Here is an 83,685-nt window from a genome sequence, read left to right as displayed (position 1 = left end):
TCTAGGGTTTACATCTAACCCCTATGACCAGGGACAACTACCACAAAGTCCGATCGGTAGCCAGCTGCTGGCCGGTCGTGAAGCCGACGTCGCTCGCATCCAACGGCTGATTGGATCGCGCGGTTCACATGCACTCGTAGACGGGCCTGTGGGTGCGGGCAAGACCAGCCTCATCAACGTCGCGACTTATAGGATGTACGAGACGTCGCTTGCGGAACAGCAGTCAATGCTGTGGGTTCCGGCGGTTCGGTCGTTTCAACTCGACAGAGGTGTCGAGCAGTTCGAAGTGGATTTCTATCAGGTTGTGTTGCAGACCCTGATTCGCTATAGCTCCCAAATTGATCTGGCAAGAGTTGCCACCGTGAATCTCACCGCATTTGATCGTTGGATCAACGCGCCAGAATATAAAAATGCGAGCTTCGGTGGTGGGCTCGGTTTCGTTAGTTTGCAGGGCGGAGCCGCAGCTCAGCCAAACACGTCCGCTGGATTTGCCGACAGCGGACTACCAGAGTTCGTACGTCAGCAGCTAGAAAACATATTTGCTGGAGGTGAACGAGGTGGAATAATCTGCGTACTTGATAACATAGAAATACTGAGGGATTCCGCCATCGCACGTGACGAACTCGATGCCCTTCGCGATCGACTATTCAATATCGCGGAAATTCGTTGGGTATTGTCTGGAGCGCGTGGCATATTATCGAGAGCCAGAACTGCCAGGCTAAGCGGAATCTTTATGGCTCCTATCGGAGTTTCGCCGCTTGAAGACGCCGACGTGTCGGCAGCTATCGACCGGAGGCTGAAAGCTTTCGATGGCGGTGCGGCTAAGGTTCCGATCACGCCCGAAGCCTTTGAGTTTATCTATACCGTTCTTAATCGAAATCTGCGGGACGCAATGAGTTGGTCGCAGACCTTCTCGCACTGGGTCGTTGGCGAATGGCCAGCACTCGACTTCCCAACCGGAACTTCAATGCGCCGGATCCTTGAGCAGTGGTTAAATGACCGTGCGCAAGAGGCCTATGCCCAGCTAGTCGACGTCCAACCTCGCACTTGGAGTTATTTTTCCGACCTCTGTGACAGTGGCGGCAGGTGCGACGCAACTGAGTATCGAGTGTATCGATTCGGTTCCAAGAAGAACATGGTTCGTGCTATGGATCAATTGGTAGACGCGAATTTGGCAGTGCGAGAAGTGGATCCTGACAATCCGGATCGAGTGTTTCATTCAATCACCGCAATGGGGTACCTGCTCGATTTTTTCCGCACTGCCTTGTTGATTCCAGCGGGTCGAAGGAACGATGCATTGAATTAGTTGCGCAAACCTTAGCGCATTTTATTCGCACTCAATTTCGATATTACATATCGTCGGAATTTTCGACTAACGGGGCCTGCTGCTGCAATCTTGAGATCGATTCGAATTGCGTTGGTCTCGAATTTTTTCTGTGACGAGGAATGTTGGGCAGAGTTTCTGTCGATCGTGCATAAATCCTGTTCGTCACTGTATTTCCGGTTTATTAAGTGAAGGTCTGAGTCGAAATATTCTGCGGCAGAACGAGTTATCGGAGAAGGTCGAGTCGCGTACGGAAGATTTCGCGAGGATGGCCTGACGGTTTGTTTTCTGAAGCATCGATATACTGGCATCGTAAAGAGTCATGCGACGTAACCGACTGCACAACGGTTGAGTCTCCGGTCCTATTTGAACACGACCTTGTGTTTAAATCGCAGAGCCATCTCGGTGCCTATTGGCTGCGTCCGGAAAGTGTGGCCGAAAACTAGAACCGGACTTGTCAGCGTCCAATTTTTAGAATGCGGACCCTGTACTCGGGAGATCGGCCGATCCGAGACTCGGAGGTGGCAAAACGGGCGAAGCAGTCTGTGGGTTCTTAGTAACTATCGTGACGTTGTTGTCTTGACTAGTAACGTAGACATCGCTGCCGTTCGGGGAGACTGCAACTAATTGGGCGCTGCCCGTAATCTCGAATCGTGCCTCGACAGACCCAGAACTAGCGTCCACGGCGATCAGCTCACTTGGGAATGCTGAGGCCTCCACGAAGGCGGTCGAGCCGTCCGGAGTCACCCCCACACTCCCCAGACCTCCCCAAACACCGTCAGCAACTGGTAGCACAGTGGCTGTGCGCCTGGTGGGGTCATTCAGGTCAATCGCATACAAGGTGTCTTTAACCGCTGCGAACAGCGTGTTGCCGTCGGCAGTGATTGTGGAATCGAGTGGGCTACCACCGAGTCCTTCGATGCGGTCGACGATTTCATCCGAGCTTGTATCGAGCTTCGCGATGCCTCCATCGACTGTGACGTAGGCATTCCGACCGTCCGGACTGAGATCGATGAAGGGTGCTGCGGCCTCGCCGAGCGATATTGTTTTCACCACATCAAGAGACAACCCATCAATGACAGTTATAGAGCCGCCGTACTGGTTTGAGGTGTAGACCTTGCGACCGTCCGGTGTTGCGGCAATTCCAAGGGGACCATCTCCCACTGGAATTGTGCGGATGACGGCGTTTGTTCTGAGATCAACGACCGAAACCGTGTCGTCGACGTTGTTGGCGACGTATGCCCGCGTGCCGTCGGATGTGGGGGCGATCCCGACAGGGAATATCCCGACCTGAATATCAGCGAGAAGGGCTCTTGTGTGGCTGTCGAAAACCCCAAGGAAGCCCGGTGCACCGTCAGGACCATGAGTTACGTACGCACGCGACGCATCTGGTGAAAATGCAACTCCTTCAGCTAGGCCTGGGGCATCGAGCATGCCGGTGACCGCATAGCTGTCGGTGGGTGCAGCAGTCGCTGGCGATCCGACCAGGGTTGCGCCAACACTGAGAGCTACGACCACCGACCAAGCCGATAAGGATTGGCAGCTGATGGTTCGACCCGGGAGCTCTGGGTTCTGTAGGCGCATCTGGTTACTGTATCGAGCGGCAGGCAGCGACCGTCGGAGGATCAGGGCGACTGTCCACGCGATCGGCTCAGTCGTACCTCGATGTGATTAGGCTTAAGTCTTGGGCGCAAACTTGTTCAGCGCGTCGCTCATGTCTGGGGCCAAGGTCACTCGCTGGATGTAGTGCGCTTCGGTGACCCTTGTGTTGGCGTGTCCCAGCTGAATCTGAGCGGCTTCGACCCCGTAAGTCTCTTTTACCAAGGTGGCTACGGTCTTTCTGAGGGTGTGAGGAGTTACCCAGTCGAAGTCGTCGCCGCGTGCAGCTCGCCACGATCTCCGAACGTTTGCCGGCGACACCCAATTGCCGGTGCCCGTCACGAACAGCGCGTTCTCCGGGTTCTGAAACGTTGGCATAGCGCGCCTACGTCGGAGTGCTCTGACTGCGAACGGCGGGAGCACCACGGTAAGCGGAGGTGCATCACCCTTTCGGAAGTTCTGACGGAAGAGGCGTTCGCCGGCCGCTCGCGGAACAACAAGAGTTGCGCTGAATGTGACGGTCGGGATCGGCGAGTCCAGATCGACTTGGTCCCACTTCAAAGCCAAGAGCTCACCGATGCGAGCACCTGTGGCGATCAGGAGCATAAGAATGTCCTCGAGATCGGCACCGGGTCGCTGTCCGAGCTTCGGCCGTACGACCCCATGTTCGTCGACGGTTTGGTGGCGAGAGTAGTTCTGCACGCGTTCGCGCAATTCGTCGAGCTCGTCGGGAGTCAGCGCGCGGACTGCGGACTTCTTTGGGGTCGGTCTCGGCGTATCGCGAACTGGATTGTGCCTGAGGAAGTCGAACCGTACGGCGATACCGAGCATGCCGGACATCACGATCCGCGACATCCGAGCGCCACTCATGGTCCTCTCTGCGATCGAATTGATCAGAGAGTCAACCTTCCCTGCCGTCATTTCACGGATGAGGATCTCGCCTACAGCTGCCGCGCAGTAGGCGTTCCATGCTTGCCTGTAGCCCGTTATTGTCTGCGGCGAAACAGTTTTCGCCTTCTGAGCTATCCAATAGGTGAACAGCTCCGACATCGTGGACGTCTTGCTCAGTTCAGCACGCTGAGAAGGATGTGGTGGTTCACGGTTGACAATTTTTTCCTGCAGTTTGCGCCGCGCTTCGGCTGCGGTTTTTCCACGAGCTTCGACCAGCCGTCGCTTGCCGTCCTGATCTCTGATGCGAACGCGCGCCACGCTGACGCCACCCGACGTCGTGGTCGAGATTCGACCCCACTCGCCAAGTCTGAAGGGGTCCCTAGCCATCTAGTTCGTCTCCGACCGCCATTCCCAGTTCGGTCATCTTGTGAAAGAGGTCCTCCGACCGCCTGCGCGCATCCTCGTAGGCCATTTGCATGGTTTCGATGTGCTCTGCCGATTCGCTCTTCGACAAACCGTTGCGCAGTTGAACTCGCGCGCGCCGCATCGTCTGTAGCGACTGGAGCCATTCGCGTGTGATGCCGACACGGTCGTTTCGAGGGTCGAACTGCTCACGTACCCACATCCCGACCGACTCTTCGGTGTCGGTTTCGGTCCAGTCTGGCGACGGCTTCATGAGACCTGCTTCGCCGCTGAACCATCGAAGAGCGTCGTGCGATTCTTGCTCCAGCCCAGGCAGGATCTCGACTGGGCCTTTGGGTAGGTCTGGGTACAGAAGTTGGGCCGGCGATACGCCGAGTGCTGCTGCCAAGACAAGTAATTCAGCAACATCGATGCTCTTCTTGCGCCCTGTCTCCAGATCTGCGACTACCGACCGTGAGATCCCGAATCCGATATCGACGGTGCGATCCGAGAGCTTCGCCGCTGACAGAGCCGAGTGCTCCTTACCTCGGAGTCGTCGAACTTCGCCGGCGACGCGGGCCACTAGCTGTTCAGCCCAAGACTGTGTCATAAGCACGCATTCTAGCTGATTTTTCGCAAGTGTTGTGGCGGCGCTACTGAATTGCTACGTTGTGGTGGAACCACATGGATGGGACTCGGTTGAGTGCGCGATTGTGGCTTCGTCACACAGAATGCGGAAAGGAAACACCATGTCTCGACGGTTGTATTCGGTCCAGGAAGCGATGGCTCGGACGGGTCTCGGACGTTCCAACCTGTTCAACAAGCTTGCGGCCGGTGAGATTCGCAGCGTCAAGGTCGGTAAGCGCCGACTGATTCCCGATACGGCCATTGACGAGTACATCGTCGGACTGGAGGAGGCGGCACGCGTCAGCTCGGGCGTTGCCTGACATGTCTCTCACTGCAGACCCGTACGAACTAGAGACGCCCCCGGCGAGTTCCGGTGTTACGAGCACCGGTGCCGAGGGCGTCCTCGAAATCCCCACCTTGCAGGAAGGAGCTTCGTCCTCGGATACTAATCGGTCCTGACGCGCCTCACAAGGCGTTTTGCCGCGCTCATGCCCTCACTCTGCTTCGGGATGTTGTCGACGTAGAGCGGGGATGATCGGAGGCCGGATTTACCCATGTCTAGGTGAATCCATCTGCGTACACACTGTTTTCGCGGTTGTCTAGGTAACGCCGTACCCCTGCGTGGGTCTGGCGTGCCGTTGAAGTCCGCCCGCAGTCGCTGTCGCAGCGTCGTTTTCTGGCAGAGCCCGACGAACAACCAGCCTGCCGCCGGCCTGTGCACCCTTTGTAAATCCTCGGAGACCGGCCCCGAGGCACCACCAGCTCGACTGATCATCGAACCGGTGGCGATACCGATTAGCCGCGCGCCCACCGAGGCGCGGGGCTATCGGACGTGGAGCGGACAACGTGGGTGCGGAAATTGGCTCAGGGGCCATGGGGGGTCCGGAGGGAATGAACGAAGTCCCTTGTCTTTCATCCGTCATCACTATGGAGGTACCAGTTGAGCTCTCGACCCATCGGCCATGCTGACACCAACGAGTTGCCTTTCATGGCGAACTGTCATTCGGACCTCGATCGTTCAGTCCTTGCCGTTCTCTTGCTCTTATCCGTTGTGCACGTCGATTCCCCGAAGATCCAAACAGAGCAACATATTTGGCTACTTCAGCTCAAGCGCGGCAGTTCGCCGGTGCAGGCCGCTCCCGCTAGCGGTGCGGCGGCGTCCCGCAAAACTGACGTACCTGAATTACCCGCAAAGAGTGCTTCAGATGACTCGCTGGCGACGGGAGTCATACGTCCCGCGGTGGTTACACCTCCATTACCCACAAAGGATGCGAGTCGCGCTTGGGATGTGTTGGTACTAAACGCTTCTCATACCCCTGTGGCATGCATTTCGCCTATGGCACGCGACTCGCGTTTCGTGCCCCTTGCCTGCAATACATCCAACACTTCTACAGGGTGCGACTCATCCGTCGGTTCCAAGGCGTGCATGACATCCCATACCCGCAATACCGCCAGTTCGTCCCATTCATCCATGGAAAGTGAGACCCACCATGCCCGCTGACATCTTTGCGTTCTGCAACCAGAAGGGCGGCGTGGGTAAGACCACCACCGTCTTTCACCTCGCCTACGCCGTCGCCCAAGCAGGGAAGCGAGCACTCGTAATCGACGTGGATCCGCAAGGCAACGCCAGCACAGTCCTGACCAAGACCGAACTCGAGAGCGACGATTTAGGTGTTGCCGACGTACTCGCCGAGTCGTCGAACGCGACCATCGCCGACGCTGTCGTCCCCACCATCTGGCCTGGCGTAGACCTGGTACCCACGTCGCCGGGGAACGAGTCCCTGGCTTATGTCCGCGATCAATTGGTCGTCGCCGGTGCCGGCCGAGAACGGCGGCTTCGCGACGCAATCGACGTCGTACGAGGCGTGTACGACGTGATCCTCATCGATTGCCCACCCAGCCTCGATCTGCTGACTATCAACGCCCTTGTTGCAGCGCGCGCCGCCGTCGTCGTGACTCAGTCCGCGCTGTTCTCAGCCAATGGACTCGCGCGATTGCTGCGCACCATCGATGCAGTCAAGCGCAGCTACAACCCGGACCTCGCCATGCTCGGTGCGATCGTCAACCTCCACGAGATCGCGACAATCAGCGGCCGAGAACAATTGATCGAGATCGCCGCGAGCATCAACATCCTCGGTGACGCCGTTCCCAAGCGGGTTGTCATCAAAGACTCGATGGAGGCCCAAACCAGCCTCGTCGACTGGGGGACAACACAATCTCGCAGCCTGTCGACGATCTACCGCGACACTCTCGCGCTACTCACGAAGGGACACCTGTGATGGCCCGGCCCGAACGTATGAAGAGCGCACTCGCCGGATCGAGCCCGGTCGATCCGCCAGAGAACTCGCGGCAGCCCCACGACACTGTTTCGTCGGCCGAGACCGGTGCGCAACCGTCACCGGACAACGCAAAACAGAAGCGTTCGTACTACCTCTACCAGTCCACCGTCGACGATCTTCTCAACGCAGCCGAAGCGCTGTCCGCAACGCCCGGCGCGCCGCGGGGCCCGTCGGATCTCGTCAATGCGGCGATCGAAGACTACTTGGAGTTGTTGCGCAACAGATTCAACGACGGTGCGCCGTTCCCGCAACGAACGGGCCCCCTCGCACGAGGACCGAGAATCCGATGAGCCGATCACATTCCGCGGCAACCCCGTTGATAACGAAGCCGACAGACGTCGTTGCGCTCCATCCAGCGATCTTGCAGTGGGCCCTCGCAACGGCCATTGCGCTGACAGTAGGCATTGCCGGGGCGTCCTTCTGGCTCAGTTTCGCTGTGTTACGTGATCTCGCGGTGATGGCTGGGATCGGCCCCGGCGAAGCGTGGGTGATTCCAATCGTGTTGGACGGCGCAATTGTCTCGACGACAGTGACAGCCATTGCGCTGTCGAATCACACGGACAACCGCACGATCAAGGGCCGTCGCTTCGTCGTCACGATCTTGCGTGTTGCCGCATCGGCGTCGATTGCGGGTAACTCGTACCACGCAGTGTTGAGTGCGACCTTGCTTCCGGCCGTAGTCTCGGCGGGTATTGCCACCATTGCACCGATTGCGCTCCTTGCGATGACCGAAGTGCTGGCCGTCATACTTCGTGCGCCCCGCGGGGCCGTCAGAGTGGAATTCACTCCAAGTGCTGCCACAGAGGAGCCGGACTGGACAGACACCGAGTTCAGCCAAGAAGGCCGCAGCCCGAGCCAGGATGATTCAGAGGGCGAAGACGGCACGCGGGGAGAACATTTCGAGACGGCGGACTCGCCTCGACTCCAAGTAGAGGGCCTCACACCGGAAGTTGCGGAAACAGCGCGGCTCCGACACGCCCACCGCGAATGGTCGTGGGCACGAATCGGTAGAGAAACGGACGGCTCCGTTGCATCGACCGCGATGCGCCGATATCGGAAGTGGGAAGAAGTCACCGCAGGGATCGTCGAGGGCCGCCAGGACGGGGAATCCAAGTTCGATGACAAGCCAGCCAGCGAGCGTGATCGGATGTTCGCAGGATAGAAGTGCTGCCGCGACATCGACCTTGGTTGCTTTCCGTCGCTCCCGCGCAATCGCCCCAGGCTGTTGATGGCTGGGAGGTGGTCGCGCCCGGATGGCTCAGTCTGCGCCGAGGCGCGCGCTGCTCTGGGACCACCTCCGGCGGTCTCCGGATTGAGCTTCGCTGCGCTTCGCCCTGCAGGAAGAACTATTTCTTTCGCACATCTGGCTCCGGTCGAGCTTGCAACACCCTGACCCGTCTTACCCAACCCTGACTCCGCGTTGCTCCGGCCCGATGGGCTCCGAAAACTTTTTCAAAGCGCCTGCGGCTGAAAACTTTTCGGATCAGGGCCAGGACGCCGGTCCAGTGCGCCGCCTTCTCTCCTTCGAGCCAGATGACGGCGAAAGAAATTGGCAGAGCGAAAGGGCCGGGGGAGCCGGTCCCGCAACAGAAAGTGAGCCCGACATGCCGCAGAATGTTTCCAGCACAGGACGACGGACCACCGCCGCACACAATGCCCGGACCACCGGAATTGTCACCCACACCACGGTCCTGGTCGCCGGACCCCAGCAGGCCACCATTACCGCTACCTCCGCAGCAACCGACGAAGCGCAGATGATCGTCGCACTAGGTCACGTCATGATGACCTTCCGCAGCGCCGAAACAGTATCCGCAGTCATCACCGGATTCGCCACCGTCCGGGCCGCACTCGCCGGAGCCGATGGACAAGCCCCCCACTCCGCCCAACCAGGCGCAGAATTCGGTGCCGCTGCGATCTCCGTCCTATGGCTCGACAGCCCCGAACACACCGCAGTCCCACACCACCGCTACAGCTCCGAACAACGTCGCACCATCCACTGGGTAGACCTGCACATGGGGCCAGTGACCTGGCGCATCACCGACCGCATCGGGTACGACACACTGATGGCCGAACTCCGACGCGTTCACCGCGCTGCTGTCGGAGTATTTCTCGACGGCAGCCGCTACCGTCGCGACCCCGCCAAACTCCTCGATGTCTTCGACGACGTCTAATACCACACGTTCGGCCCTAGCCCCGGGGCCGAACGTCGTTTGTCCACAGGCTGACTCGACACGACAGTTATCCACACCGTCGCCTGATTGGTCTCCGCGTCAAATCCTTTTTTCCGGACCTCGTGTGACCCTCGACAACAAGCAGCTAGCCGGCACGAGCGACAGGGAACCAACGATGATCACCTGGACAGTCACCACACACCCCGAAGACAACCCCGAAATACTTACCGCAACCGGAGCAGAACCCAATCTCCAAGGTGCGAAACGCGCCGCCGCAGATGCCGTCCGTACCGCCCTCCTCGATGCGCGCGAGCACGCATCGTCCGACAACGGCAGCCCGCCGTCCTACCTCGTCACACTCGACGGAACCTGTGCCCTCATCATCGGACTCGGAAGCTGCAGGCCCGAGAACTACAACGCCGTCCTCGACAGCCTCGAGCAGTTCGACGGCACCGCACCACCGAACCTTCTCTACATCTGACCCACACGTCCGCAATGAAGACGAACGCGGCATAACCAAGCAAAGCGCAGCCGGAATATCGAATCCAGTTCTCCCGCAACAGACCCGCGAATGGAAACGAGGCGAACAGATGACCCCATTGAGAGCAGTCGAACCCACCGACGACGACAATCACGCTGATCTGACGGACCATCCGGAGACGGCACCGGAAGCACTGGTCATCTGTGCACTGATGTGGTTGCAGGACACCGACGAGGCCGTCCGCATTGCAGCGTCATTGCAGGCCAATGATTTCCATGATCCCGTGTATCGAGAGCTGTACGGCATCGTGCAGGGGCTGATCATCGACAACCTCCCACACGACCCCGCGAGTGTTCTGGGCGTCCTCGTCCGGTCAGGTGCCAGTGGACACCGCGGTGCACGGCTGCGTCGAACACTGACCGACGTCACCGCAGCGAACGCATGCGGAGCATCGGCAACCGACTACGCCGGCATGGTCCTGTCGGAAAGCTACCGACGTAGCTTCTTCGACGCAGGGATCAGAATTCAGCAGCTCGCCGAGGAAGCGCCGGAAGAATTTCTGTTCGACCAGCTCGTCGAAATCGGAAGGGCGCAACGTGACGCGACGAACCGCCTGAACGCCTTCCGCAGCGGCAGCGCACTGTGACGGCGCGGAGAGAGACAGAGTCGGGCGATGAGCGGCGTCGAGCTGCCCTCGCATCTGTCCGGTTGGCCGCCGCAGATGTCGCGCATCTCGATACAGACGAAGTCGAGGACCTCACAGACGAAGTCGAGGACCTCGCTGTCGGGCGTGAGATAGATGAAGCGCTCGCCGCCGGCACGACGCTCAGTGACGTCGCGCGGTCCATCGGTCACACCGAGGCAGTCGCCTCAGACCTTCTGGGCAAGTTCCGAGAGCTCCGCGAGAGTCTCGCGTCGCGCAACCAAATTCCTCTGTTCTGAGCAACATTCAACGCACACTTCGCATTGCCGCCATGACCCGAGGGGGCAAACACCATGAATTTCATCCGCATCGACACCGACCGAGGGACCCTCTACGGGCCATCCTTCGCCGAGACGCTGACACACTTCTTCGGACAGAACCAGCACGTCGAATGGGAATGCCACAAGCTCACCGCCGGATACTCCGGTGGTCGGTGCACCGTGTCGACCGCGATCCGAGTGCATCACCACGGACAGTGGATTGTCGCAGCCAGGTCCTTCGGCTCCCGCCCGGTCGATGCGATCCCCGAGTGCGCAATGCGCTTCGGATCCAGTTTCGCTACCGCACCGTTCGATGCACCCGAGTTGCCTCGCTGGGTGTACGAGTGGGCGTATGACCTGCTGGTCTGAATTGACGGCAGAGATCGACCGGTGCAGATCGAAAGCGAACTTGCTCCAGTGCTACGGCGTTGACGCGGAGCGCTTCCGTGCACTGAGCATCTTTCGGCCCACGCCACAAGCCCCCACGTGACGAAACTTGGACGAGTAGTCAGAAGGTGCTGCGCAGCGCGCCGCACTCCGAACCAGCCACACGAAAGGAACCCGGCCCGTGCCAGCACAAGCCTGGATCACCCTCATAGTCGGCGTCTTCGCCGTCGTTGGCGTCGCCGGAACCGTCAACCAACGCACACGAGCGGACAACCGCTCCCAATCCTGGCAACGAATCACCTGGTGCCTCGAACGCACCGTCAGCGACAACCCCGACGAGGTTGCCCTCGGCTGGACGGTGTTCGGCACCGTAGTTGCGACACCGTTCATCGCCAAGACCGACCGTCGCACACTCCGAGCAATCGCGGACCGTGACATCGACCCCGGCAGCGCCGATCTGGCGGAAACCGACGACAACAGTGACAATGGACCTACAGCAGACCGCGAGGAGCGCGCATGACCACCACCGAACCACGCCGGGCATGGACCCCCGAGCAACGCCGGAAGGTCCGCGCCGCAGCCGCAGGAGCCTCGATCAAGCTCCGCGAGTACGACAACGATCCGGTCCCGCAGTGGCTACGCGATGTCGCCGCAGGCAAAGACACCAAGCCGTCGACTGACTGACCGCCCCATCAACCCGACAAGGCCCGCCCAACCAAGGGACGGGCCTCCGTCATGTCGTGCACGACTGGAATCGATGTCGCCGACTACGCCGAACGAGTGGCCGCCATGCGGGCGGCAGGTGAATCGAACTCCACTGCGCTCCGTCCTGCCACGGCCCGGGCAGCACAGAGAACGTAAAGCGGCCGCTCGCGTAGCCGCAGGCGGCGCCCCGCCTGTCAGTGTGCGGCGTTGTACGCCTCTTCGATGTCGGCCGGGATGCGGCCGCGTTCGCTGATGTCGTAGCCCTGGTCGAAAGCCCACTGCCGAATCGCTCGCGTCTGCTCTGGATCACGCTTGGCTGATCCGTCGGCCGCTGCAGCGGCAGACGCAGCAGCGGGGGAGGGCTTGCGCTTGCGGCCACCGACTCGCGTCGCGTGTTCGACATAGTAGTCGAGCTTTTTGTGAAACTCGTTCGCGTTCTTCGCTTTCAGGTCGATCGAGTACTCGACGCCGTTGATCGCGAATTCGATCGTCTCGCCGGACTCGTCGTCGATGACCGACCCGTCGATATCGTCCACCAATTGGGTTGTCACTCGTTTGGCCACAGCCGTAGAACCTTTCCGATACACGTTACGAAGCGTCACTGCATCCGTCTTCATGCAGGGTAACCGGTGCCGATACTTGCGTTGGTCATCGACCCAATCACTTGAGCCGCGATCGACTTGTATTCGGTTTCCCGTACTCGGGCGTTCAGACACCGAGAAAGCACTATTGCTGGCGCACAGGTGATGCCGTTCAACAATTACGAACGCTACAGCGCAACAGTATTGGTCGCGGTGACGCCCGCGAACGTTTCGTTCGGATCTATCTCCTCCTTAGGCCACCGTCTTTCGGATGCACAGTCGCCCGGGTTTAAGGGATTGCGCTTGCAGCCAGGAGTGAGATGTTGCTGTCAGAGGGCCCGGGTTAGTTCTGAATCAGCCCGGAGGCGTTCGACCTCGGCGCGGGAGTGTCGGACGGCCTCTGTGTCCGAGCTCTTGTCGCGCGCGACGTCGTGTGCAAGGTCGAGGATTGCTCGTCGGAGATGCTTACGCGCCTTGCGGGACCGCCGATTCGGAGCGGCTTTCTCGAATGCCTTGCGTGCCCTCTTCTCCAGCACGCCCTCGACCTCGGTATCGGTGAGATGTCCGGCCTCGACCTCGGGGGCGAGGATGTCGCGGACGAATTGGTACTCGCGCGGCGCAGCACGGCGGAACGCGATGGTCAGTACCGTGAATCCGATAACGATCGAGACGAACCAGACGCCGAAGACGGCCAAGCCGTTGCCGCCGCTGAGGCCACCCGCGTCGTCCCACATGAAGTGCAAAACCATTCCGGTTGCCACGAACGCGAGACCCCGTCCGATTCTGCGGGGTTGCGCGTTGGTCCCGATCAGGTAGAGAACTCCACCGCAGACCAACGCACTGAACAGGGGGTGGGATATGAAGCTGACCGCGATCCGGGTAAAGGACATCTGCACGGCATTGCCGAACGGGTCGGTCCCGAACGACCCAGCAGACGCGGTCGCGGAGTAGAGAAAGTCCTCGAAGACGGCGAACCCGAGTCCGATGAAGGCTCCGATGATCAAGCCGTCATTTGCGGTTCGGACCAAGCGCGGAGCGAGGCCCATCAGAAGCACGAATCCGCAGAGCTTGGCTGCTTCCTCGGTGATCGGTGCCGTCGCACCTGCGGCCCAGTTGGCACTCCAGACTTGGCCGAAGAGCTTGGGGTAGATGCCGAGCATCGCGGTGTTCACGGTCATGGCGAAGGCGAACGTCGCGGGAATTGCGCCCCACAGCAGCGCAGCTGCAATGAGCGTGCCGGGCTGACGTTCCCACCGGTCGATATGGCGGAACCACGCGAGCCAGGCGAGACCGCACAGGCCGCAGAGGACGGCCGCTATCGCGAACCCGTCGGCGTAGAACCCGGCCTTCGGAGCGAAGAAGGACCAGGCTTGTACAGCACCGAGGGCGGTGAGAGCGATGTACACCCAGAACGAGAAATTGTGAGGTTGAAAGAACTCGAATCGTTCGCCCCAGCCGGAGATCTTCACAGCGTCGTCCTGGCGTCGCTGCGCATCGGTAGCCGATGGATCCGTCGACGTCTCGATTACGTTGTCGCTCATCGGTTGTTCCCGTCCGTGCTGCGGATGCTGGTGATCATGTCTCGGATGTTCTCGGCGGCTGCGGTCATCTGGGCGGGTGGGCCGTATGCCGTGATCTGCAGGCCGGTCCCGTCGATAACGAAGGTCGCCGCCAGACCGTCTCCTCGGATGCTGCTGTAGGGCGCAAGGACGCCGGGTTCTCCGGTCACCGTCGTGAGGTTGGTTCGATCGCCCTCGACCTGAAAGGAAGGATCGCTGGTACGTGAGGTGACCTTCGCTGTCTGGTCCAGTAGTTGGGACGGAGTGCCGTCGAAGGAGTCCGACGAGATCTGAAACGTCACACCGTCGCCGGCGAGAATGACGTCGCCGGACTTCTGCACCGATGCGCCTGGGTCGACTCGAAAACCGCTTTCGACGTTCCAGCCTGCGGTGGGGGTGAATTCGATTGTGTCGGTAAGGGCGAGTTGCTCGCCTGCCTCGGTCGGATCGTCCCAGGCGAGAGAGGAGTCGATTCTCGGTACGACGATGGTCAGGACCACGAACACCGCGATGACGAACAGTGCGGGTGGAAGTGATCTTATGTCGAGGCCGAGCACCCGGTGTTCGGCCGGCACCCGCGCCCTGTGCTTGCTGGGTTGGGTCAGTGTCACAGGCGCGCCTCTCCCTGTTCGGTGCCTTCACACATTCATTGGACATCGCAGATGTTACTTCGGCGTCGACCTTGAAGTCGGCTGCCGCCGCCGAGGTTCACAGTCACGATCAACATTGCCGCATCGCTCCCCAACAGTGAGTCCCCACGCTCGACCCGTTCGGCTCCTGCGGTGTCGACACAATTCCCGAGTGCGCCGCTTGCAGCACACCGAATTCTGTTCCCGTACCGTTGGATGCAACTGTGTTTCCTTGCGGGTTGCACCGGTAGGCACGTGACCTGTTGACCTGACACGCATGCGATAGCACGATCGTGGAACACCAAACGCACACGAGCGCGAGCGCTGCGAAGGCGAAGTGGTGCGTACCCGTGAACCCGCATGGGGCAATATCCGGACTACGCCGGAAAATCGCCACGTGACGAAGCCTCGCTTCGCTATGGAAGGGTGCTGCGCAACGCGCCAATAGTGGCGGCGACGAAAAATGCCAACAAGATCGAAGCAACAATCACGCTGATGCGGAACACGCCCGCGGCGATGACTCCTGTTGCCCGCAGAGGAGCGAACCGCCAACCAGTCTCTGACTTACCAGCGCGCCACAGCGCTCCTGCGACGATCAATCCGATGGCAACAAGTGCGATCACGGTCGTTCACCTCCTACCGCGATGCTGCGTCCGCCCTCGCCATCTGCCCAGGAGTCTTCATCTCTCGATGGCTCGGCAGCGGCGATCGATGCGGAATCTCCAGGGCTCTCGACACTCTCTTCCGTACTACTCGTGCCCCCCACGTCATTCTCTGCAGCCGGATCGACGTTGGACCGGACGGTCGCACGTGCCGCCATCGTCGATTTGACCAAGCGCGTCGCTTCGGGCACTGAAAGATCCACCAAGGCCGCAATACTCGCGTATGTCTCGCCGCGTTTCTTCAGCTCAGCAAGTGCTCTTGCGCGCCGCTCGCGCGCCGCGTCAAGTTTGGTTTCCGCGTCCCGCCGCAACCGCTCGATCCTCAAGGCCACATCGTCATTGATTTTTTGTTCGTCGCGGGTGGCATCGAAATATGAAATCAGATCCTGCTCCTGATTCTTCAAACGCAACTGTGCGTCCGACAATCTCTGCGCATTCGCCCGCCGAGCCCGTTCCCGAGCGCTGACCGGTCCGCCGTTCGAGGGAGTCATACGAGACAGGCTACCGCCGAAATGTCGGCCGGCGAAAGAGTGCTACGTACCCGCATGCGCCTCGATTCGTCTGTCTTGCTGCAGCTTTCGTCCCCCAAGGTCCATGCACGTTCTGATTCGTCCGAAATGCAGATACTATCGACTTCGAATTTCTTGTAACCGTTTGCGAAATGACCAACTAAACGCCACACACCTCTTGCACTATTAGTGTCCATGGGCGGAATCTGCGTACTATCGCGACTGTGCCGCGCGATTCAGAAGCAGAATTCGAGCGAGATCGTCCCGTGAGATCTCGTCGCACACCGGCTCGTCGGCGGCGGTGCCCGCGATGATGACCGTCCACGCGTTGCACGCGGGTGACGGCTACACCTACCTCACCCGCGAGGTCGCCAGCGCCGACATTCGTCTCGAACGCGGCCAGGACCTGACCGACTACTATTCCGCCGAAGGCGCCGAACCGGGCATCTGGGGAGGGCGGGCCTCGGCCGAACTCGGCGTGTCCGGTGACGTCCGCGAGGACCAGATGAAGGCCCTGTTCGGCGAGGGCCTGCACCCCGAAGCCCAGGCGCTGATCGAGGCTGCTGTCCTCGACGGCACGAAGGCGAACGCGGCGATCGAGAGCGTGCGACTCGGCCGTAAGTTCGCGAGCTTCCGCAACGAGGTGCCGCTGATGAAACGCATCCGCGCCGAGATCGACAGCGACCGCGCCGCCGGCGGAAAGCCCCTCACTGCCGAGCAGTGCCAGCAGATCCGCTACCGCGTCGGAGCCGACGAATTCCACCGCGAAGTTGGCCGATCACCGGCCAGCGAAGCAGAACTCGTCCGCTACATCGCCTCGCAGCAACGCCGCGAACGCCAACCCGTCGCCGGCTACGACTGCGTGTTCACGCCACAGAAATCTGTCTCGGTTCTCTGGGGCCTGGGCGACGACGACACCCGTGTCAGGATCGAGCGCGCACACAGCGCCGCGGTGAGCGATGCCATTGGTTGGGTCGAGGACAACGCCTCCTACACCCGCGTCGGCAAAGCCGGTGTCGGACAGATCGAATCGACCGGCCTGATGTACACCCGGTTCGATCACCGCGACAACCGCAACGGTGACCCGAACCTGCACACCCACGTCGCGATCTCCACCAAAGTGCAAGGCGTCGACGGCAAATGGCGCAGCCTGGATGGCCGCGTGCTGCACAAGCTCGCCGTCGCCGCATCCGAGCGCTACAACTCCCTCATCGAGGAGTACGTCACCCGCGAGCTCGGCACCGTGTTCGCCGACCGACCCGGCACCGGAATCAACAAACGCGCCGTCCGCGAAATCGAGGGCATCCCCACCGCACTGCTCAGCGAGTTCTCCCGCCGCGACGCCATCGAATCACGCCTGGAAAAGCTCGTCGCCGACTACCGCAAGACCCACGGCAAAGACCCCTCGACCGCGATCCAGATGCGCCTCGCCGACCAAGCGACCCTGGAAACCCGCAACGAGAAAGCACCCCCGAAATCACTCGGTGCACAACGCGCGGAATGGCGCGAACGCGCGCTCGACGTCGTCGGCCGACGGGCCCTGAACTCCGCCTTGAAGACGAGCACCGGGAACACGATCACCGTCACTGATGCCGCCTCGATCGACCACCGCGAGATCGCCCGCACCGCCGTCGCACGTATCGCACAGCAACGCTCGAGCTGGAACCGCTGGCACATCCAAGCCGAAGTCCAACGACAACTACGGCCGCTGGTGTTCGCGACCGCGGCCGAGCGTGACGCGGTCGCCGAGAAGGTCACCGAAGCCGCTCTCGGCGGGGAGTCGATCCGGTTGACTCGCCAGGTCGACGCGACACCCAAGGCGTTGCAGCGCAGCGATGGTGCGTCGATCCTGACCGTGCACGGCAACGAGACCTACACCAGCGCAGCGATCCTCGCTGCCGAACACCGCCTCGTCGGTGCCGCCCACACCCCGACCGCGGTCATGGCACCCGGCAACGCCTACGTCGCCGCCCTCGCCGCGCACACCCAACGCAGAGGCTGGGATCTGGGCGCGGACAAGAAGGTACTCGTCGAGCATTTCTTGTTCTCGGGTGCCCTCCTGGCTGCCGGTGTCGGTCCGGCCGGGACCGGCAAGACCACCGCCATGCGCGTGGTCGTCGACGCGTGGCGCAGCACCGGATACGACGTGATCGCCCTCGGACCGTCCGCGAAAGCCGCCGGCGTCCTCGGTGACGAACTCGGTGTCACCGGCCGCACCATCGCCGACGTCCTCACCCGTTACCAGAACGAACTCGACACCGGCATCACCCCGGGGGCGATGATCCTCGTCGACGAAGCGGGCATGGCCTCGACACACGATCTAGACCGGCTGACCTATATCGCAGCCGAGCACGGAGCAGTGGTCCGACTACTCGGCGACCCGCAGCAGCTCGCCGCCGTCGACACGGGCGGTGCACTGCGGCTGGTCGCTCGATCGAGCGCGGCACCGGAACTGGTCGACGTCCACCGCTTCCGCGACAAAGAAGAAGCCGAGATCTCGCTGCGACTGCGCGACGGCGACACCTCCGTCGCCGCCTGGTACGCCGCGAAAGACCGCGTCCAGCACGGCATGGCCGACGACCTCGCCGAAAAGGTCTTCACCGCCTGGGCGAAGACCTCGGACACCGAGACGACGTCGCTGATGATCGCCAGCAGCAACCACGCCGTCCGCGATCTCAACGACCGGGCCCGCGCCGAACGCCTCGCGAAGGGACTGGTCAAGAAGGGCGGCAACGACCTGTCCGACAGACTGCGCGCCAGCGCCGGGGACCGCATCGTCACCCGCCGCAACGACACCAGCTTGCGGGTGACTGGAACACGCGGGGAACGGGTCCGCAACGGCGATTTGTGGACGGTCAAGACTGCGCACCGCGACGGATCGCTGACCGTGCGCCACCTCGAACACGGCGGGAGCATCCGCCTGCCGGCCGAGTACGTCACAGAGCACTGCGAGCTCGGTTACGCCGCCACTATCCACCGGTCGCAAGGTATGACCGTCGACCAGGTCCACGTCCTCGTCGACGACACCATGAACCGACAAGCCCTCTACGTCGCCCTCACCCGCGGCCGTAATGGAAACCAGCTGTACGTGCCCATCGACCGCATCGTCGACCCGCACCTGATCCACGTGCACCCGGACAAGAAGATCGCCGACGAAGTCGTGCGGACCATCATCGGCCGCGACGGCTCGGACGTCTCGGCGACCGAACAGCAACGCGACGCCGCCGTCGCACACCGCAAGCTCGACTACAACGTCGGCGGATACGAGTACGCGGGCGAACTCATCGACGCGCACCGCATCCAAGCGATCGTCCGCGAGAACATGGGGCCGGAACTGGCGAACACGATGATCGCCGAAGCCGAATGGGACACCTTCGTCCACCAGTACCGCCGCGCCGAGCAGCTCGGCCTCGACGCGGCCCCCACCCTCGCCGCCGCACGCTCGGAGCGCGAACTCGCCAGCGCCGACTCCGTGTCCGCCGTCATGCACTGGCGACTCGAAAAGCACATCGAGAACGGCGCAGAAGACATGCACGCCTGGGCGCAGAACATCGAACCGACTCTGCGCACCCAGTTCGGCGAGCACGCCGAGACCATCCTCGGCGACGATGGGGGGTGGCCAGACCTCGCCGCGCACCTACGCAATGCCGAACGCGCCGGCAAAGACCCGCACGCGGCGATCGTGGAACTGTGCCGTGGTGTCACCGACCCCGACCCGAGCGCAGCGGATCTACTCGACGCCGCCGAACGACGCTGGCCCCTCGGCCGACAAGCACGCGACCACAGTGCCCCGAGCTGGGTCCTGCCACCGATGCAGGACCGCGAGGGAATCGACCCCGAGCTCGTCGCCTGGAGCCGCCGCCGCTACACCGAGATCGCCGAACGCACCCGCGAGCTCGGACAGCGCGCCGTCGACGAACAACCCGCCTGGACCCGCCACCTCGGCGAAGTTCCCGACTCCGGCGCTGCCCGACTGCGCTGGCAGATCACCGCCGGTCAAGTTGGGGCCTACCGAGAACAATTCGGCATCGACACCGACCGCACGCTTATAGGTGATCGACCCGAACACGGCGAAGCGGCCCGCGCGTGGGATCAGGTCAACGCCCGCATCAAGACAGTCACCGCACCCGCGTCGGTGGCCGCCCACGCAGGCCCCGGACAGCAGTCGGCACCGGCTCCACAACCTGCGACGCCCGATCCGGCCGTCGACACGGACCGGGCGCGACGAGAGGCCGCAGAGCAACGCGCGGCAGAACAACGCCGCCTCGCTGTTGAGCGCAAAGCAGAGCGTCGCGAACAACTGCGCCAACAGCACGCCCGACGACTGGGACCGACTCGCGGACCGCTCATCTAAGACCGTCCGCACAGATGCGAAGTGGCGGCCGTAGCGGGGTTCCGGGCGTCCTGGTCGGTCGAATCCAAAGAATGCCGTTACCCACTCAACCCTGACGGTCCGCGCCGTTCTGAGACGACGGCGATGAGGTTGTTAGACGCAAACACTGCGACAGAACAGCGACTGAGGTTAGTGGTGACCCTGCTTGCCAATGCTGGTCACCGAACCCAGCAGCGCCGTGCCGGCCAATGCCATCCCTGACGGATCCCTTTCGGGCGAGCGGTTCTGGCCGAGAACGGAGTGATTGGTACCGGAGTTCGTAATAAGACGTGGAGCAAAGGTAGTCGCCGCGACAAACTGCTGTGCAGGCGCACGAAGCAGCGGAGGCTCGGTGTTCCGACGCTTTCCGCCTCAGTTCTGACGAGTGGGTGCCGATGGCTCGTTCAAAATGACGACCAGAGATTTTCACCGTGGTAGTGAAATTCAAGCTCGGAGAAGCCTGGGCGATCAACGACTCAGCGCAGGTTGCGCACAGCTTTCAGTGCGCCGGCAGCCCGCTTGTTGTTGTGGCAAACAGGCTGCCGCACATCACCGTCCAAACCACGATGTTGCAGTGGACCGCGTGACAGGGAGGGATGCGGAACGCGAAGGCGAGGAACTTGTTGGCGACAAGGGCAGGCCGCAAGAGGCGACGGACGCAGGTTTCGTATCCGGTACCTAAATGCCAATCGTGTAACACCAGATGTTGTTATGCCTTGCGCTGTCGGCGCTAGGTGTAGTGTTCGATCAAAGACCAATGACCCCGATTCGACATCTGCCGGGGCAGCGGGACTCGGGGTCAAAGGCTGAACTTGGCGGTTCTCGGCAAACTTATCCCCGAGTACGGTGCGCGTCAAAATATGCGTACCCCTGCTGCCGCCTGCGGTAGGAGGAAGTATGTATCAGTCCACACCGAAAACCGACGGGATCGCGCTGGCGCGGTCGGACTCCGAGAAGACGCTCTTGCAGGTCCTCAAGGAGGCGCGACAGCGGATTCAGGTCAATGATGACGAACTGGACGAGGCGCGCCGTCGCAGGGATTTGCTTGCCGCCACTTTGAAGGCCGAGTTCGGCACGGACAGCCGAACGTATGTCAACGGGTCGATTGCCCACGGCGACGCGCTTACTCCACTCACAGACATCGACCTCGGCATCGTTGTCCCCAACTCCGACGGCTCCTACGGGCCGTACGGCAAGGGACCGGCCGAGCTACAGGAACGAGTAGCCGTAGCAATCCGAACGGCCCACAAGGAGGAGTTTCCCAACCTACGCATCTACGTGGGCGGCCGAAAGCGCTCGGTGTACGTGTCGTTCGGAGACCCTGTCGATCCTGACGTCTCGGACTTCAGCGCTGACGTGATCGTTGCGCTCGACTGCTGGACGGGGTCGGGGCTGTGGATCCCGCACTACGATACCTGGGACCGATCCGACCCGGAGGCCCACACGGACCTGGTCAGGGATGCGGCCAAGAGCAGCGCGTACAACTACTCACGCACTGTCCGCTTGCTCAAGCACTGGGCGCGCAGACACTCGAAGCCGCTCTGCAGTTGGAACATCAAAGCCCTAGGCCTTGAAAGCCTCACGGAGTCGATGAACCAGCTTGACGGGATGCTCGCGTGGTTCGAGTCAGCCATCGGCGACCTCTCATGGAGAGAAACACCGGACCCAGCAGATGTAGCCGGCGCGATCAGCATCCCGGGTGACCGCAGCGAGCTAGTCGCGAAGCTGAGCAAGGCACGGGACAAGCTCACCGACGCCATTTCCTTTGAAAGGGACGGTTACCACGTGCTCGCAGTGGAAGCCCTCGCGAGTTTCTTCAACGACAAAGACATGCTCCCGCCGCCGGAAATTAAGGCGGTCACGGCACAGCAGCTTCAGAGAACCGCAGACATGAGAGCGGCGCGGACGTCTCGCGTTACCGTGGGAGACCGCCCGCAGACTCGGAACCGGACGCCGACCAGATCTTGGGCACCATGAGTTCGTCCCAGGCTCGGCGGTCGCGCCGCGGAGTCGGGACCCGCTCGTTGCCGGTCAACAACGAAACGCGGATGATGTCACCGAATGCGCCGTTACCCGCGCTACGGCCGGGACACCCGGACTACAGGCCTGCAGACTGGAGAACGCTGTTTCAGCTGAACGGGCCGTTCGGAGTGCCCGACCCTTGGTATGGATTGTGCCCGGCATGGCGAATCCAACTTGAGTCAGCTGCTCGCAGGGAGTTTGGGCACCGCCTGCAAGTTATCGATGGCCCGTATGCCCTGGAATACCACGTGCCCCTGGATGTGGTTGGGCCGACCGATCTGATCGACGCCTCGGTCGTGTTCTACGCAAAGCCGTCCTACGACACCTACGATCTGCCCGCGCAGGACTACCCCCGTGTTTGGGCGCAACGCGGTTTGCCGTCCAAGCACCGGATGCCGGTCGACGATGCGTTGTGTCTGTACTACCCCGACGATCCACCACAGCGTCGTTGGACGGCTGACAAGGGTTTGCTGGATTTGCTCGATCTCATCGTTGATCACCTTGGGTACGAAGCGCATTGGCGAGCCACAGTAGGCGACGGCGGTGGCGTCTGGCTGGGAGACGAGGCGGAACACGGTTTTGCCGGGGAGGCAGCGTGACATTGGTCGCCGCTCACGCGGTGGAATGCGTTCAAAGTGCAGGAGCGGGGACTGACTGGTCGGGTTTCGCCGCCACCCTCCTCGCGGCGACCCTTGCCGCAGTCGTTGCGGTAGTGGGCTACGTCATCCAACGTAAGATCGCGCGCAGGAGCGAAAGAGCTGACCTGTACGCGGATGCTCTCGGAGCAGTCGAGATGTATCTCGAGGGCCCGTACCGGATCCGGCGCAAAACGAAGGACCCGAGCAACTGGTCTGCGTTGTCCGGCGCACTCTCGGACTGCAAAACCGCAGTTTCGCATCACCAAGCACTGCTCCAACTACATGCTCCAGCAGCAGTCGCAGCGGCATACGACCTCTTTGTAAGTACTGCTGTGCGCGAAGCAGGTCCGAAGATGACCGAAGCATGGTCCATGCCACCATTGAAGAGACCAAGAGATGTTCCCCTCGGTGTCGCTTACGTCCGAACTGATTCGGACGCCAGGCGGGCGGAACTCGTCAAAGCCATGTCAACGGATCTCGCTGCGATCGGGTCGTGGTGGAGGCTGCTCAGGTAGCGCTGCCCTGAAGGTCTGTGTCGGGATGGACAACTGCGGCGAGCGTGTCGTCACCAACGCGCTTATGCCGTTTGCTCGGGCTTGCAGAAGCGGCCGATAACCTGAGGGCATGGTGCCAGCATGGAAAGACTATCAAGAAGCGACCGCGTCGTACTACCGAGAATTAGGATTGATCGCAGAAACTGACGCCAGCTTGGACGGTGCGCGTGGCAAACATTCAGTTGACGTTGCCGTGCGCGGGTATCGAGCCGGCGTCGAATTCCTCTGGATAGTTGAGTGCAAATATTGGAACCGCCGTGTTCCCAAAGCAACGGTTGCCACGCTGTCGGCCATTGTGTCTGACATCGGTGCTGATCGAGGAATAATTCTCAGCAAGAGGGGCTTTCAATCGGGAGCTCCTGCGATGGCGCATAGCAGCAACATAACTCTGACCAGCCTGGAAGAAGTTAAGAATGGCACCAGTAGCGAGTACATCGATCGCCAGTGTGAACGAATAAATCGGAGATGCGATCGCATCTCTACCGTCATTCACTCGAGTGAAATTGAAAACCTTCGGAACCCAGCGGATAATCCACTCGATCGGCCGGATATTGTTATAGGCGCGCGAGCTAACGCTCTTAAGACAGCTACGACAGAGGCTCTCGCCGGACGCTGGCCAGTCGCATAATACATACCATAGACGGTCTCGACCGTTACGCGTTTCCGGACAGCATGACCGACTTCCTAGCCCTTTGTAACTTTGTGCTAAACGACCTGGATGAGCAGCTTGCAAACCTGATTGCCAACTTGTCGGAGCAGTAGAGGGGCTTTCGGTCAGGTGTAGCGAACCCAGGTGCCCATGCGAGCGTTGAAGGTCCATTCGATGCCCTCGAAGCTCACGGGGCTGTCTGGGTCGGCGGGGTCGAGTGGTTCGGCGAGGCCGGAGTCGATGGCCATGTCCATGTCCTCGGCGGGGATGGTGCGCACTTCCTCGGCCGTGGTGACGTCGGCGACCGGTGCAGGCGGGGCCGGTTCGGGGCGGGCGTTGACGTCGGCGTCGACGAACTCCTCGATGCCGGCGAGCGTGGCCGACGGCAACGGCCGGTGTGCGCACCGATCGTGGGTGCAACTGTCGAAGTCCGAGATGTCACGGATACGCGCCATGAGCGGCCGAAACCACTGCGTGTGCCAGGCGGTGAGGTCGTCCCGGTACTCGTCACCGCGATAGTAGGCATCGGTCCACGCCGCCATCAGAGCGCTCAATTCCTCGACGACGGGGTCGTGGCGGTACCAGCACGGCGGAATCTTCGTGCCGAGCTCGTAGCGCTCACGCAGCCACGTGGTCCAGTCGATCAGCTCCGACCACAGGGCCCGCGCCTGCTCGGCATCAAGATAGCGCCAGGTGAACCGCGACGGCACGGACTCTTCCTGCTCGGGCCTCGGTGCGGTCACGACAGCGTCGTCCCGTCACTGACCTTGTCGAGCACCACCGCACCGGACTGCACCTCGGTACGAGGCGCGGTGCCCGATGCCACGATTTCGTCGAACACCTTCTGCGACTGCAGCACCGCGGCACGTGTCTCCTTCTCGTCCCACACCGTCGGCAGGTGCACGAGGATCGGCGGGGCGGTCCGGTAGATCAGCAGCCCTTGATCGGGGTCCATCTGGCGGATCTGCGCCGGCGACATCACCGGTACCTCTCGCAGCGTCGGGCCGGACTGGGCGCTGCCGGAGGGCTGCCACTCGTATCGGTCGCCGAGCATCTTCGAGATCGCCTGCAGCTCCTCGCCTTTGAGGCCGGGCAGGATCAAGCGCGCGGGGGAGTTGTCGGCGAACATCTTGCCCGCGACCGCGCCCCAGCGGAGCTTGTTCTGCTCTTCGTTGTGGGCGTAGGCGTGGATGGTGATGCCCCGGCCACCCGAGTCCGACATCAGATCCGGCAGGCCCGGGATCGGGGCGACGTTGTTGACTTCGTCGAGCTCGAACCGGATCGGGGGATCGAATCGGCCACCGGGCAGGGTCTGCGAATGCCGATCGGCGAGGTAGTGCACTTCGCTGGCCAGGGCCGCGATGAACGGTGCCGCAGAATTGTCCTTGCCCTTCGACAACAGATACAGCGTGTCCGCGCCGGATCGAATGAACTCGTCGATGTCGAACGACTCGCGCATCGGCACATCGACCGCCTTGAGCAAGGCGGGGGAGGCGAGCGGGGCGAGGAGTCTGCTGGCCGCTCCGATCATGTCGTCGGAGGAGTCCGATCCGGAGTCGAGGATCTGGCCGAGTTCGGCTTCCCAGCCGGGCATCGTCCGCATGAGGATTTCGCGTGGTTCGCGGCCTTTGCGGGAGTTCACCCACACGCGCAGCGTGGCCAGATCCGCACCGCTGATCGCGGCCGCGTGCAGGTAGCAGCGCAGCAGCACTACTGCCTTGTCCTCCCAGTAGCCGCCGTTCTTGGTGTCTCCCATCGGCATTGCCGACACCAAGCTCTGTGCGCGGCGGATTGCCACGTCCGGATCCTGGCATCCGGAGAGGATCGACCAGCGGATCGGGTCGGGCCACCCTGTTTTGTTGTCCGGATCGAAGATCGACACTCGCCCGAGTGCGGCGCGGTGCTCGTACGTCGACGAGATCAGGTCCACTTTCGTCGAGGTTACGAGCAGGGTGCCGGGTGCGTCCATGCAGCGCTGATACGCCACGCGCCAGGTCTTACCCGAGCCGGTGACGCCTTCGACGAGCATGCAGTCGTTCTGCTTGATGTAGACGACCTTGTCGGGGTCGACCATGTTGCGGCCCAACGCGATCGCGACCTCGCTCGCATCCAGTCTCGAGGCCCGCGTGCCCTTCAACGACGAACGGGTATCGACGGCAGCTTTGCGGACACTCTTGTCGTCGATACCCGCCCGGGCGAGCTCACGTCGACCGGCGAATCCACGTTGCGCCTGACCGCGGTGGTGCTGCCAGTCGTCGATCTCGGAGCTGATCCACAGCGCCACAGCGGTATACAGCGCACCGAGCACCAGAATGCACACCCAGGTCACCCACGCCGGGCCCGGCTGCGCGGTCGCCGGCCACGCAGCCGCGGGGTCCGACGGATTGGTGACCAACCCGCGGAAGATCGAGAACAGCTCACCGAGGCTGGTGGGCATCGCGATCACCTTGCCCGAGACCAGCGAGGAGACCATGCCGCCGCCGGCGACAGCGAACACCAGCCCCACGATCAGAGCGGCACCGACCCAGACTTCGGATGGAACGAACGGCTCACTGGGTCTACGGGGAGGGGATTGCATCGCACTCATCGAACTGTCCTGTCGTCGGTGGAAGGGACACGGCGGGAATAGCTTTCGAGCACGTGCAGCTCGGCGGCGAGACCGACAGCGCAGTCCGCGTCGGCGACCGGGTCGAGAGCGGCCAGGTTGGCTCGAAGTCGGGTGATCCGGATGTACCGGGCCACCGCGGCGGCATCGGTATCGGAGATCGGGGCGGGATGGGTGATCTCGAACCGCCCCTGGTCGGGCAGATACGTCACGGTGGCCGGGGTGCATCGACCGCTGCGCTCGGTGATCGAGCGGGCGAGGTCGTGCGCGAGGCGGTGCGCGATGACCGGTGCCCACTGTCCGAGCATCAGTGTCGAGTTCGGCAGTGGATCGGGCCGAATCGAGAGCACACGCACGTCGACGCCGGTTGTCACAATCACACGGTTATCGGGGCCGAGGTCGCTCCGCCATTGGATCGGCAGGGCGGTCTCGTCGCCGGCGGCCAAAAGGTAGGCCGGTGCCGGTATCCGCGCTGTGCGGACGCCGGCGCTGTAGGCCGGGACGGCGGCGAGGGCGCAGGCGATCTCGCCGGCGGTACCGGACACGCAGACGTCGTCGTGCCCGTCGACAGTGATGGTGACAGTGACGGTGTCGGTGTCGTCGGGGCGACCGGCGTCGAGGGCGGCGGCCTCAAGGGCGGCGGCGTGACTGACGGCGAATCGTGCTGCGGCGGAGGGGGATGCGAACCGGCCTTCGCTGCTCGAGCAGGTGTCGTCAGCGTACCCGATCGAGGCCGCGGAGCTCACGCGCACGTCGATGGTGCGGGAACGTCGGGCCACTGACGATGAGGTCCTCATGCTGGCTTGACTCCTTTCACGGCTGCATCGGTGTCGGTGAGGGCAATCTCCTGCGGGGAGCGGACGTGTTCCATCAGGATCGGATCGGACGAGCCGATCTTGACCAGGCATTCGCCCTGGCCCAGGCCCATGATGATGTCGATGGACCCGGGCGGGAGGTGATACATCTCCGCGGTCTCGCGGGCGTCGTCGAAGCGTTCCTGCGCGAACAGGAACACGATTCCCGCTTCCTGCATGAGCGCCCGGGCGGGGGAGTCGTGGGACATGTCGGAGGGGTGATGGAAGGCCGAGACGGTCGACAGACCCAGTCCGCGAGAAAGTTTCATGTTCGATCGGAACACCGCGCCGGTCGAACCTTCGGCGACGTGCCAGCCCTCCTCGACGATGAGGATGGTCTGCTTGGACACCGACGAGCGGGCCGCGAGCAGATTCGCCAACCAGGTGTTGATCACGGTCATCACCACCCGCAACGCAGGCCCTTCGGTCGGCAGCGCGGAGACGTCGAAGTGCGCGAACGGGTGCTCGAGCGCGGCCCGGACCTCCGGGGAGGTTTCTGCGTCGACGAGACCTTTGAGGTCCCGGTCGACCAGCCGCAGCAGGGCCAGGCCCGGCTCGTAGCCCCATTCGAGGGAACGCTCGGACCAGCGGTCACCGAAGTACGTGCCGTCGTCGGTGGACGGCTCGACGAGGCGGCGGGCGAGATCCTTGAGCACCGGTGCGCGACCGGTGGCGGCGGCGTCGGCGTTGACCAGCTCCAACGCTCGGCCGACGGCGCTCTTCTCCGGGGTGGTCAGCGGGCGTTCCATCGTGTCGGCGAGGACGGCGAGCACGAGGGCTTCCTGACCGGCTGGGGTGACACCGTCGAGGCCGCCGGCGTGTTCACCGCCGGTGGTGATCGCCGGGTCGAGCAGGTTCAGTCTGGCGCCGCCGCCACCGGTTTTGAACCGGACCGATTCCACCTCGAGGGTGCGGGCGAAGATGGAGTACTCGCCTTCGCTGCCCTGGCGTTTCTTGTCGATGACCACCACCAGTCGGCCGAAGATGATCTGCCGCCACAGAAATGCGGTCTTGATCATCGAGGACTTGCCCTTGCCGATGTCCCCGACGACGCAGACGTTGATGTTGGAGATGTCGGTGCCGTAGAGCTCGAACGGATCGGTGATCACCAGATCCTGGGAGATCCGGTTCAGGCCGGTCACCGCTCCCTGGTGGCGGGCACTGCGGCGGCTGATGGCCAGGTTCAGCGCTTCGGACTGCCTGGTGGTGCTCCACGCGCCTTCGGAGCGGGGTTCGTACCAGCCGTAGCGGTCGAGGAGCGCGAACCGCCGAGGTGGCTTACGGCGGGCAATCCGCTTCGGGACCGCCTGCGCGGCCTCGAGGACGGCTCCGACGTCGCCGAGTCGTTCGCGATCGCCGCCGAGCAACCGCGGGCGTACCGGTTGCTCGGTCGCGGCCGGTCGGGTGGACGGACGACGGGTGGTGTGTTGCGGCATCGAAATCTCCTGGGCTACTTGGTGTAGCGCGTCACGGCGAGACCGCGAGCGAAGGGCAGGGTGGTGAACAGGGCGACGTCGTGCGTGTCGTCCTGCCAGGTGATGGTTTTGATTGCCGATTCGTCGGCGGCTTCCTCCACGCGCATGCAGGCCCGCTCGAGGTCGTCTTCGTCGCGGCCGGTGACGGCGACCGCGAGGGAGTAGATGGTGCCGTGATGGCCCGAGCCGGGCATCAAATCGGCGCGTCGACGCCCGGACGCGGTGGCCATCACTTCGGCCGAGCCGTCGCCGGTGATGCCTTTGCGTGCGGCGCTTTCTTGCGCCGCCTTGTCCTGGGTGAAGTCTTGGCTGGCGGCTTCCCGGGCGACGGCGTCGGGTACGAAATCCACTCGGACACTGACGGTTCGGATCGTCGGCGAGGGCGGGTTCTCGTCGTCGCCGATGTCGGGGGCGACACCGGTCAACAGCGGCGCGAGCCACAACGGGCCCAGCGGAATGGGTTCGATGCTCGCCGGCGGGAGGAACCCGACACGGGTGTGCCAGCGGCCGGAGACCACCACCGAGTCGTGGCCACCGACGTAAGAAGGCCAGCAGTTCGACCACCGCGCCCCTTGGTGTCGATCGAGTGGGTTCGACGGGTCGACGAACGCGCGGATCAGCGCGCAGGTGCGCTGCTCACCGAGGACCTGGACGCGGCCCATGCCGGCGGCGACGAGTTTGCTCACCGCGCGCATCGTCTCGTCGCGGATCACTTGGGCGACACCGCCTTCGAATCGGGCACCTTTCCCGCCTGCCGCCCGCGCGGCTTCGGCCTCGAAGTGGTCGGTCTGGGGGAATTTCAGCACCACGTACGCCCGGTGCTCTTCCGAGTGCGGCCGAATGGTGTCGATGAGGTCGCCGTAGGACTCCACCGGTGCCCGCAGACGCATGTCGCCGAGCTTTTCGACCTCCCGCTCGACCCAGTCCTCGTGCATGGTCAGATCCGCCGGAATGGAGCGGTGGATCAACTGCACTCCGCGGATGAGCGAGGTCTTGCGGGCCATCGAGGCGCTGAACAGACCGAACTTCTCCGAAGTCGTCGCCCAGGCCGCGTCGGTGCGCAGCCCGCCGGCCAGGCCCTGCACGGACAGTACGACCGTGTAGTAGGCCCGCTCACCGGGGTTGGCGGTGCGGACGATGAACATCTCGTCCAGGCCGGTGCCGGCGACGTCGAGCGGGGCGGTCCGCCCGAGCGGCACCGGGTACTCCCAACCGGGGTCGAGATCGGCGATCCCGTAGGCGGGGTCGTCTGCGTTGCGGTAGACGTGCTCCCCGCGCCGCATCCGCGCCCAGTTCCGCAACCGGTGCAACTGCCGCGCCGCCAGGGAGGTCTCGGTGAATTCGTACGTCGAGGCGAACACCCCGACGTAGAACACGGCCACGAGCCCGACGGTCATCGCGCCACCGCCTGCGGCGAAGTAGTAGACGACGCCGATGACCAGGGCGGCGGTCCAGGTGATGAGCACCGGTGCCGAGATCCCGGTCATGCCGCGGCGCGCGATCTCACCGCCCAGGATGGAGGTTCTCTGCTCGCTGTCGTGCTCGACGGTCTCGGTCGACATCGCTTACCTGCCTTCGGCTTCGGACGGTGCGGACTCGGCACTGGACTTGGCTTTGTTCATCGCCGCCGCTGCGGACTGCGCGGCGATCGGCACCGCCGCGGCCCCGGCCGAGGCGACCGTCGCGGCCGACCCCATCGCGAGCTTTCCGCCGAGTCGGCCGGCCATGCCCACCGCGCCGCGGGTCGAGGTGCCGCTCTTGTTCCCTACGCCGCCGCTGTGGGCGGCCCCGGTGGTGTGGCCGGGGGTGGAATTGGTCGACGGTGTCGAATGCGTGGATCGGGTGGCCTTGTCGACGCCGTCGCCGGAGCGGGTCGAGCGCGGTGTGACGGTCGACCCGCCTCCGCCTCTGCCGCCTCCGCCGCTGCGGCTACGGAACAGGGCCGAGCTGCCCACGCCTCCGATGACACCACCGGCGACGGAGCCACCACCGCCGCCGAATCCTTCGGAGTCGGCCTTGGTCGGCAGGATCGGTGCCCACTTGAGCATCGCCCACGGTGCCAGACCGACCACGACCATCGAAGCCCCGACGAGCACCAGAGCGCCGAGCGAGGTCAGATCTCCCGAGCCGCCGCCGCCCGAGAGCAGTGCATTGTTGGCCCCGGCGAGCACGATCGCGATCAGCAGGAACAGCATCGGCTTGCTGAGCACGATCCCGACGAACGTGAACAGTGGCCGCAGCGCTTTGGTCCGCCACGTCGGGTGCACCCACATGCCGTAGCCGATTCCGGCGACGCACGCGGTCAGTGGAAGCCCGATCTGGTGCATGAGCAGTCCCAGGTAGACCGACATCGCGCCGAGCAGCAGGATGCCGAAGAAGACCAGGCCGACGATCGAGCCGCCGACGACGGTGTCCTTGTTCAGCGTGCCCATCGTGGCGTAGATGTTCTCCACCATCTCGGTGATCGTGGATCCGCTGAAACTGGCGATGCCCTCGGTGAGCACTGACGCGAACTCGATTACCAGTTGCGCCAGGGCCAGTGAGAACAGCATCATCACCACCCCGGCGGGCATGTAGCCGAAGACGTTGGCCACCAGCTCCGACGGTGAGCCCTTCTGCCGTGATCGCATGATCGCCAGCAGGACCGCCAGCGACATGACCATGATTCCCAGACCCGTCGATCCGGCGTAATAGGTCACGAACCATTGCTGGGTGGGATCGAAGTCGCCGGTCGAAGTCAGCCCACGCAGCACGGCGTCGGTGAGCGAGAGTGCCCCGCTCTTGGTGGCGTTGACCCAGTCGTCGATGACGGTGGTCGGATCGGTGACGAAGTCGACGATGTCGTTCGCAGCCCCCGAGATCCAGGAGAATGCCTGCAGGTAGGCCTTGCCGAGCTTGTACTGCGGGGTGGCGGCGATGACCTTGCCGAGGGTGTCGTCGAGGCGTTCGGTGAACGAGGTGTTCTTGTCGATCCAGTTCGCGGTGCCGGCGAACAATCGTCCGATCGACAGATTCCAGTCCTGGCAGCGGCTGGCATCTGCCCGTTCGGCTTTCGAGCAGTCGACGAAGAACGCGTGCATGCAGTACTGGTCGCCCGAGCCTTGCGAGCACGGGTCCGACCAGGCGGCGTCGGGCACCTTGTCGGCACCGGGCAGCGCCTTGATCGCGGTCAGCGAGTCCGCGTCCGGGCTCTGCGCCCAGGCGAAGCCCCACGTTCCCCATTCCTTGGTTCCCCACCGGGCGAGGTCCTCGGCGCACGTTCCCGTCGGTGGGTGAAAGCTGGTGTCCCCGGCCGGGAACACCGTCGGCAGAGCGTCGTCGGGTGGTTCGGTCCCGTCGGCGACGGCCTTGAGGGTGATCTCGGCCGTGGCCTGGGCCTGCGGGTCGGAGCCGACAGCGCCCGCACCGCCGAGCATGACGGCTTTGTTCTCGTCCGATGCCGTCCAGTACAGGAGCCGGTTTTCGTTCGTGAGTGCTTGGGAGATATAGGTTCCCAGGTCGCCGCCGTGGTCTGCGCAGTTCCCCGTGAACCAGGGCCCGCTCCGAAATTCCTCGGTGCCGCCGATGAATTTCTTGAGATCGTCCGGGAAGTGCGCGGGCAGCCTCGATGCCGGTTGTTGGGCGGTGACCGCCCCCGGTGCAGGGGCGGGAACGGCGGAAGGCTGGGCGAGCGCAACAGCGGATGATCCGAACAAGGCCACCAGTGCGGCGGTGACCGCGATGAGAACGAGACGGCGAATCATGTTCTCTCCTAGTCGATGTAGAAGGTGTAGTACCCGGCGGTCAGTTGACCGCCGAGCGCGGAATCAGCGGCCGGGTAGGACGCGTCTTCCGGGCGCGGGCCCTGGCGGTAGGACCAGTCCTTGGCCTTCCAGTCCCCGTCCTGCCAGACCAACGAGATGTCGGTGGTCGCCCACAGCGTGCTCACGGCGACGGTGCCGGTGTTGTTGATGTCGGACTGGGTGGTGGTCATCGACCACACCGAGATCTGCGCGGCGTCGGCGGAGAACGAGGACACGTGCACCGCGGCCGGCAGGGTGTTCATCACGTCGCTGCTCTCGTCGCGGTTGCTGCCGAGTTCGATCTCGCGGGCCAGTTCGGCACCGGGGTCGGCGGCGATCATCGTCGAGCGGACATCGTTCATGTCGATGCGGCCCTGGCTGGCCTGATCGAACGCCTGGAGCACGTTCACCGCGGCCGTCGATGCGCCCTGGGTGTCGCGGGTGTAGCCGCTGGGGACACCGTTGTTCACCGTCGTGGGTCCGTGTACTGCGCGGATGGCATCGGAGCCACCGCCGCCGGAGTTGTCGGAGCGGCCCGACAGACCGACCACGATCACCGAGATGACGGCGATGATCGCCAGAGCGACGGCCCCGAGAATGATCCAGCGCCGGGACCCGGACTTGCTGTCGGACTGTCGGTCACCGCCGACGTTCTCGGTGTTGGGCGAGCTGGGGGGTTCGGAGCCGACGTTGCGGTAGTCGATGGCCATGATGGGTAACTCGTTTCTGCGGACGGTGCCGCGTCAGGGAGGAAGAAGAGCGGGGGTCAGACCCGCGATCGGCTATGCGCCGGACCGGAGCCGGGACCGGCTATGCGCCGGGCTGGACGAGGAGCAGGACCGCGCCGACGATCGGCGAGACAGCGGCCACTCCGCCCAAGATGATGAGCGAGAGCTTGAGATCCTCGCCCGACTCGCTCAGATCGCTAGACATACCGCGCTTGCGGGCCTTCCGGGAGCTGAGGAACGAGGTCAGCACCCACAGTCCCGCGATGGCGATGCTTGCTCCCCAGATCGCCGCGAGGATGCGCTTCCATGTCTGATTCAGGGCAGGCCCGAACAAGCTGATGTCCGGGTTGACCCCGTCGTACGGGTTGACCGTCTGGGCTGCGGCGACCCCGCCGGCCAGGACGGTCAGCGCGGCGGTGAGAGCGAGGACGCCGAGTACGCGGCGTGCCCGGTGCGAGGTGCGGGTGGTGGGGGTGGTGACGGATTCTGTGTCCATCGGGGGTTCCTTTCCGAAACATGGTGATGTGCAGTGCCAGTGGATGTACGAGGCGGGGCTATTTGTCTTGAATGCGGCTCACCTCCCAGCCGTCGGGGCCGCGCCGCAGGATCATCGCGACGACCCTCTCGCTCACCGGGGCACCGTCGATGCGTTGGGTGAGGTGATACGACCGGTAGGCCGTCGAATCGGTCTGCGGGGGAACGGGTTCGTCGTCGGCGACGAGGTCGGGGGTCAGGACCGCGCCGCGCGCCGCCCAGTCCAGCCACTGCACGCCGGGGCTCGATTGCGCTGTGGTGGAGGTGATCTCGCGCGCGTAGTCGGAGGTGAGCAGCGGCGCGGTGCGGGCGGCGGCATCGTTGGGTCCGGCGTCGACGGCGGTGTTCCAGGTGAACCAGACCGTCAACGCCGCGGTGGCCACCGAGTCCGGGTTCTGCCGCTCCACCCCAGCCGCGATGTCGGGCAGCGCGGTCGCGGCCGGCGGCGGGGTACGGGTGGGATCGCTGCCGCTCGGCGGGGACGTACCCGGTGTCCACTGCTGCGCCGGGATCGACGGGGCATCGCTGCCGTTGTCGGTGCTTTCACCACCGCAGGCAGTGAGAACCGCTGCGGCGACGAGCAATCCGGTCAGGGCGGTGCGGGTGGCTCTCATCCGAATCTCCGTGCTGTCAGGCCGCTCGCGGGCGGGGTCCAGTCCGATACCTTCACGACGTCGCCGGACTGCGGTGCCTCGACGACCTTGTTTCCGCCGAGCCAGATGAAGATGTGGCCCGAGTGGGGTTGGATGATGTCGCCGGGAGCGAGCTCGCCGGGGGTGGCGATCACGCGGCCGCGGCTGTCGGCGATCTGCGCCGAGTCCTGGTGGGGAAGCACGATCGCGCCGCCGGAGGCTTGTGCGACGGCGTAGAGGACCAGTCCGGAGCAGTCGAAGCCGACCTTGTCGAAGTCGCCGATCATGTCCGCGCGGCCGCCGCCGTCACTGACACCGCGAGTGGGTCCGTTCCGGTCGCCTCCGCCCCAGGCGTAGGTGGTGCCGAGCCAGCGCATCGCCGCTGCGACGACGTTCTGACCGAACGGGCCACCGGGGACAATCCCCGGTGTGGCCTGCGGGACGGCGACGGAGAACGCTTCTGCAGCGCGGCGAGGAATCTTCGCGACGTAGTCGAGGGTTTCGGCGTTCTGGCACACCCGGCCCTGCGAGAGGGTCGCGCCTGGGCCGCAGTTGTACATCGACAGGTACAGCTCGGTCAGGTCGCCGCTGAGCTTGCCGGCGGCGAGGGAGTCCTTGGCGATGCCGGCCAGCTCGCAGTCGTAGGCGGCTTGGCTCATCACCGCGTCGGCGATGCTGCGGGTGTCCTTGCGGCCGTCTTCGTCGGCGTCGACGCCTTTCGCGGCCCAGGTGGCGGGCATGAACTGCGCCGGTCCGTCCGCGCCCGATCCTGCGTTGTGGGCGTTGACGTCGAAGCCGCCCTCTTGTTCGAGCTGCGCGGCGACGACCGGTGCGGTGACCTCGGGGCACACGGTGCCGGCCTTGACGATCCACGGCTCGAAGTCCGCCGGTACCGATCCCGGCCGCAGTCCGGTCGATCCGGCCGGGACTCCGCAGCCGGGTTTGATCGCGGCGGCGAGCTTGACCGATCGACTCGATACGCCCTGCGCCGCGGCACCGGTGGTCGGGGTCGCGGCGGAGGTGCCGGCCGGGGCTGCGGCGAGGACGTCCGCGGTGGCGGTCGGGGCGGTGGCACCGGCGGCGGCGAGCCAGGCCACGGGATCGACCGGGCTCGATCCGGATGCGAGGCGGGTGCCGGGCCAGATCTCGAAGTGCAAGTGCGGGCCGGTGGACTGTCCGGCATTACCGACGGCGCCGATCGGGTCACCGGCTTTGACGGTCTGGCCCGCGGTGACCCCGACGCCGTCGTCGTTCATATGGCCGTAGACCGTCGAGAGCGACTGGCCGTCGACGGTGGTGTCGATGATGATCCAGTTGCCGAACCCGCTGGCGTGTTCGGCCTTGACGACCGTGCCGTCGGTGGCCGCGTAGATCGGGGTCCCGATCGGGGCGGAGTAGTCCTGGCCCTGGTGTCCTTCGGCTTCGCCGGTGACCGGGTTCGTGCGGGCACCGAAACCGCTCGTGGCCTGATACGTGCCTTCACGTAGCGGCATCACCACTGTTCCCGAGTGCGGGGCCACCGCGGCCGCGCCGGCAGGCAGGCAGGTGCCTTCGTCGACCGGCGGTGTGCGATCGCCCGAGAGGACACCGAACATGCCGATCGCAGCAATGGCGGCGATCAGCAACAGGCTCAGTGCGCCCGCACTGTCCTTGCTGCCCTGCTGTGATGCTGCCATCGGTGCATGTCCTCACGAATCGACAAGATGATCAGGCCCGCCCGGACACCTGTGGTGGTACGCGTAGTTCGGTTGTGGTGCTGCAGCTTTCGGTTGCTCTGTGTCTTGCCCGCCCGGCTGCAGAGCCTGCTCGGTGGCCGCCGGTCAGCCCCCGATCTTCTGGGTGAAGAAGTCGATGAGCCATTGCAGGGCGCTGCGGCCGGTGGAGTCGACCGTGAAGTCGCCGTAGGACTGGTGAGCACCGGAGGCGAAGAACGTCGCGGCGTCGATACCGGCACGAACCAGCTCGGCAGCGTCGCCTGCGCCTGGTGAGGAGGCCAGTGAGACGAGACTGCCTGCCAGACCGGCGAAATCGCCGGTGGAGGCTTGCTGGCCGATCGCTGCGGACTGTCCGGTGACCTGGGTCTGTGTGCCGAGTTGGTCGGGGCTGGTCTTGGCGGCCGAGCCGGTCAGCACTCCGACCGCGACCGAGGCGAGGTCGAGCCCGATGGGCAGCAGCTCGGCGGTGGCCGCGAGGTTGCCGGTTTCGAGGATCTTCCACGCGACTTCCTGAATCGCGCCGACATCGTTGGCCAGGCGGATCACGTCGACGTTGCCGAGCAAGCTCAACACCAGGGAGGCGATCTGCGCCGAGCCGCTGGGGTCGGGGATCATCGCCACCAACGCCGCCAGGGTATGCAGGTCCACCCCTGCGGCCATCTTCACGATCGGCGCGAACTGGTTGTTCAGGTCTCCGGCGATCTTGTGTGATCCCGCGACATCGAGAGCAGCGACCTTCTGCGGCAACGCGATCAGGTTGTCGACGATGCCTTGGTAGTCCAGGCTCGTGAAGCCGGTCGCGACGTTGACGACCTGGTTGACCACCGTCTTCGGCTTGAGCAGCGAAAGCACCTGCGTTGCCGAGGTCAGCGCATCCGGGGACACGGACTGCAACGGTGCGACCTGCCCGCTCAGGGTCGACGAGGTGCCGGCGAGGCCCGCGGTGGTGCCGGTGCCGCCCAGTACCGACGAGGCGGTGTCGGCGATCGAGGTCGCTGTGCTCAGGACTGCGGGAATGTCGATCTGGTCGAGGGCGTCGAGCACCGTCGAGGTCTTGGCCTCCGGGGATCCTTCCGGTGCGGTGTCGAGAGTCGAACGGATGCCGGGGTTCGCGGCGATCACCGACTGCACGTCGGCGACCGGTTCGAGGGTGTTGAGCAACGATGTCGCCGAGGCCCCGACGCTGGCGACCTGCGACTGAGTGCGGTTGGTTCCCACCGAGTCGGGCAGGGTGGCCACCCGCTCCCCGAGAGTCGATGCGGTGTTCGCGGCACCGGCCAGATCGACGCGGGAGAAGTCCGAGACCAGCGACGACGAGAAATCGCTGACCTCTCCCGACTGTGTCGGTGTCGTGCCCGGTTGCGTTCCGGCACCGGTGACGCCGCCCTGCGCGGTCGTCGACGGAGCGACGGTCGATCCGGATCCGGTCTGCCCGCCGGTGGGGACCGGGTCGACGGGCTTGTTCGCCAGCACCTTGCCCAGGCCCGCGAGCAGACCGTCCTTGCCGGCGCTCGTCGAGCAGTACAGGTCCGTGGGATTGCAGAGCTGCTTGACCACCGGGGCCAGCGAGCCGAAGCCTTCGGGCCGGACCCCGCCGATGCCCTGGCCCTCGACCTTCGGCCCGACGACGGTGCCGCCGGCGGTGCCCTGGTGCGGATCGGCGACCAGACCGACGCCGAGAATCCGGGCCGCGGGAACGACGCCGCGTCCGTTACCGATCTCGGCGGCGACGTCGCCGGCGGCGTCCGCGCCTTGGGAGTAGCCCGAGAGCAGGAACTTCGACGTCGCGCACGCCGAGGTGAGGATGTTGTTGATGGCGCTCTTGCCGGTTTCCTTGCTGTCGGCGTAGGTACGGCCCTTGTCGAACGCCGACGCCGCGTACGCGGGGTAGTAGACCTCGATGTCGTTGCCGTACTTCTGTTTCAGGGCGTTGCCGACGGTGGCGAGCATCCCGACCGGGGTGGTGGGATTCGCCGCGGCGTTGGTTTCCCACGTACCCGGGGCCATGATCGCGACGTACTTCGCGCACGAGGTTGCCGCCGTCGCTGCCGGTGCGGCGTGTGCTGGGACGGCGCCCAAGGCCAGGACCACCGCGGCGGCGGCTGCCATCGCGGAGTGCGCCCAGCGCGGTCGTCGTAGCGCGGTGGTGAGCGTTCTCTGGCCGGTCATGGTGTTCTCCTCGTGTGCTCGAGCGGGGTGGGGACGGGTCAGGCTCCGCGACGGTCGCGGCTGCGCCGCTCCCACTGCGAGAGCTGTGGGGGTGGTGCGCTGTCGGGCTGGCGGTTCACCGGCTGCGGGGAATACGGATCGGTGAATTGGTAGGCCGCGCCGGCTCGTGCCGCGGCGATGTTGTCGGCGACCAGCGCGGTGACATTGGTGTAGGCCTCGATCGTGGCGGGCGGGAGGTCCTTGTAGACGATCCGATCGCCGCGGGCGAGCGCTGATTCGTACGGGGCCTGAATGAAATTGCCTTCCTGGACACCGAGATTGCGCAGGTCCTCGAAGACCGCAGACGCCAACTGCGGGTTGGAATCCGGTGTTGCACAGGTCACGACGATCGTCGACGACAACAGGTGCCCGTAGCCGCGGGCGATGATGCCCTCGAGCATCTGATAGACCTGCCGGGCGATGTCGAGGCGTAGCGGGAGCGGAACGACCAGGGCATCGGAATGCTGCACGGCCCACTGCCAGGACTCGGCCAAGGGATTTGCGGCGGTGTCGATGACGATCAGGTCCCGGTGTCGGCGCAGCACTGCCATCACCGCGGCGCATTCGTCCCACCCCAGATTGCGCTCACGGCCCGCCGAATTGTCCGCTGCAAGAATGTCTTCCATTGTCGGTTGACGCCGCAGAAACGCAGTGAGCGATCCCGACACCGCCGACGAGGACGCCAGCTCGTGTGCATGGTCGAGCAGATCCCACACCGTGAGCTCCGGATCGGTGGTGCGGGCGGCGCGATCGCCGAGACTGCCGAGCGATTCGCTGGCGTCGAACACTGTTACCCCGTGGCCACGGTGCTTGCCGAACGTCGAACCGAGCAGCACCGATGTCGGAGTTTTGCCGGCTCCGCCCTTGGGATTGATGACCGAGACCACCGAGCATCCGGGAAGTGGCTGCTGCACAACGCGAATCGACTGACGCAGTCTGACTTCGGCAGAGGTGGGCTTGGGCTTAAGATGAGTTCCCAGGGCGGCGTTGATTCGGCCTCTCAGGCCTGCTTCGGCGGGCTCGGCGGTCGGGTCTTCTTCCTGGCGGTCGAACAGTCGTGCTCGGTAGAACGCTGCGGGGTCGACATCGGGTGTCTCGACCGCGGCCAGTGCGTCCTGCCCGACCCCGTACGGGTCCGGTGCCGTGTCGTCGGCCGACTCGCCTGCAGGCTGTTCGTCCGGTTCGGATTCGGGTCGGCGCAGGCGCTGAGCGCGGAGGTTGACGGTGTCCTCGGCTTCGTAACCCGCGACGGGGTTGTCGACGTCTGGGCGCGGGTGCTGTTCGGCCATCAGCCGACCTCCGCTTGATCGTCGACGAGCAGATCGGAGAGCCGGATGGCCTGCCACGGACGGTGTCCGGGAACCTCGCACCACACGGTGGCCGGATTCTCGCCGTCGATCTCGAGGCGTTCGAGGTGCACTCCGTAGCGTGCCGCGAGAGCTGCGAGCCGCGTGCCGTCGAGGTGCGGGTTGGAGATATGCAGAATCAGCCGGATCGCGGGAGCGTCGAGCTCTTCGCGTAGCTTGCCGGCGAGAAAGGCTGCCTTGCCGGCCGCCGAGTCGTCGGCCGAGGTCTGATCGCCCTGCCGAAACACCGCGTCCTTGGCGTGAAATGTTCCGTACCAGGCTGTTTCGTCGCCATCGCCGACCACTGCGAAGCTGCCGCGCTCATCGCCTGCGGCGTAGAGCTCGACCAGCGGTGCGGCCGACGCCGCGGAGGCGACCGCGTCGGTGACCTGCTCGGCTTCGCTGGCGCGCAATCCGTCGTAGTCCAGGTCGAGCTGCTTGTAGAGCTCTCGTTTGATCTTCTGCCACATCGACCAGTCGGCCAGCCCGGACTCTTCGGCCCATGCGCGGATCTCGCTCGCGGTCGACGCCTCGAGGGTCTCGCGTGCCTGACGTACTGCGGTGGCGGCCTCGGCCCATTCGCTCGCTGCATCGCTCATGTCCTGGCGTTCCTTTCGTGGTGGCTGTTCGCCGCGGTGCTGCGGCGATCTCGCGCTGTGGCGGCGGTGGGTGATCACGCTTGCTCGATGGCGGCGATGACGTAGCGACCGTCGACCTGGTCGGTGGTGATCCGCTGGCGGTACTGCGTCCCAGGCCCGTTCGGGCCGCTCTCGGTGAGAGTGAGGGTGTAGGAGCCGGTGCGCAGCGGGTCGATGTCGAGGCAGTAGGTGGTGCCGACCGGGACGGTGGCGATACCTGCGTCGAGGTTGGCTTCGACGGTGAACGGGGCACTCGCCGGGGCATTCGGTGACACCAGAGCGTGCGCGGCCGCGCCCGATCGCTGGACGTAGTAGGCGTGCTCGAACGCGGCGATGACCCCTGGGCCGCTGTTCTGATCCCCGGCCGGCATCGAGCAATCCGGCCCGGCCGCAACGGTTGTCGGCGCGACGGAGGAAGCGGCGATCGTGTCGGTGGCTGTCGTGTCCGGCTCGGAGTCGCCACCGCTGAACAACACAGCGGCGGCGACGGCCACGAACACGACAGCAGCCCCGGCTGCCGCGACCGCGCGTCGGCGCGATCGCGGCACACGGGGCGAGCTCGACGGCACCCCTGATCGGGCTGGGCCGGTGGCACTGGCAATCGGAGATGTCGTCGAACGGCGGATCATCTGGATGTGTCCTTCCTGGCTGGTTCAACTAGCTGGCTGTAGGGCGAATCAGGCGGGTGCGAACGCCGCCTGCAAGCCGCCGAGAGCGGCAGTGACCTGCTCGACCAGAGGCGCTGCAGCCGACTGCACCGTCTCGACGGACTGTGCCACCTGCGGCTGTTCGAGGGCCTTCGAGGTGAAGCCCTGCACTGCCGAGGCCGCCGGTGCGGTCCACACCGACGCATCGTCGACGGCCTTGTCGACGATCGGAGCCGCGTTCTGAACGGCTGTGTCGGCCGCCGCGAGTACTTGGCGGCCGTTCGGGTCGGCGGCAAGGGTGTCGCGAACCTGCCCGACAGGGCCGGGGAGATCTACTGTCGCGGCCGGCGGGATCGTCGGGACGCTGTCGGCAGCCGGGGGAACCACCGCCGGGGCGGGGGCCGGCTCTTCGATGATCTGCTGTTCGCCGCCGAGAACGGTGGCACCGAGGACGCCGCCGATGACAGCGCCGGCACCGGTCAAGCCCAGCACGATTGGTGCCGACAGTGCTGCGCCGACGCCTGCACCGGCAAGTGCGGCAGCGCCGGGGATGAAGACCCAACCCACCGGTCCTCCCCAGACGATCGCACCGGTGCCGGTGGTAGCAGCGACTCCGAGGCCGCCGCCGATGGCAGCAGCGGTGCCGGTGATCACCGCGGCCGGGACCACCGATGCCGCGAGACCGACAGCGCCACCGGTGATGACACCGGTCGCGGTACCCGCTGCGATCCTGTCGGCGCGGGGCGCGTCGGCGAAACCGTTGTCCACGAGCCAGTTTCCGCCATCGGCTTGTATTGACTGCAACGTGTTGTTGGTACGTGTGAGCAGGTTCTGGTCGACGATGTTGGTATCGACCGGTACCAGCGTGCCGCCGGCGATGAAGGTTCCGGGCGGGGCCTCGATCGGGGCGATGACCTTGCGCTGCACCGTCGGGACCGGCGGCGGGGGCGGCGGAGTTGCCTGCAATGCCGGGGGTGCTTCGCTCGGGGCGGCTTGCGGAGCGGGGGCTTCGTAGTAGGTGTTTTGGTAGTTCGAGGACTGCTGGTTACCGGCCAGGTAGTCGTCGTAGCTACGGGACGGGGTTTGCTGCACCTGTGGTGAGGGCTGGTAGCCGTCCAAGTACTCACGCGGTTTCGGAGCGGGCGGCGGCGGGGTGGCCGGTGCCGTCTGCGGTGTGCTCGTGACTCCCGGTTGTGATCCTTGAGGACTGGTCACTCCCGGCTGCGATGGTGCAGCTTGAGCGGGAGCGGCCTGCATGGTCAGGCCGGCGATCGTCACCGCGGCCACGGCGGGCAGCGATTTGATCACCCGCCCTCGCTTCTTGGATGAGCGGTGGTGTCCGGTGCCCTGTGATGCTGGCATTGGTGTCGATCCCTTCCTGGTGCGACCCGGCGATCGGGTCGCGCTGGTGAATGCGATTGCGGAGCAACCGTTCTGGCGACAATTGGTTTTAGGTGAGTCGGTGGAGAGAAGTGGATGGGTGCGTGCGATCAATAGGTTGTGGGCCAGCCGCACGCACCCATCACGTGCTAGAGGCTCAGAGCCAGCCGAAGACCACCGACCAGAACCACGGCTGCTGGAAAATCCACATTGGGTATCGGAATCCTTTCTGTGCGAACGGGTGTGAGTTCGAGGGGTGATGTCCCGGCGGGGTCGCGAAGCGCTGAACATGATGAAATGCGCTCACTGCGCGACCCTCGCGCCGGTCCACCGGTCGAGCTACAGGGCGCGGGGGAGCTCCTGTAGCTCACGAGTGGGACTATCAGCGAAAGCCCACTCGAGTCGGGTTGCGGTACGAACTGCCAGGTCTACGGCTTACTGGTAGGAATGGACCACTCATTGCACGACGTGGATAAACCCCACTCGGCTAGCAGGGCTCCGTCGTCACCGATGTATTGATGGCGACCGGAATGCCCGTGGTCGAGCGAGCATGCAATCAAGTCGCCATGTGTCCGATTTACAACGATTGACGCGCAGAACTGATTCAGTGAGAGGAGATTTGGCACCATCGCATCCCGTGCGGCACTCACTTCGATTCGCCCCCGTAACTTCGGCGAAAGCGGCGATGTCGGGTGAATGCACCTGGCGTCGCGCCTCTTCCGTGATGACCCAACGCTGAATTTCGACGATGGTAATCGCTGGTCTCAGTCGTCGGCGGCAGCGGCGATGCGGCAAGGGCGAGCGACGCGAACATGTAGAACTCCCGACAGGAATGATCGGACGGATTCTGTGAACAGACCGACCTGATGTCCTGCGCTACAAGCAGTGCCGAGATAAACAAGCACCGAGGATTCCCTATTGGGCGCGCATCAGGACTGTAGAACAGGTTCGGTACACCGCGCAATCGGTTCAGCTTCGCAGAACTCAACTTGGGTTGGTGCATGATTGCAACAATAGCGCGCAACTATAAAACTCACAAGAGCTCGTGGGCATCGTGGATCGAGGAAGATGGGACTGTCTTGATGGGTCGACAGGGAGTTGGGATAGTGCCGCGAAGCGGAGTTCGTGGGTTTCGCGCCGACCGTTTGCGTGAGCTACGAGTACGTGCGGGGTTCAGTGCTGACGACCTCGCGGCCAAAGTGGGCACGACCAGGCAGGCTGTATCGAGCTGGGAGACCGGGCGCTCAACACCGCCGCCCGCGACGCTCAGCCGAATTGCGAATGCCCTGCATACGTCCGTCGCAGCGCTGGTTCCGATCCCGGAGTCTCAGCTGAAATTGTCCGACCTGAGGGTGCACGCGGGTTTGCCTCAAGGCGACGCTGCGCAGCTGCTCGGGATGTCGACCACCGTTCTCGCCGACATCGAGCGTGGGCGCAAGCCCGAGAATGAGGAGCGCATCGAGTCGTTTGCCAAAGCGTATGGGGTGTCGACTCGGACCGTGGCGGCTGCGTGGAGTCGAACGCGCGATGCCCGCACGACACGCGCACAGTCTTTGTAAAAAACGCAACTATTAAACGCACCTTCAACGTTCGCGTTTCGACTGCTTTCAGTCCACAACGAGCTATATAGATCCGTACGGGTCCGCGAACTTATTTAATACTCGGACAATTCAGTCAGGGTGACGAGTGCGGCCGTGGTGTGCTGATCGAGAGAGACTAATACCGCGTCGATTGTCATAGGCTTCCAATTTCCGTCGAGAGTTCTGAAGCGAAGCACGCCGTTGGCGCGATCGCGTGCGAGTGCGTTCGACATTTGCTTCGCAACTGGTACGTCGTCCGGATGAATCGCCGGTACCGGTTCGTCAGGAAGGTTTTCCCAGCAGATACTCGGTGCGGGGTCAGAGTTGTACCAGCGCAACAAGTTGAGAGTTCTGAGGTTGACCAGTGCGCGGTACTCGCCCTCCTTGGTGGAAGCCTCCAGAACACGATGCTCGAGAATGGTAGGTGGGGGCGCGATATTGATTTCCCCTGCAGGACCGATGTCGTGGGTGATGCCCCTCAGGATGACGTCGGTGCCCGAAACCCCGTCTTCGGCGATCATCCGGCACGAGAAGTGCGCGGCTCGAAGTTCACCGTCGTCCCGCCTCACTGTCCAGACCGCTTGGTGAGTGGTGCCCGGCGCTGATTGCACGATCTTGGCCATAGCTTCGCTCTCGTCCCGGTTGGTGACAAGTCGGGTGAACGCTCCGGCGAGTGCACGCTGGGTCTCGCGCTCGTCTTGCGGAACGCAGTAAAGGTCGAGTAGATCGTTGCTACCGCTCGCGGTGCTCTTCGTGAGGTTGAACTGCCACGCCCCGGCGGCGTCTCGCGGTGGTGGGGTCTCATCGCGCTGGCCGAGCCACACCCATGCGCCGTGCGTACGGCCGGCAAATGTTTGGAGTGGTTCGGCCAGTACTTGCCTGGAGCGGTCTTTGGATAGCCGATCCACCACGGCTCCTGTGGAAAGCGTCTCCGTCAGCGCGCCCAGTGCCTCGTTGCGGCTGGCAGAACTACGAAGAACATTGCGAGGTGGAACAAAGGACTTGGGCGAAGACCCAACTCCAATCACCGACGGCTCTGTGTCTCCGAACGTCTCTATCAGAATCCAACTATTCGACATGGTTGACCGACCCCCGCAGGTCTTGTGAGTGAATTGCCGACTGGTGACGGCTTGTCAGCGCCGCCGTAGTGCTTGGAGCGCAGGCAGTAGCTGTTGGTAATGAGGGCCGAGCACGCGCGTGGTCACGTCAATGAGACGGGCGTCGTGGCCAATTCTCACCTGCGATTTTCCCTTCCACGTACCCGCGATAATCGTTCGGGCGGCCTCTGCGGGCGTGGTTCGGGCTATGCGGCGATCGAATAGTTCGGCAGTTCGTTCCTGGTCAATACCGGGTGCCGCCCGTGCTGTTCGAGCGATTGAGGTTTTGATTCCACCAGGAATCACGCATGTCGCACGTGCGGTTCGTGACGTCAGCCGAAGTTCTTGGTTGAGGGCTTCAGTGAAGCCGCGCACTGCGAATTTGGACGAGTTGTATGCGGAGTAACCGGGTGCGGACATGACCCCAAACGCAGAAGACACGTTGACGATCCGACCGCGACGTGACTTCAAGATGTCCGGTAAAAAGGCGCGAGAGCTGTTCACTACGCTCTCGAAGTTGGTTGCCATCACGAGATCGAAGTCAGCTGGGGGAGTGTCGATGACGTCGCCGCTGTAGAGGATGCCAGCGACGTTGAAGACCGCGTCGATACCGCCCAGTTCGGAACGTGAGGACGCTGCCCACGAGTTGATCTCGGACCGGTCGGCGACGTCTAGACGGGTCGCGTGTGCGACGTTGGTGGTAGCCGCACACTGTGATTGGACGTCGAGGAGGGCGTCGAAGTTCTTGTCTGCGAGGGAGAGAGACCAGTTCGAGCGCGCTAGCTGCAAGGCGACCTCACGGCCCACTCCCGAGCCCGCCCCGGTGATCGCGGCTTTCCATTCCCCCGGCATCTGCTCTGCCTCCTAGATCTCGGTGCCATCGGTAACTAGGCACCGTAACGACTCCTCGCTCATCGCGCTAGCAACCAGCTGGTCTGTATCCGGTCGCTCGGATGCGCTGTGTTCGACAGCCACCTCCGGCACCTCGATCGCGGCGATCAACTATCGTCATCACACCGTCGGCCGTCTGTCCCCGTCCGCGAATGACCCCGTCGCCGAGAAACCCTCCGGGCTACGGCGCGAGTAGGCCGTAGCCGGGGATCGACCATCTCCATGCGACCCACTGCTCGCCGACGAGACGAGCTGGGACTGGCCTCATATTGGTCAGATCACAGTGGAACGCACCACGGGGGACTCTCTGAATAACGGTGGATCCGGTCCTTGGTTCGACACGCCGAGCTGAGCTCGGCGGGAAGGATCGATGATGACCGAAACATTGGATCCCAGGGCGGATGAGGTGGATCAGAAGCAGTTGGCCGAGCAGCTCCTGGCTCAGGCCAAGGAACAAGGAATCAAGTTGATGGGCCCGAACGGGCTGCTTAATCAGCTCACGAAGAACGTCCTCGAACCGCGTTGGATGCGGAGATGACCGAGCACCTCGACTACGACAAGCACGATGTCGCCGGCCCGGGGCAGCGGCAACTCCCGAAACGGCACCCGCTCGAAGACGGTGCTCACCGAGATCGGACCGGTAGAGATCGAGGTCCCGCGCGATACCGATTCCTCGCTCGCACCGCAGATAGTCAAGAAGCGGCAACGACGCCTGACAGGTATCGACGAAATCGTATTGTCGCTCACAGCAAAGGGTTTGACGACCGGCGAGGTGTCCGCGCACTTCCAGGACATCTACGGTGCGACGGTGTCGAAGGACACCATCTCCCGCATCACCGACAAAGTTGTCGGAGAGATGACCAAGTGGCAGAACCGGCCACTCGAGCGGGTGTACCCGGTGATGTTCATCGCTGCCGTGCACGTGAAAGTGCGGGACGGGCAGGTCACGAACCGGCCGATGTATGTCGCGATCGGTGTCACCGTCAACGGTGAACGCGACATTCTCGAGATTTGGGCCGGCGACGGCGGAGAGGGTGCGAAGTTCTGGCTCTCGGTTCTCACAGAGATCAAGAACCGCGGAGTCGGGATGTCTGCACCGTTGTCTGCGACGGCCTGAAGGGCCTGTCGGATGCGATCAACACCGTGTGGGAGTTGGCGGCGGTGTAGACATGCATTATTCATCTGATACGCAACACCTTTTCGGTTCGCGTCCCGGAAGTTTTGGGATGAGATGTCGCGTAATCTGCGTTCGGTCTACACCACTCCGTCGGAGTCTGCTGCGAGGGAACGGTTCACCGAGTTCATGACGAAGTGGGGTCAGCAGTATCCGGCTATCACCAAGACGTGGGACACCGCGTGGAGCGAGTTTGTGCCGTTCCTGGATTACGACGTCGAGATCAGGCGGGTGATCTGCTCGACGAATGCGATCGAGTCCGTCAAGGCACGCTACAGGCGTGCTGTGCGGGCCCGTAGGCACTTTCCGGCAGAGCAGTCAGCCCTCGAATGTCTGTATCTCGCCACGCGGGCACTGGACCCCACAGGCAAAGGTAAGGCACGATGGTCGATCAGGTGGAAGCCAGCGCTGAACGCGTTCGCAATCACCTTCGATGGACGCATCACCCCGAACGGTAACTAACCGACACCGAGGTCGGATCCACCGTAATCGGAAACTCCCGCGAAACCGCTCAGCTTCCCGCCAAGGATCCGCGTGCGGCCCGGTTGGCCACCGAAGGGCTCGCGCTGGCGCGCGTGCTGGAGCTCCTTATCGAGGTGGCCGAAGGAGTGCTTGGACGGATCGAGCACGACACCAGTGAGTTAGTTCGGCTTCTGGGCGATCCAGTCGGCGAGATGGGGCGATTCGATGCCGATGGCGGCTCCTGTGCCGTGACCAGTGAGGACTTTGGTCTCGTCGGGGAGCGCGAACAACCGGTCATGTGTCGATCCGAGGATCGCCGGAAAGTCAGAAAACGTCCGCTCGGTAGCGCCTGGCCCGCCCGAGTAGAGAGCATCTCCCGAAAACAAGACACCAGCTTCGGGCAAATACAGACAGACCGATCCAGGTGAGTGCCCTGGGGTGTGGATGACTTCAATATCGGTACCGGCGACTGCGATTCGTTGTCTGTCGTCGAGGGTCCAGTGGGTAACGTTGGGATGGGTCTGTTTCCAAAGCAGGTCGTCGGCAGGGTGCAGCAGGATCGGTGCATGCATCTCGTGACCGAGTTTGGGGGCGAGGGTGATGTGATCGTTGTGGCCGTGGGTGCAAATGACGGCATTGAGGTGGCGTCCAGCAACGCCGTCGACGATCGGCTGAGCCGTATGGGCGGCGTCCACGAGGACCACGTCGGTGTCGTCACCGATAAGATAGATGTTGTTTTCGAGCTCCCATGTGTCGCCTTCGAGCTCGACCATCCCAGAAGTCACGATCCGCTCGATCCGCAATCCATTCGTGCTGAGGAGCGTCTCAACGGTCACAAGACGACAACAGATCGGAGGACTTTACCGGCGTGCATGTAGCGGAACGCCTTTTCGACGTCGCCGATTCCGATGCGTTCGGTGACGAACTTCTCCAGCGGGAGGCGACCCTGGGTATAGAGGTCGACGAGTGTAGGAAAGTCGCGTTCGGGAAGGCAGTCGCCGTACCAGGAAGACTTGAGTTGCCCGCCGTGGGAGAAGAAGTCGATAAGCGGCATCTCGACCCGCATGTCCGGGGTGGGGACACCGACGAGCACGACGGTGCCGGCGAGATCGCGACTGTAGAACGCCTGCTTCCAGGTTTCCGGACGCCCGACAGCGTCGATGACGACGTCGGCACCGTGGCCGTCGGTGAGATTTTTGACAGCGTCGATCGGGGCGGTGTGGGAGGCGTTGACGGTGTGGGTGGCACCGAGTTCCTTCGCCCAGGCGAGTTTGGTGTCGTCGCGGTCGATCGCGATGATGATCGACGCTCCAGCGAGGGCCGCTCCTGCGATGGCGGCGTCCCCGACTCCGCCGCAGCCGATCACTGCGACCGAGTCACCGCGGGAAACGTGGCCGGTGTTCATCGCGGCTCCGAGTCCGGCCATCACACCGCAGCCGAGCAGGCCGACGACGGCGGGGTCAGCGGTCGGGTCAACCTTGGTGCATTGACCTTCGTGGACGAGGGTCTTGTCGGCGAACGAGCCGATCCCCAGGGCGGGGGTGAGTTCGGTGCCGTCGGTGAGGGTCATCTTCTTCGAGGCGTTGTGGGTGTCGAAGCAGTACCAGGGGCGGCCGCGCTTGCAGGCGCGGCATTCCCCGCAGACCGCGCGCCAGTTCAGGACGACGAAGTCGCCGACGGACACGTGGGTGACGGCGTCGCCAATGGTCTCGACGATGCCGGCGGCTTCGTGGCCGAGGAGGAACGGAAATTCGTCGTTGATGCCGCCGTCGCGGTACGTGAGGTCAGTGTGGCAGACCCCGCAGGTTTGAACTTTTATGACAACGTCGTTAGGGCCGGGGTCGGGGATGGCGATGTGGACGAGCTCCACTTCGGCATCTTTGTATCGGGCAATGACGCCACGAACAATGGAGTGAGCCATGTTTGTTCTCCAAACATCAATTATCCAGCTGGGTATATGTTGTTTGTCCGGGGGATAGGGCAGCGCGCCGCTACAATGTATTTGGGCGCGAGTGTTCGGCGCGCCATGGTTGCATTTACGGCCGACGTTTCCTGCATTCACACTGGCTCGTCTTTCATTCCCACAGACGGGTAGCGATGGCTCTTACATCAGGAAAAATTTTGGTCTATGTAGAGTAACAGTGCGGTTCCGTTCATTCTTCATCGAAGTTGTGTTCCTAGTTCATACGGCATTGTGCTGCGGCAGCACGACGTCTAATCGGACCGCTGACACATGAAGATGCCCATGCAATGGGCGTTGATTTAATGCCTGCTGAGTGTCAGCCCACGCATTTTCTTAAGTTTAATCACCGGTATTCGATAGTTAATAGCTACAGCCGCGTGGGAGCCTGTGGGCGAGGACCACTGCAGCAGTGCAGTCCGGTCTGCGGGATCACCCGCCACCACGAGCGGGCTTCCCGTCAGGGGTAGATGCCCACTGATCTTCACGTCGAGTCCGAATTGCTCGGTCCAGAAGTATGGATCGCTGACATAGGGCCTGGTGTCCGTCGGATTCAGTAAAAATCTGGCAGCAGTTCGAGCCTGTTCCACCGCGCTCGTCCAGTGCGGAGTTCTCTTGAGTAGACCCGGGGCAACCTCTTGTACGGTGACGTCGCCGGCGGCGACGACACCGGACGCCGCTCGGCAACAACCGTCGATGACTAGGCCGCCCGCAATACGAAGACCTGAGGTGGAGAGCCAGTCGACAGCCGGCACGTCGCCCGCCGCCGTGACGATCAGGTCTGCGTAGACGGATGTGCCGTTTCCGAGCATCACACCCTCGACAGGGTTGCCGACAAGCTTCACGCCCGAGGGTGAGGTTAGGAACCGGACGCCCGTAGATGAGGCGGTGTCGACGATGAAAGACGCCAACCATCGGCCCAGCAAGCGTTCGAGGGGCGGCTCTCTATCGATCACCGTCACGTCCAAGCCCAGTGAAACAAGTGTTGACGCAACCTCCATGCCAAGGAAGCCAGCTCCAACCACTACTGCGTTCGATGCCGACTTGGCGCGGGCGGCAATAGCACGTGCGTCCGCAAGGTCGCGAACGACCAACTCTCCCGCCTGTCCCGGCGCGGCGAGTTGTCGCGCGGCAGCCCCCGTTGCAATCACGAGACCGTCATAGCGCAGCGAACCACCATGTGCAAGTGTGACCCGCCGGCTCTGTATGTTGAGTCCGGTAGCCCGTGCATTCAACAACACCTCGACGTCCTCGGGCAGGGATTGGAGCCACACCGATTGCGGGTCCTGCGAGCCCGCGAGCACGCCCTTGGACAACGGAACCCGGGAATAAGGGGGCTCGCTCTCTGCCGACACGACGGAAAGGAGACCGTCGTAACCATTCGTGCGTAGCGAGTCCGCCGCGGTGACTGCTGCTATCGAGCCACCCACCACGACGATCTTGCGCATCATGGATGCACCCGATGTCATGAATGCACTATCAGAGCCGCTACCGGACAAGATCGCGCTCCCGACAATGCCTGTGCCTGCAAATCCGGATCGACCGAATCGTGCTGCAGAATCGTCAATTCACCCTCGCCGTCGAGTTGGTAGACCTGTGGACCCACTTGTTCGCACAATCCGTGTCCCTCGCATTTGTTGCGGTCGACTTCGATCTTCACTGTGCTTCCTTTCTAGCGCGTACAGCGACGGGTAGCTCGCCCCAACCTCGTATGATCGGGTTGTAGTGTCGTGCGACAGTTCCTGCTATTTCGATTGTCTCGACCTGCGACAGGAGGGCTTCGGTGATCGCGCGGGCTTCAAGACGGGCAAGTCCCTGACCGGCACATCCGTGTGTTCCGTATCCGAAAGCCATGTGATCGAGTGGGTTTCGATGAATATCGAAGTGGTCTGGGTTCGGGTAGTGTCGCTCGTCGCGGTTGGCGGAGCCGAAATGCAGTCCGACTCGGCTCCCTGCCGGTATTACAGTGCCGTCGACGTCGACGTCGACGGTGGTCTTCCGGAAGAAGATCTGTACGGGTGCCTCAAGACGCAGGGCCTCCTCGAATGCCGCGCCGACGAGTGTGGGGTCCTTCTGTAGTTCAGCCCACACGTCGGGCCGATCGGCGAAAACGTGCAGCATCGATCCGATTCCGTTCACGGTGGTGTCCATTCCGGCCACCAGGAACGCACTTATCAGGGGAATTGCACTTTCTTGCCGGAGTCGGCCCTCGTCGACCGCGTCGAGTATCGCCGTTCCCCAGCTTCCGGGGGTCAAATACTCCCGGTTGGCAACTGTGGTCATCCATTTGACGAATGTCTCGATGTAGGGTGCTCGCTCTGCGAGCTCCGGTGTCATCGGCCCGAACGCATGAAAATATGCGTCGGCACCGGGGATGAGGTTCTCACGGCCTTCCTCCGGCAAACCGATGAGGTCGGCCACCACCTGCACCGGCATACATCTCGCGAGTTGAGTCACCGCGTCGAACGTTCCTTCCGCGACCACGGATTGGACTAGTTCGTTTGCTTGAGCTCGGATGTTTTCGCCCAACTTGCGGATCGCGCGAGGAGCAAGCTGATCGGTGAGAACTGCTCTCAGGGCGGTGTGCACCGGTGGGTCGCTGGCAAGGACGCTTCCTTCAAGCAAGGCGTTGAATTGCGGCAGCAGAGCGACTCCGCTCGCCGAGGAAAACTTTTGCCAGTCGCCATCAGCGGCGCGAACGTCCTCGTAGCGGGAAAGCAGCCAGAAGTCGTGTACGCCCATGTACACCGCGGCCCCCTGATCCCGGAGTTCTTTGTAGACGGGAAAAGGATTGTCGACAACCTCGGCGCTGAAAAGGTCGACATCCGATTCGACATTGGTTTGTAACTGGGTCACAACGAACTCCTGTCTTGAATGTAGGTCACTCGATCGAGTGGGTTCGAGCTGGCCACGCCTACCGGTGCGGCTTGCGAGCGATGTGGCTGGAGTGGGGCGGAAAGTCTGCAACAACATCTGGATTGTGGATCTGGGTCGACCCCTCCTACGTCTCTCGGGGAGCAGAGTTCTGTAGTGCCGCCGCCGGGTCTCTGCTGCGACGACCGCGGACGAGCGAGGACCGAAGTTCGCTGACAGTGACGACGTCCTTGCATCAGGCGAATCCGACTTCCCTTCGGCGTCCTGCAGGCTCGGCTTATCTGGCATAAAAGACCCGTACCGTTGTGGTGTTATGAGTGTTGCGCATCACAGCAGAAACGTCAAGGGTGTACGGAATGGGCTGCTTGTTCTGACAAACCTGGCTGTTGTTGTGCGGCGGAGTGGCGGATCGCCGGTTGCGTTGAGTCAAGCCGGCAGGTTTCGCGTGTCGTAGCCGTGGTCATCTGCCTGCCTGTGCGTTTGATCTGGTGATCTATTCAAGTGATTTGTCTACGCCATCTCGGTATTGGCCTGAGTTGTTCGCGTGCCGTCACACGACGAAGTTGCTGTGTTACGTAACGCGCCGAACGTTCGGAAGATCAGCGACTACAGGTTGCGTCGGCTTGCGTCCACGGCAACGATTCCGCGAATCACTGCGGGATGCGCTTCAGATGGATCGAATAGTTGGTGTACTTTTTTTGGGTCGGAATACTGACGGGTGCATGGGGCATCGAAACGCCGCCCACTCGCGCAAAGACATCACCAAGAGCTAACCCGCCGCGCCGTTGCCGGACTCTCATACCTCAGGTTTTAACTCCGCTCGCACGCGGTGTCCACAAAGCCACAGCGCATCTCGAAGACGACCGATCATGGTCACAGTTCATCGAGAAAGCCTTACTCCGCGAGGCCGAAGCGCGTGAACGTTCACACAAAAAGGGGAGTGGTACAGCGGAAAGTCATTCACTCCCTGCTCATCAACGGCAACTAACTGCGTGTGCGTGTCGTCGGCGAAGGCGGCAACCTCGGTCTGGCCCAACGCGGACGCATCGAATTCGCCCGCACCGGCGGACGCATCAACACCGACGCCCTCGATAACTGCCGTTTTCGCACTGTGCGCAGTCGGAGTCGTCCGACGGACACCGTCTACCGCTACTGCCGTTTGCTCGTCGGTACGGTGCTGATCGGCCTTGCGCCCGAAACGGAGGGAGATGTGGTTGCCTATATGACGAGTCCGGCATCTTTCCTTCGGTTCAGGTGTACAGAGTCACCATCTGGTGCGCGGCCGAAATCGCACCGATCGGGGTGATGGTGGTCGTCAGCATTGCGTGTCTTCTAGGAATGGGTCATTGCCGATTTACGCTGCATCACAATAGGATCGAACCAGGCACCGACGTCAAGCACGCATCACGGGTGTCCTGAAACTCATGCACGCCCCGCCGGTTTCGACTACAGGGGTTTACGCGGGGCGAGGTGAGGCCATCCCTTGGCATCGGCACCGCTTCGGACGGCCGCCTGGTACTGGTCATCTACGCAGCACGACTGCGTTCCCTTGCCCGCCTCCACCACACAAGGCGGCCGCGCCGACTGAGTCTCCCCGTCGAGCCATCGACAAGGCGAGGCTGAGGACAAGTCGTGCACCTGACATTCCGACAGGGTGACCGAGAGCTATTGCTCCGCCGTGCACGTTGACCTGCTCGGCTGATAATCCGAGATCGAGCATCGAAGCCACCGCCACTGCCGCGAAAGCTTCGTTGATCTCGATAATGCTCAGATCGCTGACCTTCATGCCAGGCACCTTGTTCACCGCCGCAATAATCGCTCGAGATGGCTGATGCAGCAGTGAGGTGTCGGGTCCGGCCACGAAGGAAGATGGACCGATTTCAGCCAGCCACTGCAGGCCAAGTGCAGTTGCTTTGGATTCACTCATCAGCACCAGCGCTGCAGCTCCGTCCGACAGCTGCGAAGCCGAGCCCGCAGTGATGGTCCCGTCTACAGCGAAAGCGGGTCGCAAGGCGCTCAGTGCAGCGGGCGTCGCGTTGGCGCGGATACCCTCGTCGTCCGTTATGGTGACCGTTTCCCGCCTGGTGAGGACGTCGATGGGTGCGATCTCGTTTGCGAAAGTGCCGTCGCTTGTCGCTTCGGCCGCTCGCCGGTGCGATCGCGCTGCAAAATCGTCCTGTTCTGCGCGGCCGATGACCTCGGCTCGCGCGTAGCGATCGGTCGACTCACCCATCGATACGTGATCGAACGCGCACCTCAAAGCGTCCGCGTCCAATGCGTCCTCGAGACGGGAACTTCCATAGCGCAATCCAGCTCGCGCACCCCGTACGAGATGAGGAGCATTGGTCATCGACTCCATGCCTCCGGCGACGACGATGTCCGCCTCTCCACTTTTGATGAGTCGATCACCGTCGATCACAGCCTGAAGGCCTGACAGGCATAGATTGTTGACAGTGACGGCGGGCGTCGTCAGTGGAATCTGCGCCCCGACCGCTGCCTGGCGTGCAGGGTTCGGGCCTACGCCCGCCTGGACAACATTGCCCATTATGACCATGTCGACTGTCGACGCAGCTATCCCTGCACGGGAGAGTGCATGCTGAATCGCGTGCGCCCCTAGCTGTTCCGCGCTGAGGGAGGCTAATGCGCCTCCGAGTTTACCAATCGGAGTGCGAGAACCTGCCACCAGAACTGTTCGAGTCATCATGCCAATCCTTCCTGTTGGTGGGGACGTGATCCGGGCCGTTAAACAGGGGTGATGACCCAGCGGTACCAACTGCGGGTAGCAATGGTTTGACTAACTATAGTCGGACGACCTAATGAATCAGAATCTCCACAGCTCCGTGCTCACACAGTCGGCCCCACCGAAGCTGTGTCGCACACTCACGATGGTGTCGACCGAACACTGCGGACCCGTCATAAATGCCCGTGATGACCCGATCGGTCCGTGTGCACTTCTTGTCCAGTGCCGTGTCCTCGGCGAAGGGGTGGCCCTGCCACGCATCTCATTGCGCTCGGACTGCAACCGAGGTCTGGTCTAGTTGAAGTCGACTCGGTAAATGTTGTCCCCGGTGATCGATCCGACCCAGATCTCGGATCCGACCTGCACCGCCGTCGTCGCTAGGCTGACATCGGACTCTGATCCGTCTATGACGTGGGCAGCCGTCATGGTTGTCGGATTTATCTCGAACACGTGGTAGCCGGTGGGGCAATCGGTGCCTTCGCCGCCGTTGCACGTCGTCACGTCGTCGATGGTGACGTCGTGTCCGGTCACCAAAACCGTTCCTCGATCGGTCCATCGGAGGTTGTCCGGCAGGAACGGCAGCTCCAGGGTCACCCGGTCTGCGTTGCCGTTCAACGGAATCTTCACGACCTTCCGCTGAGTCCATCCGGCGGCCATCACGTATCGGCCATCTTCGCTCACCACGACCCCGTTTGCACCACCGAGCTCAGAGTTCGGAATGGCTTCCCAGGTTCCGCCACGAGTCCATTTCATGATCCGCCCGGTATCGACACCAGTGAACATGCGCTGGAACGGATTTCCTGCCTCGGAAGGATTGAACATGCTGGAAACCACAATCCCACCGCCATCAGGTAACGGTGCCACCCCGTTCGCAGAGACGTCGTCCGGGATTGGGATGCACCCGACCCAGGTGGCATCGATCGATTCGCCGCTGGCATCCAGATCGAACACTTCTACCGAGTGCCGACCGTGATTGATCGCGTACAGGGTGTCCGGGTCCGTCCCTGCACCCGGTTCGACGTTGATGCCGTGGGGTTCTGCGGTCGCCATGTCGGGTTCGCCGGGACAGCTCGGATATGCAGCACGGTCCCATCGACTCTCGACCGAGGTCGAGGGCCACAGAGGCACCTGTTTGCCGACGGTCGAGTCCACGGCGAAAAGGCCCCCCGTCATCCCCAGTTTCTCCGAGGACATGCTGCTGACCAACACCCAGGATGTTTCTGGGATTGTCACCAGGTCTTCAGGTTTCGAGATTCCGCCTACCAACGTTTCCGTGATTGCATCCGATTTTACGATGGCGGCTGTGGTTTCCACGGTTTCTTCGTTGTTCGTCGCGATGTTCTCGGGTGAGGAACTGCATCCGATGAACAACGAAGTACACGCTGCGAAGATCATTATTGTGCTTGAACGCATTGGTTACTCTCGATTTCGGTCGCTGGCGGGATTCGAGGTGCACCACGTCGGTCGCATCGATGGTGCAGAGCCTCCGTCAACCTGCGATCAGATTGTTGGGGTCGATCACGAACTTCTGGGCGACTCCACTGTCGAATTCGGCATAGCCTTGGGGTGCCTCGTCCAGAGAAATCACCGATGCATTGACTGCGCGTGCGATGTGTACTCGGTCTCGAAGGATCGCGTTCATGAGTTCGCGGTGGTAACTCATCACCGGACACTGCCCAGTTGCGAACGACAAGGATTTCGCCCACCCTGTTCCGAGACTCAGGGACAGTGATCCATGCTTGGCTGCATCGTCTGTAGCTCCGGGGTCGCCTGTGACGTACAGCCCGGGGATACCGATACCGCCGCCAGCAGTAGTGATGTCCATTAGCGAGTTCAAGACTGCAGCAGGTTTTTCGGTACCTACTTCTCCGCCGTGTCCGCGTGCTTCGAAGCCTACGGCGTCGATGGCTGCGTCGACCTCAGGTACGCCCAGGATTTGTTCGATCTGATGCTGCGGTGATCCTTCGCTCACATCTACGGTTTCGCAGCCGAAGCTTCGGGCCTGGGACAGGCGGTCCTGGTTGAGGTCTCCCACGATGACAGCCGATGCGCCGAGCAGTTGCGCGCTCACGGCCGCGGCCAGCCCTACGGGGCCGGCTCCTGCTACGTACACCGTTGATCCGGCCCGCACCCCAGCGGTGACGGCACCGTGATATCCGGTGGGGAAGATGTCCGACAGCATGGTCAGATCCAAGATCTTCTCGAGTGCCTGGTCTTTATCCGGAAACTTCAGCAGATTGAAGTCGGCGTAGGGCGCCATCACATACTCCGCTTGTCCTCCTACCCATCCACCCATGTCGACGTAGCCGAATGCAGATCCCGGGCGATCGGGATTGACGTTGAGGCAGATGCCGGTTTTTCGTTCTTTGCAGTTGCGGCACCGACCGCACGCGATGTTGAACGGTACCGAGCACAGGTCGCCGACCTTGATGAACTCGACATCGCGGCCCACTTCGATGACTTCACCGGTGATTTCGTGGCCGAGGACAAGCCCTTCGGGTGCGGTGGTGCGGCCTCGTACCATGTGTTGGTCGCTTCCGCAGATGTTGGTGGCCACCACCTTGAGGATGACTCCGTGCTCACACTTACGGCCGATATTGCCGGGGTTGACCCCGGGGCCGTCGTGGAGTTCGAGTTTCGGGAAATCGATCTGTCGTACCTCTACCTTTCCGTTGCCGACATAGGTGACTGCGCGGTTCGTGCTCATCTAGCGAAACTCCTTGTGTTGTGTGTGCGTTGTACGAACTAGAGGTCGAGCACGAGTCGCCGTGAGCACGGCCGCGAGACGCAGATGAACATGGACTCCTGTGCGTCTCTCTCGTCCTGTGTCAACAGTGAATCCCTGTGCTCTGCTTGGCCTTCGAGTATCGGGGTTTCGCAGCTTCCGCAGGTTCCTTCCCGGCACGATGACAACACGCTGATGCCGGCTTCCTCGACGACGTCGAGTACGGAGCGGTCTGGAGGAACGGTCAGTGTCATGCCCGACTGGGCCAGCTCGATCTCGAAGCTGGTGCCCGCCGGGTCCGGTGTGAACGCTGTTCCACGGAACCGTTCCATGTTGACCGATCCCGAAGGCCAAGACTGGCAGTAGGTTTCGATGGCGTCCAGTAACGGAGCGGGGCCGCAGGTGTAGATCGCACGGCTCGGGGTGTGCGACCCCAGGACGGAGGGCAGGTCCAGGTGTCCGAACTCGTCTTGAGGGCGCACATGCACCGATTGTCGGTATGTGCTCTCGAGCTCGTCCACGTAGGCCATCGAGTGCCGCGTGCGGCCGCCGTAGAGCAGCTCGAACGGTTTGCCGCGCTGGTGGGCCGCGGCGATCATCGGTATCAGCGGGGTAATTCCGATTCCTCCGGCGATGAAGAGGTACTCGTCGGCATCTTGAAGCTCGAAGTTGTTTCGCGGACCTACGACTTCGAGTCGGTCGCCGACCTGCAAACTTTCGTGTACTGCTAGTGAACCACCGCGGCTTTCAGGTTCTCGAAGGACGGCAACGGTGTAGGCAGATCGATCACTGGGGTCACCGCACAGCGAGTATTGACGCACGATTCCCGGCGCGACCGCAAGATCGAGGTGTGCGCCCGGTGTCCAGGCGGGTAGCTCGTCGTTCTGTGGGTGTCGAAGTGTCAGCTGCACAACAGAATCGGCTACCGTGGTGCGCTCGGCCAAGGAGAGATCCATGGTGTGCTCTGAGTGACTCGACTGCGTCGAGTCTGCGTACGTCGTGTGCATGTGAAGTCCTTCGGGGTGTTGCTAGCGGTCGGTGCCGTCGGATGGATCCCACGTCGCCGTGAGACTGCGGCGGATCGGGAGCATGATCATCGGCAGGAAGTCTTGGGTAGCGTCCGGGGCGATTCGCAGGCTGGGCAGACGCTCGAGTAGCACTCTGATACCTGCGGTGCCTTGTGTGCGTCCCAAGGGCTGGCCCAGACAGGTGTGACGACCTTTGGTGAACGCGAAGTGGTCTGTGGGCTCGTCGCGGTGGATATTCCACTGTTTGGGGTCGGGGTAGTGGTCGGGGTCGTTGTTGGCGCTGGCCAAGGCCACCCAGACCATGTCGCCGGCAGGGATTGTCACCCCGGATAGTTCGACGTCCTGGGTGGCTTGGCGTGAGGCGAACGGTGCCGAGGGGCGGCGGCGCAACGTTTCTTCGAAAACGGTGGGCCACAATGCGGGATCGTCTTGCACTTCTGCGAGTTGTTCTTCGTTGTGGGAGAGGAAGATGAGCGCATTCGCCATCCCTTGCGCTGTGGTGTCGGTTCCAGCTGCCGAGAACTCGCACAAGTGCAAGGCGACGCGTTCGTCGGAGAGGGCTGGTTCACCGTCTCGGTTCTTCGCGGAAGCCATCACGGATATGAGGTCGGTCTCGGTGCTCTCTCGGCGCTCACGCACGATCTCCCGAAGCTTGTTCTGCGCTGCGGTGTACCGAGTCCACACCTCCGTTCGGCGTGGTTCTTCCATCGGCTCACGCCCACTTGCTAGTACCGCGAAATGGTCGTCACGCAGCTGACGCATCATCGGTTCGAGTTCTGGGGGCAGTTTCATCAGGGCCATCAGGGTCTGGGTGGTGAGCTCAAGGCAGTACTCCTCCATCAGCTCGGCGGTTCCACGGTCGGCGAAGCTATCGATGATGCGATGGGCTCGGTCGACGATTTCGGGTTCGAGTGCGTCGATCACGGGCTTGAGAAATCCGCGCTGTGCGATTCGCCGCATCTCGGTATGGATAGGTGGGTCCATGCTGATGGAGATATGAGACATCAAATGCGAAGTAATGGACGAGGTGAACTCCTCGGGTACGGGAATATTGCCTCCGTTCCCTTTGCACGAGAATGCCTTCCAGTCCATCAGGACCTTCTCCACATCGTCGCGTCCGGTGACGACCCAGGTGCCGAGTAGGTCGTGCCAAAAAATGGGTTCCTCGGTTCGTGTCCGCTCGAACATCGACGCGGGGTCGAGCAGTGCAGCCGGGCTCAGTGGGTCGAACTCCGGCGGTACCGGGGGGCGTGCTGCGAATGTGTCGGTCATCGTGGATCCAATTCAGAGGGCGGTGGCCGTGGCCATGGTGGACAACCGCTGGAAGCGTGCGAGGTTGTCGCCTTCCTCCATGACTCCAGCGGTCAGACAGACGAAGGTGAGATTTCGTTCCGGATCGACCCAGAACAGGGTCGATCCGGCGCCGTAGTTTCCGTGGGTCCGCGGGCTGGCTGCGGCACCGAAGAACGTGGGGTAGACGCCTTCGCCGCGCAGCGCGAAACCGAGTCCGAAGTTCCCCGGAGGCACGTCCCAGCCGCGGGCTTGACACAGCATTGCGTACAAGTCGTTCGGAGCGGTTCCGGTCTGCAGGGTGGTCGCGAGATCGAGGATTCCGGGGGAGAGGATGCGGACGCCGTCGAGTTCACCTCCGCGCCGAATCATCTCAGCGAATCGGAGTACGTCACCTGCGGTGGAAACTGCACCGACCCAGGGCATTTCAGCGCCTTCGACGACAATGTCCTGCATGATTTCGATGTCGGACGACTTCAGCCAGCCACCGGGTGGAAAGTATGCCTTGATAGGCACCATCCGGTCGGTCCAGGCTTTGGGCGCTCCCAGCGCGGTGCTGTGCATCTTCAGCGGTTCGAAAAGCTCTTTGGTGAGCAATTCGGAGTAACTGCTGTAGCCGGTGACTCGCCTCACTACCTCGCCGAGGAGAGCGTGATTGAGAGTCGGTGAGTAGTTGAACGTACCGCCGGGTTCGCCGACGACGTCGAGTTGGCAGATGGCATCGATGGTCGCCTCGAGGTTGCCGAGTTCTGAGTACGGCAACGGTGTGGGTGTGACGACGAGTCCCGCACGGTGGGTGAGCAAATGGCCGATGTTGACACGATCTTTCTTCGCAGCGCGAAAAGGATCGCGACCGACAAATTCGGGGATGACATCGACGACGCGCGTGGTCAGATCCAACTGGCCGCGGTCGATGGCCTGAAGCACCAGAATGTTGGTGAATGCCTTGGTCATCGAGAAGATCCAGAAGACGTCGTCGAGGCTGGATGTGCGGCCCGAGCTGCGATCGGCGAAGCCGATAGCCTCATGGAGTCCGATCTCGCCGTCTCGCGCGACCGCGATGACAGCGCCGTCGTAGTTTCCTGCTTCGATGTCGTTCGTGATGGAACGGCGAAGCCGGTCGAGGGCAGCCTGATCGAGTGAAGCTGGAGTGGTGCTCATGAATAGTCCTTATGTCTCGGGGTCGGCCTGACTTACATGTAGAGGCCGCCGGAGGGCGACAACGTCTGTCCTGTGTAGAACTTGCTGTCGTCGCAAGCGAGGAACAGCATGGTGGCCGCCAAGTCTTCGGGTGTGGCCAAGTGAGAGATCAATTGAATTCCGGCGATGGAGTCGACGATCTCGTCGGGCTGTGCGCGTAGGAGCGGTGTGTCGACGGCCCCGGGGCATACGGCGTTGACTCGGATGTCGTACGGAGCCAATTCACCTGCGGCAGCGCGTGTCATGCCTAGTACCCCGGCCTTCGATGCGGGGTAATAGAGAGGCATGGGCGTACCGACCAACGCCGACACGCTGGAGATGTTGACGATCGAGCCGCCGCCGGAGCGTCTGAGCAGTGGCGCTGCCTCGCGGATGGTGTAGAACGGGCCTTTTAGGTTGACCGCCAGGACCCGGTCGAAATGCTCGTCGGTGACGCCGGAGAGGAAGTCCGGATGGTATGCCTCGCCGCGTTTGCCTGCCGCGAAGGCTTCTACGTTGATATCGACCAGCCGTTGGTTCTCCTCGCGCGTCGGTGCGTTGATGCCGGCAGCATTCACCAGCACATGCAGTGCGCCATAACGGCTTTCGACGTGGGCGAATGCCTCGCGGACCGCTGCACTGTCCGAGACGTCCAGCGCGATGCTTTCACCGTTGTCGATGCCCGCCAGGACTTCCTTGACGTTCCCTTCCGAGATGTCGGCGCCGATGACTGTTGCGCCGTTCTCCGCGAACAGCCGGGCGGTTGCTGCGCCGATGCCGGACCCTGCTCCGGTAATGAAAGCGACTTTTCCTGCAAGTTTCATCGAGTGGACTCCTCGGTGTTGGGTTTGAAAGGCCGATGTAGTGGCGTAGGCCACAACTATATCAAAAACTAGACTCATGTCTAGTTTTTTATTCTTGGCATTTCCCGCTGACCGCTCCGTAGGCAGGGGCGATACTATGAACGCCGTGAGGACTGCCGAGAACGAGAGATCCGCTGCACCGCCGCCCGCACCCAAAGCGGGCAAGAAAGAGGCGACGCGCGCACGGATCATCGAGCGTGCGATTCCCCTGTTTTCCGAGTTCGGTTACGACAAGATCACCATGGAGTCGATCGCCAAAGCGGCCGGAATCAGCCGTGCCAACATCTACCTGCATTTCAGTGCGAAGGCAGAGCTGGTCGCTGCGATGCTCGAACAGCTCAGCCCTGCTGTAGTCGCCAGCTACGCCGAGCTCGACCGGCTCGATCCATCCGATGTTGTCGGCGTTCGTCGTTGGGTCGAGACCAACTCTCGATTGTGGATCGAACGCCGCCATCAACTCGAAACTCTCGAGCACGCCCTGGCGGTCGAACCCCTCGTGTCCGATCAGTGGTACCGGACATTGTCAGATGCAGCGGATGCGATGTTTCGGTTTCTCGATCGCCACAGCGATGGCTCTCACGGGCGAAGCGTGGCGAAAATGGCTGTTCTGACCATGATGATGGGCTTTGAGCGGACGCTGTATTTTACGTATGTCCGCAACTGCGGAGCCGATGAATCCGACACCATTGACGCTCTGGCCGCGCAATGGACGGCGGTTCTCGCCGGCGTCACGCTAGCGCGGCCCTCCCGTTCGGCCGGGGTTCTGTTCAGCGCACAATGACGGGATCCAAATCCGTTCCACTGGGGTAGTTTCCACCGAAAACAGCCGATCCCGATTCGGTGAGAACCGCTGACCATCGCCGCTCGGATGAGCTGCCGCTGGTAGAAGCAGCATCATCCATAGGAGTCAGTCGAGCCAGCACGAGACGGTGGTTTCGCTTGGGCCAGCGCGCCGGATCGACAATCGTCAGGACTGGATCACCAGAGTTGCGTTCGATACGAGGATCAGCAATCAGGACATCGAGCATTCCCCCGTGCCCTGCGATGCGCACGATGCCGCGGAATGCGAGTTCACTGTGCCGATCGGCTGTGCGATCGGCACCGGGGAAGGTGAAATAGCTACCGTCTCCGAGGTAAGCACCGTCGAATGTTGCGTGCGCCCCGTCCGGGAGGCCTGAGATGTAGCGAATGAAGCTTCGCCGGATTCCCCAGGTCAATCCGACCTGGGGTAGAGGTAGATCATGCGGGTTCGGACTCATGGAATGTTGAGGGTCAGGACGGCCGGGCCACCTGCTCCTGCGACGCGCGATACGCAGGAGCACAGCTTGCGGCAGGTGCTCTTCTGGTCTTCACTGAAGAAGACGTCGCGATGGTCCACTGCGCCCTGGACGTCGAGAATGTCGACCTGGCACAATCCGCACTCGCCTTTTCTGCAGTCGAACATCATGTCGGCTCCGGCGCGTTCGAGCGCGTCGAGCAGCGAATCGCTTGTGCCGACCGTGGTTTCGATACCGAGTCGCGGTATCGACACTGTGAACTCTTGTGCCTCGAACCAGCCGCTGTTGCCGAACGTCTCGTATCGCAGGTTCGGTAGCGGTAGGTCCCGGTCGAGCCATGTTCGCCGCACTGCGTCCATCAGCCGGATCGGCCCGCACATGTACAGCTCCACCGCATGATCGATATCGGCTACCACGGCCGAGACGGCGAGTCCGGTTCCTTCGTCATCGACATGCAGAACGAGTCTATTTCCGTGTGCTGCAGCAAGTTCAGGGAGGAACGCCATAGCTGCGCGGCTGCGACCGACGTAGTGGAACCGGTAGTCCGCGCCGACCCGGCGGAGGGCTGCGGCCATTGCGGCCATAGCGGTGATGCCGATTCCGCCGGCGAGCAGCACGTACCGCGAGGCGCCGATGCGGAGGGGGAAGTTCTGCAGAGGTGCGGTCACGGACAGTTCGTCGCCGGGCACGAGGGTGTGCATGAACCGTGACCCCCCGCGTGAGGTAGGAGACAAGTGCACTCCCAACGTCACGCTCTTACCGTCATTTGCTCCCGATACGATCGAATAGGAGCGGACCTCTCCGGTGTCGATCTCGACGTCGACGTGAGAGCCAGGTGTGACGCGGTGCGCCTGTTCGGTTCCGATGACGATCTTCGCGATGCGTTCGGCAGCGGGCTCGACGGACAGTATTGTGCCGCGATGCCAGGTGATCTTGTTGTCGGTCATATTATTTCACCGCCCCGGCAGCAAACGCATCGAGATTGGCGGTGTGTGCACGTTCGGTTTCGATCATTCGCTGGATGATCCGGCGAACCCACATTCCGCCGGCGTCGATGTTCAGGTTGTAGAACTCGTGATCGGGGTTGGCCTCGATGGCAATCTGCTGTGCGGTCAGCATTGCCTCGTCCTCCCCAAAGACCCCGTGGACGCCGTCTCGAAGCTGTGTGGTGATCGTCTGGCTCTCGAGACGGTAATTGCGCATGAATGCCCAGAAATATATGGCCGTCTTCTCGCTGACGGGTGTGATCGTGTTCATCACGAAGCCGTTCACTCCCTGGCTTCGATCTCCTTCGGGCGCTCCGGTGCCGGCCTTTGCGACACCGACGTCGATGCGGATCGTCCCTGGAGCTTGGAACTCGATGATCTGCCAGCGGTCGACCTTGCCGACAAAGCCCGGGAACTTGTCACGCATGTTCTTGAGCCAGAACGGTGGAGCGTCGATGTTGTGCATCCAACGTGTGACGGTGACCGTTCGTTCGTCGTGGGTGACCTCGAAGTCGGATTCGCTGAGTTCGTCTTGGCCGATCGTGGACGAATGGACGAACTCTTCGTGGGTGAGGTCCATGAGGTTGTCCAGCACCAGTTGCCAGTTGGCGCTCACGTCGATGGTGCGTCCATCTCCGGCCCAGTCTGCCGAGTCCATCTGGAACATGTCGGGAATCAGACCCGGATCGGCAAGAGTGGGGTCCCCCGGCCAGACCCAGATGTAGCGGTAGCGCTGTTCGACCGGAAACGACGAGACCATCGCGGAGGGATTGATGGTGTCTTGAGCGGGCATGCTCGTGCAACGTCCGGCGGAGTTGTACCGCAGTCCGTGATAGGGGCACTGGATTTCGTCGGTTCCGACGCGTGTCCCTTTCGAGAGTGGGGCGAGCCGATGCCAGCACGCATCGGCCAACGCGACCGGCCTCCCCTCCGCTGTGCGATAGAGAGCCATGGGCTTTCCTGCGATCGTGCGTGAGATCAACCCCGTGGGGGTCAATTCGTAGTCCCAGGCAGCGACGTACCAGGCATTGAGGGGGTAGGCCATGTTCTTGGCGGTCGCCCCGCCAGGTCCGAGATCGGTCATCGAAAGTCCTCGTCGTGTTGCGGTCAAAATAACTATCAAGATAGTCATTGGGTGATGTGACGCACACACTATCTATGGATATAGTGTTTCGCAAGAGGCCGCCGGACGATCGGGGAAACATGAGTCTTCGTTACGCATTACTGGCCCTGCTCACCGCGGGCCCTGTGACCGGTTATGACGCAGCGAAGAGGTTCGGCGGCTCCGTCGGACACGTCTGGCACGCGCCGGATTCGCAGATCTATCCGGAACTACGACGTATGCAGACGGACGGGCTGATCGAAGGTGAGCAGGTACGCTGGGGCCCGCGTAGCACCAAGACGCGGTACCACATCACCGCATCCGGGGTACAGGATTTCCGGCGCTGGATGCGCACGCCCCTCGACCACGCGCCGGAACGGGACGCGCACCACATGCAGGCTGCGTATCTGGAATGGGCGGACCCCGACGCGGCGCGATCGATCCTGCGTACGCACATCTCGTATTACACCGAGCAGGTCGCTCTGCTTACCGCCGTCCGAGATGGGATACGTTCTCGGACCGATCCCGCGATTCGGCGTCGGCTCGAGGCTCGCCCCGAGTCGGAGCACGAGAAAATTATTGCCTACAAGGCGTACAGCTATTCGGGGATGATTGCACGTGGTAAGTCCGAGATCGATTGGGCGATTGCCGGACTCGAGCTGGTCGACCAGCTCAATCCTGTAACGCCCCTGGACGACAACTCTTTCCAACCGGCACTGGGTTGATCCCCCGCGAGCGAAAGGGTCGATAATTCCCGCCCGAGGCGGTCGACCTATTGTAAGGCAATGTATTTGGCGTCGAGATACTCTTCGATACCTTCGGTTCTGCCTTCACGGCCGAATTCGCCTTTACCGGTCCAACAGCTCACTCATGCAGCGTTATTCGACGCTATCGATGCCCGACTGCCGGTGTCCGCACGGCTCGACATTGCGAACTCAGCGTGTCTGCTTACCTCGTGGTGCCGGGTGCGCCGCCGTCCTCGGTGTGGGGGCGATCAGCCGGCGATCGATGGGGTGACGGCCAGGTTTTGCTCGCGGTGGTTCGACGCGGCCGCGATCTTCACAAGTTGGAGGAGGCAGAACATTGAAATCAGCAACGTGACAGCGATGGCAACCGCGATCGAGTACGAGCTCCCGGTTCCGCGAAGCAGCAAGGTGGCCACCAAGGGCATCAGACCGGACCCGATCACGTTTGCCATCTGGTAGCCCAGCGACATTCCGGTGTAACGAATGCTGGGGTCGAAACTGTCCGCGAACAGGGCCGGTTGAGCACCGTAAGCACTGGTGAAGAGCACACCCATACCGATCACGTACCCGGAGACGATCCACCAGGGTTCACCTGTGTTGACAGTCCAGAAGAGCAAGAATGTCGCGAGAACGGCAGCAAGCGGTCCGACAGTCATGATGATGCGACGGCCGTAGCGATCCGAGAGGTGGCCGCCCAACAGAATCACCGGGATCTGAATCACGCATGTCGCGAGAATGGCGACCAACGTGACAGAACTGGAGACGCCGTGCTCGTTTCGGGCATAACCGACGAGGTAGGTCAGCGCAATGATGCTGAAAGCGCCGTAGCCGAGAAAGCCGCCACAGACCAAGAGCACCGGCTTGAGATGATCCCGCAATACCGCAGCAATCGGAACTTTGACTTCTGCACCCTCCCGCTTGATGACCGCGAACTCGGGGGACTCCGCGATTTTCAGACGGACGATGAGGCCCAGTCCAACCAACAATGCACTGAGTACGAACGGAATGCGCCACCCCCATGCGAGGAACTGCTCGTCCGGCAACAGCGTGACCGAGAGGAACGCGGCATTCCCCATCAAGGTACCGACGGCCGGCCCGACTTGTGGGACGGATGCGAAAAATCCGCGGCGCTCGGGCTCGGCGTACTCGAAAGCCATGAGTATCGCACCGCCCCATTCGCCACCGAAAGCGATACCTTGAATCAGCCGCAGGGTCACCAGCGCGACTGCCGCCCATACACCGATGGTGTCGTGGGTGGGCAGGAGTCCTATCAAAGTGGATGCCACACCCATGATCACCAATGTGATCACCAAGACCGGTTTGCGGCCAATTTTGTCGCCGAAATGGCCGAACAATATTGCACCTACCGGCCGGGCGAAGTACCCGACCGCAAGGGTGCCGAATGACGCCAAAATGCCGATGAAAGCACTACTTTCAGGGAAGAAGAGGCTCGGGAAAACCAGAGCGGCTGCGAGGCCGTAGATGGAGAAGTCGTAGTATTCGAGCGCAGTCCCCGCCATACTGGCGGCGGCGATCTTTCGGACTTTTCGGCTGTCAGTGTCTGTCTTTTTGGGCGCATGGGTCATGGCTGATCGAAACTCCTTGCACTGTGGCGCTCTGAGGGAGTGATGTTGTGGGGCAGTGTTATTCGAGCTAAATCGCGGGGTGACTGTCGCCGGCGCTCAGGTCTCCAGCGTGACGTCCATACTGGCCCACCCTGTCCGCAGGGCGCGACCCGAGGATTCGACGGGATGAGCGAGGGTGATCGATCGGGTGCCGGCGAGCAGCTGTTCACCGAAAATCCGTAACTCTTGGCGCGCAATCGGAGCCCCGATGCACATGTGCGGTCCGAAGCCGAAGGTCAGATGCGGGTTGCGTTCTCGATCGAGTCGGACGTGGTGCGGATCGTCGAACTTGTTGTTGTCTCGGTTCGCCGAGGCGACATTGATCGCTACCAGCTCGCCCTCTGGTATCCGCACACCGTGGACCTCGGTTTCTCTGGTGGTGCGGCGGACGGTCTGATGAAGAGGGGGCCCCATACGGAGAACTTCTTCGATAGCAGCCGGCAGCAACGTCATATTCCGTCGAATCTGTTGCTGTGTAACTAGATTCGTCGCCAGGTAGTTTACCAACGAGCCCATTGCGGAGCTTGTAGTGTCTGCGCCTGCAGCGAAGAGTTGAGTGACAATCGATCGTGCGTCGGCGTCGGAGATCGGCTGCCCGTCCGGCTCGAGAGCCAGTATGCCGGTGACGATGTCGTGTGCCGGATCACGCGGCGATGCTCGTCTGTCGTCGATCAACTCGGTCACCGCATCGTCCCACAGCGTTGCCTGCCGGGACCCGAACGCCGTGATGTCGTGCCGCAGCCCGTCCGCTTCGTCGAGGGATGCGGTGAGCTCTATCCATCCGGTGGCCGACAGACCCAACAGCTCAGCCAGAACCTGTGGCGGTACGAGGCGGGCGACCGTCCGATAAATGTCTCCGCCCCCTTTGGCCAGCAGCGGTGCAAGCTGTTCGGCCACGATGCGTTCGATGCTCGGAAGAAGTGCTTGGACGCGATCCTCGACGAAATATTGGTTCAGGAACTTTCTGTAGAACCCATGGACAGGGGGATTGGTGCTGATGGGTATCGGGCAGTTCGGGGACGGGTATTCCACGAAAGGCTGCCCGCTGGCAAAGGTTTTGAAGTCCCGGCTTGCCTTGGAGGCGTCGGCGAACGTCATCAGGCTCCAGAAGCCACCGAAGTCGTCGCTATGGACTACGGGGCATTGCTGTCGCAGCTGCTCGTAGTCGCGGTGAGGGTCGGTCGATTCTGTGGGCGAGTAGGCCTGCGCCGTCACGGCTCGGCTGTTCTCGTTTTCGTTGACGGTCATGTGCAAACCCCTGTGTGATGTGAATCGACGCGCGGTCGGAACGGCAGTGATGCCTCGGGTAGCTGTGTGATCTGACCTCTCACTGCATTGCCTCCGAATCCCTTGATGGACGGGACGGTTCGAGGGCGAAGCCGGGTCGGCGGCTCGGTGTGAGAAGCTGCTGGCGATTTGAAGCCGCGCCCTAGTGTAACGCTAGTCATACTGTACGACAATATGTGACGCGCACTATATCCGTGGGGTTCGCGGAGTTTTTGATTCCGTCCAGCGCGGTCCGTACACGCCCGTGGATACCGCTTCTGCGACCGACCTGCCAACTGCCTGTAAGCACTCCGTATCTGCAACGGAGCTGGTGAGGGACTTATGTTTCGGCCGCCACGGGAGGTCCTCCGGCTCCATCAATCGCCAGCGCCCGGCCTGCAGGTCAAAACTCGTCGCCCAAAACGACCCCGTGACGCGGTCGGTTATGGCTGCGATGGAGCCAAACATTGTCATACAAATTTTCGCAACGGCGTCGGTCAGCCGTCGTAGGAGTACTTCGGGGCGTCGCCGAGCAGGGCGCCACGCAGCAATGTATGAAGGTTCTCTCTTGTCACTGACTGCGGATTGCCGGCAGGTACGACGGGAAGGATGAGTTCGACGGCCTCTTCGAGATCGGACTCGCGCAGTCCGAATGAGGCCAATGCTGCCGGAGCATCGACTGAGTCCCGCAAATCGGTCAATCCGTCCAAGGCGGACGATGCGCCCAGAGCCTCCGCGATTCGACTCTCTGCGCGGGGTGCGTTCGGTGCGTTGAAAGCGAGCACGTGGGGTAGAACCGCGGTGTGGGTTTGCGCGTGTGGTAGGTCGAAGCGTCCGCCGAGGACGTGGCAGATCTTGTGGTGCAGTCCCGAGCCTGCGCTGGCGAACGCAACGGCTGCCAAGTACGCACCGTACAAGGCCGTTTCCCGCCCATTCTCTGCTGCAGCTTGCTGGGACGAGAGCATCGGGATGGCCTCGGCGAGAGCGCGGATCGCTTCTGCCGCCAGCGCTCCGTTGATTGGGTCTGCGCGTGGCGCCCACATGGAGTCGATGCAGTGTGCAAGAGCGTTGAATGCACTCGAGATCGCAAGGTGGGGCGGCAATGACGCTGTCAAGGCGGCGTCGTAGATGATTATTGCCGGGAGAACTCGATTGTCGATACCGGTCTGTTTGCGTTTGGACGTCGTGATGCCCCATACGTTCGTGGCTTCGGATCCAGCGTAGGTAGTCGGAACCGCAACGATGGGTAGCTCGGAGGTCAACGCGACGGCCTTGGCCAGGCCGATCGTGGAACCTCCTCCGATGCACACGAGGAGATCGGCTTCGATGTTCGTCGCGAGTGTTCGGGCATGTTCGACCTGAACGATCGGGACATGCGGGTGCACGTCGTCGAACAGCGCGGCGGCAGACGATGTACCCAGAAGCGAATCGACCAGTGCGGAGTCGCGTCGGGATGCGATGATCATCGGCGCGCGTGAGTGCGCGGTGGCCGAGGCCAGGTGTTGCGCCGCCATGTTCGTTCCGAACAACACTCGTTGTCCGAGTGTTTCATGGTCGAAGACCAGAGTGGTGTTCATTGCAGGTCCGTCCTTCCGGTGCGGTGATAGCGCACACGGAAGTACAGACCGTGCGCGACTAGGGCAGTTCCGAGTCGAGCTTCGCCAGAGCGGTTTTCGCTGCGGTGCGAATGTGCGCTGCGCACAGGGCTGCCGCCTGGTCGGCGTCGTGCGCTTTGACTGCGATCACGATGGCGCGTAATTCCTCCACAGCGTGGGCCGATCGGCCAGATGTTGCCAGGGAGGTCGCGCGTAGGACGCGCACTCGTGCTTGGATGCCTTCGATCAACTGTCGAAGGGTATTGCTCGCTGCTCCCTCGATGAGCACTACGTAGAACTGGTCCTTGGCCGAGAGGATGTCGCGGATCTCTGTGCTACTGCCGACCACTTCGGCGAAGTGTTCGACAGCAGCGTCGAGGCGCATGATCTGTGAGGGCGTGGCTCGCTCGACGAATCGAGTGACGATCAACGACTCCAATGAAGCTCGCACCTCGTAGAGATCGATTGCCTCGGCTACCGTAGGTGCGCTGACCATCGCCCCCTTCTGTGGGACGACGGTGACAAGGCCCTCCGAGGCCAGTTCTCGAATGGCTTCTCGGACGGTGGTTCGAGAGACGTTCAATTGCTCGATGAGTTCTCGTTCGACCAATCGTTGTCCGGGAGTGAGGCGCAAATCGAGAATTGCTTCTCGCAGAGCAACAATGACCTGCTCGCGTACCGGTGCTGCAACGCGACCCACCGGGCTCGTCGCCCAGACGTTGGCAGTTCTACTCGTCATGACCAGAGTATAGAATTTGTCTGGCTGTCATACATTTCGATCCGATATCTGGTTTTCGAGCCACCGGGCTATCTCGGTGTGGTCGGCACCGGCGGGGAGCTCCTCGGCTGCCTTGGCCCAGAATTGAACGGATTCGCGTCCGAGATCGGACGGAGTTCCGAGTTTTTCTGCGAGGTCGGTTGCGATTCGCATGTCCTTGAGCATCAGTCCCAGCGCGAAACCCGAGTCGAAGGTTCCGGGAAGAATGAAGTTCGGCCACTTGTTCTCTGTCGAACCGCTCCGACCACTGGAGCCGTTGATGACGGACAACATGACCGCGGGATCGAGTCCGAAGCGGCTACCGGCGAGCATCGCTTCGCTCGTGACCATCAGATGCGTGGCCGACAGCAGATTGTTGAGAGCCTTGAGAGCATGGCCGGATCCGACTTCACCGACATGGGTCGGTGTGCCCATGGCAGTGAGAACCGACTCCACACGGTTCACGGCGGCACGGGATCCGCCGACCATGATGACGAGTTTTCCTGCAATGGCCCCTTTGACTCCGCCCGAAACAGGAGCGTCCACCAGGTCGATGTCCCGTTCGGTGCGCAACTTTTCCGCGAGGACTCGCGTGCGAAGCGGTTCGGATGAACTCATGTCCACCAGAACTGCTCGAGGCTTGAGCGCTGCCGCCAATCCGTCCTCGACCACTGCTTCGACGACCTTCGAGCTAGGGAGCATGAGGATAACTACGTCGGCGTCGGCTGCGGCGGCTGGAGCGGACGGTGCTGGGGTACCTCCGGATTCGACGAATCGGGCCAGCGCGTCGTCGGAGAGATCGAACCCGACGACCTGATGTCCGGAGGCGAGGAGCCTACGAGCCATCGGTGTACCCATGTTTCCCAGACCTATCAACGCGACTACCTGTGAGTTCCCGCCCTGGTCGACCGATCCCACCTCGCGATCAGGCATGTGCCCGCAGTTCATTGAGGGTCGACTCCGCGATGCGGAACGACTCGAGCGCAGCTGGAACGCCGATGTAGATGGCGGCCTGGAGGAGAACCTCCTGGATCTCTTCCTCGGTGCACCCGTTGGTGATCGCTCCTCTGACGTGCACTGACAACTCATGCGAACGGTTCAGGGCGGTCAACATGGCGATGTTGAGCAGGCTTCGAGTTTTTTTCTCCAGGCCCTCACGGGTCCACACTGCCCCCCAGCAGTACTCGGTCACCAATTCCTGGATCGGCCTCGAAAATTCGGTCACGTTGCTGAGCGACTTTTCGACGTGTGCGGAACCGAGAACGCTCTTGCGCATGGCGAGACCGTCTTCGTAAGTCTCTTTGCGAGTGCGGCTGGAAGTCATAGCGAACCTTTCGTCGTGTTCGACAGATTGTAATACGAAAAGCTTGGACCGCGGGTCATTGTGCTGGGAATCGGACCGGAGCCGCAAGGCTTCAGCCCCTTTGGGTCAATGAGTGCAGGCGAATTCGAGTTACTGAATCGGGATCTTTCATGGGAATTTAGGCCCCTAACCAGCGTAAATCCGTAGCGGGCTGCACTTGATGTGACTTGTTTCAACGGTGGGTGTTGCCGGTGATTGCCATCACAAGGTACCGTCGGCAGACCTCGTACAGATTGTCGGACGAAAATCTCGCAAGGCAAGCGGCCTCGGATGGGCCGCGAAAGCGCACTACAGGACGGACTGACGAATGAATCAACAGACGGTACTGATTGTCGGTGCCGGGCCCGTGGGCGTTCTCAACGCACTGGGGCTGGCTCGCGCGGGGATCGCTGTCACAGTGCTCGAACGCGGCACCGGTGTCGTACGGTCTCCCCGCGCCATGGTGTATCACTGGTCTGTCTTGGACGGGCTCGAACGTCTCGGCCTGTTCGAACAGGCCATCGACAGAGGATTCGTCAAACAGAGCTACACCTACCAGGTCTACAAGACCGGGGAACAGGTCACCTTCGGGCTCGACGTACTGGAGGGATCGGTCAAGCACCCATACAACCTGCACCTCGGACAGAACGAACTCGTCGAGATTGCGCTCGCGGAGCTCACCCGATATCCCCACGCGCAGGTTCTGTGGAACACCGAGGTCGACAATATCGTCCAGGACGACGCTGGAGTTCGAGTCCACACCAGGTCCAACGGTCGGTCGCTCGTCCTGACCGCTCACTGGCTGATCGGCGCAGACGGTGCACGAAGCACGGTTCGAGAGCAGATCGGTGCGACGTTCGACGGAACCACCTGGCCCGAACGATTCGTGGCCACCAACATTCGGGTCGATCTCGAGTCCCACGGTTGGCCGTTGACCACGATGTTGATCGACGATCGCTACGGGGCAATCATCTCGAAGATCGACACGACCAACCTGTGGCGATTCACCTACTGTGAGGACGAATCGTTGTCGGTGGACACCGTGACCGAACGCATGCCCGAATACTTCGATGCAGTGTTTCCCGGTATCGACGGAATCGAGCTCGTCGACTACTCGCCGTACCGGATGCATCAACGCGCCGCCTCCGCATTCCGTGACGGGCGCGTTCTGCTCGCGGGCGACGCCGCGCACGCGACCAACCCCACCGGCGGACTGGGACTTACATCAGGACTGTTCGACACGTACGTCCTCTACGAAGCACTCGCAGCAGTCATCGATGGACACGCCAGCCAGTCCGTTCTGGACGACTACGCATTGCAGAGACGAAATGTGTTCGTAGACAGAGTTTCTCCAGCAGCAAGCCGTAACAAATTGCTGATCTACCATTCTTCCGACCCAGAGAAAGTGGAAGAGGCGATGGTCGGTCTCCGATCGTTGACCACCGACCACGACGCCCTCGTCGACCGCCTGATGTTCCCGAAGACCCTCGAAACGCCGTCCCTGCTCTCTCCGACAATCGCAGCAGGGGGGACGGCATGAACAGTCTCGAGGGGCGTGTGGCGGTGGTGACCGGCGCAGCTAGTGGTATCGGCTTCGCCCTGGCCGAACGGTTCGTCGCAGACGGAATGAAAGTAGTTCTGGCCGATGTCGAAACTGCTGCTCTCGACAGGTCGGTGGCCGGTCTGCGAGCGAACGGCGCGGATGTAATCGGCGTACGGACCGATGTTCGCGATCTCGACGCGGTGACTGCGCTGGCCGAGGAGACGATCTCCGCCTTTGGAGCAGTACATCTGGTGTGCAACAACGCGGGGGTGGAAACGGGGGGTTCTTTCCTCGAGATACCGGCACGCGCGTGGGAGTGGGTGATGGACGTCAATTTCTATGGCGTGCTCAACGGCTGTCGCGTGTTTCTTCCCCTGCTCGAAGCCCAGGACGAGGGACATATCGTCAACACCGCCTCGGTCGCGGCGTTCGCAACCGGAACGGCTACAATGACCCCCTACTGCGTGTCCAAATCCGCGATACTCGGTCTGACGGAATGCCTGGCAATCGAACTCGACTCCGCGGGTAGTCACGTGGGTGTGTCGATTCTTGCGCCTGGGCCTGTCAAAACCAAGATGCCCGAATCCGAGCGAAACCTGCCCCAGGGCGTCACCGCTGCTCTCGAAACCCACAGGGTGGCCCTGATGGAGCAACTCAAGGCGAAAGCCGCAGCGGACGGACTCGAACCCGCCGCCGTGGCCGACATGGTCGTCGACGCGGTTCGTAATCGCCAATTTCACATCCTCCCGCATCCGGACATGGCGTTGGCCGGTGTCAGACGCAGGCTGCAGTGGATGGAGACCGGGGTACTCCCCGCTGCTCGCCGAGCCGGCACCTGACCACTTTGTATCCAGTTCACCGCAGTGAGCGATTCCCTCCCCGACACAAGGAAACCCGATGACCAGTACCGTCACGCGCGCGCCCAGTTCGGATTTCGACCCGTTCTCGACCGAAGTCCTGAGCGACCTGCATTTCCACGACGGCATCCTGCGTGAGGTTGCCCCCGTCGTCGACATCGAGAAGTACGGTTTCTACGCAGTCACACGCCATGTCGACATCCAGAAGGCTCTCAGAGACTGGAGAACGTTCTCGTCGACCGACAGGCCTTTCTACCAGCCCAATCCGTTTCGGCCCGTCGCCCCTCTGATGCAGGATCCACCCGATCACACGCAGACCAAAGCGGTGATGCTGCGTATCTTTTCCAGAGAAAACATGGCGAAGATGGCCGCCTATTTCACCGAGACCGCGGAGAACACTGTCGACGCGCTGCTCGCGCGGGGACCGGTGAGTCTCGACGCATACCATGACGTCGCCGCGCAATACGTCCTCAAAGTATTTCCCGACGTCCTCGGACTCCCTACCGAAGGTAGAGAGCTTCTTTTGAACTTCGGTGACGCAGTGTTCAATGCTTTCGGCCCCCAGAACGAGCACCACTTCGAAAAGATGCGCAACGGCGCGCCGGCTCTCGAATGGGTCGAAACCAACATGAAACGAGAACTGCAAGCCGAGGGCGGCATCGGCTGGCAGCTGTACACGGCGGCGGACGAGGGTGTGATCAGCGAAGCCGAGGCCGAGCAGCTGCTCAAGGCGGTGCTGGGCGCCGGGTTCGATACGACGATCTTCGGTATCTCAGGTGCACTGCGGGCGTTCGCCGACAATCCCGATCAGTGGCAGCTACTGCGCTCTCGGCCCGCCTTGGTCGAGGCTGCGTTCGAGGAAGCACTTCGCCTGTATCCGCCATCTCGTTTCGGCGGGCGTGTCGCCACCAAGGACACACAGCTCGCCGGAATCGAGATCCCCTCAGGCACAAGGTTGCTGATGATGTGGCTCGGCGCAGGACGCGATCCACGCAAGTGGCCCGACCCGGATACATTCCGCATAGATCGCGACAACCCCGGTGGCCATCTTTCGTTCGGATTCGGTATCCATACCTGCGCTGGGCAAGCCGTCGCGCGCCTGGAGGCCAAGAGTCTACTGACAGCCCTGCTCAACCGCGTCGAACGTATCGAGCTCGACGGGGAACCTCGCCGAGCTCTGAACTTTCAAGCCTTCGGGCACGACCGGATTCCGGTCCGACTCGTACCCGCCTCGCGATGAACACCGCACAGTCTCCGGCGAATGCGACGACGTCACCTCCCTCGCAGCAGCTCTCGGCGACTCGGGGGGGAGAGTACTGGATCTCGACCGGGCCCGCCGAGGCCCGATGCCACTCGTTCGTCCGATGGGATGCCCCCGAGGCCGACACCGGCAAACTTCCGGTGATACTCGTACACGGAGGTGGAGGCCAATCCACCGACTGGACGATCACCCCGGACGGCCGCCCCGGATGGGCACCGCTGCTCATCGACCGGGGCTTCGAAGTGCACCTTCCCGACCGGCCCGCACACGGCCGGTCGCCATACGACGAAGAGGTCCACGGCACCCGGATACCTGCTGCGACAGCAGAAGTCATCGGCCATTTGTTCGCCCCGTCCGAACCCGATCCGCGCACAGCACTGCATACGAAATGGCCGTGGACGCGCACCGCCGGTGGCATGGAGATCGATGCACTGCTCGCCTCGACACAACCCGTATTCGGCGACGCAGCCACTGGACAACGCCTCGACGCGGACATGCTGACCGCGCTCATCGACCGAACCGGACCATCCATCATCATCACCCACTCGGCCGGCGCACCTGCCGGATGGCTTGCAGCGGACCGGCGTCCAAACCTCGTGAAAGCACTTGTCGCCGTCGAACCGCTGGGCCCGCCTCTGCGTGACCTCGGCCGACGCGGAGGTCTCGACTTCGGATTGACCTCCGTTGCACCCTCTTTCGAACCTCCGGTGAGCTCACCGATCGATCCGTCGAATCCGGCCAGGTTGCCCGGCCTGTCTCAGGTCCCGGTCGCCGTTGTCAGTACCGACGCATCCGGGCGGCGCGACTGGGACGACGCAAGCGTCCGTTTCCTACGGCGCACCGGCGTCGAGGTCGACCACATCTTTCTCCCGGATCATCACCTGTCCGGGTACGGGCACGGCGTGATCTTCGAGCTGCACAACGAGCGTGTCCTCGACGTCGTGCAGACCTGGTTCGAAGCCGCTGGTCACAGCCGTACCAACGATGAAGGGAACACGGTATGAACACCCCTACTGCGCTGCGCTTACGAGCACTCGCCGCGCCGACCATGGAACTCGATGCAGGTGACCTCGTGGTGGGTGCCGAAGGCACAATCACTTTTCCCTTGCCTGCGTTCTTGATCGAGCACGACCGGGGCTTGATTCTCTTCGACACCAGCTTTTCCCCACTCCTCAATGATGACCCGCACGCTTACTTCGGCGATCTGGCAGACACGCTGAACATCGTCACCAGCCCGGAGCAACGGATCGATCGACAGCTGGCCGCACTGGGATTTCGCACCGACGATGTCACCCACGTCGTGCTCTCTCACACACACTGCGATCACGCCGGCGGTCTGTATCTGTTTCCGGACGCGAAATTTTTCGTAGGGCCCGGTGAATTCGACTGGTTCTCCAATCCCGGTCCACTGCAACAACATCTGATGCGCGCCGACGATCTCGCGCCGACGACCGACTACGACTGGACCACGATCGAGCAACCCGAGTACGACATACTGGGCGACGGTTCCATCCGGGTTCTGCATACCCCTGGCCACACACCCGGCGAACTGTCCTGTGTGGTCAACCTGCCCTCCCAGTCGATCGTTCTCACCGGTGACACGGTTCATCTACGCGAGGGACTCGACCGAGAGGCACCGGACCCTCACGACTGGGATCCCGAGATCGGCAAACGCAGCATCCAAACGCTCAAACGTTACCGAGACGAGCACGGCGCCAAAATCTGGGTCGGGCACGATCCCCAAGACTGGGACGCGTACGGCGGGGCCCGGAACGCGCAGGAGTGATATATGATTCTCATCGACTATCATTGTGTAGCATGCGATTACACGTTTGAATCGTTGGTGCCGAGCCCCCCGGCCGCGCAACAGACATGCAGCAAGTGTGGGATGGAGTCGGTCCGCCGGTACACAGCGGCCGGTCTCTCGGGCCGCGCTCGTTGGCCGGCCGCCGGAAGCACAGCCTGCGTGGACAATCCGGACGTACCCGGCCTGTGCCACGTCGGCACCGCAGCGAAACGTTCGCTCATCGCGCGCCACCGCGGCGACGACGACACCCTGGCCGCGGAGCAAGCCCGCCAACAGTCCGCATACGAACGTAACGGACCTCCGAGAAGCGCTGCCATACAGAGCCACTCCCACACACCCGGCCACCGATAAGGACCGACCCTTGATGGGCAATACCAACATCAATGAACGCAATCCACACCTGCGTCGACAATTGCAGTTTCACGGAGCTGCCGACCTCGCATCTGCCCGACTAGTGGTGTACGCAATCCATGGACGCGGACAGCAACCCAGCTACATGGCGCAGGTCGCGGACCGTGTCGGCCTGGATGGGATCGCCTACGTACTACCTGCGGCCGCCGACGCCACCTGGTATCCGGCCCGCTTCACCGACTCCGTGGACGCAAACCAGCCCTCACTCGACAACGCCTTGGATGCGGTCTCGACCCATCTGCAATGGCTTATCGAGCAGGGCGTCACGCCCGAACGGACTGTCGTCGTGGGCTTTTCGCAAGGCGCGTGCCTGCTCGCGGAGCACTTGCTCCGAACACAGATCCCCTATGCGGGTGCTGCAATACTCACCGGCGGTTACATCGGACCCACAGAACACCAATGGCCCAGACAGATACCCGGGCTGATGGCCATGCCCACCTTGCTGACCACCGCAGCGCGCGACGAATGGGTGCCGCTTCCACGAGTGAACGCCACCGCTGAAGCGTTCACCGATCTAGCCGCCGATGCAGAACTGCACGTCTACAACGATCCCGAACACCACGTCAGCGACATCGTCGTCGAACATCTGCGCGCGTTGCTCGAACGCGCCGCGAGCACTGCCAGTTAGAGCCCAAACCGGGCAATCACTTTACAAAGGGAGAAAGAGACCATGACATACGTAGAAGGTTCACACCATGTCACCCTGTCAGTCGGACACGCCCAAGAGGACGTCGATTTCCACGTCAAGACCCTGGGCCTGCGTTTCATCAAGCGCACCGTCCTGTTCGACGGCACCACACCGATCTACCATCTCTACTACTCCAACGCCAACGGCGATCCATCGTCTGTCGTCACCACATTCCCGTGGGCGCAGGCAGGAATGTTCGGCAAGCGTGGCACCAATCAGGCCCGTGAAGTGCTACTTTCCGTCCCCAGCGGATCTCTCGAATATTGGTACAGGCGACTGAGCGAACGAAAGGTCGAGGTCTCGAACCTCGACGTGTTCGACCGTCGCCGTCTCGCATTTCGCCACCCCTGCGGTATCGAATACCAGTTGGTGGAAAACGACAACGACGAGCGGGAAGGGTGGACCGAGGGTGGAGTACCCCGCGAATACGCAATCCACGGGCTGCACGGCGTCGGTATCCACGTCACTACGCCAGAACGCATGATCGACTTCGCCAACGACACATTCTTTTCCCAGGGCCAGCTCACCGAGGAAGGAGATCGGGCCGTCTTCCAGGTCGGAAACGCCAAGTACGGCAACCACATCGAGCTGACGGCCAATGTGTCCGAAGATCAAGGGACGTGGCACTACGGTGCCGGAACCTACCACCACTTCGCATGGAACCTCGACACCCTCGACAACCAGGATCAGGTGAAGTTCGGGATCGAAGGCGCAGGCTACACCGACATCTCGGAGCTGAAAGACCGCAAGTACTTCAAGAGCGTCTATGTGCGCACTCCCGGCGGATGCCTCTTCGAGCTGGCTGTAACGCACGCCGACGGCGGCTGGGATTGCGACGAATCGCCCCACGAACTCGGATCGCGGTTCCAACTGCCGCCACAGTTCGAGGTTCAGCGTACGGAAATCTTCGAGCAGTTAGAGCACATCGAGGTCTGAGTGACCGGGCGCTCAGGACGGGTCCACGAAAGCTTACGAGCCGTCGTCCCGTCCCGAGCACCCACACGCCCACACGGCGACCCGAGCACGTTCGACCGATAAGGAAGTAACCAATGAACGCGACAGCAAGCAACGAAACCGATCTGTCGTTGACGCTTGCCAGCAAAACAGAGGCCGCCGACAATGTGGTCGTTCTCCGGCTTCGAGACCCCTCTGGACGGGACCTTCCGACCTGGACGCCGGGGGCACACATCGATCTCGTGCTCGAGTCGACAATCGTTCGCCAATACTCCTTGTGTGGAGATCCCCAAGACAACAGCGAATGGCAGATAGCGGTTCTGCGAGAACCACTGAGCCGAGGGGGATCACAGCTGATCCATGACAAACTCGACGAAGGAGACCGCGTCACCGTACGCGGGCCTCGCAACCACTTCGAACTGCACCCGTCCCCGAAATATCTTTTCATTGCCGGCGGCATCGGCATAACCCCGATCCTCACCATGGTCGACGCTGCGGACAAACAGGGGGCCGAGTGGAAACTCGTCTACGGAGGCCGCAACCACGGTTCCATGGCATTTGCCCAACACTTGGCAGACCGGTTCGGAGAAAAGGTAGTCCTCCATCCACAGGACGTGGCCGGCATGATCGACCTGCCTGGCCTGCTCGCGGTACCGCGGTCCGACACCCTTGTCTACTGCTGCGGACCCGCACCGCTGCTCGACGCAGTCACCGACCAGTGCAGCAGATGGAAAACAGGGTCGCTGCACATCGAGCGATTCGTCGCCAAAGAAATGGATGAGCCGGTTATCTCCGGCGATTTCGAGGTAGAGCTGGCCCGCACAGGAAAGACCATCACCGTCACACCCGAGCAAACCGTTCTGCAGGCCGTGACCGAGGCCGGCGTCCAGGTTCTGTCATCATGCGAGGCCGGAACGTGCGGTACGTGCGAGACACCGGTCATCGCCGGCGACGTCGATCACCGCGATTCGTTGTTGACGCCGGAGGAGCAGGGTGCCAACGACACTATGATGATCTGCGTCTCGCGCGCCGCTTGTCCCAAACTCGTCCTCGATCTTTAGGCCATCGCCGGTAGTGCCACTCGGGCAGAACAACTGGGCCGCACGACGCACGCGCTCCACAGGCGATGTGCTTTTGCCGCAGATCCATCAGCAAATGGAGCGAACCTTGACTTCTCCACAACCGAACGTCGAAGCACCCCCAACTGTCGATTGCATTGCGGGTCAGGACTTTCCCAATCGCAGCGGCGGTTGGGTCATCGCGAAAGCATCAACAGGTGTTTACGATCCCACGTGCCTTCGGTGGGCTGAACGCGCGGTGCCTACCCCACGGCCGGGGCAGGTCACTGTCCGGACAACGCTGCTGTCCGTCGACCCCACCACGCGGAACTGGCTGAAACTCGACCCGAACTCGATGTACATTCCCCTTGCCGTGGGTGATGTGATGATCGGCGCGGCGACAGGAGTGGTCGTAGCGACCGCTGATCCGGCCTTCTCCATTGGTGATCACGTCGGCGGAATGTGGGGGTGGGAGCAATACTCCACTGTCGAAACGGCTCGTTTGGAGAAGCATATCGCCAGCGATCAAATACCAGATTCGGCGTACCTTTCGATCTTCTCGCACATCGGGCGGGCAGCTGCGATCGGTCTGTACGAGATCGCCCGGATCAGTAAGAACGACACCGTTGTCGTCTCCGGTGCCGCCGGTGCAACCGGGTCGATCGCAGTACAGATCGCCAAAGATCGAGGATGTCGAGTCGTCGCGCTGGCGGGTGGGCCCGACAAGTGCCGGTACGTGACCGACGACCTTGGGGTTGATTGTGCGATCGACTACAAGAGCGACGACGTCGCTTTTCGTCTCGCCGAAGCATGTCCCCTCGGAATCGACGTCTATTTCGACAACGTCGGAGGCCCGATCCTCGATGCTGTACTGGACAACATGGCAACCGGATGCCGAATCGCTCTGTGCGGTGCCATGTCCCAGTACAATATCGCTGGACCCGGTGATGCGTACGGGATAATCAACCTCCCAAATCTATTATTCAAGCGTGCAAAAATTCAAGGATTCGTAGTACCTGATTTCGCGGCCGACATGTCCCGCATTGACGCCATCCTCACCAGGTTGTATGCCGACGGAACTCTGTCGGTCCGCGAACACATCGTGGAGGGCTTGGCTGCAGCGCCTGAGGCTGTGCAGTTGCTGTTCTCCGGCGAGAATACCGGGAAGCTGTTGGTTCGGGTCTGACGGCCTTGAACCAGACGGATGTGCTTCCTTCCACGTCAACGATCACTGGACAAGAGGAGAATTCTACTGTGCCGCAAACAGTTCGCGCCGTCGTTGCCAAGAGCAAGGGCGAGCCCGTCTCGATCGAGTCGATCACCGTTCCCGATCCCGGCCCGAACGATGTCGTGGTCACCATCGCCTCGTGCGGGGTGTGTCATACCGATCTGCATTACCGCGAGGGCGGCATCAACGACGAGTTCCCGTTCCTGCTCGGCCACGAAGCCGCAGGCACCGTCGAAGCGATCGGTGACGCTGTCACTCATGTCGAGGTCGGTGATGTCGTGGTGTTGAACTGGCGTGCGGTGTGCGGGGAATGCCGAGCCTGCAAGAAGGGCACCCCCTGGTATTGCTTCGACACCCACAATGCGTCGCAGAAGATGACTCTCGCCGACGGCACCGAACTCTCTCCGGCGTTGGGGATCGGGGCGTTCGCCGACAAGACCCTCGTCCACGAAGGCCAGTGCACCAAGGTCGACCCGGAGTCCGATCCGGCGGTGGTGGGGTTGCTCGGGTGCGGGGTGATGGCCGGGTTGGGTGCGGCGATGAACACCGGGAACGTTTCCCGCGGGGATTCGGTGGCGGTGATCGGGTGCGGCGGTGTCGGCGATGCTGCGATCGCCGGGGCCCGCCTGGCGGGGGCGTCGACGATCATCGCCGTCGACCGCGACAAGAAGAAACTCGACTGGGCTCTCGAACTCGGTGCCACGCACACTG

77 protein-coding genes and 3 pseudogenes are annotated in these 83,685 nt (G+C 62.4%); 34 read left to right on the top strand and 46 right to left on the bottom strand.

Annotated elements, in window-relative coordinates; genetic code table 11:
- Positions 1-1,306, top strand: a 1,306-nt coding sequence (locus RFA01S_RS27945; protein ID WP_169879471.1) for a hypothetical protein, incomplete at its 5' end; no start/stop codon positions are given.
- Positions 1,307-1,795: 489 nt separating this feature from the next.
- Here the strand turns inward: RFA01S_RS27945 and RFA01S_RS23840 are convergent.
- From RFA01S_RS23840 to RFA01S_RS23830, 3 genes are all read right to left on the bottom strand, one after another.
- Positions 1,796-2,842 carry a YVTN family beta-propeller repeat protein gene (locus tag RFA01S_RS23840; protein WP_052066321.1) on the bottom strand — a complete coding sequence of 349 codons (1,047 nt, stop codon included), beginning with the start codon at positions 2,840-2,842 and terminating at the stop codon, positions 1,796-1,798.
- Positions 2,843-3,001: 159 nt separating this feature from the next.
- Entirely contained in the window at positions 3,002-4,132 is a 1,131-nt protein-coding gene (locus RFA01S_RS23835; RefSeq protein ID WP_162182914.1) for a tyrosine-type recombinase/integrase, read from the bottom strand.
- A gap of 61 nt (positions 4,133-4,193) precedes the next feature.
- Positions 4,194-4,826, bottom strand: coding sequence for a helix-turn-helix domain-containing protein (locus RFA01S_RS23830; protein WP_032389895.1), 633 nt, complete (start codon positions 4,824-4,826; stop codon positions 4,194-4,196).
- A 139-nt stretch (positions 4,827-4,965) separates the two neighbouring features.
- On the opposite strand from RFA01S_RS23830, the gene RFA01S_RS23825 reads away from it, so the two are divergent.
- The 11 genes from RFA01S_RS23825 to RFA01S_RS27940 all read left to right on the top strand — a co-directional run bounded on the left by RFA01S_RS23825 (position 4,966) and on the right by RFA01S_RS27940 (position 11,868).
- A complete protein-coding gene (locus RFA01S_RS23825) occupies positions 4,966-5,163 on the top strand; it encodes an excisionase family DNA-binding protein (RefSeq protein WP_032368532.1) in 198 nt (65 codons plus the stop codon).
- Positions 5,164-6,333: 1,170 nt separating this feature from the next.
- Entirely contained in the window at positions 6,334-7,122 is a 789-nt protein-coding gene (locus RFA01S_RS23820; protein ID WP_032389894.1) for a ParA family protein, read from the top strand.
- Entirely contained in the window at positions 7,122-7,472 is a 351-nt protein-coding gene (locus RFA01S_RS23815; RefSeq protein WP_032389893.1) for a hypothetical protein, read from the top strand. The genes RFA01S_RS23820 and RFA01S_RS23815 overlap by 1 nt, the downstream gene beginning before the upstream one ends.
- Positions 7,469-8,344, top strand: a complete 876-nt coding sequence (locus tag RFA01S_RS23810; RefSeq protein WP_032408332.1) for a DUF2637 domain-containing protein — start codon at positions 7,469-7,471, stop codon at positions 8,342-8,344. The genes RFA01S_RS23815 and RFA01S_RS23810 overlap by 4 nt, the downstream gene beginning before the upstream one ends.
- A gap of 442 nt (positions 8,345-8,786) precedes the next feature.
- Complete coding sequence (locus RFA01S_RS23805) at positions 8,787-9,353, top strand: hypothetical protein (protein ID WP_032389891.1); 567 nt, start codon at positions 8,787-8,789, stop codon at positions 9,351-9,353.
- Positions 9,354-9,528: 175 nt separating this feature from the next.
- Complete coding sequence (locus tag RFA01S_RS23800; RefSeq protein ID WP_032389898.1) at positions 9,529-9,834, top strand: hypothetical protein; 306 nt, start codon at positions 9,529-9,531, stop codon at positions 9,832-9,834.
- 109 nt (positions 9,835-9,943) lie between these two features.
- Positions 9,944-10,480 carry a DnaB-like helicase N-terminal domain-containing protein gene (locus RFA01S_RS23795; protein WP_032408331.1) on the top strand — a complete coding sequence of 179 codons (537 nt, stop codon included), beginning with the start codon at positions 9,944-9,946 and terminating at the stop codon, positions 10,478-10,480.
- A gap of 62 nt (positions 10,481-10,542) precedes the next feature.
- Complete coding sequence (locus RFA01S_RS23790; protein WP_238325184.1) at positions 10,543-10,776, top strand: urea amidohydrolase; 234 nt, start codon at positions 10,543-10,545, stop codon at positions 10,774-10,776.
- A 54-nt stretch (positions 10,777-10,830) separates the two neighbouring features.
- Positions 10,831-11,166, top strand: coding sequence for a hypothetical protein (locus RFA01S_RS23785; RefSeq protein WP_032408329.1), 336 nt, complete (start codon positions 10,831-10,833; stop codon positions 11,164-11,166).
- A gap of 199 nt (positions 11,167-11,365) precedes the next feature.
- Positions 11,366-11,704, top strand: a complete 339-nt coding sequence (locus tag RFA01S_RS23780) for a hypothetical protein (RefSeq protein WP_052060910.1) — start codon at positions 11,366-11,368, stop codon at positions 11,702-11,704.
- Entirely contained in the window at positions 11,701-11,868 is a 168-nt protein-coding gene (locus tag RFA01S_RS27940; protein WP_155290501.1) for a hypothetical protein, read from the top strand. The genes RFA01S_RS23780 and RFA01S_RS27940 overlap by 4 nt, the downstream gene beginning before the upstream one ends.
- Before the next feature lie 215 nt (positions 11,869-12,083).
- On the opposite strand, the gene RFA01S_RS23775 is transcribed toward RFA01S_RS27940, so the two are convergent.
- The 5 genes from RFA01S_RS23775 to RFA01S_RS23755 form a co-directional block, all read right to left on the bottom strand.
- Positions 12,084-12,452 (bottom strand): histone-like nucleoid-structuring protein Lsr2, encoded by a 369-nt coding sequence (locus RFA01S_RS23775; RefSeq protein WP_032408328.1) that lies wholly within the window; start codon positions 12,450-12,452, stop codon positions 12,084-12,086.
- Between the two features lie 347 nt (positions 12,453-12,799).
- Entirely contained in the window at positions 12,800-14,011 is a 1,212-nt protein-coding gene (locus RFA01S_RS27935; RefSeq protein ID WP_032408327.1) for a PrsW family intramembrane metalloprotease, read from the bottom strand.
- Positions 14,008-14,640, bottom strand: a complete 633-nt coding sequence (locus tag RFA01S_RS27930) for a hypothetical protein (protein ID WP_052060909.1) — start codon at positions 14,638-14,640, stop codon at positions 14,008-14,010. The genes RFA01S_RS27935 and RFA01S_RS27930 overlap by 4 nt, the downstream gene beginning before the upstream one ends.
- A gap of 434 nt (positions 14,641-15,074) precedes the next feature.
- Positions 15,075-15,281, bottom strand: a complete 207-nt coding sequence (locus tag RFA01S_RS23760; RefSeq protein ID WP_032388740.1) for a hypothetical protein — start codon at positions 15,279-15,281, stop codon at positions 15,075-15,077.
- The gene (locus tag RFA01S_RS23755; protein ID WP_032388739.1) at positions 15,278-15,811 is read right to left on the bottom strand and encodes a hypothetical protein; all 534 of its coding nucleotides are present in this window, start codon (positions 15,809-15,811) and stop codon (positions 15,278-15,280) included. The genes RFA01S_RS23760 and RFA01S_RS23755 overlap by 4 nt, the downstream gene beginning before the upstream one ends.
- Positions 15,812-16,139: 328 nt before the next feature.
- Between RFA01S_RS23755 and mobF the strand changes: the two genes are divergently transcribed.
- The 4 genes from mobF to RFA01S_RS23730 all read left to right on the top strand — a co-directional run bounded on the left by mobF (position 16,140) and on the right by RFA01S_RS23730 (position 24,043).
- Positions 16,140-20,183, top strand: a complete 4,044-nt coding sequence (gene mobF / locus RFA01S_RS23750) for a MobF family relaxase (protein ID WP_032388738.1) — start codon at positions 16,140-16,142, stop codon at positions 20,181-20,183.
- Between the two features lie 915 nt (positions 20,184-21,098).
- Positions 21,099-22,178, top strand: a complete 1,080-nt coding sequence (locus tag RFA01S_RS23745) for a nucleotidyltransferase family protein (RefSeq protein ID WP_052060908.1) — start codon at positions 21,099-21,101, stop codon at positions 22,176-22,178.
- A gap of 47 nt (positions 22,179-22,225) precedes the next feature.
- Positions 22,226-22,822 (top strand): hypothetical protein, encoded by a 597-nt coding sequence (locus RFA01S_RS23740; protein WP_139278532.1) that lies wholly within the window; start codon positions 22,226-22,228, stop codon positions 22,820-22,822.
- Positions 22,823-23,485: 663 nt separating this feature from the next.
- Complete coding sequence (locus RFA01S_RS23730; protein WP_072692228.1) at positions 23,486-24,043, top strand: restriction endonuclease; 558 nt, start codon at positions 23,486-23,488, stop codon at positions 24,041-24,043.
- Between the two features lie 146 nt (positions 24,044-24,189).
- On the opposite strand, the gene RFA01S_RS23725 is transcribed toward RFA01S_RS23730, so the two are convergent.
- From RFA01S_RS23725 to RFA01S_RS23655, 15 genes are all read right to left on the bottom strand, one after another.
- Positions 24,190-24,807, bottom strand: a complete 618-nt coding sequence (locus RFA01S_RS23725; RefSeq protein WP_032388735.1) for a DUF4913 domain-containing protein — start codon at positions 24,805-24,807, stop codon at positions 24,190-24,192.
- Positions 24,804-26,651, bottom strand: coding sequence for a type IV secretory system conjugative DNA transfer family protein (locus tag RFA01S_RS23720; RefSeq protein WP_032388734.1), 1,848 nt, complete (start codon positions 26,649-26,651; stop codon positions 24,804-24,806). The genes RFA01S_RS23725 and RFA01S_RS23720 overlap by 4 nt, the downstream gene beginning before the upstream one ends.
- Complete coding sequence (locus RFA01S_RS23715) at positions 26,648-27,466, bottom strand: hypothetical protein (RefSeq protein ID WP_072692227.1); 819 nt, start codon at positions 27,464-27,466, stop codon at positions 26,648-26,650. Before RFA01S_RS23715 ends, RFA01S_RS23720 begins: the two co-directional genes overlap by 4 nt.
- On the bottom strand, positions 27,463-28,959 hold the full coding sequence (locus RFA01S_RS23710; protein WP_032408326.1) for a putative type IV secretion/conjugal transfer ATPase: 1,497 nt from the start codon (positions 28,957-28,959) through the stop codon (positions 27,463-27,465). Before RFA01S_RS23710 ends, RFA01S_RS23715 begins: the two co-directional genes overlap by 4 nt.
- A gap of 14 nt (positions 28,960-28,973) precedes the next feature.
- Positions 28,974-30,560, bottom strand: a complete 1,587-nt coding sequence (locus RFA01S_RS23705; protein ID WP_052060907.1) for an SCO6880 family protein — start codon at positions 30,558-30,560, stop codon at positions 28,974-28,976.
- Positions 30,561-30,563: 3 nt separating this feature from the next.
- A complete protein-coding gene (locus tag RFA01S_RS23700; protein ID WP_032388731.1) occupies positions 30,564-32,741 on the bottom strand; it encodes a hypothetical protein in 2,178 nt (725 codons plus the stop codon).
- An 8-nt stretch (positions 32,742-32,749) separates the two neighbouring features.
- Complete coding sequence (locus RFA01S_RS23695; protein ID WP_032388730.1) at positions 32,750-33,490, bottom strand: DUF8175 domain-containg protein; 741 nt, start codon at positions 33,488-33,490, stop codon at positions 32,750-32,752.
- 100 nt (positions 33,491-33,590) lie between these two features.
- The gene (locus tag RFA01S_RS23690) at positions 33,591-34,004 is read right to left on the bottom strand and encodes a hypothetical protein (RefSeq protein ID WP_032388729.1); all 414 of its coding nucleotides are present in this window, start codon (positions 34,002-34,004) and stop codon (positions 33,591-33,593) included.
- A gap of 58 nt (positions 34,005-34,062) precedes the next feature.
- Positions 34,063-34,656 (bottom strand): hypothetical protein, encoded by a 594-nt coding sequence (locus RFA01S_RS23685; RefSeq protein ID WP_032388728.1) that lies wholly within the window; start codon positions 34,654-34,656, stop codon positions 34,063-34,065.
- Positions 34,653-36,350: a peptidoglycan DD-metalloendopeptidase family protein gene (locus RFA01S_RS28415; protein WP_032388727.1), complete on the bottom strand. Its 1,698-nt coding sequence runs from the start codon at positions 36,348-36,350 to the stop codon at positions 34,653-34,655. Before RFA01S_RS28415 ends, RFA01S_RS23685 begins: the two co-directional genes overlap by 4 nt.
- A 144-nt stretch (positions 36,351-36,494) precedes the next feature.
- Positions 36,495-38,558 (bottom strand): cutinase family protein, encoded by a 2,064-nt coding sequence (locus RFA01S_RS23675; protein ID WP_052060969.1) that lies wholly within the window; start codon positions 38,556-38,558, stop codon positions 36,495-36,497.
- A gap of 38 nt (positions 38,559-38,596) precedes the next feature.
- A complete protein-coding gene (locus tag RFA01S_RS23670; protein WP_032388726.1) occupies positions 38,597-39,886 on the bottom strand; it encodes a MinD/ParA family ATP-binding protein in 1,290 nt (429 codons plus the stop codon).
- Positions 39,886-40,542: a hypothetical protein gene (locus RFA01S_RS23665; protein WP_032388765.1), complete on the bottom strand. Its 657-nt coding sequence runs from the start codon at positions 40,540-40,542 to the stop codon at positions 39,886-39,888. The genes RFA01S_RS23670 and RFA01S_RS23665 overlap by 1 nt, the downstream gene beginning before the upstream one ends.
- 74 nt (positions 40,543-40,616) lie before the next feature.
- Entirely contained in the window at positions 40,617-41,210 is a 594-nt protein-coding gene (locus RFA01S_RS23660; RefSeq protein ID WP_072692226.1) for a DUF8176 domain-containing protein, read from the bottom strand.
- A 48-nt stretch (positions 41,211-41,258) separates the two neighbouring features.
- Positions 41,259-42,590 (bottom strand): hypothetical protein, encoded by a 1,332-nt coding sequence (locus RFA01S_RS23655; RefSeq protein ID WP_230597339.1) that lies wholly within the window; start codon positions 42,588-42,590, stop codon positions 41,259-41,261.
- 889 nt (positions 42,591-43,479) lie between these two features.
- Here RFA01S_RS23655 and RFA01S_RS28590 point away from each other — a divergent pair.
- Together RFA01S_RS28590 and RFA01S_RS23650 are read left to right on the top strand one after the other, a co-directional pair.
- On the top strand, positions 43,480-43,638 hold the full coding sequence (locus RFA01S_RS28590) for a hypothetical protein (RefSeq protein ID WP_139278534.1): 159 nt from the start codon (positions 43,480-43,482) through the stop codon (positions 43,636-43,638).
- A gap of 76 nt (positions 43,639-43,714) precedes the next feature.
- The gene (locus RFA01S_RS23650) at positions 43,715-44,167 is read left to right on the top strand and encodes a helix-turn-helix domain-containing protein (RefSeq protein WP_032388724.1); all 453 of its coding nucleotides are present in this window, start codon (positions 43,715-43,717) and stop codon (positions 44,165-44,167) included.
- A 95-nt stretch (positions 44,168-44,262) separates the two neighbouring features.
- Here the strand turns inward: RFA01S_RS23650 and RFA01S_RS28685 are convergent, their stop codons facing one another.
- Both RFA01S_RS28685 and RFA01S_RS23640 read right to left on the bottom strand, forming a co-directional pair.
- Positions 44,263-45,267, bottom strand: coding sequence for a GAF domain-containing protein (locus tag RFA01S_RS28685; protein ID WP_032388723.1), 1,005 nt, complete (start codon positions 45,265-45,267; stop codon positions 44,263-44,265).
- A gap of 54 nt (positions 45,268-45,321) precedes the next feature.
- On the bottom strand, positions 45,322-46,137 hold the full coding sequence (locus tag RFA01S_RS23640) for an SDR family NAD(P)-dependent oxidoreductase (protein WP_032388722.1): 816 nt from the start codon (positions 46,135-46,137) through the stop codon (positions 45,322-45,324).
- A gap of 412 nt (positions 46,138-46,549) precedes the next feature.
- Here RFA01S_RS23640 and RFA01S_RS28280 point away from each other — a divergent pair, with 412 nt between their 5' ends.
- Entirely contained in the window at positions 46,550-46,714 is a 165-nt protein-coding gene (locus RFA01S_RS28280; protein ID WP_230597337.1) for a hypothetical protein, read from the top strand.
- A gap of 27 nt (positions 46,715-46,741) precedes the next feature.
- Positions 46,742-47,812: pseudogene (locus RFA01S_RS23635) on the top strand (IS256 family transposase).
- Positions 47,813-47,991: 179 nt separating this feature from the next.
- On the opposite strand, the gene RFA01S_RS23630 reads toward RFA01S_RS23635, so the two are convergent.
- From RFA01S_RS23630 to RFA01S_RS23610, 5 genes are all read right to left on the bottom strand, one after another.
- Positions 47,992-48,585: an MBL fold metallo-hydrolase gene (locus RFA01S_RS23630; RefSeq protein ID WP_052060906.1), complete on the bottom strand. Its 594-nt coding sequence runs from the start codon at positions 48,583-48,585 to the stop codon at positions 47,992-47,994.
- 59 nt (positions 48,586-48,644) lie between these two features.
- The gene (locus RFA01S_RS23625) at positions 48,645-49,733 is read right to left on the bottom strand and encodes an S-(hydroxymethyl)mycothiol dehydrogenase (RefSeq protein ID WP_032388720.1); all 1,089 of its coding nucleotides are present in this window, start codon (positions 49,731-49,733) and stop codon (positions 48,645-48,647) included.
- Positions 49,734-50,074: 341 nt separating this feature from the next.
- The gene (locus RFA01S_RS23620) at positions 50,075-51,241 is read right to left on the bottom strand and encodes an NAD(P)/FAD-dependent oxidoreductase (RefSeq protein WP_218017708.1); all 1,167 of its coding nucleotides are present in this window, start codon (positions 51,239-51,241) and stop codon (positions 50,075-50,077) included.
- Complete coding sequence (locus RFA01S_RS23615; RefSeq protein WP_032388719.1) at positions 51,238-51,432, bottom strand: ferredoxin; 195 nt, start codon at positions 51,430-51,432, stop codon at positions 51,238-51,240. Before RFA01S_RS23615 ends, RFA01S_RS23620 begins: the two co-directional genes overlap by 4 nt.
- The gene (locus RFA01S_RS23610; protein WP_032388718.1) at positions 51,429-52,628 is read right to left on the bottom strand and encodes a cytochrome P450; all 1,200 of its coding nucleotides are present in this window, start codon (positions 52,626-52,628) and stop codon (positions 51,429-51,431) included. Before RFA01S_RS23610 ends, RFA01S_RS23615 begins: the two co-directional genes overlap by 4 nt.
- A gap of 705 nt (positions 52,629-53,333) precedes the next feature.
- Between RFA01S_RS23610 and RFA01S_RS28680 the strand changes: the two are divergent.
- Positions 53,334-53,576, top strand: a pseudogene (locus RFA01S_RS28680) (ParB family protein); the annotation flags it as partial.
- Positions 53,577-53,634: 58 nt separating this feature from the next.
- Positions 53,635-53,742, top strand: a pseudogene (locus RFA01S_RS28585) (NAD-glutamate dehydrogenase domain-containing protein); the annotation flags it as partial.
- A gap of 426 nt (positions 53,743-54,168) precedes the next feature.
- On the opposite strand, the gene RFA01S_RS23600 reads toward RFA01S_RS28585, so the two are convergent.
- The 7 genes from RFA01S_RS23600 to RFA01S_RS23570 all read right to left on the bottom strand — a co-directional run bounded on the left by RFA01S_RS23600 (position 54,169) and on the right by RFA01S_RS23570 (position 62,432).
- Positions 54,169-55,347 (bottom strand): acetyl-CoA C-acyltransferase, encoded by a 1,179-nt coding sequence (locus RFA01S_RS23600; RefSeq protein ID WP_032388762.1) that lies wholly within the window; start codon positions 55,345-55,347, stop codon positions 54,169-54,171.
- Between the two features lie 333 nt (positions 55,348-55,680).
- Entirely contained in the window at positions 55,681-56,436 is a 756-nt protein-coding gene (locus RFA01S_RS23595; RefSeq protein ID WP_230597336.1) for an SMP-30/gluconolactonase/LRE family protein, read from the bottom strand.
- A 439-nt stretch (positions 56,437-56,875) separates the two neighbouring features.
- Complete coding sequence (fdhA, locus tag RFA01S_RS23590; RefSeq protein WP_032388715.1) at positions 56,876-58,093, bottom strand: formaldehyde dehydrogenase, glutathione-independent; 1,218 nt, start codon at positions 58,091-58,093, stop codon at positions 56,876-56,878.
- A gap of 38 nt (positions 58,094-58,131) precedes the next feature.
- Positions 58,132-59,118 (bottom strand): PDR/VanB family oxidoreductase, encoded by a 987-nt coding sequence (locus RFA01S_RS23585; RefSeq protein WP_052060905.1) that lies wholly within the window; start codon positions 59,116-59,118, stop codon positions 58,132-58,134.
- A gap of 21 nt (positions 59,119-59,139) precedes the next feature.
- Positions 59,140-60,411, bottom strand: a complete 1,272-nt coding sequence (locus tag RFA01S_RS23580) for a cytochrome P450 (RefSeq protein WP_032388714.1) — start codon at positions 60,409-60,411, stop codon at positions 59,140-59,142.
- A gap of 12 nt (positions 60,412-60,423) precedes the next feature.
- A complete protein-coding gene (locus tag RFA01S_RS23575) occupies positions 60,424-61,590 on the bottom strand; it encodes a serine hydrolase domain-containing protein (protein ID WP_032388713.1) in 1,167 nt (388 codons plus the stop codon).
- 32 nt (positions 61,591-61,622) lie between these two features.
- The gene (locus RFA01S_RS23570; protein WP_032388712.1) at positions 61,623-62,432 is read right to left on the bottom strand and encodes an SDR family NAD(P)-dependent oxidoreductase; all 810 of its coding nucleotides are present in this window, start codon (positions 62,430-62,432) and stop codon (positions 61,623-61,625) included.
- Positions 62,433-62,577: 145 nt separating this feature from the next.
- On the opposite strand from RFA01S_RS23570, the gene RFA01S_RS23565 reads away from it, so the two are divergent.
- Positions 62,578-63,252, top strand: a complete 675-nt coding sequence (locus RFA01S_RS23565; RefSeq protein ID WP_255283981.1) for a TetR/AcrR family transcriptional regulator — start codon at positions 62,578-62,580, stop codon at positions 63,250-63,252.
- Here RFA01S_RS23565 and RFA01S_RS23560 read toward each other — a convergent pair.
- Genes RFA01S_RS23560 through RFA01S_RS23550 form a run of 3 tightly spaced genes read right to left on the bottom strand, consistent with a single transcriptional unit; the run spans position 63,239 to position 65,818 of the window.
- Positions 63,239-63,730, bottom strand: coding sequence for an HtaA domain-containing protein (locus RFA01S_RS23560; protein WP_032388711.1), 492 nt, complete (start codon positions 63,728-63,730; stop codon positions 63,239-63,241). The two genes, RFA01S_RS23565 and RFA01S_RS23560, sit on opposite strands and share 14 nt — an antisense overlap.
- Positions 63,727-64,695, bottom strand: a complete 969-nt coding sequence (locus RFA01S_RS23555) for a PDR/VanB family oxidoreductase (protein WP_032388710.1) — start codon at positions 64,693-64,695, stop codon at positions 63,727-63,729. Before RFA01S_RS23555 ends, RFA01S_RS23560 begins: the two co-directional genes overlap by 4 nt.
- Position 64,696: 1 nt before the next feature.
- Positions 64,697-65,818 (bottom strand): aromatic ring-hydroxylating dioxygenase subunit alpha, encoded by a 1,122-nt coding sequence (locus RFA01S_RS23550; RefSeq protein ID WP_032388709.1) that lies wholly within the window; start codon positions 65,816-65,818, stop codon positions 64,697-64,699.
- 119 nt (positions 65,819-65,937) lie between these two features.
- Here RFA01S_RS23550 and RFA01S_RS23545 point away from each other — a divergent pair, with 119 nt between their 5' ends.
- Entirely contained in the window at positions 65,938-66,561 is a 624-nt protein-coding gene (locus RFA01S_RS23545) for a PadR family transcriptional regulator (RefSeq protein ID WP_052060902.1), read from the top strand.
- A gap of 269 nt (positions 66,562-66,830) precedes the next feature.
- Here the strand turns inward: RFA01S_RS23545 and RFA01S_RS23540 are convergent, their stop codons facing one another.
- From RFA01S_RS23540 to RFA01S_RS23515, 6 genes are all read right to left on the bottom strand, one after another.
- Entirely contained in the window at positions 66,831-68,168 is a 1,338-nt protein-coding gene (locus RFA01S_RS23540) for an MFS transporter (RefSeq protein WP_052060901.1), read from the bottom strand.
- 96 nt (positions 68,169-68,264) lie between these two features.
- Positions 68,265-69,455, bottom strand: coding sequence for a cytochrome P450 (locus RFA01S_RS23535; RefSeq protein ID WP_032388708.1), 1,191 nt, complete (start codon positions 69,453-69,455; stop codon positions 68,265-68,267).
- Between the two features lie 515 nt (positions 69,456-69,970).
- A complete protein-coding gene (locus RFA01S_RS23530) occupies positions 69,971-71,050 on the bottom strand; it encodes a maleylacetate reductase (protein WP_032388707.1) in 1,080 nt (359 codons plus the stop codon).
- 58 nt (positions 71,051-71,108) lie between these two features.
- Entirely contained in the window at positions 71,109-71,807 is a 699-nt protein-coding gene (locus tag RFA01S_RS23525; RefSeq protein WP_052060900.1) for a GntR family transcriptional regulator, read from the bottom strand.
- Positions 71,808-71,834: 27 nt separating this feature from the next.
- Positions 71,835-72,758, bottom strand: coding sequence for an NAD(P)-dependent oxidoreductase (locus tag RFA01S_RS23520; RefSeq protein WP_052060899.1), 924 nt, complete (start codon positions 72,756-72,758; stop codon positions 71,835-71,837).
- Positions 72,751-73,149, bottom strand: a complete 399-nt coding sequence (locus RFA01S_RS23515; protein WP_032408325.1) for a carboxymuconolactone decarboxylase family protein — start codon at positions 73,147-73,149, stop codon at positions 72,751-72,753. Before RFA01S_RS23515 ends, RFA01S_RS23520 begins: the two co-directional genes overlap by 8 nt.
- A gap of 346 nt (positions 73,150-73,495) precedes the next feature.
- Between RFA01S_RS23515 and RFA01S_RS23510 the strand changes: the two genes are divergently transcribed.
- From RFA01S_RS23510 to RFA01S_RS23460, 10 genes are all read left to right on the top strand, one after another.
- Entirely contained in the window at positions 73,496-74,707 is a 1,212-nt protein-coding gene (locus tag RFA01S_RS23510) for an FAD-dependent oxidoreductase (protein ID WP_032388705.1), read from the top strand.
- A complete protein-coding gene (locus RFA01S_RS23505) occupies positions 74,704-75,549 on the top strand; it encodes an SDR family NAD(P)-dependent oxidoreductase (RefSeq protein ID WP_032388704.1) in 846 nt (281 codons plus the stop codon). Before RFA01S_RS23510 ends, RFA01S_RS23505 begins: the two co-directional genes overlap by 4 nt.
- A gap of 58 nt (positions 75,550-75,607) precedes the next feature.
- A complete protein-coding gene (locus RFA01S_RS23500) occupies positions 75,608-76,807 on the top strand; it encodes a cytochrome P450 (protein ID WP_032388703.1) in 1,200 nt (399 codons plus the stop codon).
- Positions 76,804-77,832 carry an alpha/beta fold hydrolase gene (locus RFA01S_RS23495; RefSeq protein WP_052060898.1) on the top strand — a complete coding sequence of 343 codons (1,029 nt, stop codon included), beginning with the start codon at positions 76,804-76,806 and terminating at the stop codon, positions 77,830-77,832. The genes RFA01S_RS23500 and RFA01S_RS23495 overlap by 4 nt, the downstream gene beginning before the upstream one ends.
- Positions 77,829-78,614, top strand: coding sequence for an N-acyl homoserine lactonase family protein (locus tag RFA01S_RS23490; protein WP_230597334.1), 786 nt, complete (start codon positions 77,829-77,831; stop codon positions 78,612-78,614). Before RFA01S_RS23495 ends, RFA01S_RS23490 begins: the two co-directional genes overlap by 4 nt.
- A 385-nt stretch (positions 78,615-78,999) precedes the next feature.
- Entirely contained in the window at positions 79,000-79,674 is a 675-nt protein-coding gene (locus tag RFA01S_RS23480; RefSeq protein WP_032388701.1) for an alpha/beta hydrolase, read from the top strand.
- A 42-nt stretch (positions 79,675-79,716) separates the two neighbouring features.
- Positions 79,717-80,670 (top strand): VOC family protein, encoded by a 954-nt coding sequence (locus RFA01S_RS23475; RefSeq protein WP_032388700.1) that lies wholly within the window; start codon positions 79,717-79,719, stop codon positions 80,668-80,670.
- A 113-nt stretch (positions 80,671-80,783) separates the two neighbouring features.
- Positions 80,784-81,749, top strand: a complete 966-nt coding sequence (locus tag RFA01S_RS23470) for a PDR/VanB family oxidoreductase (protein WP_032388699.1) — start codon at positions 80,784-80,786, stop codon at positions 81,747-81,749.
- 94 nt (positions 81,750-81,843) lie between these two features.
- Complete coding sequence (locus RFA01S_RS23465) at positions 81,844-82,932, top strand: NADP-dependent oxidoreductase (protein ID WP_139278531.1); 1,089 nt, start codon at positions 81,844-81,846, stop codon at positions 82,930-82,932.
- 68 nt (positions 82,933-83,000) lie between these two features.
- A partial coding sequence (locus RFA01S_RS23460; RefSeq protein WP_139278530.1) for an alcohol dehydrogenase catalytic domain-containing protein occupies positions 83,001-83,685 on the top strand: 685 nt, incomplete at its 3' end.

Source organism: Rhodococcoides fascians NBRC 12155 = LMG 3623, assembly GCF_001894785.1.
GTDB classification, from domain to species: Bacteria; Actinomycetota; Actinomycetes; order Mycobacteriales; family Mycobacteriaceae; genus Rhodococcoides; species Rhodococcoides fascians.
Note: the sequence above shows the minus strand (reverse complement) of the source record. Positions and strands in the feature narration are given on the sequence as shown.

Excerpts from the sequence above, each read along its gene's own strand:
- RFA01S_RS23520 (WP_052060899.1), bottom strand. The coding sequence starts at position 72,758 with ATGCCTGATCGCGAGGTGGGATCGGTCGACCAGGGCGGGAACTCACAG.
- RFA01S_RS23550 (WP_032388709.1), bottom strand. The coding sequence starts at position 65,818 with ATGACCGATCTCGGACCTGGCGGGGCGACCGCCAAGAACATGGCCTAC.
- RFA01S_RS23640 (WP_032388722.1), bottom strand. The coding sequence starts at position 46,137 with ATGCCGGGGGAATGGAAAGCCGCGATCACCGGGGCGGGCTCGGGAGTG.
- RFA01S_RS23475 (WP_032388700.1), top strand. The coding sequence starts at position 79,717 with ATGACATACGTAGAAGGTTCACACCATGTCACCCTGTCAGTCGGACAC.
- RFA01S_RS23675 (WP_052060969.1), bottom strand. The coding sequence starts at position 38,558 with ATGACCGGCCAGAGAACGCTCACCACCGCGCTACGACGACCGCGCTGG.
- RFA01S_RS23800 (WP_032389898.1), top strand. The coding sequence starts at position 9,529 with ATGATCACCTGGACAGTCACCACACACCCCGAAGACAACCCCGAAATA.
- RFA01S_RS23815 (WP_032389893.1), top strand. The coding sequence starts at position 7,122 with ATGGCCCGGCCCGAACGTATGAAGAGCGCACTCGCCGGATCGAGCCCG.
- RFA01S_RS23480 (WP_032388701.1), top strand. The coding sequence starts at position 79,000 with ATGGGCAATACCAACATCAATGAACGCAATCCACACCTGCGTCGACAA.
- RFA01S_RS23830 (WP_032389895.1), bottom strand. The coding sequence starts at position 4,826 with ATGACACAGTCTTGGGCTGAACAGCTAGTGGCCCGCGTCGCCGGCGAA.
- RFA01S_RS23660 (WP_072692226.1), bottom strand. The coding sequence starts at position 41,210 with ATGATCCGCCGTTCGACGACATCTCCGATTGCCAGTGCCACCGGCCCA.
- RFA01S_RS23585 (WP_052060905.1), bottom strand. The coding sequence starts at position 59,118 with ATGCACACGACGTACGCAGACTCGACGCAGTCGAGTCACTCAGAGCAC.
- RFA01S_RS23560 (WP_032388711.1), bottom strand. The coding sequence starts at position 63,730 with ATGAGTCCGAACCCGCATGATCTACCTCTACCCCAGGTCGGATTGACC.
- RFA01S_RS23490 (WP_230597334.1), top strand. The coding sequence starts at position 77,829 with ATGAACACCCCTACTGCGCTGCGCTTACGAGCACTCGCCGCGCCGACC.
- RFA01S_RS23665 (WP_032388765.1), bottom strand. The coding sequence starts at position 40,542 with ATGAGCGATGCAGCGAGCGAATGGGCCGAGGCCGCCACCGCAGTACGT.
- RFA01S_RS23595 (WP_230597336.1), bottom strand. The coding sequence starts at position 56,436 with ATGGCGACCGCAGAACCCCACGGCATCAACGTCGAACCGGGTGCAGGG.
- RFA01S_RS23630 (WP_052060906.1), bottom strand. The coding sequence starts at position 48,585 with ATGGTCGAGCTCGAAGGCGACACATGGGAGCTCGAAAACAACATCTAT.
- RFA01S_RS23465 (WP_139278531.1), top strand. The coding sequence starts at position 81,844 with ATGGAGCGAACCTTGACTTCTCCACAACCGAACGTCGAAGCACCCCCA.
- fdhA (WP_032388715.1), bottom strand. The coding sequence starts at position 58,093 with ATGAGCACGAACCGCGCAGTCACCTATGTCGGCAACGGAAAGGTAGAG.
- RFA01S_RS28685 (WP_032388723.1), bottom strand. The coding sequence starts at position 45,267 with ATGTCGAATAGTTGGATTCTGATAGAGACGTTCGGAGACACAGAGCCG.
- RFA01S_RS23535 (WP_032388708.1), bottom strand. The coding sequence starts at position 69,455 with ATGACCGTCAACGAAAACGAGAACAGCCGAGCCGTGACGGCGCAGGCC.
- RFA01S_RS23500 (WP_032388703.1), top strand. The coding sequence starts at position 75,608 with ATGACCAGTACCGTCACGCGCGCGCCCAGTTCGGATTTCGACCCGTTC.
- RFA01S_RS23470 (WP_032388699.1), top strand. The coding sequence starts at position 80,784 with ATGAACGCGACAGCAAGCAACGAAACCGATCTGTCGTTGACGCTTGCC.
- RFA01S_RS23730 (WP_072692228.1), top strand. The coding sequence starts at position 23,486 with ATGGTGCCAGCATGGAAAGACTATCAAGAAGCGACCGCGTCGTACTAC.
- RFA01S_RS23820 (WP_032389894.1), top strand. The coding sequence starts at position 6,334 with ATGCCCGCTGACATCTTTGCGTTCTGCAACCAGAAGGGCGGCGTGGGT.
- RFA01S_RS23555 (WP_032388710.1), bottom strand. The coding sequence starts at position 64,695 with ATGACCGACAACAAGATCACCTGGCATCGCGGCACAATACTGTCCGTC.
- RFA01S_RS23540 (WP_052060901.1), bottom strand. The coding sequence starts at position 68,168 with ATGACCCATGCGCCCAAAAAGACAGACACTGACAGCCGAAAAGTCCGA.
- RFA01S_RS28280 (WP_230597337.1), top strand. The coding sequence starts at position 46,550 with ATGACCGAAACATTGGATCCCAGGGCGGATGAGGTGGATCAGAAGCAG.
- RFA01S_RS23755 (WP_032388739.1), bottom strand. The coding sequence starts at position 15,811 with ATGACTCCCTCGAACGGCGGACCGGTCAGCGCTCGGGAACGGGCTCGG.
- RFA01S_RS23785 (WP_032408329.1), top strand. The coding sequence starts at position 10,831 with ATGAATTTCATCCGCATCGACACCGACCGAGGGACCCTCTACGGGCCA.
- RFA01S_RS23545 (WP_052060902.1), top strand. The coding sequence starts at position 65,938 with ATGAGTCTTCGTTACGCATTACTGGCCCTGCTCACCGCGGGCCCTGTG.
- RFA01S_RS23795 (WP_032408331.1), top strand. The coding sequence starts at position 9,944 with ATGACCCCATTGAGAGCAGTCGAACCCACCGACGACGACAATCACGCT.
- RFA01S_RS23685 (WP_032388728.1), bottom strand. The coding sequence starts at position 34,656 with ATGAGAGCCACCCGCACCGCCCTGACCGGATTGCTCGTCGCCGCAGCG.
- RFA01S_RS23695 (WP_032388730.1), bottom strand. The coding sequence starts at position 33,490 with ATGGCCATCGACTACCGCAACGTCGGCTCCGAACCCCCCAGCTCGCCC.
- RFA01S_RS23805 (WP_032389891.1), top strand. The coding sequence starts at position 8,787 with ATGCCGCAGAATGTTTCCAGCACAGGACGACGGACCACCGCCGCACAC.
- RFA01S_RS23625 (WP_032388720.1), bottom strand. The coding sequence starts at position 49,733 with ATGGCTCACTCCATTGTTCGTGGCGTCATTGCCCGATACAAAGATGCC.
- RFA01S_RS23810 (WP_032408332.1), top strand. The coding sequence starts at position 7,469 with ATGAGCCGATCACATTCCGCGGCAACCCCGTTGATAACGAAGCCGACA.
- RFA01S_RS23700 (WP_032388731.1), bottom strand. The coding sequence starts at position 32,741 with ATGATTCGCCGTCTCGTTCTCATCGCGGTCACCGCCGCACTGGTGGCC.
- RFA01S_RS23570 (WP_032388712.1), bottom strand. The coding sequence starts at position 62,432 with ATGAAACTTGCAGGAAAAGTCGCTTTCATTACCGGAGCAGGGTCCGGC.
- RFA01S_RS23720 (WP_032388734.1), bottom strand. The coding sequence starts at position 26,651 with ATGAGTGCGATGCAATCCCCTCCCCGTAGACCCAGTGAGCCGTTCGTT.
- RFA01S_RS23525 (WP_052060900.1), bottom strand. The coding sequence starts at position 71,807 with ATGACGAGTAGAACTGCCAACGTCTGGGCGACGAGCCCGGTGGGTCGC.
- RFA01S_RS23495 (WP_052060898.1), top strand. The coding sequence starts at position 76,804 with ATGAACACCGCACAGTCTCCGGCGAATGCGACGACGTCACCTCCCTCG.
- RFA01S_RS23620 (WP_218017708.1), bottom strand. The coding sequence starts at position 51,241 with ATGACATCGGGTGCATCCATGATGCGCAAGATCGTCGTGGTGGGTGGC.
- RFA01S_RS27935 (WP_032408327.1), bottom strand. The coding sequence starts at position 14,011 with ATGAGCGACAACGTAATCGAGACGTCGACGGATCCATCGGCTACCGAT.
- mobF (WP_032388738.1), top strand. The coding sequence starts at position 16,140 with ATGATGACCGTCCACGCGTTGCACGCGGGTGACGGCTACACCTACCTC.
- RFA01S_RS23710 (WP_032408326.1), bottom strand. The coding sequence starts at position 28,959 with ATGCCGCAACACACCACCCGTCGTCCGTCCACCCGACCGGCCGCGACC.
- RFA01S_RS23825 (WP_032368532.1), top strand. The coding sequence starts at position 4,966 with ATGTCTCGACGGTTGTATTCGGTCCAGGAAGCGATGGCTCGGACGGGT.
- RFA01S_RS23510 (WP_032388705.1), top strand. The coding sequence starts at position 73,496 with ATGAATCAACAGACGGTACTGATTGTCGGTGCCGGGCCCGTGGGCGTT.
- RFA01S_RS23655 (WP_230597339.1), bottom strand. The coding sequence starts at position 42,590 with ATGCCAGCATCACAGGGCACCGGACACCACCGCTCATCCAAGAAGCGA.
- RFA01S_RS23600 (WP_032388762.1), bottom strand. The coding sequence starts at position 55,347 with ATGACTCGAACAGTTCTGGTGGCAGGTTCTCGCACTCCGATTGGTAAA.
- RFA01S_RS23530 (WP_032388707.1), bottom strand. The coding sequence starts at position 71,050 with ATGAACACCACTCTGGTCTTCGACCATGAAACACTCGGACAACGAGTG.
- RFA01S_RS23705 (WP_052060907.1), bottom strand. The coding sequence starts at position 30,560 with ATGTCGACCGAGACCGTCGAGCACGACAGCGAGCAGAGAACCTCCATC.
- RFA01S_RS23580 (WP_032388714.1), bottom strand. The coding sequence starts at position 60,411 with ATGACCGACACATTCGCAGCACGCCCCCCGGTACCGCCGGAGTTCGAC.
- RFA01S_RS28415 (WP_032388727.1), bottom strand. The coding sequence starts at position 36,350 with ATGGCAGCATCACAGCAGGGCAGCAAGGACAGTGCGGGCGCACTGAGC.
- RFA01S_RS23505 (WP_032388704.1), top strand. The coding sequence starts at position 74,704 with ATGAACAGTCTCGAGGGGCGTGTGGCGGTGGTGACCGGCGCAGCTAGT.
- RFA01S_RS27940 (WP_155290501.1), top strand. The coding sequence starts at position 11,701 with ATGACCACCACCGAACCACGCCGGGCATGGACCCCCGAGCAACGCCGG.
- RFA01S_RS23670 (WP_032388726.1), bottom strand. The coding sequence starts at position 39,886 with ATGGCCGAACAGCACCCGCGCCCAGACGTCGACAACCCCGTCGCGGGT.
- RFA01S_RS23515 (WP_032408325.1), bottom strand. The coding sequence starts at position 73,149 with ATGACTTCCAGCCGCACTCGCAAAGAGACTTACGAAGACGGTCTCGCC.
- RFA01S_RS23715 (WP_072692227.1), bottom strand. The coding sequence starts at position 27,466 with ATGAGGACCTCATCGTCAGTGGCCCGACGTTCCCGCACCATCGACGTG.
- RFA01S_RS23690 (WP_032388729.1), bottom strand. The coding sequence starts at position 34,004 with ATGGACACAGAATCCGTCACCACCCCCACCACCCGCACCTCGCACCGG.
- RFA01S_RS23745 (WP_052060908.1), top strand. The coding sequence starts at position 21,099 with ATGTATCAGTCCACACCGAAAACCGACGGGATCGCGCTGGCGCGGTCG.
- RFA01S_RS23575 (WP_032388713.1), bottom strand. The coding sequence starts at position 61,590 with ATGAGCACCACTCCAGCTTCACTCGATCAGGCTGCCCTCGACCGGCTT.